The organism is Streptomyces sp. NPDC058198 (genome assembly GCF_042882605.1).
Classification (GTDB): domain Bacteria; phylum Actinomycetota; class Actinomycetes; order Streptomycetales; family Streptomycetaceae; genus Streptomyces.
This window is the reverse complement of the sequence record NZ_JBHVVP010000006.1, coordinates 1-112,364: the sequence shown is the minus strand read 5'-3', so window position 1 is coordinate 112,364 and position 112,364 is coordinate 1. Positions and strand designations below refer to the sequence as shown.

103 protein-coding genes and 5 pseudogenes are annotated in these 112,364 nt (G+C 70.8%); 39 read left to right on the top strand and 69 right to left on the bottom strand.

The window, feature by feature from the left end; all coding sequences use genetic code 11:
• Positions 1-8: 8 nt before the first annotated feature.
• Genes ACFVWW_RS21665 through ACFVWW_RS21650 form a run of 4 tightly spaced genes read right to left on the bottom strand, consistent with a single transcriptional unit; the run spans position 9 to position 3,892 of the window.
• Entirely contained in the window at positions 9-356 is a 348-nt protein-coding gene (locus tag ACFVWW_RS21665) for a hypothetical protein (RefSeq protein WP_384183003.1), read from the bottom strand.
• Entirely contained in the window at positions 353-2,269 is a 1,917-nt protein-coding gene (locus ACFVWW_RS21660) for an anthranilate synthase family protein (protein WP_386879049.1), read from the bottom strand. Before ACFVWW_RS21660 ends, ACFVWW_RS21665 begins: the two co-directional genes overlap by 4 nt.
• The gene (locus tag ACFVWW_RS21655; RefSeq protein WP_386879050.1) at positions 2,266-2,889 is read right to left on the bottom strand and encodes an isochorismatase family protein; all 624 of its coding nucleotides are present in this window, start codon (positions 2,887-2,889) and stop codon (positions 2,266-2,268) included. Before ACFVWW_RS21655 ends, ACFVWW_RS21660 begins: the two co-directional genes overlap by 4 nt.
• 52 nt (positions 2,890-2,941) lie before the next feature.
• Positions 2,942-3,892, bottom strand: a complete 951-nt coding sequence (locus ACFVWW_RS21650) for a ParB N-terminal domain-containing protein (protein WP_386879051.1) — start codon at positions 3,890-3,892, stop codon at positions 2,942-2,944.
• Positions 3,893-4,570: 678 nt separating this feature from the next.
• On the opposite strand from ACFVWW_RS21650, the gene asnB reads away from it, so the two are divergent.
• The gene (gene asnB / locus ACFVWW_RS21645; RefSeq protein WP_386879052.1) at positions 4,571-6,409 is read left to right on the top strand and encodes an asparagine synthase (glutamine-hydrolyzing); all 1,839 of its coding nucleotides are present in this window, start codon (positions 4,571-4,573) and stop codon (positions 6,407-6,409) included.
• Between the two features lie 129 nt (positions 6,410-6,538).
• Here asnB and ACFVWW_RS21640 read toward each other — a convergent pair whose 3' ends face one another.
• The 3 genes from ACFVWW_RS21640 to ACFVWW_RS21630 all read right to left on the bottom strand — a co-directional run bounded on the left by ACFVWW_RS21640 (position 6,539) and on the right by ACFVWW_RS21630 (position 9,994).
• Positions 6,539-7,474 (bottom strand): TauD/TfdA family dioxygenase, encoded by a 936-nt coding sequence (locus tag ACFVWW_RS21640; RefSeq protein ID WP_386879053.1) that lies wholly within the window; start codon positions 7,472-7,474, stop codon positions 6,539-6,541.
• A gap of 92 nt (positions 7,475-7,566) precedes the next feature.
• Positions 7,567-8,985 (bottom strand): hypothetical protein, encoded by a 1,419-nt coding sequence (locus ACFVWW_RS21635; RefSeq protein ID WP_384182984.1) that lies wholly within the window; start codon positions 8,983-8,985, stop codon positions 7,567-7,569.
• A 136-nt stretch (positions 8,986-9,121) separates the two neighbouring features.
• Entirely contained in the window at positions 9,122-9,994 is an 873-nt protein-coding gene (locus ACFVWW_RS21630; protein WP_384182982.1) for a DMT family transporter, read from the bottom strand.
• A 168-nt stretch (positions 9,995-10,162) separates the two neighbouring features.
• Here ACFVWW_RS21630 and ACFVWW_RS21625 point away from each other — a divergent pair, with 168 nt between their 5' ends.
• Complete coding sequence (locus ACFVWW_RS21625; RefSeq protein WP_384182979.1) at positions 10,163-11,137, top strand: RluA family pseudouridine synthase; 975 nt, start codon at positions 10,163-10,165, stop codon at positions 11,135-11,137.
• Here the strand turns inward: ACFVWW_RS21625 and ACFVWW_RS21620 are convergent.
• From ACFVWW_RS21620 to ACFVWW_RS21610, 3 genes are all read right to left on the bottom strand, one after another.
• Positions 11,122-11,751, bottom strand: coding sequence for an MBL fold metallo-hydrolase (locus ACFVWW_RS21620; RefSeq protein ID WP_386879055.1), 630 nt, complete (start codon positions 11,749-11,751; stop codon positions 11,122-11,124). The two genes, ACFVWW_RS21625 and ACFVWW_RS21620, sit on opposite strands and share 16 nt — an antisense overlap.
• Positions 11,751-12,836 (bottom strand): S-(hydroxymethyl)mycothiol dehydrogenase, encoded by a 1,086-nt coding sequence (locus ACFVWW_RS21615; RefSeq protein WP_384182973.1) that lies wholly within the window; start codon positions 12,834-12,836, stop codon positions 11,751-11,753. Before ACFVWW_RS21615 ends, ACFVWW_RS21620 begins: the two co-directional genes overlap by 1 nt.
• 102 nt (positions 12,837-12,938) lie before the next feature.
• Complete coding sequence (locus ACFVWW_RS21610) at positions 12,939-13,640, bottom strand: FadR/GntR family transcriptional regulator (protein ID WP_384182970.1); 702 nt, start codon at positions 13,638-13,640, stop codon at positions 12,939-12,941.
• Positions 13,641-13,772: 132 nt separating this feature from the next.
• Between ACFVWW_RS21610 and ACFVWW_RS21605 the strand changes: the two genes are divergently transcribed.
• Complete coding sequence (locus ACFVWW_RS21605) at positions 13,773-14,282, top strand: gluconokinase (protein WP_386879056.1); 510 nt, start codon at positions 13,773-13,775, stop codon at positions 14,280-14,282.
• 11 nt (positions 14,283-14,293) lie between these two features.
• Positions 14,294-15,691 (top strand): gluconate:H+ symporter, encoded by a 1,398-nt coding sequence (locus tag ACFVWW_RS21600; protein WP_386879057.1) that lies wholly within the window; start codon positions 14,294-14,296, stop codon positions 15,689-15,691.
• 33 nt (positions 15,692-15,724) lie between these two features.
• On the opposite strand, the gene ACFVWW_RS21595 is transcribed toward ACFVWW_RS21600, so the two are convergent.
• The 5 genes from ACFVWW_RS21595 to ACFVWW_RS21575 all read right to left on the bottom strand — a co-directional run bounded on the left by ACFVWW_RS21595 (position 15,725) and on the right by ACFVWW_RS21575 (position 21,576).
• Positions 15,725-16,396 (bottom strand): cytochrome b/b6 domain-containing protein, encoded by a 672-nt coding sequence (locus ACFVWW_RS21595; RefSeq protein WP_386879058.1) that lies wholly within the window; start codon positions 16,394-16,396, stop codon positions 15,725-15,727.
• On the bottom strand, positions 16,326-17,003 hold the full coding sequence (locus ACFVWW_RS21590) for a molybdopterin-dependent oxidoreductase (RefSeq protein ID WP_384183068.1): 678 nt from the start codon (positions 17,001-17,003) through the stop codon (positions 16,326-16,328). The genes ACFVWW_RS21595 and ACFVWW_RS21590 overlap by 71 nt, the downstream gene beginning before the upstream one ends.
• Positions 17,004-17,145: 142 nt before the next feature.
• Positions 17,146-18,681 carry an APC family permease gene (locus ACFVWW_RS21585; protein ID WP_386879059.1) on the bottom strand — a complete coding sequence of 512 codons (1,536 nt, stop codon included), beginning with the start codon at positions 18,679-18,681 and terminating at the stop codon, positions 17,146-17,148.
• 77 nt (positions 18,682-18,758) lie between these two features.
• Positions 18,759-19,718: a hypothetical protein gene (locus ACFVWW_RS21580; RefSeq protein ID WP_386879060.1), complete on the bottom strand. Its 960-nt coding sequence runs from the start codon at positions 19,716-19,718 to the stop codon at positions 18,759-18,761.
• Between the two features lie 202 nt (positions 19,719-19,920).
• Positions 19,921-21,576 carry an FAD-binding dehydrogenase gene (locus ACFVWW_RS21575; protein ID WP_386879061.1) on the bottom strand — a complete coding sequence of 552 codons (1,656 nt, stop codon included), beginning with the start codon at positions 21,574-21,576 and terminating at the stop codon, positions 19,921-19,923.
• Between the two features lie 146 nt (positions 21,577-21,722).
• Here ACFVWW_RS21575 and ACFVWW_RS21570 point away from each other — a divergent pair, with 146 nt between their 5' ends.
• From ACFVWW_RS21570 to ACFVWW_RS21540, 7 genes are all read left to right on the top strand, one after another.
• Positions 21,723-22,247 carry an NUDIX hydrolase gene (locus ACFVWW_RS21570; protein ID WP_386879062.1) on the top strand — a complete coding sequence of 175 codons (525 nt, stop codon included), beginning with the start codon at positions 21,723-21,725 and terminating at the stop codon, positions 22,245-22,247.
• Positions 22,248-22,257: 10 nt separating this feature from the next.
• The gene (locus tag ACFVWW_RS21565; RefSeq protein WP_386879063.1) at positions 22,258-22,650 is read left to right on the top strand and encodes a YidH family protein; all 393 of its coding nucleotides are present in this window, start codon (positions 22,258-22,260) and stop codon (positions 22,648-22,650) included.
• The gene (locus ACFVWW_RS21560; RefSeq protein ID WP_386879064.1) at positions 22,650-22,997 is read left to right on the top strand and encodes a DUF202 domain-containing protein; all 348 of its coding nucleotides are present in this window, start codon (positions 22,650-22,652) and stop codon (positions 22,995-22,997) included. The genes ACFVWW_RS21565 and ACFVWW_RS21560 overlap by 1 nt, the downstream gene beginning before the upstream one ends.
• Positions 22,998-23,151: 154 nt before the next feature.
• Complete coding sequence (locus tag ACFVWW_RS21555; RefSeq protein WP_386879065.1) at positions 23,152-24,063, top strand: MBL fold metallo-hydrolase; 912 nt, start codon at positions 23,152-23,154, stop codon at positions 24,061-24,063.
• Between the two features lie 142 nt (positions 24,064-24,205).
• Positions 24,206-25,228, top strand: a complete 1,023-nt coding sequence (locus ACFVWW_RS21550) for a phosphotransferase family protein (protein ID WP_386879066.1) — start codon at positions 24,206-24,208, stop codon at positions 25,226-25,228.
• 9 nt (positions 25,229-25,237) lie between these two features.
• Positions 25,238-26,452 carry an acyl-CoA dehydrogenase family protein gene (locus ACFVWW_RS21545; protein ID WP_384182938.1) on the top strand — a complete coding sequence of 405 codons (1,215 nt, stop codon included), beginning with the start codon at positions 25,238-25,240 and terminating at the stop codon, positions 26,450-26,452.
• 183 nt (positions 26,453-26,635) lie between these two features.
• On the top strand, positions 26,636-27,010 hold the full coding sequence (locus ACFVWW_RS21540) for a peptidase inhibitor family I36 protein (RefSeq protein WP_384182935.1): 375 nt from the start codon (positions 26,636-26,638) through the stop codon (positions 27,008-27,010).
• A 7-nt stretch (positions 27,011-27,017) separates the two neighbouring features.
• Here the strand turns inward: ACFVWW_RS21540 and ACFVWW_RS21535 are convergent, their stop codons facing one another.
• From ACFVWW_RS21535 to ACFVWW_RS21520, 4 genes are all read right to left on the bottom strand, one after another.
• Positions 27,018-27,611 (bottom strand): TetR/AcrR family transcriptional regulator, encoded by a 594-nt coding sequence (locus tag ACFVWW_RS21535; protein ID WP_384182933.1) that lies wholly within the window; start codon positions 27,609-27,611, stop codon positions 27,018-27,020.
• 64 nt (positions 27,612-27,675) lie between these two features.
• Positions 27,676-29,331 (bottom strand): class I adenylate-forming enzyme family protein, encoded by a 1,656-nt coding sequence (locus ACFVWW_RS21530; protein ID WP_386879067.1) that lies wholly within the window; start codon positions 29,329-29,331, stop codon positions 27,676-27,678.
• Positions 29,328-30,092 carry an SDR family oxidoreductase gene (locus ACFVWW_RS21525; RefSeq protein WP_384182928.1) on the bottom strand — a complete coding sequence of 255 codons (765 nt, stop codon included), beginning with the start codon at positions 30,090-30,092 and terminating at the stop codon, positions 29,328-29,330. Before ACFVWW_RS21525 ends, ACFVWW_RS21530 begins: the two co-directional genes overlap by 4 nt.
• 192 nt (positions 30,093-30,284) lie before the next feature.
• The gene (locus tag ACFVWW_RS21520) at positions 30,285-33,140 is read right to left on the bottom strand and encodes a penicillin acylase family protein (protein WP_386879068.1); all 2,856 of its coding nucleotides are present in this window, start codon (positions 33,138-33,140) and stop codon (positions 30,285-30,287) included.
• Positions 33,141-33,382: 242 nt separating this feature from the next.
• Between ACFVWW_RS21520 and ACFVWW_RS21515 the strand changes: the two genes are divergently transcribed.
• A complete protein-coding gene (locus tag ACFVWW_RS21515; RefSeq protein ID WP_384182922.1) occupies positions 33,383-33,994 on the top strand; it encodes a hypothetical protein in 612 nt (203 codons plus the stop codon).
• An 86-nt stretch (positions 33,995-34,080) separates the two neighbouring features.
• Here the strand turns inward: ACFVWW_RS21515 and soxR are convergent, their stop codons facing one another.
• A complete protein-coding gene (soxR, locus tag ACFVWW_RS21510; protein WP_384182920.1) occupies positions 34,081-34,575 on the bottom strand; it encodes a redox-sensitive transcriptional activator SoxR in 495 nt (164 codons plus the stop codon).
• A gap of 186 nt (positions 34,576-34,761) precedes the next feature.
• On the opposite strand from soxR, the gene ACFVWW_RS21505 reads away from it, so the two are divergent.
• A complete protein-coding gene (locus tag ACFVWW_RS21505; RefSeq protein ID WP_384182917.1) occupies positions 34,762-35,226 on the top strand; it encodes a MaoC family dehydratase in 465 nt (154 codons plus the stop codon).
• Positions 35,227-35,292: 66 nt separating this feature from the next.
• Here ACFVWW_RS21505 and ACFVWW_RS21500 read toward each other — a convergent pair whose 3' ends face one another.
• The 3 genes from ACFVWW_RS21500 to ACFVWW_RS21490 all read right to left on the bottom strand — a co-directional run bounded on the left by ACFVWW_RS21500 (position 35,293) and on the right by ACFVWW_RS21490 (position 37,537).
• Positions 35,293-35,919, bottom strand: coding sequence for a TetR/AcrR family transcriptional regulator (locus tag ACFVWW_RS21500; protein WP_384182914.1), 627 nt, complete (start codon positions 35,917-35,919; stop codon positions 35,293-35,295).
• 120 nt (positions 35,920-36,039) lie between these two features.
• Positions 36,040-36,327: a YiaA/YiaB family inner membrane protein gene (locus tag ACFVWW_RS21495; RefSeq protein ID WP_384182911.1), complete on the bottom strand. Its 288-nt coding sequence runs from the start codon at positions 36,325-36,327 to the stop codon at positions 36,040-36,042.
• A gap of 58 nt (positions 36,328-36,385) precedes the next feature.
• Entirely contained in the window at positions 36,386-37,537 is a 1,152-nt protein-coding gene (locus ACFVWW_RS21490; protein WP_384182909.1) for an acyl-CoA dehydrogenase family protein, read from the bottom strand.
• Between the two features lie 77 nt (positions 37,538-37,614).
• Between ACFVWW_RS21490 and ACFVWW_RS21485 the strand changes: the two genes are divergently transcribed.
• Together ACFVWW_RS21485 and ACFVWW_RS21480 are read left to right on the top strand one after the other, a co-directional pair.
• Entirely contained in the window at positions 37,615-38,292 is a 678-nt protein-coding gene (locus tag ACFVWW_RS21485) for a TetR/AcrR family transcriptional regulator (RefSeq protein ID WP_384182906.1), read from the top strand.
• 79 nt (positions 38,293-38,371) lie between these two features.
• The gene (locus ACFVWW_RS21480) at positions 38,372-39,373 is read left to right on the top strand and encodes a DMT family transporter (RefSeq protein WP_386879069.1); all 1,002 of its coding nucleotides are present in this window, start codon (positions 38,372-38,374) and stop codon (positions 39,371-39,373) included.
• Positions 39,374-39,396: 23 nt separating this feature from the next.
• On the opposite strand, the gene ACFVWW_RS21475 is transcribed toward ACFVWW_RS21480, so the two are convergent.
• The 3 genes from ACFVWW_RS21475 to ACFVWW_RS21465 form a co-directional block, all read right to left on the bottom strand.
• A complete protein-coding gene (locus tag ACFVWW_RS21475; RefSeq protein WP_384333970.1) occupies positions 39,397-40,476 on the bottom strand; it encodes a Zn-dependent alcohol dehydrogenase in 1,080 nt (359 codons plus the stop codon).
• Between the two features lie 17 nt (positions 40,477-40,493).
• Positions 40,494-41,906, bottom strand: a complete 1,413-nt coding sequence (locus tag ACFVWW_RS21470) for an aldehyde dehydrogenase family protein (RefSeq protein ID WP_386879070.1) — start codon at positions 41,904-41,906, stop codon at positions 40,494-40,496.
• 162 nt (positions 41,907-42,068) lie between these two features.
• A complete protein-coding gene (locus ACFVWW_RS21465; protein WP_384182899.1) occupies positions 42,069-43,403 on the bottom strand; it encodes an ABC transporter ATP-binding protein in 1,335 nt (444 codons plus the stop codon).
• A 368-nt stretch (positions 43,404-43,771) separates the two neighbouring features.
• Between ACFVWW_RS21465 and ACFVWW_RS21460 the strand changes: the two genes are divergently transcribed.
• Positions 43,772-44,554: a DUF3644 domain-containing protein gene (locus ACFVWW_RS21460; protein WP_386879071.1), complete on the top strand. Its 783-nt coding sequence runs from the start codon at positions 43,772-43,774 to the stop codon at positions 44,552-44,554.
• Between the two features lie 348 nt (positions 44,555-44,902).
• On the opposite strand, the pseudogene ACFVWW_RS21455 reads toward ACFVWW_RS21460, so the two are convergent.
• The 4 genes and pseudogenes from ACFVWW_RS21455 to ACFVWW_RS21440 form a co-directional block, all read right to left on the bottom strand.
• Positions 44,903-46,116: pseudogene (locus ACFVWW_RS21455) on the bottom strand (IS701 family transposase).
• Between the two features lie 140 nt (positions 46,117-46,256).
• Positions 46,257-46,751: a GNAT family N-acetyltransferase gene (locus ACFVWW_RS21450; RefSeq protein ID WP_384182891.1), complete on the bottom strand. Its 495-nt coding sequence runs from the start codon at positions 46,749-46,751 to the stop codon at positions 46,257-46,259.
• Between the two features lie 112 nt (positions 46,752-46,863).
• Positions 46,864-47,663, bottom strand: a pseudogene (locus ACFVWW_RS21445) (IS5 family transposase).
• A 36-nt stretch (positions 47,664-47,699) separates the two neighbouring features.
• Positions 47,700-47,954, bottom strand: a complete 255-nt coding sequence (locus ACFVWW_RS21440) for a DUF6332 family protein (protein WP_384333961.1) — start codon at positions 47,952-47,954, stop codon at positions 47,700-47,702.
• A gap of 723 nt (positions 47,955-48,677) precedes the next feature.
• On the opposite strand from ACFVWW_RS21440, the gene ACFVWW_RS21435 reads away from it, so the two are divergent.
• A complete protein-coding gene (locus ACFVWW_RS21435) occupies positions 48,678-49,145 on the top strand; it encodes a GNAT family N-acetyltransferase (protein WP_386879072.1) in 468 nt (155 codons plus the stop codon).
• 133 nt (positions 49,146-49,278) lie between these two features.
• On the opposite strand, the gene ACFVWW_RS21430 is transcribed toward ACFVWW_RS21435, so the two are convergent.
• Positions 49,279-49,635, bottom strand: a complete 357-nt coding sequence (locus tag ACFVWW_RS21430; RefSeq protein WP_386879073.1) for a DoxX family protein — start codon at positions 49,633-49,635, stop codon at positions 49,279-49,281.
• A gap of 375 nt (positions 49,636-50,010) precedes the next feature.
• Here ACFVWW_RS21430 and ACFVWW_RS21425 point away from each other — a divergent pair, with 375 nt between their 5' ends.
• The 4 genes and pseudogenes from ACFVWW_RS21425 (at position 50,011) to ACFVWW_RS21410 (ending at position 53,106) form a co-directional block, all read left to right on the top strand.
• Positions 50,011-50,415, top strand: coding sequence for a nuclear transport factor 2 family protein (locus ACFVWW_RS21425; protein WP_386879074.1), 405 nt, complete (start codon positions 50,011-50,013; stop codon positions 50,413-50,415).
• A gap of 359 nt (positions 50,416-50,774) precedes the next feature.
• A pseudogene (locus tag ACFVWW_RS21420) lies at positions 50,775-51,524 on the top strand (GNAT family N-acetyltransferase); the annotation flags it as partial.
• A 356-nt stretch (positions 51,525-51,880) separates the two neighbouring features.
• On the top strand, positions 51,881-52,486 hold the full coding sequence (locus ACFVWW_RS21415; protein ID WP_386879075.1) for an NUDIX hydrolase: 606 nt from the start codon (positions 51,881-51,883) through the stop codon (positions 52,484-52,486).
• Positions 52,487-52,593: 107 nt separating this feature from the next.
• A complete protein-coding gene (locus ACFVWW_RS21410; RefSeq protein WP_386879076.1) occupies positions 52,594-53,106 on the top strand; it encodes a hypothetical protein in 513 nt (170 codons plus the stop codon).
• 29 nt (positions 53,107-53,135) lie between these two features.
• Here the strand turns inward: ACFVWW_RS21410 and ACFVWW_RS21405 are convergent, their stop codons facing one another.
• The 4 genes from ACFVWW_RS21405 to ACFVWW_RS21390 all read right to left on the bottom strand — a co-directional run bounded on the left by ACFVWW_RS21405 (position 53,136) and on the right by ACFVWW_RS21390 (position 59,159).
• Positions 53,136-54,386 carry an MFS transporter gene (locus ACFVWW_RS21405; protein ID WP_386879077.1) on the bottom strand — a complete coding sequence of 417 codons (1,251 nt, stop codon included), beginning with the start codon at positions 54,384-54,386 and terminating at the stop codon, positions 53,136-53,138.
• Entirely contained in the window at positions 54,386-55,891 is a 1,506-nt protein-coding gene (locus ACFVWW_RS21400) for a CitMHS family transporter (protein ID WP_386879078.1), read from the bottom strand. Before ACFVWW_RS21400 ends, ACFVWW_RS21405 begins: the two co-directional genes overlap by 1 nt.
• A gap of 121 nt (positions 55,892-56,012) precedes the next feature.
• Complete coding sequence (locus tag ACFVWW_RS21395; protein WP_386879079.1) at positions 56,013-58,304, bottom strand: molybdopterin oxidoreductase family protein; 2,292 nt, start codon at positions 58,302-58,304, stop codon at positions 56,013-56,015.
• 231 nt (positions 58,305-58,535) lie between these two features.
• Complete coding sequence (locus ACFVWW_RS21390) at positions 58,536-59,159, bottom strand: TetR family transcriptional regulator (protein ID WP_384183058.1); 624 nt, start codon at positions 59,157-59,159, stop codon at positions 58,536-58,538.
• A gap of 214 nt (positions 59,160-59,373) precedes the next feature.
• Here ACFVWW_RS21390 and hmgA point away from each other — a divergent pair, with 214 nt between their 5' ends.
• The 3 genes from hmgA (at position 59,374) to ACFVWW_RS21375 (ending at position 62,779) form a co-directional block, all read left to right on the top strand.
• Positions 59,374-60,693 (top strand): homogentisate 1,2-dioxygenase, encoded by a 1,320-nt coding sequence (gene hmgA / locus ACFVWW_RS21385; RefSeq protein WP_386879080.1) that lies wholly within the window; start codon positions 59,374-59,376, stop codon positions 60,691-60,693.
• A 12-nt stretch (positions 60,694-60,705) separates the two neighbouring features.
• Entirely contained in the window at positions 60,706-61,479 is a 774-nt protein-coding gene (locus ACFVWW_RS21380; RefSeq protein ID WP_384182861.1) for a GntR family transcriptional regulator, read from the top strand.
• Between the two features lie 76 nt (positions 61,480-61,555).
• The gene (locus tag ACFVWW_RS21375) at positions 61,556-62,779 is read left to right on the top strand and encodes a type ISP restriction/modification enzyme (RefSeq protein ID WP_386879081.1); all 1,224 of its coding nucleotides are present in this window, start codon (positions 61,556-61,558) and stop codon (positions 62,777-62,779) included.
• 31 nt (positions 62,780-62,810) lie between these two features.
• Here the strand turns inward: ACFVWW_RS21375 and ACFVWW_RS21370 are convergent, their stop codons facing one another.
• Positions 62,811-63,533, bottom strand: a complete 723-nt coding sequence (locus ACFVWW_RS21370; protein WP_384182856.1) for a TetR/AcrR family transcriptional regulator — start codon at positions 63,531-63,533, stop codon at positions 62,811-62,813.
• Between the two features lie 64 nt (positions 63,534-63,597).
• Between ACFVWW_RS21370 and ACFVWW_RS21365 the strand changes: the two genes are divergently transcribed.
• Together ACFVWW_RS21365 and ACFVWW_RS21360 are read left to right on the top strand one after the other, a co-directional pair.
• The gene (locus ACFVWW_RS21365) at positions 63,598-64,623 is read left to right on the top strand and encodes an ATP-binding cassette domain-containing protein (RefSeq protein ID WP_384333931.1); all 1,026 of its coding nucleotides are present in this window, start codon (positions 63,598-63,600) and stop codon (positions 64,621-64,623) included.
• Positions 64,620-65,402 carry an ABC transporter permease gene (locus ACFVWW_RS21360; RefSeq protein ID WP_386879082.1) on the top strand — a complete coding sequence of 261 codons (783 nt, stop codon included), beginning with the start codon at positions 64,620-64,622 and terminating at the stop codon, positions 65,400-65,402. The genes ACFVWW_RS21365 and ACFVWW_RS21360 overlap by 4 nt, the downstream gene beginning before the upstream one ends.
• A gap of 254 nt (positions 65,403-65,656) precedes the next feature.
• Here the strand turns inward: ACFVWW_RS21360 and ACFVWW_RS21355 are convergent, their stop codons facing one another.
• Complete coding sequence (locus ACFVWW_RS21355; RefSeq protein WP_384182848.1) at positions 65,657-65,920, bottom strand: hypothetical protein; 264 nt, start codon at positions 65,918-65,920, stop codon at positions 65,657-65,659.
• A gap of 244 nt (positions 65,921-66,164) precedes the next feature.
• On the bottom strand, positions 66,165-66,974 hold the full coding sequence (locus ACFVWW_RS21350) for an SGNH/GDSL hydrolase family protein (protein ID WP_386879083.1): 810 nt from the start codon (positions 66,972-66,974) through the stop codon (positions 66,165-66,167).
• A gap of 390 nt (positions 66,975-67,364) precedes the next feature.
• Here ACFVWW_RS21350 and ACFVWW_RS21345 point away from each other — a divergent pair.
• Positions 67,365-67,442: pseudogene (locus ACFVWW_RS21345) on the top strand (hypothetical protein); the annotation flags it as partial.
• 462 nt (positions 67,443-67,904) lie between these two features.
• Here ACFVWW_RS21345 and ACFVWW_RS21340 read toward each other — a convergent pair.
• Together ACFVWW_RS21340 and ACFVWW_RS21335 are read right to left on the bottom strand one after the other, a co-directional pair.
• A complete protein-coding gene (locus tag ACFVWW_RS21340) occupies positions 67,905-68,744 on the bottom strand; it encodes an NmrA family NAD(P)-binding protein (RefSeq protein WP_386879084.1) in 840 nt (279 codons plus the stop codon).
• Positions 68,741-69,166, bottom strand: a complete 426-nt coding sequence (locus tag ACFVWW_RS21335) for a nuclear transport factor 2 family protein (protein ID WP_386879085.1) — start codon at positions 69,164-69,166, stop codon at positions 68,741-68,743. Before ACFVWW_RS21335 ends, ACFVWW_RS21340 begins: the two co-directional genes overlap by 4 nt.
• 87 nt (positions 69,167-69,253) lie before the next feature.
• Between ACFVWW_RS21335 and ACFVWW_RS21330 the strand changes: the two genes are divergently transcribed.
• The 3 genes from ACFVWW_RS21330 to ACFVWW_RS21320 all read left to right on the top strand — a co-directional run bounded on the left by ACFVWW_RS21330 (position 69,254) and on the right by ACFVWW_RS21320 (position 71,238).
• Positions 69,254-69,862 (top strand): TetR/AcrR family transcriptional regulator, encoded by a 609-nt coding sequence (locus ACFVWW_RS21330; RefSeq protein WP_386879086.1) that lies wholly within the window; start codon positions 69,254-69,256, stop codon positions 69,860-69,862.
• 4 nt (positions 69,863-69,866) lie between these two features.
• Positions 69,867-70,364 (top strand): recombinase family protein, encoded by a 498-nt coding sequence (locus ACFVWW_RS21325; protein ID WP_386879087.1) that lies wholly within the window; start codon positions 69,867-69,869, stop codon positions 70,362-70,364.
• Between the two features lie 364 nt (positions 70,365-70,728).
• Entirely contained in the window at positions 70,729-71,238 is a 510-nt protein-coding gene (locus ACFVWW_RS21320; RefSeq protein WP_386879088.1) for a GNAT family N-acetyltransferase, read from the top strand.
• A gap of 111 nt (positions 71,239-71,349) precedes the next feature.
• Here the strand turns inward: ACFVWW_RS21320 and ACFVWW_RS21315 are convergent, their stop codons facing one another.
• From ACFVWW_RS21315 to ACFVWW_RS21280, 8 genes are all read right to left on the bottom strand, one after another.
• Positions 71,350-71,742, bottom strand: coding sequence for a DUF6262 family protein (locus ACFVWW_RS21315; protein ID WP_386879089.1), 393 nt, complete (start codon positions 71,740-71,742; stop codon positions 71,350-71,352).
• A complete protein-coding gene (locus ACFVWW_RS21310; protein ID WP_386879090.1) occupies positions 71,732-72,172 on the bottom strand; it encodes a hypothetical protein in 441 nt (146 codons plus the stop codon). The genes ACFVWW_RS21315 and ACFVWW_RS21310 overlap by 11 nt, the downstream gene beginning before the upstream one ends.
• A gap of 24 nt (positions 72,173-72,196) precedes the next feature.
• A complete protein-coding gene (locus ACFVWW_RS21305; RefSeq protein WP_386879091.1) occupies positions 72,197-72,475 on the bottom strand; it encodes a tyrosine-type recombinase/integrase in 279 nt (92 codons plus the stop codon).
• Positions 72,447-72,737 carry a hypothetical protein gene (locus ACFVWW_RS21300; protein WP_386879092.1) on the bottom strand — a complete coding sequence of 97 codons (291 nt, stop codon included), beginning with the start codon at positions 72,735-72,737 and terminating at the stop codon, positions 72,447-72,449. Before ACFVWW_RS21300 ends, ACFVWW_RS21305 begins: the two co-directional genes overlap by 29 nt.
• Positions 72,734-73,921: a hypothetical protein gene (locus ACFVWW_RS21295; RefSeq protein WP_386879093.1), complete on the bottom strand. Its 1,188-nt coding sequence runs from the start codon at positions 73,919-73,921 to the stop codon at positions 72,734-72,736. Before ACFVWW_RS21295 ends, ACFVWW_RS21300 begins: the two co-directional genes overlap by 4 nt.
• On the bottom strand, positions 73,918-74,505 hold the full coding sequence (locus tag ACFVWW_RS21290; RefSeq protein WP_386879094.1) for a tyrosine-type recombinase/integrase: 588 nt from the start codon (positions 74,503-74,505) through the stop codon (positions 73,918-73,920). Before ACFVWW_RS21290 ends, ACFVWW_RS21295 begins: the two co-directional genes overlap by 4 nt.
• An 84-nt stretch (positions 74,506-74,589) precedes the next feature.
• Complete coding sequence (locus tag ACFVWW_RS21285) at positions 74,590-75,024, bottom strand: site-specific integrase (RefSeq protein ID WP_384333913.1); 435 nt, start codon at positions 75,022-75,024, stop codon at positions 74,590-74,592.
• A gap of 61 nt (positions 75,025-75,085) precedes the next feature.
• The gene (locus ACFVWW_RS21280; RefSeq protein WP_386879095.1) at positions 75,086-75,472 is read right to left on the bottom strand and encodes a hypothetical protein; all 387 of its coding nucleotides are present in this window, start codon (positions 75,470-75,472) and stop codon (positions 75,086-75,088) included.
• Positions 75,473-75,822: 350 nt separating this feature from the next.
• Here ACFVWW_RS21280 and ACFVWW_RS21275 point away from each other — a divergent pair, with 350 nt between their 5' ends.
• A complete protein-coding gene (locus ACFVWW_RS21275) occupies positions 75,823-76,932 on the top strand; it encodes a DUF5925 domain-containing protein (RefSeq protein ID WP_384182817.1) in 1,110 nt (369 codons plus the stop codon).
• A 37-nt stretch (positions 76,933-76,969) separates the two neighbouring features.
• Here the strand turns inward: ACFVWW_RS21275 and ACFVWW_RS21270 are convergent, their stop codons facing one another.
• Entirely contained in the window at positions 76,970-77,344 is a 375-nt protein-coding gene (locus tag ACFVWW_RS21270; protein WP_384182814.1) for a GntR family transcriptional regulator, read from the bottom strand.
• A 108-nt stretch (positions 77,345-77,452) separates the two neighbouring features.
• Here ACFVWW_RS21270 and ACFVWW_RS21265 point away from each other — a divergent pair, with 108 nt between their 5' ends.
• The gene (locus tag ACFVWW_RS21265) at positions 77,453-78,373 is read left to right on the top strand and encodes a GNAT family N-acetyltransferase (protein ID WP_386879096.1); all 921 of its coding nucleotides are present in this window, start codon (positions 77,453-77,455) and stop codon (positions 78,371-78,373) included.
• Positions 78,374-78,408: 35 nt separating this feature from the next.
• Here the strand turns inward: ACFVWW_RS21265 and ACFVWW_RS21260 are convergent.
• The 4 genes and pseudogenes from ACFVWW_RS21260 to ACFVWW_RS21245 all read right to left on the bottom strand — a co-directional run.
• A pseudogene (locus ACFVWW_RS21260) lies at positions 78,409-79,488 on the bottom strand (methyltransferase domain-containing protein); the annotation flags it as partial.
• Positions 79,489-79,667: 179 nt separating this feature from the next.
• Positions 79,668-81,173, bottom strand: a complete 1,506-nt coding sequence (locus tag ACFVWW_RS21255) for a tripartite tricarboxylate transporter permease (RefSeq protein ID WP_384182809.1) — start codon at positions 81,171-81,173, stop codon at positions 79,668-79,670.
• Between the two features lie 3 nt (positions 81,174-81,176).
• Positions 81,177-81,731: a tripartite tricarboxylate transporter TctB family protein gene (locus ACFVWW_RS21250; protein ID WP_384182807.1), complete on the bottom strand. Its 555-nt coding sequence runs from the start codon at positions 81,729-81,731 to the stop codon at positions 81,177-81,179.
• Positions 81,728-82,711 carry a Bug family tripartite tricarboxylate transporter substrate binding protein gene (locus ACFVWW_RS21245; RefSeq protein ID WP_384182804.1) on the bottom strand — a complete coding sequence of 328 codons (984 nt, stop codon included), beginning with the start codon at positions 82,709-82,711 and terminating at the stop codon, positions 81,728-81,730. Before ACFVWW_RS21245 ends, ACFVWW_RS21250 begins: the two co-directional genes overlap by 4 nt.
• Before the next feature lie 155 nt (positions 82,712-82,866).
• On the opposite strand from ACFVWW_RS21245, the gene ACFVWW_RS21240 reads away from it, so the two are divergent.
• The 3 genes from ACFVWW_RS21240 (at position 82,867) to ACFVWW_RS21230 (ending at position 86,292) form a co-directional block, all read left to right on the top strand.
• Positions 82,867-83,520, top strand: a complete 654-nt coding sequence (locus ACFVWW_RS21240) for a response regulator (RefSeq protein ID WP_384183053.1) — start codon at positions 82,867-82,869, stop codon at positions 83,518-83,520.
• A gap of 225 nt (positions 83,521-83,745) precedes the next feature.
• Positions 83,746-85,062, top strand: coding sequence for an ice-binding family protein (locus ACFVWW_RS21235; RefSeq protein WP_386879097.1), 1,317 nt, complete (start codon positions 83,746-83,748; stop codon positions 85,060-85,062).
• Positions 85,063-85,257: 195 nt separating this feature from the next.
• Positions 85,258-86,292, top strand: a complete 1,035-nt coding sequence (locus tag ACFVWW_RS21230) for a lytic polysaccharide monooxygenase (RefSeq protein WP_386879098.1) — start codon at positions 85,258-85,260, stop codon at positions 86,290-86,292.
• 100 nt (positions 86,293-86,392) lie between these two features.
• Here ACFVWW_RS21230 and ACFVWW_RS21225 read toward each other — a convergent pair whose 3' ends face one another.
• The 11 genes from ACFVWW_RS21225 to ACFVWW_RS21175 all read right to left on the bottom strand — a co-directional run bounded on the left by ACFVWW_RS21225 (position 86,393) and on the right by ACFVWW_RS21175 (position 102,516).
• The gene (locus ACFVWW_RS21225) at positions 86,393-87,295 is read right to left on the bottom strand and encodes an esterase/lipase family protein (protein WP_384333901.1); all 903 of its coding nucleotides are present in this window, start codon (positions 87,293-87,295) and stop codon (positions 86,393-86,395) included.
• A 162-nt stretch (positions 87,296-87,457) separates the two neighbouring features.
• Complete coding sequence (locus ACFVWW_RS21220; protein WP_386879099.1) at positions 87,458-88,474, bottom strand: hypothetical protein; 1,017 nt, start codon at positions 88,472-88,474, stop codon at positions 87,458-87,460.
• Positions 88,471-92,010, bottom strand: coding sequence for a DNA polymerase III subunit alpha (locus ACFVWW_RS21215; protein WP_386879100.1), 3,540 nt, complete (start codon positions 92,008-92,010; stop codon positions 88,471-88,473). The genes ACFVWW_RS21220 and ACFVWW_RS21215 overlap by 4 nt, the downstream gene beginning before the upstream one ends.
• Before the next feature lie 199 nt (positions 92,011-92,209).
• Positions 92,210-93,328, bottom strand: a complete 1,119-nt coding sequence (locus tag ACFVWW_RS21210; protein WP_386879101.1) for a S1 family peptidase — start codon at positions 93,326-93,328, stop codon at positions 92,210-92,212.
• Between the two features lie 335 nt (positions 93,329-93,663).
• Positions 93,664-94,368: a hypothetical protein gene (locus ACFVWW_RS21205; protein ID WP_384182784.1), complete on the bottom strand. Its 705-nt coding sequence runs from the start codon at positions 94,366-94,368 to the stop codon at positions 93,664-93,666.
• Positions 94,369-94,469: 101 nt separating this feature from the next.
• Positions 94,470-95,369 (bottom strand): S1 family peptidase, encoded by a 900-nt coding sequence (locus tag ACFVWW_RS21200; protein ID WP_384182782.1) that lies wholly within the window; start codon positions 95,367-95,369, stop codon positions 94,470-94,472.
• A gap of 236 nt (positions 95,370-95,605) precedes the next feature.
• Positions 95,606-96,424, bottom strand: coding sequence for a DUF1684 domain-containing protein (locus ACFVWW_RS21195; RefSeq protein ID WP_386879102.1), 819 nt, complete (start codon positions 96,422-96,424; stop codon positions 95,606-95,608).
• Positions 96,425-96,429: 5 nt separating this feature from the next.
• Positions 96,430-97,776, bottom strand: coding sequence for an NtaA/DmoA family FMN-dependent monooxygenase (locus ACFVWW_RS21190; RefSeq protein ID WP_386879103.1), 1,347 nt, complete (start codon positions 97,774-97,776; stop codon positions 96,430-96,432).
• Positions 97,773-98,846 (bottom strand): LLM class flavin-dependent oxidoreductase, encoded by a 1,074-nt coding sequence (locus tag ACFVWW_RS21185; RefSeq protein WP_386879104.1) that lies wholly within the window; start codon positions 98,844-98,846, stop codon positions 97,773-97,775. The genes ACFVWW_RS21190 and ACFVWW_RS21185 overlap by 4 nt, the downstream gene beginning before the upstream one ends.
• 76 nt (positions 98,847-98,922) lie before the next feature.
• Entirely contained in the window at positions 98,923-100,887 is a 1,965-nt protein-coding gene (locus ACFVWW_RS21180; protein WP_386879105.1) for an FAD/NAD(P)-binding protein, read from the bottom strand.
• Positions 100,888-101,283: 396 nt separating this feature from the next.
• A complete protein-coding gene (locus tag ACFVWW_RS21175; protein ID WP_386879106.1) occupies positions 101,284-102,516 on the bottom strand; it encodes a DUF5685 family protein in 1,233 nt (410 codons plus the stop codon).
• 278 nt (positions 102,517-102,794) lie between these two features.
• Between ACFVWW_RS21175 and ACFVWW_RS21170 the strand changes: the two genes are divergently transcribed.
• Positions 102,795-103,229, top strand: coding sequence for a cell division protein SepF (locus ACFVWW_RS21170; protein WP_386879107.1), 435 nt, complete (start codon positions 102,795-102,797; stop codon positions 103,227-103,229).
• Positions 103,230-103,263: 34 nt separating this feature from the next.
• Here ACFVWW_RS21170 and ACFVWW_RS21165 read toward each other — a convergent pair whose 3' ends face one another.
• Positions 103,264-104,460: an acyl-CoA dehydrogenase family protein gene (locus ACFVWW_RS21165; protein WP_384182763.1), complete on the bottom strand. Its 1,197-nt coding sequence runs from the start codon at positions 104,458-104,460 to the stop codon at positions 103,264-103,266.
• A 91-nt stretch (positions 104,461-104,551) separates the two neighbouring features.
• Positions 104,552-106,366, bottom strand: a complete 1,815-nt coding sequence (locus ACFVWW_RS21160) for an MFS transporter (protein WP_386879108.1) — start codon at positions 106,364-106,366, stop codon at positions 104,552-104,554.
• Between the two features lie 426 nt (positions 106,367-106,792).
• Between ACFVWW_RS21160 and ACFVWW_RS21155 the strand changes: the two genes are divergently transcribed.
• Positions 106,793-107,776 (top strand): phosphatase PAP2 family protein, encoded by a 984-nt coding sequence (locus tag ACFVWW_RS21155; RefSeq protein WP_386879109.1) that lies wholly within the window; start codon positions 106,793-106,795, stop codon positions 107,774-107,776.
• 105 nt (positions 107,777-107,881) lie between these two features.
• On the opposite strand, the gene ACFVWW_RS21150 is transcribed toward ACFVWW_RS21155, so the two are convergent.
• The 3 genes from ACFVWW_RS21150 to ACFVWW_RS21140 all read right to left on the bottom strand — a co-directional run bounded on the left by ACFVWW_RS21150 (position 107,882) and on the right by ACFVWW_RS21140 (position 110,574).
• Entirely contained in the window at positions 107,882-108,097 is a 216-nt protein-coding gene (locus ACFVWW_RS21150) for an I78 family peptidase inhibitor (RefSeq protein WP_384182755.1), read from the bottom strand.
• 366 nt (positions 108,098-108,463) lie between these two features.
• Complete coding sequence (locus tag ACFVWW_RS21145; protein ID WP_384182753.1) at positions 108,464-109,309, bottom strand: hypothetical protein; 846 nt, start codon at positions 109,307-109,309, stop codon at positions 108,464-108,466.
• Entirely contained in the window at positions 109,306-110,574 is a 1,269-nt protein-coding gene (locus ACFVWW_RS21140) for a glycosyltransferase family 4 protein (RefSeq protein ID WP_384182751.1), read from the bottom strand. The genes ACFVWW_RS21145 and ACFVWW_RS21140 overlap by 4 nt, the downstream gene beginning before the upstream one ends.
• Positions 110,575-111,048: 474 nt before the next feature.
• On the opposite strand from ACFVWW_RS21140, the gene ACFVWW_RS21135 reads away from it, so the two are divergent.
• Together ACFVWW_RS21135 and ACFVWW_RS21130 are read left to right on the top strand one after the other, a co-directional pair.
• Positions 111,049-111,828, top strand: coding sequence for a hypothetical protein (locus ACFVWW_RS21135; RefSeq protein ID WP_384182749.1), 780 nt, complete (start codon positions 111,049-111,051; stop codon positions 111,826-111,828).
• Entirely contained in the window at positions 111,825-112,280 is a 456-nt protein-coding gene (locus ACFVWW_RS21130; protein WP_386879110.1) for a hypothetical protein, read from the top strand. The genes ACFVWW_RS21135 and ACFVWW_RS21130 overlap by 4 nt, the downstream gene beginning before the upstream one ends.
• Positions 112,281-112,364 lie beyond the last annotated feature (84 nt).

Here is a 112,364-nt window from a genome sequence, read left to right as displayed (position 1 = left end):
GCGCGGGGTCAGGCGTCCGGTTCAGCGTCGTAGACCAGTCCGAGGCCGGACAGCGCGGCTCTGCTGTACTCACCCTCGACCGTGGCCTCGACCTCGAACTGCACCCGCTCGGTGGGCGGATAGCCGATCAGCTGGGCGGCGCGGTGCGGCGGCAGCGGCTGCTCGCGGGCCCCGGCCGATTCCCACAGCATGACCGCCCCCCAGCGGTTGCCCGGGCGGTCCGAGATCCAGAACTTCAGGCGCAGGCCCTTGACCGAGGTCCACGGCGGCACCCCCTCGTCCCGCAGATACTCCCGCAGTGAGTCGATGCTCTGCTCGGACTCGGTCAGATCCCACCAGGCGATGGTGACGATCATGCGCGTAACACCTCTTCCATGTGTGTGGCCCAGATGTGCTGCCCGTCGCGGGTGAGCACCGATTCGGCGTGGAACTGCATCGAGGCGAAACGCGGTCCGCGCAGCGCGTGCACCTCGCCGCTTCCGGCGTCCCTGCTGACCTCGATCCGGCCGACGCCGGGGTGGTGGATCTCGTCCTCGCCGCAGCGGGCGGCGAACGCGTTGTAGAACCCGGCGAGCACGCGGGTGCCGAACAGGTCGATCTCGCGCCGGGTGCCCTGGTTGCAGACGTCGCAGCGCCGCACGTCCAGACCGAGGCGCCGGCTGAGCACCTGGTGGCTGAGGCAGACCGCGAGGAACGGGCGCCGCCGCGCCAGCAAGGAGCCGATCGCCGCGTGCAGATGGGCGATGCGGGGATCTCCGGTGTCGTTGGGATCGCCGGGCCCCGGGCCCATGACGACCAGGTCGTGGTCGTCGAAGGAGTACTCCTCGTCGAACCGGCGCACCGTCACCTGAGGTCCCAGGGACCGCAGCTGATGGCCGATCATCGCGGTGAAGGTGTCCTCCGCGTCGACAACCAGCACACGGCGGCCGGCCAGGGCCGGCACCGGCCTTCCGCGTGCCGAGTCCCCGGCGAGCCAGAACCGGGCGAGGTCCGTGTTGCGGCTCTCCAGGGCCGACCGTACGGCCGGGTGGTCACCGAGGCCGCCCCGCCGGGCGCCCTCCGGGGCCGGCCGTGTCGCGGGGTGCTCGCCGGCGCCGTCCTGGCGGCCACCGTCCAGGGCGGACAGCAGACCGGCCGCCTTCGCGCTGGTCTCGGCGGCCTCGGAGACCGGATCGGAGTGCCGTACGAGGGTGGAGCCCACCCCGATGCTCATACGGCCGGCGCGGTCGATGTCCGCGGTGCGGATCAGAATGGCGGAGTCCAGGGACCGGCGGCCGCCCTCCCGGCCGATCAGGGCCATGACGCCGCTGTAGTACCCCCGGCCCTGCGGCTCGTACCGGCTGATCACCCGGCACGCGCTCTCCAGCGGGCTCCCGGTCACCGTCGGCGCGAACAGCGTCTCGCGCAGGATCTCCTGCGGCTCCCGGCCGGACCTGCCCTCGATGAAGTACTCGGTGTGCGCCAGCCGCGCCATCTCCTTCAGGTGCGGACCCACGACCCGGCCACCGGCGTCACAGACGCGGGCCATCATCTTCAGCTCTTCGTCCAGCACCATGTACAGCTCGTCGCTCTCCTTCTCGTCGGAGAGGAACTCCAGTACGTCGGAGAGCACAGGCCCGCCCGGCGGGTACCGGTGGGTACCGCTGACCGGGTTCATGACCGCCGCGCCCGCGCGCAGGCTGATGTGCCGCTCCGGGGTGGCGCCGACGAAGGTACGGGCGCCGGTGTGCACGATGAACGTCCAGTACGCGCCCGACTCCCGTTCGCACAGCCGGCGGAAGAACGTCAGCGCGCCGGCCGGGCCGTAGCCCTCGATGTCGGCGACGAACGACCGCTTGACGACGAAGTTCGCCCCCTCGCCGCTGCCGATCTCCTCGGCGACCACCGTGCGGACGATCTCCGCGTACTCCTCGTCGGCCACATCGAAGCGGCCGTTCGCCAACCGGATCGGGACGTCGGGAATCCGCCCCAGCACCTCGGGCAGCGACAGCACGGCCTGCTCCGTCACCCGTAGCGCGAGGAGCGGGGCCCCGTCGTCGACGCAGGCGAAACCCCGTTCGGCGATCTGCCGGTAGGGGACGATCACCAGGACGTCCTGACCCTCCCCACCGGCTTCCCCGGGCACCGGGATCCCGGCGAGGGAGTCCAGCTCCGACAGGTCGCCGACCAGCACGTCCAGCCGGTCCTGACCGGTCGACTCCGGACGGTGCAGCAGCGCGAACGGCGGCGGCCGGCCGCTCAGCACCCGGGCCAGCGGATCCGCGGTCACGCCAGGACCTCCGCGTGGCCGACCACCATGGCGCAGCGCTGCGCCGCGTATTCCAGGGTCAGCCGGTGGTGGTTCGCGGAGAAATCCCCGATCGCGTCGGCCACCAGGAACGTCTGGATGTCGTTGGTGAACGCCTCCACCGCGCTCGCCAGCACCCCCACATGCCCGTACACGCCACAGACGACGAGCTGGTCACGCCGGCGCGAGCGCATCCATTCCAGCAGGTCCGAGCGGTGGAACGCGCTGTAGCGCCACTTGGTGAACAGCCGGTCGTCCGGTCCGGGAGCCAGCGGCCCGACCACCTCCCGGTCCGCCGGGTCCGTGCGCATCCCCGGACCCCAGAAGTCCTTCAGCAGGCCGCGCTGTTCGTCGGTCATGCCACCGGGCTGCGCCGTGTACGCCACCGGCACGTCCAGCTCGCGGCAACGGTCCCGCAGCGCGGCCACGTTCCGTACCAGCTGGTCCCGCAGCTCTTCGGGTAACGGCCGCAGGAAATATCTCTGCATGTCGTGGATCAGCAGCACCGCACGCCCGGGATCGGCGGCCCAGTCGGCGGAGTTGGCCGGGAGATCGACGGCGGTGGGCAGCGCGTACGGCTCTATGAGGGGAATACTGGACATGCGTGGCTGTCTCCTTGAGAAGGCATACGTCCCGTCCGGGAGGTTCGTGGCGCTATGTCGAGCGTGGGGCGTTCCGGGCCAATTGCTCGGCGACCACCCTCCATCCCCGGGCGCACTCCATCGCCAGGTTCGCGATGGCGTGCCGACGGTGGGCGGGGACGCTGTTCGCGAGGTTCTCCCATGTCTCACTGCTCATGGCATGGGCTTCCATCAGGCGCAGCAGGGTGCGCCCGTTCTCGCTGTAGCGGAGCGAGGGGTCCGTCCTGAGCCGCTGGACCACCGCCGCGCGATCCGGTGGCTCTTGCTCAGGCCCCGCGTCGGCTCGCGCGTCGCCCGGATCCGGCCGCGGGGGCTGCTCGGGCGTCCACCGCACAGCGTCGGGCTCCCGTTCGGCCGGCTCCTCGTCGCTCAGCAGCCGGGTACGGACGGACCGCGCCGTCTCCGGTGAGATTCCCACCGCCTTGGCCACCTGACGGAGGGACAGCTCGGGTTTGCGCAGGATGAGTTCGGCGGCGAGCCTGCGCTTCTCCGGGGCGTCGGCGGGCCGTACGCGCCCGTCCCGCCCGATCCTGCTGCCGGGCCGGCGCGTCGTCTCGGCGGGGTGCCGGCGGCGCACCTCGGCGACCGTCTTGGCGGAGAGGCCGGTGACGGAGGCGGTCAACCGGTCCGACCACTGCGGATGCGAGGCGATGATGCGCGCCGCGGCCGCCTTGCGGTCGGCCACGGAGAGCGGCAGCCCGCCCGCCAGGTTCGCCTGCACCGCGAGGACGAACGCCTCGGCCTCGTCCCCTTCGAACATCCGGGCCGCGATGAACTCCTGGTTGCGGAGTTCGGCGGCGCGCAGCCGGTGCAGGCCGTCGACGACGCGCATGGTCGCCCGGTGCACGATGATCGGCGGGAATTCGCCCAGGGCTCCGGCCAGCGTCCTGATGTGCTCCAGGTTCTCTCCCGTGGTGCGTGGCGTGTCGGCGATCACCAGTGACCCGATGACGACCTTGACCACCGGCCCCCGCATCTTCCGCCGGCGCCCCGGAATCGCTTCCTCGCATTCATATGGAAGCCCACTCTCCCCGGCGAGAGGACCCACCGCTGAATTCGTCACCATCCACACCCCAAACATCGCAAGGAAAGAAAATAAACCTCCGATGAGGATCGGCCGCCACAGTAGGGAGTCAATGCCGAAAGCGTCAATATCACAAATGACGCAGACGGTGCACCGCATCACGGGCTCCGCCGGAAGCGCCGCCGGCCCCGCCGCACCACCGGGATCCGCGGCGCTGCGGGGATCGGGCCGGAATCCAGTTCCGCTCGACTTTCGCTCTAGGCCCGGTCGAAAAAATCGTTTTCCGGCGGAGCCCCCGGCGGCGCGGCAGGGACCTCCCAGGGCAATGCGCCGCATATGAGGGTCAGGAATACCGCCGTACCGAACCGTCCAACTGACATCTTTCCCCGGTTGGACACGCGTTGATCACGGGCGGCGTTCACCAATCCGACCCTGGACAGCCACCTGGGGACCTGATAAAAGAATTCACGCAGCCCAGGTGGGAACTGCTGCCGCTTTTCGGACGCATTTCATTCCCCACACCTCGAGAGGCTCACCGATGGCCGACATCGCCGTGAATGCTCCGCTTTTCGGATCCCCGTTCCCGCACGATCATCCTGCGACCAGGAGTGACTCCTTATGTGTGGTATTGCCGGCTGGGTCGCCTACGACTCCGATCTCACCAAGCGCCGCGATGTCCTGGACGCGATGACGGGCACCATGGCCTGCCGGGGCCCGGACGACTCGGGCACCTGGGTCCGGCCGCACGTGGGCCTGGGCCATCGGCGCCTGGCGGTCATCGACCTCGCGGGCGGCAGGCAGCCGATGGAGGTACGGACGCCGGGCGGCACGGTCGCCATGGTCTACACGGGCGAGGTGTACAACTTCACCGAGCTGCGCGCTGAGCTGGAGCGCAAGGGGCACCGCTTCCGGACGGCCAGCGACACCGAGGTCGTGCTGCTCGGCTACCTGGAGTGGGGCGAGAGCCTGGCCGATCAGCTCAACGGCATGTTCGCGCTCGCGATCTGGGACGAGCGGGAGAACAAGCTCGTGCTGATCCGCGACCGGCTGGGCGTCAAACCGCTCTACTACTACCCGACCCGCGACGGCGTGTTGTTCGGCTCCGAGCCGAAGGCGATCCTGGCCAACCCGTCGGCCCGCAAGGCGGTCGACACCGCGGGCCTGCGGGAGCTGATCGGGTTCACCATGACACCGGGCTGGGCCCTGTGGAAGGACATGTACGAGGTCGAGCCGGCCACCGTCGTCACCGTCGACGCACGAGGCATCCGCAGCCGCGCCTACTGGAAGCTGGACGCCAGGGAGCACACGGACGACCGGGAGACGACGGTGGCCAGGGTCGGTGAGCTGATGACCGACATCGTGCGCCGTCAGCTCGTCGCCGACGTACCGCAGTGCGTGCTGCTCTCCGGCGGACTGGACTCCAGCGCGGTCACCGGCCTCGCCGCGGCCCGCCTGGCCGAGCAGGGTGAGCGACTGCGCACGTTCTCGGTGGACTTCGCCAACCGGGAGGAGACCTTCCAGGCCGACGCCAACTGGGACAGCGCGGACACGCCCTACATCCGCGACGTCGTGGAACTGGTCGGTTCCGACCACCGGTTCGTGACACTCAGCCCGCACGAGCTGACCAACCCCGAGCTGCGCCGTGCGGTGATCACCGCACGGGACATGCCGGTCGGCTTCGGCGAGACGGACACCTCGCTGTATCTGCTGTTCAAGGCCATCAGGGCGGAGTCGACGGTGGCGCTGTCCGGGGAGTCGGCGGACGAGGTGTTCGGCGGGTACCGGTGGTTCCACGACCCCGTCGCGGTCAACGCCGATACGTTCCCCTGGCTCGCGTTCCGGAGCCCGATGAGCGGCGACCGGTCGGCGCCGCTCCATCCCGACCTGCGCCGCGCCCTCGATCTCGACACCTACGTCGCCGACCAGTACGCGACCGCGGTGGCGGGGGTCGAACACCTGGCCGGGGCCAGCGCCCACGAGCGGCGGATGCGCACGATCGGCAATCTGCACCTGAGCCGGTTCGTCCGGATGCTGCTGGATCGCAAGGACCGGGTGTCGATGGCGGTCGGACTCGAGGTGCGGGTGCCGTTCTGCGACCACCGGCTGGTCGAGTACGTGTACAACACCCCGTGGTCGCTGAAGAGCTTCGACGGCCGGGAGAAGAGCCTGCTGCGGCACGCCACCGCGCATGTGCTGCCGGAGTCGGTGCGCGGCCGACTGAAGAGCCCCTATCCGTCCACCCAGGACCCGGGGTACGGGGCGGCCCTGCAGCAGCAGGCGAAGGAGGTGCTCGCCGACGACGGCCACGCGGTGTTCACCATGATCGACCGGACTTGGCTGACCGATGCCGTCGCGAGGGATGTCACCATGCCCAGCGGCGACCGGCGCGGCCTCGAACGGGTGCTGGATCTGTATCACTGGATCGACCTCTACCAGCCCGAGATCCACCTCGACTGACCGTCTCTCCAGGGGCCGGCCTCCCCCGGGCCGGCCTCCCCCGGGCTGACCTGGGAGCACCGAGGGGCGCCGGCGATCCGCTCGCCGGCGCCCCGTACGCTGCGCCGCGTACTCACCCCAGGACGAGGCTCACGCCATGAGCGGGGCGAAGGGGTCGATCACCCGGTCGTCGGCGCCGCCGCGCAGGCCCCGGCTGCGCCGGAGATCCCGTACGACGGTGAGCCGGCGCATCCAGCGGTCGGTGCCGTCGTAGCGGGGCTGGAAGGTGCCGCGTCCGTGCAGAGCGCGGTAGTTGTCCACCAGCAGCAGGTCGCCCTCGTCCAGGTTCACCGTCGTGGCGCCGCGGCCCAGCTGCTCGGCCAGCTTCTCAAGAGCCCGCGCCGCCCGTTCGTCCCCCGGCCTGGCCCGCGTGTACGGGAGGTCGACCCGCAGGTACGGCGCGTGCCGGGAACCGAACATCACGGGGCGCAGCCGTGCCGCCGACTCCGGGGTATCGCCCGTCCTGCGCAGGTGCTCGGCGTCGGGCATGATCAGGAACCGGGGTGAGAACAGCGTGTCGACGTCCAGCCGGCCGAGATCCAGGGCCGCGGTGGTGACCAGGCTGCTGGGTACCCGGTCGTGGTTCCTGAGGCAGAGCAGGGCGAGCGCGTCGCACCGCTCGTCGCTGAAGCAGTCCTCTATGTGCAGTTCGAGGTCGGCCTCGCTGCTGTGGCCGGTCTGCTGGAGCTCCTCGCCCTCGATCGGCAGCATGTCGTTGAACAGCCGGCCGTCCTGCAGGCTGGACCAGCCGATGGGGTCGCCCAACCGGGCGGTGACCAGAGCGAGCCAGAAGTCCTGACGGACCGTGGCGGCGGGGTCGCGTTCCTTCCAGTGGGCCGGGGTCGGACCGTCCGCGCCGCGCACCGGTCCGCCGCGGATCACCAGGGCGGCCACCGACTCCGCGTACCGCAGCTCCTGGACGGCGTCCCGTACCCCGGCCGGCAGCCGTGACGCGAAGTCGCCCGCCTTCCGCAGGAAGAGCGGATCGTCGGCGGCGTCGAACTCCTCGCCCACGGCGTCGAGCACGGCCGTACACTCCCGTGCGGCCTGTTCCGTGAGGGACAGTTCCCGGATTCCGGGGGCCGCGTCCGGTACGGCGCCGCGGACGTCTCCCGCGCTCAACGCGGTGTCACCTCCCGCGCCATCGCGGCGAAGTGGGCACGCCACGGCTGCGGATCAAACGACCGCAGCACGTGTTCCCGGTCCCGGTCGAGGCTCCGCACCGCCGACGGATCGGCGTCGGCGGTACGGTCCATGAGGTCCTGGAGCTCCTGCGCCGCCGCCGCCAGATGCCGCTGCTCCTGGCCCTCGATGACGACGCAGCCGCTCTCGGTGCCGTAGAAATCCTCGAAGCAGGTGTACGCGGTGACCGCGCACGGCACCCCGGCGACGGCGGCCAGCGCGGGGCCGAGCCCGACGCTCTCCACGTCCGCGGTGTTGGGCGTGAAGAGCACCGCTCCCCCGCCGGAGCGGCAGAGCCGCAGCAGGTCCACCTCGTCAAGACGCCACTGCCCGGCCGTGTCCCGGTTGCTGGCCAGCGGGACACCGTCCAGGAAGACGATGTCCTTCTGCACACCCAGTTCCTGGGCCAGCGAGAGCACCTCGCGTGCGTACGGCGGATCCTCGTCGAGGCTGCCGAAGGCCACCAGATACGGCGCGGGGGTGCTGCGGCTCTCACAGATCTTCTTGATCTCGGCGAAGAGCGAGACGGATATCTCCACGCCCTTGACCCGGAACATCCGCACCGGCACGAGCAGCAGCGGACGGCGCGGGTCGAGTCCCCGCTGCGCGAGGAACTCCGTGTGGCGGTCCTGGAGCTGACCGCTCTCCACGGTCGGCAGGACGTTGGGAAGGATGGCCGCCGTGAGGGGCGACGGATAGCCGCTGACCTCCTGGGCGAGCGCCGGCGAGACAACCGCCCAGCGGTGGCACGGATGGGAGCCGGGGACGGGCGTGAACTCGTTCGGCTCCACGGGGTAGAGACGTACGCCGTCCTCGAATATCGCGCAGCTGCCGAACAGGTCGTGGTCCCAGAAGAGGACGCCGCCCGGCCGTCCGTCGGACCAGCGCTTCGCCGCCGCCCGGTGCAGGCCGAGGGTCACCGGCACGGCGTCGGAGAGCGTCATGTTGACCGCGCACACCCAGTCGATGTCCTGCTCGTCGAACCAGCGGGTGAAGTACTCCTCGTAAGGCCCCGCGAGTGACTCCACCGCGCGGCGCAACTCCGCCCGCTCCGTGTCGTCCAGGGAGTCGGCGCGCGCCACCCCGGCCCGGATGTCGGTGAGTTGGCGCATGAGCTCGGCTCGCTCCAGGTCCACCGGCACGACGTCGCTGACCGACATCCACTCCGGATAGCCGCTGTCCGGGCGTCCGCCGGGGAAGAAGTGTTCCTTGTCGGGCCGCCACGAGTACCCGAGATCCGCGGCGACGGGCAACTCGAGCTGCCCGGAACCGAGTTCCGCTTCGACCACATTCCGGAAGATGGTGAGCAGTCCGCTCACCGGAAGCCCGTCCCCCGACACCAGAGCCAGTTTCATCGAACCCTCTCTCCGTGAAAGGACGCCCGGTGCGACGCGGCGCCGGGCGTGTGCGGAGAGGCTTCTTCCCAACTCCGCCCGGCCCATGCTCAGTTACCGGTCCGGATGCGGTACGCCTCGCTGCTCCCGCGCGCCCTCAGCGGACGCGGGAGGTGGGTGGCGGGCCGCCGCCCGCCAGCGGGGAGCGGGCCAGTTCCAGACAGCCCGCGGTGATCAGGGCGATGGCGACGAGCTCGGGCAGCAGCCACCAGCCGGTGCGCAGGGTCTCGCCGAACAGCGTCACGCCGTAGGTGATGCTGATGAGCGCGTCGCCGAGGGTGAGCATCGGCTGAGAGGCGACCAGCGAGCCCGCCTGGAGCGCGTTCTGCAGCAGGAACAGCGCCCCCACTCCGGCGACAGCGGTGGCGTAGAGCTGCCAGGAGGTGAAGAGCGCGACCGCCCCGCCGCCGTCGTCGAGCCGGGCCACGGCATCCTTCATCAGCGCGGCGGTCAGGGCGTATCCGCAGGCGGCCGCGAGCCCGAGGCAGGCGGCTCGCGCGTTGCCGTGCAGCCGCATCGACCAGATGATCAGTACGGCCTCGAAGATCCCGGTGAAGATGAGCGCCGGGATCCAGGCCGTGCCCGCCACCCGCTCGCTGCCCCCGTTCGGCGCGGCGCTGGCCAGGCCCAGGGCCAGCCCGCAGGTCACCGCGGCGACACCGAACCAGGCGGAGCGGGGCAGCCGGGACCGGAAGACATACCCGGCGATCAGCAGGGTCGACGGCAGCTCGATGACGAAGATCGGCTGGACCACGGCGATCGGACCGGTGGCGAGCGCCACCGCCTGGCACACCGCGGCCACGATCACCAGGCCGATCCCGGCCAGCCACACCTTCTGCCGCAGCAGTTGCCCGATCAGCGAGAGGTGCATCGCCTTGGTGTCGGGGACGGTGGACGCGGCGCGGCGCTGGAGCACCGAGGCGGAGCCGTTGCTGATCGCGGTCAGGACGGCGAACAGGACACTGATCACCCGCCCATCATGCGGGTGGCGGGGAACGGAACCGGTCTCATCCCGGCCCGTGCTGTCGGCCGGGGGCCGAATGGCGGATTCCGGCCCGGCCGGCGGGGGCCGCGGGCCTCACCACCGAGGGTGACCGGCCGGTACACTCGCGGCGCTGATGGACCGTGACCGGGGCTGATGCTTCGTGAGCCAGGAAAGATCCGGGAACCCGTGGGACGCAGACACAGACCCCCGCCGCCGTCGCCGCTGCCCCAGCGGGACGGCATCGACCCGGTGCGGCTGCGGCTGCCCCCGGATCCCGCCGGCGTCTGGCCGACCCTGCGGGACCATCTGATCGCGCGGTTCGGCGAGGCCATCGGCGCCGAGCGGGTCGACGCGATGTTCCGGGAGGGGCGCTTTGTCGGGGCGGACGGGCCGGCCGGGCCCGCGGAACCGTACACCGCCGGGCGCTACCTCTGGTTCCACCGGGACTTCGCCGCCGAGGAGCGGGTGCCCTTCGGGATCGGGATCGTGCACCGCGACGAGCGGATCGTCGTCGCCGACAAGCCGCACTTCCTCGCCACCACCCCGCGCGGGCGGCATATCACCGAGACCGCCCTCGCCCGGCTGCGCCGTGATCTCGGTCTGGCCGAGCTGCAGCCCGCGCACCGTCTCGACCGGCTGACGGCGGGCCTCGCGCTCTTTGTCGTACGGGCCGGGGACCGGGGGGCGTATCAGACCCTGTTCCGGGACCGGCTGGTGCGCAAGGAGTACGAGGCGGTGGCGCCGTACGACCCCGGCGTGGCCCTGCCGGTCACGGTGCGCAGCCGGATCGAGAAGGAGCGCGGGGTGCTGGCCGCCCGGGAGGTGCCGGGCGAGCCGAACAGCGAGAGCCGGATCGAACTGCTGGAGCACCGGGGCGGGTACGGCCGGTACCGGCTGCTGCCGGCCACCGGCCGCACCCATCAGCTGCGGGTCCATATGAACAGCCTGGGGCTGCCGATCCTGAACGACCCCGTCTATCCGGTCGTCGAGGAGCCCTCGCCCGCCGGCCCCGCCGACTACTCCAGGCCCCTGCAACTCCTCGCGAGGGTCCTGGAGTTCACCGATCCGGTGACGGGCGAGCCGTACCGCTTCGAGAGCCGGCTGCGGCTCGCTCAGTGGCCCCGCTGAATCCACTCCTCCAGATGCGGCGCCTCGTCGCCGATGGTGGTCGGGTCGCCGTGGCCCGTCCGCACCACGGTCTCCGGAGGCAGGCCGAGCAGCCGGTCGCGGATCGAGTCGATGATCGTCGGGAAGTACGAGAACGACCGCCCGGTGGCGCCGGGACCGCCCTGGAAGAGCGTGTCGCCGGTGAAGACCGTCGACAGCTCGGGGGCGTACAGGCAGACCGCGCCCGGTGCGTGCCCGGGGGTGTGGAGCACGGTCAGGGTGGTGCCCGCGACGGTGAGCGTGTCGCCGTCGGCCAGCTCGCCGTCCGGGATCTGCTCGGGGTAAGTCTGCTTCCAGAGCGGCAGGTCGTCCGGGTGCAGCAGCACCGGCGCGCCGGTCGAGGCGGCCAGCGCCGGGGCGGCGTCGATGTGGTCGTTGTGCGCGTGGGTGCAGACGATGGCGCGCAGGGTACGGCCGTGCAGCGCGGCCTCGATGGCGACGGGGTCATGGGCGGCGTCGATGACAATCGCCTCGGTGTCGTCGCCGATGATCCAGACGTTGTTGTCGACGTCCCAGGTGCCGCCGTCGAGCGAGAAGGTGCCGGAGGTGACCAGATGGTCGATACGGGCGGTCATCACAGCACCACCACCGAACGCAGGACATCGCCTTCGTGCATCCGGGCGAAGGCCTTCTCCACGTCGCCGAGGCCGATGGTCTCGGTGACGAAGGCGCCCAGGTCGATCCGGCCCTGCTGGTGCAGGTCGATGAGCATCGGGAAGTCGCGGGACGGCAGACAGTCGCCGTACCAGGAGGACTTGAGTGAGCCGCCGCGGCCGAAGACGTCGAGCAGCGGCAGTTCGAGCTTCATCTCGGGGGTGGGGACGCCGACGAGGACGACGGTCCCGGCCAGGTCGCGGCCGTAGAAGGCCTGTTCGTACGTCTCCGGGCGGCCGACCGCCTCGATGACGACATCCGCGCCGAACCCTCCGGTCAGCGCGCGGATCGCCTCGACGGGGTCGGTGGAGCGGGAGTTGACGGTGTGGGTGGCGCCCATCGACTTCGCCGTCTCCAGCTTGCGGTCGTCGATGTCGACGGCGATAATCCGGGCCGCGCCGGCCAGGCGCGCGCCGACGACGGCCGCGTCTCCGACGCCGCCGCAGCCGATGACCGCGACGGAGTCGCCGCGGCTGACCTGGCCGGTGTTGATCGCGGCGCCGATGCCGGCCATCACCCCGCAGCCGAGCAGCCCCGCTACGGCCGGTGAGACGGTGGGGTCGACCTTGGTGCACTGGCCCGCGGCGACGAGGGTCTTCTCGGCGAAGGCGCCGATGCCGAGCGCCGGGGAGAGTTCCGTACCGTCGGTCAGGGTCATCTTCTGCGCGGCGTTGTGGGTGTTGAAGCAGTACTGGGGCCGCCCGCGCCGGCAGGCCCGGCAGCTGCCGCACACGGCACGCCAGTTGAGAATGACGAAGTCGCCCGGGGCGACCTCGGTGACGCCGTCGCCGACCGACTCCACCACGCCCGCGGCCTCATGGCCGAGGAGGAAGGGGAACTCGTCGTTGATCGCGCCCTGCTTGTAGTGCAGATCGGTGTGGCAGACGCCGCACGCCTGCACCTTCACCACGGCCTCGCCGGGGCCGGGGTCGGGTACGACGATCGTCTCGACCCGCACCGGCTCGTTCTTGCCGGGGGCGATGACCCCTTGCACCTGCTGCGCCATGCCAGGACCTGCCTTTCCTCACACCTCGAACGGTTCGTCCGTCCCCCACTATCCCGTGCCTGAGGCGTGACGGCGGTACCCGCGGGCGGACATCGGCGCTCGTCAGGGGGCCAGGACGTCCAGTTCCTGGAGGGCGCCGACGGCGATCTGCCTGGTCAGTTCCTCGGCCCGGACCGCGTCGCCCTCCCGGACGGCCTCCGCCACGCCCACGTGCAGGGTGACGGCGGCCGGATCCGGGTCGTCGAACATCACCTGATGGTGCGTACGGCCGGTGAGGACCTCGGCGACCACATCGCCGAGCCTGGCGAACATCTCGTTGCCCGAGGCGTTGAGCACCACCCGGTGGAAGGCGATGTCATGGACGAGATACTCCTCCAGCCGGCGGCCCCGTGAGGTGGCGACCATCCCGAGCGCCTGCTCGGTGAGAGCGGCGCACTGCTCGGGCGTGGCGTGGCGGGCGGCGAGACCGGCGGCGACCGGTTCGACCGCGGACCGCAGCACGGTCAGTGACCGCAGCTGGCGGGGCCGGTCGGTGCCGGCGAGGCGCCAGCGGATGACCCGCGGATCGTAGACGTTCCACTCCTCGGTGGGGCGTACGGTCACGCCCACCCGGCGCCGGGACTCCACCAGGTGCATCGATTCGAGGACCCGGACCACCTCGCGGACGACGGTGCGCGAGACGTCGAAGCGCTGGGCCACCTCGTCGGTGCGGACCACGCTCCCCTGCGGATACTCGCCCGCGGTGATGGCGAGACCGAGGGTGTCCAGCACACGGGTATGCAGGCCCCGGCCTTCTGTGGTCATGGGGGCAAGCCTACGGGGCGCATCCCTCGGCTGAAAAGTACGACGTTTACATCACAGGCTCTTGAATATGTCGTACCTAATAGGTTTCAGTAGCGCGACGGACCGAGGTCGACGAAGACAGCGAGGCACGAGATGAGCACCCCCCACGTCGTCGTGGTGATGGGCGTGGCAGGCACCGGCAAGACCACGGTCGGGCCCCTGCTCGCCGCCGCGCTGGGCGTTCCGTACGCCGAGGGCGACGACTTCCACCCGCCGGAGAACATCGCGAAGATGTCCGCCGGCACCCCCTTGGGCGACGTGGACCGATGGCCCTGGCTGGACGCGATCGGTACCTGGGCGCACGGCAGGGCCGGGCTCGGCGGTGTGGTGAGCAGTTCCGCGCTCAAGCGCGCCTACCGCGACCGGCTGCGGGCCGCCGCGCCCGAAGCCGTCTTCCTCCATCTCACCGGCGACCGGCCGCTCATCGAGCAGCGGATGGCGGAGCGCAAGGGGCACTTCATGCCCACCGCGCTGCTGGACTCGCAGTACGCCGCCCTGGAGAACCTGGCGGACGACGAAGCGGGCGTGGCCGTCGATGTGTCCGGCACCCCCGAAGAAATCACCGACCGGGCCGTCGCCGCGCTGCGCCGGCTCAAGAGCTGAAGGAATTCCCCGTGAGCAGTCTCAGTGTCGAGACGCTGGCAGCGGACGCCGTCGAACCGATCACTTCGGCGGGCAACGCGCAGCTGGGCATAGCCGTCCTCGCCGGCATAGCCGTCATCGTCGTCCTCATCAGTGTCTTCAAGCTCCACGCCTTTCTGGCGCTGACCATCGGCTCGCTGGCGCTCGGCGCCTTCGCGGGCGCCCCGCTGGACAAGGTCATCGTCAGCTTCTCGACCGGTCTCGGCTCCACCGTCGCGGGGGTGGGCGTGCTGATCGCGCTCGGCGCGATCCTGGGCAAGCTGCTCGCCGACTCCGGCGGAGCCGACCAGATCGTCGACACCATCCTCGCGAAGGCGAGCGGACGGGCCATGCCCTGGGCGATGGTGCTGATCGCCTCGGTCATCGGGCTGCCGCTCTTCTTCGAGGTCGGCATCGTGCTGCTGATCCCGGTGGTGCTGCTGGTCGCCAAGCGCGGTAACTACTCCCTGATGCGGATCGGTATCCCGGCCCTGGCCGGACTCTCCGTGATGCACGGTCTGATCCCGCCGCACCCCGGTCCGCTGGTCGCGATCGACGCCATCGGCGCCAACCTGGGCCTCACGCTGGCGCTGGGTGTGGTGGTCGCCATTCCGACCGTGATCATCGCGGGGCCGCTCTTCTCCAAGTACGCCGCGCGCTGGGTGGACATCCCGGCGCCCGAGCGGATGATGCCGCAGCGCCCGTCCGAGGATCTTCAGACCCGTCCGAGCTTCGGCGCCACCATCTCGACGGTGCTGCTGCCCGTCGTCCTGATGCTGGCCAAGGCGCTCGTGGACATCGTCGTCGACGACCCGGAGAACCCCGTCCAGCGGGTGACCGACGTGATCGGCTCGCCGCTGATCGCCCTGCTCGCCGCCGTGCTCGTCGGGATCTTCACCCTGGGCCGCGCGGCCGGGTTCAGCAAGGGCCGCATCTCCGCGACCGTCGAGAAGTCACTCGCCCCGATCGCGGGCGTGCTCCTGATCGTCGCCGCGGGCGGCGGCTTCAAGCAGACGCTGATCGACGCCGGGGTGGGCCAGATGATCCTGGACATCTCCAAGGACTGGTCGATCCCGGCCCTGCTGCTGGCCTGGCTGATCGCCGTCGCGATCCGGCTGGCCACCGGCTCGGCGACCGTGGCGACCATCTCCGCCGCCGGTCTGGTGGCGCCGCTCGCCGCGGACATGTCCAGCACGCACACCGCGCTGCTGGTGCTGGCGATCGGTGCGGGCTCGCTCTTCTTCAGCCATGTGAACGACGCCGGGTTCTGGCTGGTGAAGGAGTACTTCGGGATGAGTGTCGGCCAGACGCTCAAGACCTGGTCGGTGATGGAGACGATCATCTCCGTGGTCGGACTCGGCTTCGTCCTGCTGCTCTCGCTGGTGTTGTAACGCCGGCCACCGCGCCGGCCGGGGCGGGGCGGGTCACTCCTCTTTCCAGTGGGGGTGCTCCCGCTCCGCCCACGCGCGTTCCACCGACCCGGTGCGCATCCCGCGCCGGGCCTGCGGATCGCCGTACGCCATCCCGATGTGCCCGATGAGCACGACGCCGATGGCCAGGGCCAGCCAGTCGTGGACGAAGGTGGCGCTCGTACGCCACAGGATCGGGGCGAACCCGGTGAACCACATGAGCAGGCCCGTACCGAGCATCACCAGCACGGCGCCCGCGATCCAGGCCGCGTAGATCTTCTGCCCCGCGTTGAACTTTCCCGCCGGCCGGGAGCCCGGCCGGGCGTCGCGCCGCCGTACCGCGCGCAGCCACTCCCTGTCGTACGGCAGGAAGCGGTTCAGCCGGCTCAGATCGGCGCGGAAGGCGCGGGAGCCGAGGCCGAGGAGGACGGGCAGGGGCAGCAGCAGCCCCGACCACTCGTGGACGGTGACGACGAGATGGCGGCGGCCGACGAGCTCGGCGAGCTGGGGCACGTACAGAGCGGCCGCCGTCGCCACGCACACCAGCATCAGCGCGCCGGTGGTGCGGTGGATCCAGCGCTCGGCGCGGCTGAAGCGCCGTACCCGCCCGGCCGGCTCAGACGGGCTCTCGGACGGTGGGGGTGTCGTCGCGGCCGTTGGACCGGCCGACCCAGGCGTCGACGTCATAGCCGAGCTCCTCCCAGTAACCGGGCCGGACGTCGGAGGTGACGGAGATCCCGGAGAGCCATTTCGCCGACTTGTAGAAGTACATCGGCGCCACATAGAGCCGGGCCGGGCCGCCGTGCGCGTGCCCGATCGGCTTGTCCTGCATGTTCAGCGCCACCAGCACGTCGGCGCGGCGTGCCTGCGGGAGTGTCAGGCTCTCGGTGTACGTGCCGTCGAAGCAGGTGAAGCGGACGGCCCTGGCCTCGGGGCGTACCCCGGCGGCGTCGAGGAGCCGCGAGAGCCGCACGCCTTCGAACGGGGTGTCCGGGACGCGCCAGCCGGTGACGCACTGGACATCGCGGACGATCCGGGTCTGCGGCAGCTTACGCAGCGCGTCCAGGGTGTACGTGGCGGGCCGGTCGACCAGGCCGTCGATCTTCAGCCGGTAGGTGTCCGGGCCCTTGCGGGGGACGGAGGACGTGACCGAGTAATAGCGGAAGCCGCCGCCGTTGGGCAGCAGTCCGGTCAGTCCGGTCGGGTCCTTGTCGGCGGCCGAGCCGAGGAACGCTTCGAGGCCGCGCTGGAGATAGGGCGCCGTGACGAGGCCGGCGGCGCCCAGGCCGAGCATGGAGAGCACCAGTCGCCGCCCCACGGGCGTGCCCTCGGGCTCACTCTGTTGTCGGTTCACGCACCGATTCGAACACCCGCGGCCTCCGGAAGCCAGCGGCCGCGGGTGTTCGTCACACTTTCGTCAGGCCCGGCGGTGGCCGTCAGACCCCGGCTGTCTCCGACTCGGCGGCCTTCTCCAGCTGGAAGGCCTCGTTGCCGAGTCCGATGCGGGCGTGCACCTCGGGCTTGACGGACCGCAGGACCAGTCCGTACACCAGCCCGCCGACCAGTGCGAGGCCGATGATCCCGGGCAGGACCCAGCTGAGCGCGGAGCCGGGGCCCGCGCCGACGAGGACGTCGAAGTCCTTGACGGTGTAGACGGCGATGACCACCAGCGCGACACCCGCCAGTCCCGAGGCGATCAGGCGCGGCGCCTGCGCGCCACCGGCCCCGCGCCGTACGAAGAAGGCGATGACGGCGAAGGCGGCCGCCGCCATCAGCACGATGACGCCGAGCGCGCCGACATTGCCCATCCAGGTGAAGAGGTGCAGCACCGGCGCCGTCGGGTCGCCGGTGGGCTTGTCGTCGGTCACGGCGAAGGCGACGATGACGGCGACGGAGACCAGGGACTGGAGGACGGAACCGGAGGCGGGCGCACCGCTGGACTTGTTCGTCCGGCCGAACGCGGCGGGCAGCAGCCCCTCACGTCCCATCGCGAAGGCGTAGCGGGCGACGACGTTGTGGAAGCTGAGGAGCGCGGCGAACATACCGGTCACGAACAGCACGTGCAGTACGTCGGTGAAGGTGGCGCCGAGACGGCTCTCGGTGAGTCCAAAGAGCAGTCCAGGACCCTGCTCGCTCGCGGCGGCGACGATGGAGCCGGGACCGGCGGCGACGCTCATGGCCCAGGCGCTGAAGGCCAGGAACAGGGCGGCGTAGCCGACGGCCAGGAACATGACGCGGGAGACCACGACGTGGGGACGGCTGGTCTCCTCGGCGTAGACCGGTGCCTGCTCGAAGCCGACGAAGGCGGCGATGCAGAAGCAGAGCGCGGTGCCCAGGCCCGCGCCCGTCAGGGTGTCGGGGTTGAACGCCGCGAGGGAGAGGCCCTCGCTGCCCGGGTCGGCGACGGCGGCGAAGTCGAAGATCACGACAAGGGCGCACTCGATGAGCAGCAGGACGCCGAGCACCTTGGCGTTGAGGTCGATCTTCAGCCAGCCGAGCAGACCGACGATCAGGGCGGCGGCGAGGGCGAACACCCACCAGGCGACGGTGACGTCGAGGTAGGTGGCGAAGAGGCCGGAGACCTCGAAGCCGAGGATGCCGTAGATGCCGACCTGCATCGCGCTGTACGCGACAAGGGCGACGAGCGAGGCGCCGGCGCCCGCGGTGGGGCCGAGGCCACGGGCTATATACGCGTAGAACGCGCCGGCGTTGTGGATGTGGCGGCTCATCTCCGCGTACCCGAAGCTGAACAGCACCAGGACGACGCCGATGATGACGTACAGCAGCGGCTGGCCGACGATGCCCATGACCCCGAAGATGGTGGGCATGACGCCGGCGACGACCAGCATCGGCGCGCTCGCGGCGAGCACGGACAGCAGCAGGCCCAGGGTGCCGAGGCGGCCCGCGCGCAGCGCCCGATCCTGCCCCTTGTAAGTATTGATCTCGCTCGTACTCGAACTGCCCGTCGACATGACAGGGGTGTCCTTTCGGGAATCGATTGAGCGCGTCGATGGTGCGCATCGGTGGCGCGCGTCGGTGGACGAGTCGCTCAGGCGGAGCCGAGCGCGGCATTGCGCGCGGCGGTGAACGCTTGGTGCGGATCCCGGTCGGGGTACGACCAGGGAGCTGGGGTGAGGTGCGGACCGATGCGCTGGAACAGCGCGGCGGCCTCGGCGATCCGGCCGTCGTGGAACTGCGCGTGGGCCAGGAAGTTGAGGTCGACGCGGTTGCGGGGATGGTCCTCGCTCTCCCACTCCAGCCACCAGTCGAAGGCGCCCTTGAGCACCTGGCGGGCGCGGCGCCCGGTCCAGTGGGCGGAGGCGGCCGGATCCGCGGGCTCCCGGCCCGCCGCGGCGAGGACTCGGTAGCGCTCGGCGTGGGCGACCACGGGAAGGATCGCGAGCGGCGAGTCGGCGGGGGCCTGTTCGGCGGCCCAGGCGGCGAAGTCGTAGACCTCGTGGAGGGGGTCCTGACCCGCGTCGGCGTGCCGTTCCGCGAGCCGGGCTGCCATCAGGTGATGGGCGTGGTGATGATCCGCGTGCCGGGTCCTGACCTCGTCGAAGAGCTGCGAGGTCTCTTCCTCGGTGCCGAGCGTCCTGGCCAGGAGCAGCAGTGCGAGCCAGGGCGTGGGATCGGCGGGGGCCCGCCGGATGGCCTCGCGGCAGGCGTCCCGCGCAGCCTGTTCGCGTTCCTTGCCGCGCAGTGCGCCGATGACGGTGGCGCAGGCGAGGAGGGTGACCGCGTCGGGGCTCTCGGGCTCGGCGAGCAGCCAGTCGCGGGTCCAGGCGAGGGCGCCGGATGCCTGGGCGAGGACGACGACACGATGGCCCCTGCGGTCCCAGTCGTCGCCGGTGCCGGCGAGCAGGGTACGGGCCTCGGACCAGCGGCCCTGGGCCAGTTGGTCTCGTACCGAACCGAGTTCGGCGTCATCAAGGGCCGGATCGAAGAACTGATCGGAGCGTGAGCCCCGTCTTCGGGAGCGGCCCAGGGGTGGCGGAGGCGGGGACATCCGCTGGTTCCTCCAGGACACATAAACGAGCGATGATCGCGCACAGCAAACCGGTAGGCAAGGCTTCCCGTCAAGAGTTGACTTGGTGCAAGATGAACCAACTGTCCCCCGGAACCGTACGGTTGATTCGCCCCCCGGCCCCCCGCGATCCCGCCCGCGACCGCTCCGTCCCAGCTCGGAGCCCGGATGGGGCCCCTTTCGGTCAGCCGACCGCCTTGGCCGCGGCCCGGCCCGCCGTGCGGCCCGAGAAGATGCAGCCGCCGAGAAAGGTGCCTTCCAGGGAGCGGTAGCCGTGCACGCCGCCGCCGCCGAAACCGGCCGCCTCGCCCGCCGCGTAGACGCCGGGCAGGGGGTCGCCGGCCTCGGTGAGGACCCGGGAGGACAGGTCGGTCTCCAGGCCGCCGAGCGACTTGCGGGTGAGGATGTTCAGCCGTACGGCGATCAGCGGGCCTGCCCCGGGGTCGAGGATGCGGTGCGGGGCGGCCGTACGGATCAGCTTGTCGCCCAGGTACTTCCGGGCTCCCCGGATCGCGGTGATCTGGAGGTCCTTGGTGAAGGGGTTGGCGATCTCCCGGTCGCGCGCGATGATGTCGCGGCGCAGCGCGGCCTCGTCGATCAGCGGCTGCTCGGTGAGCGCGTTCATTCCGCGTACGAGCGCGCCGAGGTCCTTCTCGACCACGAAGTCGACGCCGTGGTCCATGAACGCCTTCACCGGCCCCGGGATGTCGGCGCGCGCCCGCCCGAGCACGTCGCGGACCGACTTGCCGGTCAGATCGGGGTTCTGCTCGGACCCCGAGAGCGCGAACTCCTTGCCGATGATGCGCTGGTCCAGGACGAACCACGTGTAGTCATAGCCGGAACGCATGATGTGCTCCAGCGTCCCGAGCGTGTCGAAGCCGGGGAAGAGCGGTACGGGCAGCCGCCGGCCGCGCGCGTCCAGCCAGAGCGAGGACGGGCCGGGCAGGATGCGGATGCCGTGCCGGGCCCAGATGGGGTTCCAGTTCTCGATGCCCTCGGTGTAGTGCCACATCCGGTCGCGGTTGATGTGGTGGGCACCCGCCGCTTCCGTGATGCCGAGCATCAGACCGTCGACATGCGCGGGCACGCCGGAGAGCATGGTGCGCGGCGGGGTACCGAGCCGCTCGGGCCACTGGGCGCGGACCAGGTCGTGATTGCCGCCGATGCCGCCGGACGTGACGATCACGGCCTGCGCCCTGAGCTCGAAGGCGCCGGTGACCGTACGGCTGCTCGCGGCGCCCCGCTCGGCGTCGCTCGGCTCCAGTATCTCGCCGGTGACGGTGTCCACGGCGCCCGCGGAGGTGCCGAGGCCGGTGACCCGGTGCCGGAATCTGAAGGTCACGAGCCCCTTGGCGACACCGTCGCGCACCCGGCGTTCGAACGGCGCGACAACCCCGGGCCCGGTGCCCCAGGTGATGTGGAAGCGCGGCACGGAGTTGCCGTGGCCGGTGGCGTCGTATCCGCCGCGCTCCGCCCAGCCCACCACCGGGAAGAACCGCATGCCCTGCCGGTGCAGCCAGGCGCGCTTCTCACCCGCCGCGAAGTCGACGTACGCCGCGGCCCACTCTCGCGGCCAGTGGTCCTCCCGGCGGTCGAAGCCGGCCGCGCCGTGCCAGTCCTGGAGGGCCAGCTCCCGGCTGTCCTTGATCCGCATCCTGCGCTGCTCGGGCGAGTCCACGAGGAAGAGCCCGCCGAAGGACCAGTGCGCCTGACCGCCGAGCGACTGCTCGGGCTCCTGGTCGAGAACGAGGACGGAGCGGCCCGCGTCGACCAGCTCCGCGGTGGCGACCAGGCCCGCGAGGCCCGCCCCGATCACGATCACATCGGCGTCGTACGCCATGGCGTCCATCCTTCACGGGGCGAGCTGCACGGGGCGAGTGGGTGGTCCGATCTTCCGTACGGGCGAGTAACGAGTCAACAGTCCGGCGCCGGGAAGGGCCGCCGGGAGGACTGATTGCCGCCGGGAGGACTGATTGGATGGGCGTCATGAGAGCGGCAGACGAAATCCTGGACATCGTCGACGAGAACGACCACGTCACCGGGCAGGCGCCGCGCGGTGAGGTGTACGCGAAGGGCCTGCGCCACCGCTGTGTCTTCGTGCTCGCGCGGGACGCGCAGGACCGGGTCTTCGTCCATCGCAGGACCCCGGTCAAGCTGGTCTTCCCTTCGCTGTACGACATGTTCGTGGGCGGTGTCGTCGGCGCGGGCGAGAGCTACGACGACGCGGCGCTGCGGGAGGCGGAGGAGGAGCTGGGGGTGTCGGGGCTGCCCCGTCCCGTCCCGCTGTTCCCGTTCCTGTACGAGTCCGCGGACGGCGCGGGGAGCTGGTGGTCGCATGTGTACGAGGTCCGCTGCGAGCTGCCGGTGAACCCGCAGGCGGAGGAGGTCGCCTGGCACACCTTCCTGCCGGTGGCGGAGCTGGAGCGGCGGCTCGCCGCAGGCCCGGGCGCGTGGGAGTGGGCGCCGGACGGCCTGGCGGCGTACGAGCGGCTGCGCGCGCTCCGCGCGTAAGGTGCGGGAGGTGATCGAGTTTGTGCGGAGCCTGCGGCTGTGGTTCGCGCCGCAGCGCATCAGCGAGGAGGGTGAGACCCCCGATTACCGCTTCTCCCTGGCCAATGAGCGCACCTTCCTGGCCTGGCTCCGCACCGCGCTCGCTCTCATCGGCGGCGGCTTCGCGGTCGATCAGTTCCTGCCGGATCTGCGCTGGGGTGTCCGGGTCGGTCTCGCGGTGGCGCTGCTCGCGGCCGGGGCGCTGTGCGCGCTGCGGGCGGTCGATCACTGGGTGCGCTGTGAGCGGGCGATGCGGCGCGGGGAGGATCTGCCCGTGTCCAGGTTCCCGGCGCTGCTGAGTCTCGGCGTGGGGGCGGTCGCGGTGGCGATGCTGGTCATCGTGGTGCTGGGCCGGGCGGGCTGATGGCCGCGCCGGAGCGGCACGACGGACCGGGGCCGGGGCCGGGGCTCCAGCGGGATCCGGGGCTCCAGCCGGAGCGGACCCGGCTGGCCTGGCGGCGTACGACGCTCGCGTGCACGATCGTGGCGGTGCTCGCGGTGCGGCAGGCGATCCACGACGGCGCCGCGGCGGCCGGGCTGGTCGCCGCCGCGCTGAGCGCCCTCGTCTGGCTGGGCTTTCTGGGCGTGGCGCACCGGCGTGTGCTGGCGCTGGGCGTGGTCAGGCCGCCACCGCTCCCGGCGCGCGGGGCGCTCGCGGCGGCGGCCTGTACCGTCCTGCTGGCCCTGTTCGCGGTGACCGTGATGGTCTGACCCGGCGGTCCGGCCACGCGGTCCGAACCGGCGGGGCCGAACCGGCGATCCGAACCGGCGGACGAGCCGCGCCGGGCCGGGCCCGGCTTTCGCTCCCGCGCCGTCAACTGGCAGGCTCAGGACGACCATCCGGCCCTGACCTGGAGCATCCCCCATGCCTGCCACCGATCCCTACACCGTCCGACTCGCCCCCGGCGTGTATGCCTACGTCCAGCCGGACGGCGGCTGGTGCCTGAACAACGCCGGATTCATCAGCGACGGGGAGTCGACGCTCCTCGTCGACACCGCGGCCACCGAACAACGGGCGCGGCTGCTGCGCGAGGCGGTCCTCACGGCCGGCGTCCCGCTCCCCCGCACCCTCGTCAATACGCACCACCACGGCGATCACACCTACGGCAATGGCGTGTTCGTGCCGGAGGCCGTCGTGATCGGCCACGACTCCTGCCGCGGTGAGCAGATCGCGGCGGGTCATCAGCTGCATCTGATGTGGCCGGGCACGGACTTCGGCGACATCCGGATCACCGCGCCGACGGTGACGTACAACGACCGGCTCACCGTGTGGGTGGGTGAGACCGAGGTACGGGTGATCCACCCGGGCGCGGCGCACACCATCGGCGACTCGGTCGTCCATCTGCCGGAGCGGGGGATCGTCTTCACCGGCGATCTGATCTTCCAGGGCGGTACGCCGTTCGTGCCGATGGGCTCCCTGAGCGGATCGCTGCGCGCCCTGGAACTGCTGCGCTCGCTGGACGCGACGGTCGTCGTCCCGGGGCACGGCCCGGTCACGGATCCGTCGGCGTACGACGCGACGGAGAGCTATCTGCGGTTCGTCACCGAGCTGGCCCGGGAGGGCCACACCAAGGGCCTTTCCCCGCTGGAGGCGGCGCGGCAGGCCGACCTCGGGGAGTTCGCGCGGCTGCGCGAGAGCGAGCGGCTGGTGGCCAACCTGCATCGCGCGTACGCCGAGCTGGACGGGGAGCCTGAGGGCTCGCCGCTGGACCCCGTCGCCGTCTTCACCGACATGGCCGTGATGAACGGCGGGGTACCCGTGGCCTGTCACGCCTGAGGCGTCGTCGCACGGCCGCCCGGACCCGCACCGGGACAGACACTGGACTACATACCGACTGGTCGGCATCATGTGGAGCGACCGTATGACCGCCACCGGCCGCCCGGGCCGGCCGCCCGGAGCCCCCACGGAGGTACGCACGATGAGCCCAGCCCCACCGCCAGGACTCGATCCCGAGCAGCTGCGCGGCCATCTCGACCGCGAGCGTCCTGGCCTGGTGAGCGGACCGCTCGACGCGCGCCTGATCGAGGGCGGCCGGTCGAACCTGACGTACACCGTCACGGACGGCGCCCACCGCTGGGTGGTCCGCCGGCCCCCGCTGGGCCATGTCCTGGCCACCGCGCACGACATGAGGCGTGAGTACCGGGTGATCGAGGCGCTGCACCCGACGGCCGTGCCGGTGCCGGAGCCGCTGCTGCTGTGCGAGGACGAGTCGGTGCTCGGGGCGCCCTTCTACGTCATGGAGTACGTGGCGGGCACTCCGTACCGTACGGCCGAGCAGCTCGCCCCGCTCGGCCCCGAGCGCACCCGCGCCGCCGTCCTCGCGCTCGTCGACACGCTCGTCGAGCTGCACGCCGTCGACGCCGGGGCGGTCGGTCTGGGTGACTTCGGCCGGCCGGACGGCTTCCTCGACCGGCAGCTGCGGCGCTGGGGCAAGCAGCTCGACGCCTCCCGCAACCGCGAACTGGCGGGCATCGACGAACTGCACGCGGCTCTGGGCCGTTCGCTGCCCGTCTCCCCCGCGCCCACCGTGATCCACGGCGACTACCGGCTCGACAACGTCCTGATCGGCGAGGACGACCGGATCAAGGCGGTCCTCGACTGGGAGATGTCCACGCTCGGTGATCCGCTGACGGATCTGGGGCTGCTGGTGATGTACAGCGCGCGGCTGGAGCTGACGGGCTCCCCGATCAGTACGACGGCCGGGGCGGCGGGACACCCGGGGCCCGGCGAACTGATCGAGCGGTACGCCGCGGGCTCCGGCCGGGACACCACCGCCATCTCCTGGTACACCGCGTTCGCCTGGTTCAAGCTCGCCGTGATCCTGGAGGGCATCCACTACCGCTACACCCTCGGCCGGACCGTAGGACCCGGCTTCGACCGGATCGGCGATCTCGTACCCGTCTTCATCACGCACGGCCTCACCACCCTCCAGGAAGGCTGAGTACACCCCATGGACTTCGCATTCGACGCCCGCACCGAAGAGCTGCGCACGAAGCTGCTCGCCTTCATGGACGAGTATGTGTATCCGGCGGAGGAGGTCGCGCGGGAGCAGCGGTCGCGGCTGGACAGTCCCTGGGACACCCCGGCGGTCGTGGAGGAGCTGAAGGCGCAGGCGCGCCGGCAGGGCCTGTGGAACCTCTTCCTCCCCGACGCGGAGTACGGCGCCGGTCTGACCAATCTCCAGTACGCGCCGCTCGCCGAGATCACCGGCCGCTCCCCGCAGCTCGCCCCCACCGCGCTGAACTGCGCGGCGCCCGACACCGGGAACATGGAAGTGCTCGCCCAGTTCGGTTCCGAGGAGCAGCAGAAGCAGTGGCTGGAGCCGCTGCTCGCGGGCGAGATCCGGTCGGCGTTCGCGATGACGGAGCCCGAGGTGGCCTCCTCGGACGCGACGAACATCCAGACGCGGATCCTGCGCGACGGCGACGACTACGTCATCAACGGCCGCAAGTGGTACATCTCCGGGGCGATGAACCCGGACTGCAAGATCTTCATCGTGATGGGCAAGACCGATCCGGACGGCGAGGACATCCGCCGCCAGCAGTCGATGATCCTGGTCCCGCGCGACACCCCCGGTGTCGAGGTCCGCCGCGCCATGCAGGTGTACGGCTACGAGGACCACTCCCACGGCGGCCATGCCGAGGTCGTCTTCGACGACGTCCGGGTGGACGCCTCCCAGCTGGTCGGCGAGGAGGGCGGCGGCTTCGCCATCGCGCAGGCCCGGCTCGGCCCCGGCCGTATCCACCACTGCATGCGGCTGATCGGGATGGCGGAGCGGGCGATCGAGCTGATGTGCCGGCGGGCCGTGTCCCGTACGGCCTTCGGGAAGCCGATCGCCCAGCAGGGCGTCGTCCAGAACTGGATCGCGGACGCCCGGGTGACGGTCGAGCAGCTGCGGCTCCTCGTACTGAAGACGGCCTGGCTGATGGACACCGTCGGCAATCGCGGCGCGCACACGGAGATCCAGTCCATCAAGATCGCCACTCCGCGCGCGGTCGTCGACATCATCGACCAAGCCGTCCAGCTGCACGGCGCGGGCGGGGTCAGCCAGGACTTCCCGCTGGCCGAACTGTGGGCCGCGGCGCGGACGCTGCGGCTGGCGGACGGCCCCGACGAGGTGCATCAGCGCTCCCTGGCCCGGCGGGAGCTGAAGAAGTACCTCTGAGGTCCGCCGCGCGCGGGGGCGTCCGGTGCACCTCATCGGACGCACCGCGTGGCGCCATCTCGCCGTACATTTAAGCCTTTACGGTGACAATCGCCCTGCGTGCCACCGCCTGGGCGGCTCCCCTGGTTAGCGTCATGTGCCCTCTCCTGACCGAAGCAGTACCAGAGCTCTGGGGAACCACCCATGCGTAAGCGTTTCTTTGCCGCCGTGGCCGCGTCCGCCGCGTTCGCGGGTGTCATCGCCACCGCACCCGCCGCGTCCGCCGAGCCCAGCCCGCCCGGCTGTCCCAAGCAGTACTTCTGCGCGTACTCCGGGCCGGGGCTGACCGGCAGGCTGCTGCTGAAGGCCGCGGGCAGATGGTCGGGCAGTGTGGCCGGCGTCCGCTCCGTCATCAACAACGGTGTCCGCCATCCCGGCGCCGACCATGTGCAGCTCTCCTGGAGGTACAACGGCAGCAGCTGGAACCGGTGCCTCCACTACAACCCGGGCCCCGGCGCGTACCGGATCGACTTCGACAGCGTGAGGATCACCAGGGTGGCCTGGCGCGGCGAGTGCTGAGGCGGCGTCAGGGGCGCAGCGCCCGCAGGAGCAGATCCGCGAGATGGTCCGCCACCTGCTGCGGGGTGAGCGGGCCGTCCGGGCGGTACCACGTGGAGAGATGGTGGACCGAGCCGAAGTGGTAGTCCACCACCAGGTCGGACGGGGTGGCGGTGGAGAACACGCCGCTCCGCTGGCCCTCCTCGATCAGCGCGCGGAACCGCTCGTGGTAGCGGCGCCGCTCCATCCGTACCTGCTTGTTCTTCTCCGGGCTCAGATGGTGCATCGAGCGGAAGAAGATCGAGGCGTCGTCCAGGTTCTCGATCGTCGTGACGACGACATCGGCCGCGGCGGCCCGCAGCCGCCGCTCCACCGGCTCGTCCGCCTGCGCGAAGGCGTCCAGGCGCTCCTGCTGGAGCCGCAGGACCCGTGCGTAGACCTCCTGGAGGAGATCCTCCTTGGAGCCGAAGTAGTGGTAGAGCGCGCCCTTGGTGACGCCCGCCGCCTCGACGATCTCCTGGACCGAGGTGCGGTCGTAGCCGCGCTCGGCGAAGAGCCGGGTGGCGGCGGCCAGCAGTCGCTGGGGGACGGGGGTGCCGCTCCCGTCCGTCGTCCTGGCCATATGCCGCCACCTGCCTTTCGCTCCGTACCGCCCGCCCGCGCGTCACCGTGCGCGCCCGGGCCGTCTATGGGTGGGAACGCAGTTCCCGCCTGAGGATCTTCCCACTTGTCGTCTTGGGCAGCTCCGGCAGGATCTCCACTTCACGCGGGTATTTGTAGGCCGCGAGCCGCTCCGCGCAGTACGCGCCCAGCTCGCCGGGCTCCACCGTCGCTCCGGGGCGCAGACTGACGTACGCCTTCACGCTCTCCCCGCAGTAGGCGTCCGGGATGCCGACCACGGCCGCCTCGCGCACCGCGGGGTGGGTGTAGAGCACATCCTCGACCTCGCGCGGCCAGACCTTGAAGCCCGAGGCGTTGATCATGTCCTTCTTGCGGTCGACGACGTAGAGCCAGCCGTCCTGGTCCATGAACCCGATGTCGCCGGTGCGCAGTTCGCCGTCGGGGAACGTCTCGGCGGTCGCCCGGGGCAGCCGCCAGTAGCCGGAGACGACCTGAGGGCCGCGTACGGCGATCTCGCCCTGCTCACCGAAGGGCACGTCCTCGCCCTTCTCGTCGATGATCCGTACGACGGTGTCCGCCCCCGGAACCCCGACGGAGAGCGTGCCCGACACCGGGTCGACCGGGGCCTCCTTCTCCGGCGGCACGGAGGCGCAGGGGGCGGTGCACTCGGTGAGTCCGTAGCCGTTGCGGAGGTAGGGACCGAGGGTCGCGCGGAACCGCTCGACCAGTGCGGGCGGCAGCGGCGCACCCCCCGACGAGATGACCTGGAAGGAGCTGAAGTGGTCGCGGGTGACGTCCGGGTGGGCGGCGAGCGCCATGAAGGCGGTGGCGGGGCCGACGGTGTAGGCGGGGCGGTGCTCGGCGAAGGCGTCGAGGACCACGCCGGGTTCGAAGCGGTAGGCGAGGGCCAGGGTGCCCGCGTTGGCGACGCACGCGGCGAGCTCGCAGACCATGCCGGTGATGTGGAAGAGGGGCGCGAGCGCGAAGTAGCAGGCGCCCTCCTCCAGGGGGTGGCCGGTGCGCTGGCGCTCGGCGTTGACCATGATGTTGCCGTGGGCGTTCATGGCGCCCTTGGGCGTGCCGCTCGTACCGGACGTGTAGCTGATCAGCGCCACATCGCCGGCGGCCGGGTCGCGTCCGGCGGGCGCGGGCAGGCCCTGCCGGGCGACGGCCAGCAGATCGTCGGTGTCCGCGGGCGCCGGGAGACGCGCGAAGCCGAGGACCCGGCTGTCGTCGCGGGTCTGCAGATCCCGTTCGCAGGCGGTGAGGGTGATCCGTACGGGCGAGGCCGCGGCCGTCTCGCGCAGAAACGCGTCCCATGCCCGGTCCGCGCAGACCAGCGCCGTCACCTCGGCGTCCGCCAGCACATGGGCGACCTCGGCGGACTTGTACATGGGGTTGAGCGGCACCACGGTCGCGCCGGCCTTCCAGGCGCCGAGCAGCGCGAGGACGAAGTGCGGGCTGTTCTGGAGCATGATCGCGACCCGGTCGCCGCGCTCCAGGCCCCGGGCGGCGAGATGACCGGCCACGGAGTCGGACAGCTCATCGGCTTCTCGGTAGCTGATCCGGCCGTCGAAGTAGGCGAGCGCGGGACGCTCGGGAGCCCGGACGACGGCGGAGCGGAACGCGTGCACCACGGACGCCGGCGGGTCGACGGGGGCTCGCTGGGCCGCGCTGAGCCGGCCGAGCCAGGGCTTGGCCGCGTAGCTCGGTCCGGTCATCGCGCGCCGCCTTCCCACTTCTGCTGGACGCGGTTCATCGTGGCCAGCCAGCGGTCCGGGTCGGCCGCGCGTGCCTGGTGGAAGCCGGCCACCTCGGGGTGCGGCAGGACGAGGAACCGGTCCTCGGCCATGGCGGCGAACAGGGCGTCGGCGACGGCCGACGGCTCGATGGCGGTGGAGCTGAGCACCAGTTCGCCGGCGCTGCCGGAGGCGGTGAGCATGTCCGTACGGACACCCTGCGGGCAGATGGCGTGGACCTTGAGGCCGCGATGGCGGTAGGTCAGCGAGAGCCACTCCGCGTAGGCCAGCGCGCCGTGCTTGGTGACGCTGTACGGGGCCGCGCCGATCATGGTGAGCAGACCGGCGGCGGAGACGGTCGAGACGAACCGGCCGCTGCCGCGCTCCAGCCAGTCGGGCAGCAGGGCGCGGACCGCCCGGACATGCGCCATGACATTGACGTCCCAGGCGTCCGCCCAGACGTCCTCGCCCGACAGGGCGTCGCCGGGCGCGCCGAGGCCGGCGTTGGCGCAGTAGATGTCGACGGCGCCGCCGAGCGCCTCGCGTGCGGTGTCCACGATCAGGGAGGCGTCTCCGGGGACCGCGAGAGCGCCGATCTCCGCGGCGACCGCCTTGGCCTTGGCCGCGTCGAGGTCGTTGACCACCACGCGCGCGCCCTCGGCGGCGAATCTGCGGGCGAGCGCGGCGCCGATGCCGCCGCCGGCTCCTGTGACCACAACCCCTGCGCCGTGCACCGTACTCATCGGGACCTGCCCTTCCGGCCTTCCGGTTCCTCGCCGGCCGCTCCGCCGGCCTACGCAGACTAACCAGTCGGTATGTGGTGAGGGAAGGGGCGTGGCCGGACGGAGCGGGGTGCGCGCCGGGCGTCGGTCGCGAGGGGGCAGACAACGCGGGCCGGACCGCGAGGTGAGCGGTCCGGCCCGTGGATCACACCGTCACCGGTGTGACGGGAACTCCACGACCTGCTGATAGGTCGGCCTGTTCTGCCAGTTGACCGTGGGATGGCTGATGCCGCCCAGCGCCCGGTGGATGATCGCGTCCGTGCACCACTGGTCCCCGGCGGAGCAGTTGTCGTCCCCGGGATAGACCTCGGTGGCGGGCGCCGCCACGGCCGCTTTCAGGGTGGTGAGCAGCGTGTCCCGGCAGGCGCTCAGCCCGCCGTTGCCGCAGTACGTGGCGGCCGTCGGGGACTGCACCGGCTCGCCGAGGACCTGCCTGAGGTCCTTGTCGACAAATCCCCACCAGCCGTACTGGAAGGCGGAACCGCCGTGCGCGCCCGTCGCCCCATGGCTCGCGGCCGGTGACTCGTCGATCGCGAGCGAGGCGGTGAGCGCCTGGTACAGCCCGTCGCCGAGCCCCGGTTCGAACTCGGCCTCGACCAGCCGCGGCCACCAGGCGTCCATGATCCGTACGGCGGCGGAGTGGCCGTAGGTGTGCGAGCCCTGCGCGGTCTCCTTGCGCGGGGAACCGCCGGCCCGCCAGGACTCCAGCTGCTGCACGGCGGTGTTCAGCTGCGGATCGGTGACGGGCGCGGAGCGCACCACCTTCAGCAGCTCGGGCAGCACCTGCTCGCCGCGCAGATCGGTCACGGCGGCCTCGGCCATCGCCCGGGTGAGGGAGGCGCGGGTGACCCCGCCCTGCTTCACCAGCGCCTGGACCCGGTCGTCGAGCAGATCGGCGCGGTGCACCGCGCCGAAGCCGAACCCGGCCGCGTCGTACCCCTTGGCCTGCCGGTTGTTCCAGGAGATGTAGTAGTCCTGGCCGACGGACTGCGGATGCTGGGAGAAGGGCGTGTACGCGGCGGTGTTGTACGCCGGGTCGTAGCCCCGCCATTCGTACGCCTGCTCGGCCTTGACCGGCAGCGCCGGGTCGACACCGCCCGCCCGCACCGGGTTCATGCCGCTGTTGAAGTAGGCGGCGGTGCGGGAGTCCGCGTAGAACCAGTTGAAGGCGTAGTCGATGTTCTCGGCGGCCCGCTGGAAGGAGGCGGCGTTCTTGGTGTAGGCGGGGTCGTTGAGCATCTGGAAGCCGATGATCGAGTCGGCCTCGTGCCGGTAGGTGGTGCGCAGCGAGGTGTACGCCACGGGCTTGCCGCCGACCGTCGCGCGGTGCGTGACCATCCCGTACTTGGTACGGAAGACCTGGAGCCGGTACGAGCCCGCCGCGGTGGAGTCGGCGACGGTCGGCTTCCAGGAGTTGCGGCGTTCCATCTTCTCCATCGGGGTGCAGACGGAGCGGTAGAGGTAGTGCTTGGACGCCTTGGTCGCCGCCGAGCCGTCGGGCTCGCACAGCTCGATGGCGTACGTGTCGGTGATGTCCTGGCCCGCCGAGGTGGCGCTCCAGGCGTAGTCCTGGCCGCGGCCCATCTGGACATACATCCCGACGCCGGCGAAGGCGACACCGCGGGCGCTGATGCCGGGGCCCTGGAGTTCCTGGAGCATCATCAGCTGTGGCGCGAAATAGCCGGTCTGCGGGCCGAAGACGGCGACGGGGTTGCCGCTCGCGGTGTGCTCGCCGGAGACCAGCAGGGCGTTGGACATCCCGCGTTTGGCGTTGAGCGATCCCGAGGGGACGACGCCGTCGTCGAAGATGCCCTGGGCGGGCTTCAGTTTCGCCGGGGCGATGACCGGGGCCTTCGCGTTGGTGCCGGCCGAGCCGGTCTTGTCGTACACGAGCTGCTCGGCCTGGACCGAGCCCGCGTCGGGCAGGGCGGTGCCGCGGGGCTGCGCCGGCTTCTGCGCGTACGGGAAGCTCGTGCCGTCGTGGACGGTGAGGACGGCCTCGGGGTCGTCGCGCTGGCGGAAGGACTCCCAGACCTCGGTGCCCTTGACGACGCCGTACTTCTGCTGCGCGGCGAGGAGCGAGAGGGCTGCTTGCACCTCGCCGCCGCCTCCGCCGCCGAACTGGCCGCCGACGACGGACGCGATGGAGATCAGGTCGGTGATCTTGAACGGCTGGATCTCGCCGATGTTGGTGATCGCGTCGATCTTGCCGGTGAGGACGTACTCGCCCGGGAAGTAGCGGCCGTCCTTGGCCTTCTGGCGGTAGGCGTTGATGCCGTCGATGTACGCCTGCGCGTCGGCCATGGCCAGCGCTCCGCGCTCGCCCTCGGTGGTCCTGATCCGTTCCACCTGGGCCTCGTAGTCGGCTTCGGTGTACGGCGCCGAGGGCCAGAACTGCTGCTCCAGGCCCTGGTTGCCGAGCGCGCCGCCCGCGAAGGAGGTCAGCTCGCCCCGGCCGATATGACGGAAGAGATCCATCATCCAGAGCCGGTCCTGTCCCGCGGCGTAGCCGGCGCCGAACTCGGTGCCGTAGCGGGTGGTGCCCTTGATGTGCGGGACGCCGGTCTTCTTGTCGCGGGTGATCGTGACGTCCTCGCGCGGGGCGGTGACGGATTCGATCTGGTTCCCGGGGACGCCGAAGGATGAGTCGTTGAAGAAGTCGGTGAGCTTCTCGTCGGTGAGCCCGCCGTAGCCCGCCACCAGCGCGTCGTACCGGCCGAGTTGGTCGGAGGCATGCGCGGGATAGGTGCCCAGGAGTTGGTGGGCGAGGATGTCGGCGAGGGTGGCGTTGCCACTCTGGCCGGGCGGCAGGATGTCGTCGCACTGGCCCTGGCAGTGGTCGGTGACCGGGTCGGCGGCCGCACTGGCGCCGGACAGGGCGCCGGATCCGGTGGCGGGTGCGCGTGCGGGGTCGGCGGCCGCCTGCGGCAGGGGCGTCAGCAGGGCGGCGCCCAGCGCGAACACCGCGGCGGCGGTGGCGCTGGTAAGTCTTCCGGTGCGTCGTGGCATGGATGCTCCTCGGGGAGGCCGGTGCGCCGGAGGTTACTGATGGTGTGACCGCTCAGTAAGGTGAACATCAGTCACCTTTTCCGAATCACCACAAGGGGATTCCTGAGAATCGCCTTCGAATTCTGCTCGATATCGGGCGGTATGCCGGACTCGTGGCCGCGATCTGTTTTTTGATGGAGCCGAATGGGGCAGGCGTACGTCCATTCCACAACGCCGAAGTACCAGCGACGGAGGTGGCGGCGGTGGCCGGATTCCGGAGTCTTGCGAGACAGGTGCGTGACCCGCGGTGCGATCTGGCCTTGCGACGGTATTCACTGCGCAAGTGCCTGGAGCGGTTTGCCCCTTATGGGCACCGGGCGACCTGGGATCATCTGTGCGCGAGGCACAGCATCGAACCCGAAGACAGGGCGCCCGACCCGGCGCGGCTGATGGCCGCGCTGGATGAACTGGAGGAGGCGCGGGCCGTATGGCTCACGTATGAGATGGAGTTCGCGGAGCGGCGCAAGCGGGAGAAGCATGACGGGCTACGACGGCCCGGGAGCTTCGACGACTGGCACCGGCGGACCTGGGGCGGCAACGGTGTCGCCCGGTGCGACGATCCGGCGGTCCATCCGTCGGAGTCGCTCGCCGAGGTGCTGCGGCGGCTGATCTCCGGCCTGGAGACGGGGCCGGGAGCGAGCTGCCCGGTGTGTGCGGAGCGCGGAATCGTCTGGCGCCCCGACCTGTCCCACGAGCCGTGGTCGGGGCCGGTCTGTATGGGCTGCGGCATTGTCGTACCGCAGCCGGTTCTCACATCCGAGGCCCTGGACCGGGCGAAGCGGGTGCGTCTGAAGGAACTGGCATCAGTGGCATGAGACGTGTGGGGGCGGGCCCCGGAGCCGGTGCGCCCCCGCGGCGCCGGCGGTGACCGGGCGGCCGTCGCCGCTGCCGCGCGCGGCCGTCAGGAGCCCCCCGGCTCCCGCGGCGCGCGGCGTTCCGGAAGGCGTTCCGGGAGGAGGCGGGAACCCGTCATACGGTCGCCGAAGACATCGTCCGGGTTGGAGAGGACGCAGGTCTCCAGGGAGAGGCAGCCGCAGCCGATGCAGTCCGTCAGATGGTCCCTGAGGCGGCCCAGCTGTCTGATGCGCTCGTCCAGCTCCGCGCGCCAGGCTTCGGAGAGCCGGGCCCAGTCATGGCGGTTCGGGGTGCGTTCCTCGGGGAGCTCGGCCAGGGCGTCCCTGATCGTCGCGAGCGGGATACCCACCCGCTGGGCGGCGCGTACGAACGCCACGCGGCGCAGCGCGTCCCGGCCGTAGCGGCGCTGGTTGCCGCTCGTCCGGCGGCTGCTGATCAGCCCCTTGGACTCGTAGAAGTGCAGGGCCGACACCGCGGCGCCACTGCGCGCGGACAGCTGGCCGACGGTGAGCTCATGGATCTTCTCCGGAATCTGCGGCACCCCTCGAAGCCTACTGTCAGGACCCGCCGTCCAGGACTGTCAGGGTCCGCCGTCCAGCACTGTCAGGACCCACCGTCCAGGACCGGTGTCCGCGTTGACAGGAGCGCGCCCGCCCACCCATGCTGAGCAAGCGCTTAGACATGCGCGGTGGACGCTTGACGGGCTTGAGAGGCAGGGAACAGGGACATGGCTGAGCCGAGGATCTTCACCTCCGCCGAGGAGCTGCGCGCCGGGGTCGGCGAGCAGCTGGGTCACAGCGACTGGCTGGAGGTCGACCAGAAGCGGATCGACCTCTTCGCCGACGCCACCGGCGACCACCAGTGGATCCATGTGGACCCGGAGCGGGCCGCGGCGGGGCCGTTCGGCACCACGATCGCGCACGGCTATCTGACGCTGTCCCTGCTGCCGGTGCTCGTACCGCAGATCATGCGGGTCGAGAACGTGAAGATGGGCATCAACTACGGGACCAACAAGGTCCGTTTCCCCTCGCCCGTGCCCGTCGGCTCCCGGCTGCGCGCGTCGGCCGTCCTGAAGGGCGTCGAGGATGTCGGCGGCGGTGGCGTCCAGATCACCACGCTCGTCACGATCGAGCGCGAAGGCGGCGACAAGCCGGCCTGTGTCGCGGAGTCCGTGTCCCGCTTCTATCTCTGATCCATCGCTGAGCCATCTCCGAGCCGGGGCGCGGCCGCCTCCCGCCGGGCCGCTTGCGGCGCGAGGCTACGTCCGCACCGCGACCATGCGCAGGACGAGGTCGGCGTAGAGCGCGCCGACCTCGTCGGGTGTCCGCCGCCCCGCCGCGTTGAACCAGCGCGCCACATCGATGCAGAGCGACAGCACCGCGAGGGTGGTGCCCGGTACATCGGGGACGTCGAACTCCCCGTCCCGTACGCCGTCGCCCAGGATGCGCCGTACGACGGCGTCGCTGCGCCGCCGCAGCTCGACGATCTCCACGCGGTGCTCGTCGCCGAGCGCGTCCAGCTCGTACTGGACGACCCGCGCCGTGGTGTGCCGCTCCGCGTGCCAGCGGACGAAGGAGCGTACGGCCTCGGCGAGCCGCTCCGCCGCCGTGCCCTCCCGGTCGGCCGCGGCCGTCAGGATCTCCAGGGCCTTGTCGTGGCCGATCCTGCTGATCCGGTGGAGCAGCTCTTCCTTGGTCTTGTAGTGGATGTAGAGCGCCGCCGGGCTCATCCCCGCGCGTCCCGCGATATCGCGGGTGGTGGTGGCGTGGTACCCGCGCTCGGCGAACGCCTCGACGGCGGCGACCAGCAGCTTTCTGGCCGCCTCCGGGGTGACCTCGCCCCACGGCGCGTTCTCACCGTCCGCCGTCTGCTCCGCCGTACGCATCGCTCGCCCCTTCCACTCGGCAGGACGGACACCATACCCCGAAGCTGAGCAAGCGCTTAGTGCTGGTGACGACGGACATCCGGATCGGAGCCCCGGGGTCAGAGCTTCTCGCCCCGGGGGTCAGAGCTTCTGGAAGGGGTCGTGCTCGGCGAGCATCTTCTCCAGCCGGGCCTGGTCGACCCGGCTGACGATCTGTCCGGCCTCCTGCCGGTCCCTGACCACCTTGGCCAGCGTGAAGGCCGAGGTCGTCAGATAGAGGACGGCGATGCCGAGGAAGCCCCGTACCCACGCGCTGGCGTCGAGCTTGAGGATGCCGATGGTCACGGCCGCCAGGGCGAGGGCGAAGGAGATGACGGCCTGTCCGTAGAACGCCGCCGTGTTCTGGTGGTTGACGGGAGAATCAGTCATAGCGGCAGCATCGGCCGCCGGGGCGCGGACCACATCCGCATCCGTACTCAGATCGTACTCAGAAGGCCGAAACCCCCGTCAGCGCCCGCCCGATGATCAGCTTCTGAATCTGGCTGGTGCCCTCGTACAGCGTCATCACCCGGGCGTCGCGCAGCAGTTTGCCGACCGGGTACTCGTCGATGTAGCCGTAACCACCGAACACCTGGAGGGCGTTGTTGGCGGCGCGTACGGCGGCCTCGGAGGCGAAGAGCTTGGCCTTGGAGGCCGCCGTCGCGAACTCCTCGCCACGGTCGATCAGATCCGCCACCCGCCAGGTCAGCAGCCTGGCCGCGTCCACATCGACCGCGATGTCGCTGATCAGTTCCTGGACCAGCTGGTAGTGGGCGATGGACTTGCCGAACTGCTCGCGCTCCGCCGCGTATCCCACGGCCGCTTCGAGGGCCGCCCGCGCGATCCCGACGCAGCCGGCGGCGACCGACATCCGGCCCTTGGCGAGCGCGGACATGGCGAGGGAGAAGCCCTTGCCCTCCGGGCCCAGCAGGGCGGTGGCCGGCACCCGGACGTCTTCGAGGACCAGCTCCGCGGTGGCCTGGCCACGCAGACCGAGCTTGCCGTGCAGGGTGCGGCGGGTCAGCCCGGGGCTGTCGGCCGGCACGAGAAAGGCGGAGACGCCCTTGTGCCCGGGGGTGTCGTTGGTCCGCGCGAAGAGCAGGACGACATCGGCCCAGGTGCCGTTGGTGATGAACATCTTGGAGCCGTTGACGACCCAGTCCCCGCCGTCCCGTACGGCTTTCGTCGTCAGGCCGCCCGCGTCGGAGCCCGTGCCGGGCTCGGTGAGCCCGAAGCAGCCGATGGCCTCGCCGGAGGCCAGCCGCGGCAGCCACGCGCGCTTCTGCTCCTCGTCGCCCCAGGCCAGGATCGTCTTGGCGACCAGACCGAGCGAGACGGAGACGATGCCCCGCACGGAGGAGTCGCCGCGCCCCAGCTCCTCCGTGACCAGGCAGTACGCGAAGTGGTCGCCGCCCGAGCCGCCGTACTCCTCGGGCACGGTCAGCCCGAGGAAGCCCAGCGCGCCCAGCTTCCCGACGATCGCCCGGTCGACGCTCTCGTCCCGGTCCCAGTCGACGGCGAACGGAGTGACCTCGCGGTCGACGAAGTCCTCGGCGAGCCTGCGTACGGCCTCCTGCTCCTCGCTCAGCCCCAGATCCACGGTCGGCACCCCGCCCTTCGGTCGGACCTTTAATTAGCACTGCTAGTTTCCAGTCGGCAGGCCCTACTATGTGCGCCATGGCCAGACCGCGCAAGCCCCTGCTCAGCAGAGAACGCATCGTCGTGACGGCGAGCGCGCTCGTGGACGCCGAGGGCCTCGAAGCGGTCTCCACCCGCCGGCTCGCCGCGGAGCTGGGGGTGAGCGGTCCGTCCCTCTACAACCACTTCCGCACCAAGGACGAGATCCTCGAAGCCGTCGCCGACGCGGTCAGCGCCCAGGTCGATCTGTCGATGTTCGAGGAGAGCGACGGCCGCGACTGGCACACCGCGCTGCACGACTGGGCCGTCTCCTACCGCGCGGCCCTCACCGCCCACCCGCACATCGTGCCGGTCCTCGCCCGGGGCCCCGGCCGCCGCCCGGCGGGCCTGCGGGTCGCCGACGCCGTCTTCGGCGCGATGGTCCGGGCCGGCTGGCCGGCCGCCCAGGCCACCCATATCGGCGCGCTGATGCGGTACTTCATCACCGGCTCCGCGCTCGGCTCGTTCGCCCTGGGCTTCGTCGACGACGCGGCGGCGTACGACCCGGCCGACTATCCGCACCTCGGCCAGGCCCATCTGCTCGCCGAACGGCAGCAGCAGGTGGACGAGGGCTCCTTCGAGACAGGTCTGCGGGCGCTGCTCGACGGCCTGTCCCTCCAGTACGACCGGTGCGAGCGGCCCGGCACCATGCCTGGGCCCGCGCCGAACCATCCCTGACGCGTCCCGGGCGTACGGCACACCCGGAGCGCGCGATATTGCGGTGGGGACCGAAGCTCCGTCCGCGTACGTTCACCCCATGACATCCTCCTCGCAGCCCGGCTCCCCGCCGGCGGCTCCCCCGTCCTCCCGCGCGACCTGGCTGCCCCTGGCCGCCGCCGGTGTGACGGTCGTGCTCTGGGCCTCGGCCTTCGTGTCGATCCGCAGTGCGGGCACCGCCTACTCCCCCGGCGCGCTGGCCCTCGGCCGGCTGCTCGCCGGCGCTCTCACCCTCGGTCTGGTCTGTCTGGTACGGCGCGAGGGACTGCCTCCGCGCGCCGCCTGGCGCGGTATCGCGATATCGGGGCTGCTCTGGTTCGGCGTCTACATGGTGGTGCTCAACTGGGGCGAGCAGGAGGTCGACGCGGGCACGGCGGCGATGGTGGTGAACATCGGACCGATCCTCATCGCCCTGCTCGGCGCACGGCTGCTGGGCGAGACTCTGCCGCCACGGCTGCTCGCGGGCATGGCGGTGTCGTTCGCGGGCGCGGTGGCCGTGGGTCTCTCGATGTCGGGCGAGGGCCATGCCTCGGTGCTGGGGGTGCTGCTGTGCCTGCTGGCGGCGGTGGCGTACGCGGGCGGAGTGGTGGCGCAGAAGCCGGCGCTGGCGCGGGCGAGCGCGCTCCAGGTGACGACCTTCGGCTGTCTGATCGGCGCGGCCGGCTGTCTGCCGTTCGCGGGACAGCTGGTCCACGAGGCCGGCAGTGCCCCGCTGTCGGCCACGCTCAACATGGTGTATCTCGGCGTGTTCCCGACGGCGCTGGCGTTCACGACCTGGGCCTACGCCCTGGCCCGTACGACGGCGGGGCGGATGGGCGCGACGACGTACGCGGTCCCCGCGCTGGTCGTCCTGATGGCCTGGCTGGCCCTCGACGAGATCCCCGGCGCGCTCACGCTCGGGGGCGGTGCGCTGTGCCTGGCCGGGGTGGCGGTGGCCCGGTCGCGTCCCCGCCGGTCCACCGTCGTGGCGCGTGACGACGGCGGTACGGCGGCGGGGAGCGCGGCGGAAGCGAACACCGAGGCCGGCCGGCCGAGCGCCTAGACCGGCTCAGGACCCTAGAGGCGCTAGAACACGACCAGGGCGCGGCCTCCCCGGCCGGCCAGCATGTTCTCGAAGGCGGCGGGGATGCCGTCGAGACCGATCCGTTCGGTGACCATGGCGCCCAGGTCGAACCGTCCGGCCCTGATGTGTTCCGCGAGCACCGGCAGGTCCTTGGCGGGGTCGCTGTTGCCGTAGACGCAGCCGGAGAGCGTACGGCCCCAGTGGAACAGCTCCAGGGCGTTGAAGGTGACCTGCTGGTCCTTGCCGCCGATGCCGACGACCGTCGTACGGCCGCCGCGCCGGGTCGCGTCCCAGGCGGTACGGATGGTGGCGGCGCGGCCGACGCACTCGACGGCCACATCGGCGCCCCGGCCACCGGTCAGCCCGCGGACCTCCTTGGCGGTGGTGCCGGAGGCGACCAGGTACTCGGTGGCCCCCGCCGCCCGCGCCAGGGCTTCCTTCTCTGGGGAGACATCGACGGCGATGACGGTCGAGGCCCCGGCGATCCTGGCGGACTGGAGGACGGCCAGGCCGACCCCGCCGACGCCGAGGACCACCACGGACTCGCCCGCGCGGACCCGTGCGGAGTGGTGGACGGCGCCGTAGCCGGTGAGGACCGCGCAGCCGAGGAGGGCGGCGTCGGTCAGCGGAATGCCGTCCGGCAGCGGCAGGACGCAGTTCGCGGCGACGACGGTCTCCTCGGCGAACGCCCCGACGTTCAGGCCGGGGTGGAGTTCCGTGCCGTCGGCCGTACGGGCATGGATGCCCGCCGCGCCCACGAGCGCGTCGGCGCAGAGCCAGACCTCACCGATCGAGCACGGGTGGCAGATCCCGCAGGACGGAGCCCAGTTGAGGACGACGCCGTCGCCGGGCGCCACATGGGTGACGCCCTCGCCCACGGAGACGACCGTGCCGGCGCCCTCGTGGCCGAGGACGGCGGGTACCGGCACCCGCATCGTGCCGTTGGACAGGGACAGATCGGAGTGACAGACACCGGCGGCGGCGAGGCGTACCCGTACCCGGCCGGGACCGGGCTCGGGAAGCTCGATCCCGGTGATCTCCAGCGGGGCTCCGACGGCGGGCAGGATGGCGGCGCGGACCATGGGTTTCTCTTCCCGGCTCAGAACTGGAGGGACTTGGTCTGGAGGTACTCGGCGAGCCCGTGCGCGCCCAGTTCGCGGCCGACGCCCGACTGTTTGTAGCCGCCGAAGGGCGCGAGCGGGTTGAAGCGGCCGCCGTTGATGTCGACCTGTCCGGTGTCCATCCGGCGGGCGAAGGCCACGGCCTCGCTCTCGTCCCCGGCCCAGACCGCGCCCGCGAGGCCGTAGACGGTGCCGTTGGCGATACGGAGCGCGTCCTCCTCGTCCTCGTACCGCAGGAGGGAGAGGACGGGGCCGAAGATCTCCTCCTGGGCGATGGTCATCTCGGGCGTGACCTCGGCGAAGACGGTCGGCGCGATGTAGTAGCCGGTCGCGTGCGGGGCCTCGGGGCCGCCGGTCACGAGCGTGGCGCCTTCCTTGATGCCCTTTTCTATGTAACCGCGTACCCGTGCCCGCTGTTTCGCGTTGACGACCGGGCCGAGGCGGTTCGCGGTGTCGTGCGGGTCGCCCACGAGGTAGCCGCCGGCCGCGGTCCTCGCCAGCTCCACGGCCTCGTCGTACTGGTCGGTGTGGACCAGCATCCGGGTCCAGGCGCTGCATGTCTGGCCCGAGTTGGACATCACATTGGCGACGCCGATCTTGACGGCCTTGGCGAGATCGGCGCTCGGCAGGATCACATTGGCGGACTTGCCGCCCAGCTCCAGGGCGACCCGCTTGACGGCGGCGCCCGCGGTGGCGCCGATCCGCTTGCCGACCGCGGTGGAGCCGGTGAAGGAGACCAGGTCGACGCCCTCGTGCTCGGCGAGGGCCTGCCCGGCGACCGGGCCGAGGCCGGTGACGAGATTGAAGACACCGGCGGGCAGGCCGGCTTCATGGACCAGCTCGGCGAAGAGCCGCGCGACCAGCGGGGTGTCCTCGGCGGGTTTGACGACGACCGTGCAGCCCGCCGCGAGGGCGGGGCCGACCTTCGCCACGATCTGGTGCAGCGGGTAGTTCCACGGCGTGATCGCGCCGACGACCCCCACCGGCTCCAGCAGCACGGTGGAGTTGCCGACCTTCTCCTCGAAGGGGTACGTGGCGGCCAGCTCCGCGTAGGAACCCGCGACCGCGATCGGCGCGCCCGCGTGCACCTTCCTGGACAGGCCGATGGGCGAGCCGAGCTCGGCCGTGACGGTCTCGGCGATCTCGTCCGCGCGGGCCACCATGGCGTCGCGCAGGGCGGCGATGTACGCCCCGCGCTCGGTCGGCGGGGTGGCGGCCCAGCCGGGGAAGGCCGCCCTGGCCGCCCGTACGGCGGCGTCGATGTCCTCCGCCGTACCGGCCGGGACGGTGGCGATGACCCGCTCGTCCGCCGGGTTCACGACATCGATCGTGTCCGTCCCCGCCGCGGGCCGCCACTGTCCGCCGATGTACATCCCGTCGTATGCCTTCATCGCCATTCCTCCCGGGCCTGCCGAGCCGCCGTCGCGGTACGCGTCCACACTGCCGTCGCACCCAAACTAGCGGTGTTAGTTTTTCGGCGCCAGAGCGGCCCGGCTCACGGCGTACGCGGCCCGGCTCACGGCGTACGCGGCTCAGCTGACGGCATACGCGGCTCAGCTGTCGAAGCCCGGCAGGTCTCTGGGGGCGGGGCAGATCCGGCGGCCGTAGTGGTCGAAGACGTACAGATGCGCGAGATCGACCAGCAGCGGCACCTGGGCGCCCGTCCGCAGCCGCATGTCGGGGCCGGTGCGGACGACCAGATCGCTCGCCGCGATGGCGGGCCGGTCGGGGCTGTGGGTGGCCGGCCTCTCCGGCTCGTCGAGCACCACGACCGGTCCGCTGACATGCCCGCCCGCGCGCTCCCTGAGCCGTTCCAGCACGCTGGGTCCGCTTCTGCGGCGGCGCGGAGCGGGCTTGGGCCGGGGGGATTCGAGATCGGTCACCACCGCGGGCCGGGATCCGGTGTTGAGATGCACCAACGCCTCATGACCCTGGTACTCCACGTGCTCGACGATGCCGCTCAGCGCCACCTCACCGGGCCGGGCCTGGCTCGGCGGCGCGATACGGGCCGCCTCGGACCGCAGACCGACGATGACCTGCCGGCCCTGCTGGATACGGAGCAACTGGTGGTCGGAGCTGAGGGGTTCCGGCAGCGGAAGCCGCTGCCTGCCGAGGTCGATCGACATCCGTCCCTCCAGCGGCGCGTACACCACGGCCTGGAGCAGATTGATACGCGGCGTGCCGATGAACGCGGCGACGAACACGTTCTCCGGCAGGGCGTACACCTCGCGCGGCGCGCTGACCTGCTGGAGCACTCCCCCGCGCATCACGGCGACCCGGTCGCCGAGCGACATCGCCTCGGCCTGATCATGCGTCACATAGACGGTGGTGACGCCCATTTCCTGGGTGAGCTGGGCGATCTCGGCGCGCAGATGGTTGCGCAGCTTCGCGTCCAGATTGGACAGCGGCTCGTCCATCAGGAAGACCGAGGGCCGCCGGGAGATGGCCCGCCCCATCGCGACCCGCTGGCGCTCGCCCCCGGAGAGCTGGCTCGGGTAGCGGTCGAGCACGCTCTCGATGCCGAGCATTCTGGCGGTGGCCTCGACGCGCTCCGTGTTGTCCTCGCGCGGGTTCTCCAGCCGGAGCGGAAACCCGATGTTGTCGCGGTTGGTCATGCTCGGATAGAGCGCGAAGTTCTGGAACACCATGGCCATGCCGCGTTCTCGCGGTGGCATGAGGTTGGAGTACTCACCGTCGAGGAGCAGTTCGCCGTCGGTGATGTCCTCAAGACCGGCGATCATTCTGAGCACCGTCGACTTGCCGCAGCCCGAGGGGCCGAGCAGCACCACGAACTCGCCCGGCGCTATGTCGAGCGAGAATCTGTCGACGGCGCGGGTGGCCCGTCCGTACACCTTGCTGACGCTGTTCAGAGATATGGCGCGAGTCATGTTGGTTCCGCCCGGGAAGGAGAGGTGGAGCGACTGCGACGCCTGAAGCTAGCCGACTAGTCGCGGTCAGGGAATGACTCGCGCGAAGGTTGCGCCGCACGACGCCACCGGTTCCGGCGGTACCGTCGCCTCCGACCGGGGGTAACGGGCGCCGCGGGCTGTCGCCGCGACACGGCGCGGACGGTCGACGGAAGACACTTCCATCCACGAGCCAGTAGGTCGGTTGACTCAACAAACGATCTTGCGGCGCTTGGACAGTTCTTCTCACCTGACGAGTCGTGGAATTATGCTTGCCGCCGCGAGGGCCTCAGTGTGATCCTTCCTTCGAACGAAGGGCACATACCATGGCATACGCTCGTTGGCGCCACATGCTCATTGAGTCACAGCGGCACGCCCTCAAGGCCGTAGATGAGTGGAATTGCTCGTCCGGTAACTTCGGTGATTTCCTCACGCACATGCATAAGGCCTGGCACTACTTGCTGCATGCAGCATTCCGGAAGGACGGGATCGACTACCACTACAAGGACGCGCAGACCGGTCAGTACAAGATGATCGACGGCGAGCCGAAGGCGTGGGACCTGGAGTGGTGTTTGAAGCAGCGCTTCGCCAACAGTGCGGATCCCGTGCGGGTAAACGTTGAACTCTTCGTGGCACTGCGCAACAAGGTGGAGCACCGGTATGAGCACAGCCTGAAGATCGTGACGGGCGGGAAGGCCCACGCGCTCGTTATGAACTATGAGCAGCAGACGGTGGCGTACTTCGGTCCGTCGTACAGCCTCGCTGACCAGCTCCGCTTCCCGATCACTCTTCAGTCTCTGACGGCGGAAGGGTTCGCACAGCAGAAGGAAGCGGCAGCCAAACTCCCGAAGAAGACGCGCGACCTGGTGGCGAAGTTTGAGGCGGGCCTCGATCCGGCAGTGAAGGAGGATCTGCGGTACGACTACCGGGTCCGGCTCGTGCCGATCGTGGGATCAAAGACGGATGCGGATCTCTCGCTCAACTTCGTCAAACTTGACGACCTGACCGAGGATGAGCGCATCGTCATGAACGAGGCGGGCCGCACCGGCACGGTCATCACCAAGATCAAGCACGTTGAGGTGGCGGACAAGAACCTCCGCGCCACGCAGGTAGCCGCCCTTGTCACAGAGTAGGTGCCCTTCGAGTTCACTGTCCACGGTGACCACACTGAGATGTGGCGTCGAATTGGTATCCGTCCCGCACCGGGCGCCGCCGACCCGTATGCAACGGACTCCCGGTACTGCGTCTTTAGCGAAGCGTTCAACTCGTACCTCTACACGTCGTCCTGGGTGAAGAAGATCGTCAGGGAGATCGGCACAGTCGATAAGTACCGAGCGTTCTTCGGTAAGGACCCGCGCATGAAGAAGGTGACACAACTCCCCGCGTCAGGAAGCCGTATGCCCGGGAACCCTCCTCAGAGCATGAGTGCCTAATACTCCAGCCGTAGATCGTGATCTTCATGTCTGATTCGCGGCTTGTCGTCAGTAATGGCTGGCTTGGGCCCGGGCCTGGTGGCGGCGTCGCCAGGCGGACCCGGCGAGCCGGTGGGCTACCTCGCGCAGGGGCCGGACGACCAAGGTGATGAACAGTCGCTGGATCTCGTTGCAGGTGAGCGGGATAAGTCCGTCAGGTGCGGGGCGCCGGGCGGGTTCGTCGGCGCGGACAACGGCGAGGAAGGCGTGAGCGAGCATGGCCAGGGTGACCCAGCGGGACCAGGAGGTGTAGCGGCGGACTTGGTGCTCGTCGAGTCCGGCCAGGCCCTTTCCGGGCTGGAAGGTCTCCTCCACCCGCCACCTTGATCCAGCGACGCGGACCAGGGCGGTCAGGGGCGCCGGGTCGGGTGAGAAGCAGCGGTAGTAGGCGAGTTCACCGGTGGTGCGGCTGCGGCGGATCAGCAGCTGGCGGCTGCCGGAACGGGGTTCGGCCAGATCGATGACCGCCCAGTCGTAGAAGCGGTGCCCCTTGGCACCGGCCCCGGCCGACAGCTTCTGCCAGGCCCTCTTGGGCACCTTCGCGGCCAGGGCATCCGCGCGGAACTTCCCCGCGCCGGTGGTGGCTTCATGTGAGCAGGCGACGGCGAGCACGTAGCCGACCTGGCGCTCTTCCAGCGCGGAGCACAGCTTTGGGTTGCCGCCGTAGACCTCGTCTGCCGCGACCCAGCCGGCGCGGTGCCCGGCATCGAGAAATCGGCCGATCATGCGGGCGGCCAGCTCCGGCTTGGTCGCGAAGACGGTGTCCTCGTCCAGGCCCGCGGCTCGGCAGCGATCTGGGTCGCGCGTCCAGGAGCGAGGGATGTACAGCTCCCGGTCCACCGCCGCGTGCCCGCGCAGTCCCGCGTAGACGAGTAGACAGCGACTTGCGCGTTTTCGATCCTCCCGGCGGTGCCGGTGTGCTGGCGCTGGACACCGACGGTGTGCGTGCCCTTCTTCACGTCCCCGGTCTCGTCGACCACCAGCACTGCGCCCTCGTCGCGCAGATGCTCCAAGACGTACTCGCGCACGTCATCGCGCACGGCGTCGGCATCCCATCGGGCCCGGCCGAGCAGGTGCTGCATGCCGTCCGGGGTGGCCTCTCCGGCCCACTCGGCGATGCTCCAGCAGTTTTTGCGTGGCAGGTCCGACAGCAGCCCCAGCGCCAGATCCCGTACCCGACGCCGGGGTTCAACCCGGGCGAACCGGCCGGCTATCCGGCTCATCAGGCCCTCGAACGCTTCCTGCCAGCGAGCAGGGTCCGCGCTGTGACCTGCGGGCCATCGCAAGATCGTTAGTCTTCACGCACCGATGATCAGCGGCGGCCGCATCCTTCCCGCAGCCGACCCACGAGCAAGATCAAGGTCTATGGCTGGAGGTCGCGCTGGTACCAAGTGCCTGACTTGCCGCCGAGATCGGCCGGGGTGGCAGGGCCAACCGGGACGAACCCGGCCTTGGCCAAGACTTTCTGGGACGCGGCGTTGTCGTGGGAGGTGGCCGCCCGCAGTGTGAGCAGGCCGTGCATCGCTGTCGCCATCCGGCACAGCTCCCGGACGGTCGCGGTCGCCACGCCGCGGCCGGCGACCCGCTCCGCGACCCGGTAGCCGAGTCTGGCAGTGCCGTCCTCCAAGTCGTACAGGTTGAACCTGCCGAGTACCGAGCCGTCCTCGGCGACGAGCACGTAGAAGGCGCAGATGCCGGCCTCCTGCTCGGCCAGCGAGGCGTTGCACCGGTCGGTGAACTGGTCGAAGAAGTCGTCGCCGCGGTCGGAGATCGAGGCAGCGAAGTAGGTGCGGTTCGCCAGCTCAAAGGCCAGGACCGCCGGGGCGTGGCCGGCATGCAGCCGCTTCAGCTCGGGCATTGCCCGACTCTACCCAGATCGCGCGCTGAGGCCTCCTGAGTTTCCGCCAGTGGCAGACAGCCCCAAGACCAGGGCACATAACGATCTACGGCTGTAGTACTAAGAAGTCATCTCATTTGGCGAATCTGCGGTAGCAGATGAGGGTGCAGGCGATGCTGGTGAAGGCGAGGAAGTGGTCGGCCTTGCGTTCGTAGCGGCGGTGGAGTCGTCGGCAGCCGGCGAGCCAGGCCATGGTGCGTTCGATGGTCCATCGGTATCGTCCGAGCCGCTGGGAGGTCTCGATGCCCTTGCGGGCGATGCGGTGCCTGATTCCGCGTCGGGCCAGCCATTGCCGCAGGTGACGGTAGTCGTAGCCCTTGTCGGCGTGAAGCTTGTCGGGCCTGCGCCGGCGGGGGCCTCGGCGGGACCGGATCGGGGGTACGCCCTTCACGAGCGGGATCAGGGCCTGGCTGTCGTGGACGTTGGCACCGGAGATTGCGACGGATATGGGCAGACCGGTTCGTTCGGTGATCAGGTGGATCTTCGCCCCGTACTTGCCTCGGTCGACAGGATTCGGACCTGTCAGGTCCCCCTTTTCAGGGCCCGCATGTTCACCGAGTCGATCGCGCAGCGGGACCAGTCCAGTTCCCCGCGCGAGCCGAGTTCGTCAAGGATCAGGCGGTGGAGCTTGGCTTAGACCCGGGCCTTGGTCCACTCGGCAAACCTGCGATGCGCCGTCGCGCCGGACGGGCCGAACGACGCTGTCGGCAACTGCTGCCACGTGCAACCCGAGGTCGCCACGAACACGATCGCGGCCAGGACCTCCCGGTCACCGTGACGACGCCGACCGCCACCCTGGGGACGAGACGGCGCCTCCGGCACCACCCGCTGAAACAGCTCCCACAACTCTTCCGGCACCAGCCGCTGAACGATTCCCACGTCGTCAGACTACCGATTGCGCCCTTGCCGTCAGTGGCCTTTACGGCGCTCCGTGTCGAAGCGATACAGCACCCGTACCAGACGCCACATTCCGACCGCCGCTCCAACCAGGGCTCCCCCCATCAGTACACCTTTGGACGCTGAACCAGCGAGGTCAAAGACGAGAGTGAAGGCCAGAGCGACGGCAAAGACCGCCGCGGCAAGGGCGACAGCAGTCACCAGGGCAAAGACGATCTCTACCGTCATTGCATCCTTTTCCCACCGCGACTCACGCCCCATATCCATGCCGGAAGTCTCGCATCACGGTCAAGCCCTGGCGCCCGAGTCGAACAGCGCTTGGCTCCCACCAGCCGAGGCGCCCCTGCCAATTGAGATGGCTTCTAGGGCTGTCCCGTAAGCCGTGGCGGGCACACGACGACAGCTACGGCACCTCGCTGCGTTGTCGGAACGCCCCGAATACATCCGGCAGGCGGACGTCCCTCCGCCTTGCGATGCACCGCAGCTGACGCCGTGCGCTGATCCACCACGGATTACGGGACAGCCCTTAGCCTCGATCGTTCATGAGGGTTCATCAGCTTGCTGACAAACCCTTCGCGGTTCGGGCGGCGGGGATTCGGGGTGCTCGGGCAAGGTTAGCGGCTCGATTGTCGCGTCGGGGTGTGCGCCGAGTTCCGCTGTGCCGGGGTGGGTCGCACGGGTTGGGCGGACGGTTGATGCAGCTGGTCGGTCCGGGTTCGACACGGCGGCGGCCGGTGTGCACGATGCGTGCGGCGGTCGGTCGCGGTGGCGATCTGTTTCTCGGAGCGCGCCAAGACCAGCACGCCGTCGATGTCCACGATGACGCTGCCGTCGGCGGCCGGACTGCTCCCCGGCCGGCTCCCGGACCCACTGGCACACTTCTGCCCGCACCGTCCGGAGCGCGGGCAGGAACCGATACCCTTCTCCACCCGGAGAGCGCCGCTTGGCGTGGCGCGAGGTTCACCACCGACCACAGGAGCCACCGCCTAGATGATCTCCCTTCGTGAAGTGCGCGACAGCGACCTCTCCGCCTTCTGGGAACACCTTTCCGACCCTGCGGCGCAGCACGTGGCCGCCGTCACCCGGAAGTACCACTACGACCGGGGGCACTTCGACGACCACTGGGCGAGGATGCGTGCCAACCCAGCCGTCCTGGTGCGCACCGTGCTGGCCGACGACGAGGTGGTGGGCCACGCCGCTGTGTACGGACCGCCGGATGAGCGCGAGGTCACGTACTGGATCGGCCGAGCACACTGGGGCCGCGGAATCGCCACGGCAGCGCTTGCGGCGCTGGTCGAACTCGTCAGCACCCGGCCGTTGCACGCCCACGCGGCAGCCGACAACGCGGGCTCGATCCGTGTACTGGAAAAGTGCGGCTTCGTCATGACCGGGCACGACAGGGGCTTCGCTCAAGCCCGCGACGGCGAGATCGACGAAGTACTCCTCACCCTGAGCTGAATCCCGGATCGGATACCCCGGGCTCTTCACCTGGCGCGGCCCTGGGTCGGTTCGGGTTTGCCCGTCGCGACGGGGCAGAGAGGACGGCGACGGCCGCCGTGGTGACGGGCGCGGAACTTCTGGGCCTCGCGGGTTACCAGGGGCCGTGGTAGGCCAGGCCCAGTGCCAGGGCGGCCGCCGCGGTGGAGAGGAACACGATCCCGCCTACGATGTTGCGGGAGCCCACCCGCAGGTGGGCAATGATTGCGCCGATGAAGTACAGCACGAGGCCGGCGGCGGCGAGGGTTCCCAGGAACGGCACGGCGAGCCCGGCCAGCAGCCCCACGGTGCCCGCCGCCAGCAGCATTCCCAGTACCGGTACCCACTTCCGGGGCACGCCCTTCATGTCCGCCTGGGTCTTGGGGTATTCGTGGCCGATCAGGTAGGTGACGGCGGCGGCACCGTTGAAGACCGCGCCGAGGATGGTGACCGTGACATAGGCGGCGAACACGATTTCTCCGTCTCTGTGGGGCAGTAGCGTTGCTGGGCACTCCGTCGTGGGATGCCGTTCGCCTGAATGACGAGTCGGCGACTCGATTTGTGACATCGCTTGGCAGCCGGGCGTGCCAGTGGTCTCGAACGCCTGCTAATCCTTGAGCAACTGGCCGTTCACCCACCGGAAGGCTGAGCAGCGCGGAAGGTACCGCTCGGCCCCATACCGCGGAAGCGTCCTCACCTGCACGTGTCGCGGGACTGGGCGCCAAGCATTTCCGTTCTACGCTGTCAGCGTTGCCCATGACGTTCAACGGCCCAGCGTCCTGGGAGTAAGCCTCGAAGCGTTCGCAGGTCCCGGATCGCTCCGGCCGCCTGCAGAAGGGACCATGCGATGGATCCTGATATCCGGACCAGGGCCGCACTCGAGGAACACTGGCAGGCATCGGAACGTGGGGATACCGAAGCCGAGCACGCCATCTACGCTGCGGACGCGATCCTCGACTACCCCCAGTCAGGTGAACGCTTCCGTGGCCGCGAGACGATTTCGGCGCAACGTGGCGGGCACCCTGCCAGTCGGCACTTCACCGTCCACCGGATCGTTGGCAGCGGGGATCTGTGGGTGAGCGAGTGTGTCATCACGTACGACGGGGTGCCCACCTACTCAGTGAGCATGATGGAATTCGCCGACGGGCATGTGGCGCACGAGACGCAGTACTTCGCGGACGCCTTCGGCGCACCTGAATGGCGGACAGCACTCGCGGAGCCGATGCCGGGCAGGAATATCGCCAGGGCCTGACCCAGGGCTAAGAGATCATCTCAATTGGCTCGATCACTAAGCTGACTATGCATCGGGTCCTCCCAACGCCTGGGACGCCACTGTTGGACCGTGGAACGGACGGGGCCCGGCTGGCCCTTCAAAGCCGCTTGATCACCCCAGCCGGTCGTGGAACAGTGGGCCGCGCTCTGCGACCTGGCAGACACACCCACGGTAAGGAACGACAGCCATTGGTACCGGCGTCCCCAGCGGCCGCCGTCGGCACTGAGCGCCCGCCCTGCAGCGGCCGCAGCCTGCCACGTCCGTCTCCTGCGGCGGCCCCACGACGCGATGCCTGACGCATCGTCACTCTCCCTTGCCTGAGCGCACACCAGTTCGCCATGGGCTCACCCAGAGACTTCGTGAGGTCAACACCCACCATGGACATCCAGGTCCAGAGTTTCGCCGTTGCCAACCTCCGCCGCCGCCCCGTCGTCGTCGAGACCAGCGGCTTCGTCGCAGGGTTCACTCCCGACGACGACAGTCCCTATCTCAACTACGCGACCCCGCTGCCCAGCGCCGAGCCGACCGAACGGGACGTCGCCGCGTTGATCGGTGTCTTCCGAGAGCGCGGCCTGCTGCCACGGCTGGAATTCGCACCAGAGGCCGCGCCCGGTGTGGCACCAGCTCTGAGAGTCGCGGGCTTCGGCACCGAGGCCGTACACGAATACCTCGTCTGCACCCCCCACACACTGACGACGCCTCAGTCCGCCGACTCCCCGCGCGTGGAAACCCCGACCACCGACGTGGAGTACGCCGCCGTCGACGCCGCCCTCGCCGAGGCATTCGGTGGCGTCTTCCCTCCCTCTGCGCAGGGGGCAGCCCGGCTGCGCCGAACCCAGCAACGCGGCGGAGCGGTGCGGTTCGTCCGTACCCCGCAGGGCGACTGTGCCGGCGGGGCCTCCTGCTCGCCGCCGGCCGAGGACACCGCCGAGCTGTCCGGCGTCGGCACTCGCCCCGCCTTCCGCAGCCGTGGCATCGCCGCCGCAGTGACCGCCGCGCTGACCGGAGCGATGTTCACTCAGGGGGCCGGATCGGTCTGGCTGGAGTACTCCGGAGCGGGATCCCGACGCGTCTATGAGCGCGTGGGCTACCAGCCGCAAGGCACCCGCCTCTATCTCTCGCTACCCCCGGAGCAGCGGCCCTCGGCAAGGGTGTCGATGAGCCGGGAGACGGTGGGGTCGGAGGCTACTGGCCCGAACACTCCGGGCTCGGCCCGCAGCATGGCGAGGTCGGCGAGGCAGTCGCCGCCGGGCGCCACCGCGAGCGCCAGTCGCGAGATTTCTGCCGCTTGATCCCTACAGCCCAAGCGCGCTCGGCTGACCCTGCGTGTCCCTTTCCGGGGTGCTGCTTCCGTCCTTCGCCTCGAGTGGCACGCCCTCTTGTGCGGAGGGTGCATCAACATGAAGCAGTGGGGATGTCATAGCTCCTTGGCATCATGAGTGCCGTGAATGCCACTGATGCTTCAGACGTATCTGACCAGCTTCTTCGTAGCCGGCTGGCGAACTTGCTGGAGGGCATCCGTCCCTGGGACGAGCAGGAGCGCACACATCTCGCCGCGGCAGCGGAGTGGATCGCCGGCGGAGCTCCGCTGTATCGGATGCAGAAACCCGACGTCCCGGCGGTCCACCTGGTCTGTTACTTCGTGGTCCTCGATGAGGCCCGCGGGGAGCTTCTGCTGGTCGCCCACCGGAAGGCCGGCCTGTGGCTTCCCAGCGGCGGTCATGTCGAGCCGATGGAGGACCCGTGGGACACGGTCCTGCGTGAGTGCCGCGAGGAATTGCGCACCGAGGCCGTCCCGTCGGCGGTCTCCGGCAGGGGGCCGTTCTTCCTGACCGTCACGCGAACACGTGGGCAGGGCCAGCACACTGACGTGTCGCTGTGGTTCGTCCTGAAGTCGGACGTCGGCAGCGTCACAACCTTCGATGAGGATGAATTCGAAGCGATCAAGTGGCTGTCGCTGCAGGAGGTCCTCGCCGAACCCGGGGACACTCTCGATCCCCACATGCACCGGTTCACCCACAAGCTCATGGCTGCCTGCGCCTCCTCATGAGACACACTGAAACGCTTGCCGAAGACCTCAGGGCCCGCGACGGGCCAGCACCCCGTCACGCCGTCGCCCACAGTAGGGTTGCCGTGATCACTACAAATGGGGGGCTCATGCAGATTCGGCGTGTCCAGGGTATGGCGATCATCACCGCGGTGCTCGCGGCCTGTCTGCTGTCCTGTTCCGGGGGCGCGGACGACAGCTCCGGGGGCGCTGCGGCGCGGGACAGCTCCCGTTCCTCCGTCCCGGCGCCGGCGGACGCCGCGGTGCGGGAGACTGCCGCCGCCGACCCCAAGCCCGCGGGGTCTCCGGGGCCGGAACTGGTCCGCGACGCCTTCGCCGGGCTTCAGGCCACGCTCAACGACACCTGTACACCAGGCTCGGGAGAGTGCGCGTACTTCCTGGGCAGGGTCCACGAAGAAGTGATGGGTCTCGATGCGGCGATGAAGGCGGACCCGAAGGGCCCGGGCCACTTCCCTGAGCCCGTCGCGTGGATCGCCGGCCTCCGTACGACGCTCGACGGCGACACCTCCACGGAGAACCTGGAGACCCACCGCACCGAGCTGATCGGCGTGCGCGACCGGATCAACGTCTGGATGCAGGACCACCCCGACGACTACCAATGAGCGCGTGATCAATCTGGGCGGAACGGAGGTCAGGGGCGGTCGTGGGCCGGGGCGGTTCCGCGCGGTTGCGGGACCGTACCGGGGGCCTTCGGCGGCGGGGTGTCGGTGGACGTCCGCAGGCCGAGGCCGGCCGCCGCCACCAGCAGGGCGCCGAGCATCACGAACGGCGCGGCCGTGCCGGCCACTCCCGCGACCAGACCGGCGGAGGCCGGGGCGGCGACCTGGCCGAGGCGGTTGCCGGTGAGCCGCAGCGCGAGGGCGGTGGAGCGCGCCTCGTCGGGAGCGGCCCGTACGACGGTCGTCATCGACAGCGGCTGGCCGACGCCCAGACAGAACCCGAGCGCGGCCAGCATCACGGCGAGCGCCCACACCGGTACGGGCAACGCGATGCCCGCGCACAGGAGTCCGCCGAGCAGACAGGTGACCGTGAGCAGGACCGAACGACCGAGCCGGCGGATCATCGGGGTCATCACCAGCCGGCAGGCGATGGTGGCGGCCGCGCGCAGGCTCAGCAGCAGGCCGATCGTGGCGGGCGCGATCCCCCGCTGTTCGCCGAGCACCGGCAAATAGGCCGTCAGGATGTCGGTCGCGGAGAGCACGGACAGGCTGATGAAGATGCCGGCGGGCACCCCGCGCGTGCGCAGGATGCGGTGGACGGGGACCTTGGCGGACCGGGTGGCCGCCGGGGCGCGTACCGTCCGCTGCTCGATGCGCCAGAGCGAGGTGAAAGAGACCGCGGCGGCGGCCGCCGAGACGAGCAGGGCGAGGGCGCTCGTACGGGCCATCTCGCCGTTCTGCCCGGAGACCAGCAGGCCGGCCGCGACCGGTCCCGCGAGCTGGCCGAGGGAGGCGCCGATGGTGAAGTGGCCGAAGTTGCGGTCCTGTTCGGCCGGGGCGCTGCGGCGGGCGACGATCGACTGGGCGCCGATGACGAAGCAGAGATGGCCGAGGCCCATCACGCCGCTCCAGGCGGCCAGGGCCGCCAGCGAGCCCGCCGTGCCGCTGAGGGCGCACCCGCCGGAGATGAGGACGACACCGGCCACCAGCAGCGGGACGCAGCGTCCGTGGTCGGTCCTGCGGCCCAGCGGTACGGCGGCGAAGAGCGGCAGCAGCGCGTACGCCGCGGTGATCACACCGATCGCGCGTTCGTCCGCGCCGACAGCGAGCGCCCGGTAGGAGACGGCGGGCCGCGCCATCGACACCGCGCCCTGCGCGAAGCAGAAGGCGATGACGAGGCGCAGAAGCCAGCTTCTCCCGCCGGGCGCCCGCTCGGGGACCATCAGATGATGCCGAAGAGGATTCCGGCGGCGAGTACCACCAGCGAGGTGAGCGCGGCCCACTTGACGGTGAACTTGGTGTGGTCGCCGAACTCGACCTTGGCCATGCCGACGAGGACGTAGACGGCGGGCACGAGCGGGCTCGACATGTGCAGCGGCTGACCGACCAGCGAGGCGCGGGCGATCTCCAGCGGGGAGACGCCGTGCGCGGCGCCGGCCTCGGCGAGCACGGGCAGAACTCCGAAGTAGAAACCGTCGTTGGACATGAAGTACGTGAGCGGCAGGCTCAGCACACCGGTGACGATGCTCATGTGCGGGCCCATCCCCTCGGGAATGGCGCCGACGAGCCAGTCGGCCATGTGCTCGACCATACCGGTACCGGTGAGGACGCCGGTGAAGACGGCGGCGGCGAAGACCATCCCGGAGACGTTGAGGACGTTGTCGGCGTGGGCCGCGATACGGGCCTTCTGCTCGGCCATGTTCGGGTAGTTGACGGTGAGGGCGAGGGCCGCGCCGATGAGGAAGAGGACGGGGATCGGCAGCAGTTCGAGGATCATCGAGGTGAGCAGGGCGACGGTGAGCCCGGCGTTGAACCAGTAGAGGCGGGGGCGCAGGGTGGGGCGGTTGGGGTCGAGGCCCTGGAAGCCCTCGTCGTCGGACTCCTCTCCGGACTTCTCTCCGAACTTCGCTCCGGACTCGTCCCCGGGGGCCGTACCGGTACCGCCGCCAACGCCCGCGCCGGTGCCGGAGCCCGTACCCTTGCCGCTTCCCGCGCCCGGGCCGCCGACGGCCGTGGAGCCGCCGACCGCCGTTGAGCTGCCGGCGCCCGCCTTCACCAGGACCTGCTCGGTCCCGGACCCGGTCCCTGTCTCCAGCGCCTCGTCGAGGGTGAGCATGCCGAGACGCTTGCGCTCCCGGCGCCCCAGCACATAGGCGAGGACGAGCACGGCGGCCATGCCGACGGCGAGCGCGGGGATCATCGGGACGAACACATCGCCCGCGTCCACCTTGAGCGCGGTGGCCGCGCGGGCCGTCGGGCCGCCCCAGGGCAGGGTGTTCATCACACCGTTCGCGGTGGCCGCGACCCCGGTCATCACGACCAGGCTCATCCCGAGCCGCTTGTAGAGCGGGTACATCGCGGACACGGTGATCATGAACGTGGTGGAGCCGTCGCCGTCCAGCGAGACGATCGCGGCGAGCAGCGCCGTACCGACCACGATCCGCAACGGGTCGGCCTTGCAGAAGCGCAGGATGCCCCGGACGATCGGGTCGAAGAGACCGACGTCGATCATCACCCCGAAGTAGACGATGGCGAACATCAGCATCGCCGCGGTGGGCGCGAGATCGCCGACGCCCTTGAGGACGTACTCACCCAGCTGCCCGCCCTGCCCGACAAACACACAGAAGAGTGCGGGGATGAGCACCAGCGCCGCGATCGGCGACATCTTCTTCATCATGATCAGCACCAGGAAGGTGGCGATCATGACGAAGCCGAGGATGGTCAGCATAGAAGGCCTCTCACGTTCACCCTTGAACTCCCGCCGGGGGCGGCGGTCCGGATGACGTTAGGGCCCGTTTCCTCGCGTTAACAAGATGTTGACAAGCGAGCAATACGAGCAAAACACCAGGTCACGGCAGTGGCGCCAGCTCGACGGGGAAGCCGTTGAGCACGGCGGTGCCGGAGAGCGGGTCGAGCCGGGAGCCGTCCAGCAGCTGGTTGACATTGACTCCGGGGCGGGCGCTCGCCACCGACGTCCGGGTGCCTGGACGGTCGTGTCCCCAGCCGTGCGGCAGGCTCACCACCCCGGTCCGCACGGTGTCGGTGATCTCCACCGGCGCCTCGAGTGCTCCCCCGTCGGCGGTGATCCTGGCCGGGCGGCCGTCCTCGAGACCGAGCCGGGCCGCGTCGTCCGGGTGGACCTGGAGGGTGCAGCGGTTGGAGCCACCGCCCAGCGCGGGGACGTTGTGCATCCAGCTGTTGTTGGAGCGCAGATGACGGCGGCCGACCAGGACGAGCGAGGCGGGCCGCTCGTCGAGGGCGCCGCGCAGCCTGGGCAGATCGGCGGCGATGGGCGCGGGCAGCAGCTCGATCCGTCCGCTGCGGGTTTTCAGGACCTCGGGGACGCGGGGGCGCAGCGGTCCGAGGTCGACGCCGTGCGGGTGGTCCAGCAGCCGCCGGAGGCTGAGGCCCGCCCCGTCCGCGCCACCTGCTCCGTCTGCACCGTATGGGCCGAAGCCGTCGCCGTACGGGCCCAGACGCAGCTTCAGATCGAGCCTCCGCTCGGGTCCGGTCCGGCCGGTGAGCAGGGCGGACAGCTCCTGCGGGTCGCGTCCGTGCACGGGTGAGTGCGGGTCGGCGACGGCCTTGGCGAGCGTACGGCCGATCACCCCGTCGTCCACGGCGGAGGGGGCCGCGCCGTGCATCCCGCTCACCGCGAGGATCAGCCGGGCCAGGATCTCGCTCTCGTCGAGCCTGCCCTCCTCCAGCGGGACGGCGGCCGGGGTGTGGCGTGCCTGGTTCCGTACGGCGAGGGCGTTGAACGCGAAGTCGAAGTGCGCGCTCTGCGCGGGCGGCGGCGGAGGCAGTACGACGTCCGCGTGGCGTGAGGTCTCGTTGAGATACGGATCGACGCTGACCATGAAGTCCAGGCCGGCCAGGGCCCGGTCGAGGCGGTCGCCGTCGGGCGCGGACAGCACGGGATTGGCGGCGAGGGCGATCACGGCGCGGATCCGCCCCTCCCCCGGGGTCTCGATCTCCTCGGCGAGGGCCGCGAGGGGCAGCTCGCCCTTCGCCTCCGGATGCCCGCCGACCCTGCTGGCCCAGCGGCCGAGCACAAAGCCCTTGCCCGGGGCGGGGGTCCGGGGCGCGCGGTCGGTGGCGGAGAGCGGGAAGAGCGCGCCGCCCGGCCGGTCGAGATTGCCGGTGAGGATGTTCAGGATGTCGACGAGCCAGCTGGCGAGCGTGCCGTACTCGACGGTGCAGCTGCCGACCCGCCCGTAGACGGCGGCGGTGGGGGCGGCGGCGAGCTCGCGGGCGATCGTACGGATCTCCCCGGCGTCCATGTCGCAGGCCCTGGCGACGGCTTCGGGGGTGAAGTCCCGTACCGCGTCCTGGACTTGATCGACGCCTTCGACATGGTCGGCGAGCGGCCCGAGGCGGGTGAGCTTCTCCTCGAAGAGGACCTGGGCGAGGGCGGCGAGCAGCAGGGCGTCCGTACCGGGCCGGATGGCGATGTGCCGGTCGGCGAGGCGCGCCGTGCGGGTCCTGCGGGGGTCGACGACGGTGAGCGTGCCACCGCGCCGGCGCAGCGCCTTGAGCTTGCCGGGGAAGTCGGGTGCGGTGCAGAGACTGCCGTTGGAGTCCAGCGGGTTGGCGCCCAGGAGCAGCAGATGGTCCGTACGGTCCAGGTCAGGTACGGGGATGGCGAGCGGGTCGCCGAAGAGCAGTCCGCTGGAGACATGCTTGGGCATCTGGTCGAGCGTGCTGGCCGTGAAGAGATTGCGGGTGCCGAGCGCGCCCAGCAGCACCGGCGGATAGAGGGCCCCGGCCATGGTGTGGACATTGGGGTTGCCGAGGACGACACCGGTGGCGTGCGGTCCGTGCTCCTGGATCAGGCGGCGCAGCCGGGCGGCGATCAGGTCGAACGCCTCTTCCCAGCTCGCCTCCCTCAGCTCTCCGTCCCGGCGGACGAGCGGGGCGCGCAGCCGGTCGGGGTCGGCGTCCAGCTCGCCGAAGGCCGCTCCCTTGGGGCAGATGAAACCCCGGCTGAAGACATCGTCACGGTCTCCCCTGGCGCCGGTGACCCTGGTCCCCTCGATGGTGAGGGTCAGCCCGCAGGTGGCCTCGCAGAGGGGACAGATACGCGGCGCGGTACGGGTAACGGGGGCGGGGGCGGGGCGGGCTGCGTCTTCGGGAAGCATGGGTCCTCCGGGGCGGCGGCAGCGGTGGCGCGCGAGCAAGGCGAGCATACCGACCGGTACGGACAACGGAAGGGCCCACCGCCCGCCGGGTGAAGAATTCGGCCGCGACACCTCAGGACACTCGGCCGCGACGCCTCAGGACACCGCGGGCCGGTCTCAGTCCAGACACCGCGGGCCGGTCTCGGTCGAGACACCGCGGGCCGGTCTCAGTCGAAACACCGCGGGCCGGTCTCAGTCGAGCGTCCTGGCGAGATAGGCGCGGAGCAGTTCCCGGGTCTCGGCGACGATCCCGGGATCACCGGACGCGTGCGTACGGAACGCGAGCTGGAGCAGCGCGTCGGTGGCTTCGACGGCGACCAGCACCGTGCGGTGCAGGGAGGCGTCCGGGGTCCGGCCGAGATGGGCCGCGAGCAGAGCGGTGAGGCGGCCGGCGATCCGGTGGTTGGGGTCCGATGCCGGGTCGGCCGGGGCCGGGTCGCCGGGCAAGGGCCGCTTGCCCAGCGGGATCTGCGCGCCGAAGTCGACCAGGGCGAAGCCGGGCACGCTGCGCTTCATGGCGAGGTATTCGTCCAGCACCGCGTCGATGACGCCCCGCCAGTCGCTCGCGTCCAGTGCCGCGAGCCGGTGGGTGACCCGCTCGACGAAGCTGTCCAGATTGCGCCGGGCGAGGGCGTCCGCCATGGCGCGTTTGTTGCCGAAGAAGCGGTAGACGGAACCGATGGGGACGCCGGCGCGGGCGGCGACGGCGCGGGTCGACAGCTGCTCGTAGCCCGTCTCGTCGAGGAGTTCGCCGCAGGCGTCGAGAATCCGGGCGAGCCGCTCCGTGCTGCGCTGCTGCACCGGGGCTCTGCGCAGTCCGCTGCCGCCGCCTGAGGCCGTCCCGGGATCGGCGCCGGCGGCCGTCCCGGGGTCGGCGCCGGGGCCTGCGTCGGCGCCGGCATCGGGCTTCGCGTTCGTACGGTCGTGTGGCACGGGCTCCATGATGCCGCGCGGCGCCGTTGACGTGCCGCGCCAGCAATCCTACGGTTGACCATAGGATTCGAGGATTCCTTGGACAGGGGAGCGGATGATGAGCGGCATCGAGCAGGCGCGGAAGACGGCCGAGGATCTGGTCCATTCCCCCGGCTTCGGCAACGAACACAGTTCGGAGGCCGTTCCCGGCGCGCTGCCCCATGGCCGTAACGCGCCGCAGCGCGCGCCGCTCGGTCTCTACGCGGAACAGCTGAGCGGCAGCGCCTTCACCGAGCCCCGCGCCCACAACCGGCGGTCCTGGCTGTACCGCGTCCGCCCGTCGGCCGCGCATCCGCCGTTCAGCCGGATCGACAACGGCACGCTCCGGTCCGCCCCGTTCACCGAGTCCGTTCCCGACCCCAACCGGCTGCGCTGGAACCCCCTGCCGGAGCCCGCCCCCGGCACCGACTTCCTGGCCGGCCTCTGGACGCTGGGCGGCAACGGGGACGCGGCGCAGCGCACGGGCATGGCGGTGCACCTCTACCACGCCAACGCCCCCATGACCGACCGGGTGTTCAGCGACGCCGACGGCGAGCTGCTGATCGTTCCCGAGCGCGGCGGCCTGCTGATCCGTACCGAACTCGGCCTGCTCGCTGCCCGGCCCGGCCAGGTGGCGCTGATCCCGCGCGGTGTGCGCTTCCGGGTCGAGCTGCTGGACGAGACCGCCCGCGGCTATGTCTGCGAGAACTACGGCCGGCCGTTCGTCCTCCCCGACCTCGGCCCGATCGGCGCCAACGGCCTCGCCAACGCCCGCGACTTCCTCGCGCCGGTCGCCGCGTACGAGGACATCGAGCAGCCGACGCAGGTCGTCAACAAGTTCTGCGGAAATCTCTGGGCCGCCACCTACGACCACTCCCCGCTCGATGTCGTCGCCTGGCACGGCAATCATGTGCCGTATGTCTACGACCTGCGCCGCTTCAATGTCATCGGGTCCATCAGCTACGACCACCCCGACCCGTCGATCTTCACGGTGCTGACCTCGCCCTCCGACACCCCGGGCCTGGCCGGGGTCGACTTCGTCGTCTTCGCACCGCGCTGGCTGGTCGGCGAGGACACGTTCCGGCCGCCGTACTTCCACCGGAACGTGATGAGCGAGTACATGGGTTTGATCGAGGGTGCGTACGACGCCAAGGCGGAGGGGTTCGTCCCCGGCGGCGGCTCGCTGCACAACATGATGTCGGCGCACGGCCCCGACCGGGAGACCTTCGACCGGGCGAGCGCCGCCGAGCTGAAGCCGCAGAAGATCGACGACGGGCTGGCCTTCATGTTCGAGACCCGCTGGCCGGTCACGGCCACCGGGCAGGCGGCCGGAGCCACCCACCTGCAGCAGGGGTACGACAACGTGTGGCAGGGTCTTGAGCGCCACTTCAGGCCCTGATACGGAGCTGCCGTGACCGCCTTCGCCCCCGACTCGCTGGTCCTGAACCGCAAACTGCCGCTCTGGTATCAGGTCTCGCAGTCGCTGCGCGCCTCGATACTGGGCCGCCGGCCGCACGATCCGCTGCGGCTGCCCACCGAGGAACGGCTCGCCGCGCACTACGGCGTCAGCGTGCTGACGATGCGTCAGGCACTCAAGGAGCTGGAGGAGGAGGGCCTGATCAGCCGGCACCGGCGGCGCGGCACCTTCATCGAGCCGGGCGCGCGGCGCGGCGCCCCGCGCAGGCTGCTCGGTTCGATCGACGCGATCGTGGCCCAGCAGTCCGGCGAGCTGACGACGGTCCTCAGCCATGGTCCGGCCCCGGTCCCCGGCGAACTCGCCGAGTACTTCCCCGGTCTGGACGAGGTGGTCTCGTACCGGCGGCTGCGCTGCGACGGCGAGAGCGGTGAGCCGGTCAACTGGGCGGAGAACGCGGTCCGCCCCGACGTGGCGGCGGGTATCGAGGTCACCGATCTGGAGCGCTGGCCGATGACGAAGGTACTGCGCGACTCGGTGGGGGTACGGATCAGCCGTATCACCGACACCGTCGAGGCGCGGCTCGCCGACCCGGCCACGGCGGAGCTGCTGCGGGTGCCGCTGCTCAGCCCGATCCTGCACTACACGGGGGTGACCTACGACGAGGCCGGCCGGGTCGTGGACGTGGCCAGGATCCGCTACCGGGGGGACCGTTTCTCCTTCTCGGTCACGGTCGAGGCGGACCTCACGGGTGAAGCTCCGGCGCCCTGACCCCGGGGCCGGGAGCGCCGGTTACGATGCCGCCGACGGCCCGTAGGGACATAAAGGGCGACGGGAGGATGCCCCCATGACGGCGACGCGGTCCGGCGCGGCCGGTGACGCTCGGCTCTCCGAGGCCCCGCTGCTGGGTGATCTCATGCCGTGGTCGACGGCCCCGCTGCGGTTCGGCAGGGCCTGGATCCTGGCCCCGGACCCGCCGTCCCTCACGGCCCGCTGGGACCGGCTCGTACGGGCCGGCGGCGCCGAGCGCGAGGCGCTGTTCGGGCCGACCCGGGCCCGTACGCCGCACAGCGCGGTCACCGCGCTGCCCGGGCAGGCCACGGGCACCGGCAGGTTCGCCCGGGAGTCGGGCCGCTGTCCCCGGCCGCTGCGGGTGCTCCACGGCCCGTTCGACGAGCAGTGGCTGATCCCCGACCACCGGCTGATCGACGCAGCCCGCCCCGAACTGTGGCGGGTCGCCGACGACCATCAGCTCTTCGCCGTCGAACAGGGATACGTGCCACAGGCCGACGGCCCCGCACTGCTGGTGAGCGGTCTGCTCCCGGACGGCCGTTCGCCGGCGGGCCGTCCCGGCCGGATCCGCCCGCTCTACCGCCGCCCGGGCGGCGCGGAACCCAATCTCGCCCCGGGGCTGACGGCCCTGCTGACGGCGCGCTACGGGCACGAGATCACCGCCGGCCAGGTGCTCGCCTGGGCCGTGGCCGCCGCCACGCCCTCCCCCGAGGGCTGCGCGATACCCCTGACCGCCGATCCCGGCGTCTGGGCCTCCGGCGTGGAGCTGGGGCAGCGGATGATCGAGGTCCAGCTGCGCGGAGCGCGGGGCGGTGAACGGCCCCGGCTGCCGGGCGGCCGCCGCCCCTATGTGCGCGCCGCCGTCCCGGCCCGGCCGGAGACGATCGCGTACGACGCCGGGGAGGAGGCCCTCCTTCTCGGTACGGGCCGCATCTCGCCCGTACCGGCGGGGGCATGGGACTTCCTGGTCGGCGGCGTACGGATGCTGGAGCTCTGGTTCGAGCGCCGCACCGCCCGCCCGGAACCGGGCACGCTGGCGGCGATCGGGCCCGCGGCCTGGCCACGGGAGTGGACCTCGGAGCTGCTGGAGCTGATCACGGTCCTGGCGCTCCTCGCGGAACTCCGCCCACGGCAGCGAGAATTGCGCGAGGGCCCGTGGATCAGCCGCGCCGAACTGCGCGCCGCGGGCGTTCTCCCGGTCCCGGCGGCGGCCCGCAGGCCGGCCTCCGTCCTGGACCACCACGAGGAGGGCCCCGAAGGACAGTTCGCGCTGATCTAGGGCCACGCAGAAGGCTGTCCGTGCGGGCCGTTCATGCCCCCGGCGGTCGCGTGAACGAGTCCAGCACGCGGGCGAGCGCCCGGTCGAAGACGGCGTCCAGATCGATCGGCCCCGCGTCCTCCGTGAACGCCGCCGCCAGCCGCGGATAGCGGCCCGAGCTGATCTCACGCCCCAGATAGGCGATGCGGACGGCCTGTTCCCGCTCCTCGGACCAGGGCAGGGACCGGGTGCGCTCGGCGGTGGAGAGTTCATTGGCGACATAGGTGGTGACCACGCCGTTGACCATCGCCACCATCTCCATCTTCTGGCCGTAGGGCAGATCGAGCCCGTCCAGGCAGCTGAGGCTGTATTCGAGATAGCGCATGGCGCTCGGGCTGAATCCGTAGACCGGTGACATCAGCCGGGGCATCCAGGGGTGCCTGTGCATGATCGCCCGTGCCTGGTGCGCCAGACCGAGCATGTCGGCCCGCCAGTCGCCCGACGGTTTCTCGGGCAGCTCGTACTCCGCGCCGGCCGCGTCGACCATCAGTTCGTACAGGTCCTCCTTGCGCGGCACGTAGTTGTACAGCGACATCGTGCCGCAGCCCAGCTCGCCGGCCACCTGCCGCATGGTGACGGCGTCGATGCCGCCCGCGTCGGCGATACGTACGGCGGCGGCCGCGATATCGGCGCGGCTGTACGCCGGCCTGGGACCGCGGCCGGCCCGCTCGGGACGTGCCCAGATCACTTCGGGTTCAGCAGGTCTCCCCGCCATCGATCATCACCTCGCCCACCATCGTAGTTACGTACGACGTACGTAGTGCGCTACGGTGGGCCGCATGACAACTACGTACGCTGTACTTAGTGAAGGTCTGGAGAAGCGGTTCGGCGATGTACGTGCCCTGCGCGGGCTGGATCTGGCCGTCGCCGAGGGCACGGTCTGCGGGGTGCTCGGGCCGAACGGGGCGGGCAAGACCACCGCCGTACGGGTGCTGACCACGCTCACCGCCCCGGACGCGGGCACCGCCCTGGTCGCCGGGATCGACGTCACCCGCGATCCGGCGGCGGTGCGCCGGATGATCGGGGTCACCGGCCAGTTCGCCTCCGTCGACAGCGAGCTGACGGGCCGGGAGAACCTCCGGCTCTTCGCCAGGCTGCTCCGCCTCAGGGGCGCGGCCGGCCGGGCACGCGCCGATGAACTCCTGGAGCGCTTCGAGCTGACGGACGCCGCCGACCGGGTGGCGCGGACCTACTCCGGCGGTATGCGACGGCGGCTCGATCTGGCCGCCAGTCTGCTGACCCGCCCCCGGGTGCTCTTCCTGGACGAGCCGACCAGCGGCCTCGACCCGCACAGCCGCAATCAGATCTGGGACGCCGCGCGCGAACTCGCCGCCCGGGGCACCACGATCCTGCTCACCACGCAGTACCTGGAGGAAGCCGACCAGCTGGCCGACGACATCGTGCTGATCGACCAGGGCCGGGCCGCCCACCGCGGCACCCCGGCCGAACTCAAGGCGCGCATCGGCTCGTACGCCGAGGTGGTCCTCGCCGAGGAGCCGACGGAGGCGGCCATGGAGACGGCGCTCATCGCGGCGGCGGGTGTGCTGGACCGGCTGACCGGCGCCGAGCCGGTGCTCGACCGGGAGCGCCGTACCGCGGGAGCCGTGGCGACGGACCCCGCGCTGACCCTGCCCCGGATCGTCCGGGAGCTGGACGCGGCGGGCGTGCCGGTGGTCGACGCGAGCCTGCGGCCGCCGACGCTCGACGAGGTCTTCCTCCGGCTGACCGACCGCACCACCGGCCGCGCGGCGGACCGGATGGGCGCCGGCGCGCCCCGCCGACACGACAAGGAGCACACCGCATGAGCATGATCGCGTACGACAGCGGAGCCGTCCTGGGACGTCATCTCCAGCGGATCAGGCACGCCCCCGGCGTGGTGATCCTCACCCAGACCATGCCGATCACCATGCTGCTGTTCTTCGGCTATGTCTTCGGCAGCGCGCTGGCGATGCCGGGCGAGGAGTACCGTGCCTTCCTGGTGCCCGGGCTGCTGGCCGCGACGGCCACGGGCGGCATCATGACCGGGATGTTCCAGGCATCCCAGGACGTTCAGCGCGGGGTCATGGACCGTTTCCGGACGATGCCGATGAGCAGGGTCGCCGTGCCGCTCGGCCAGACCCTGGCGGATCTGCTGACCACGGCGATCGGGATGGTGCCGCTGCTGCTGGTGGGGCTCGCGGTGGGCTGGCGACTCGACGGCGGGGTGCTCGACGCGCTCGCCGCTTTCGGACTGCTGCTGCTCTTCCGCTTCGCGAGCGCCTGGGTGGGCACATATCTGGGGCTTCTCATCCGCAACGAGGAGGCGGCGGGCCAGCTGGGCAGCGTGACGTTCGTCCTGCCGCTGCTCTCGAACGCGTACATCCCGACGGACGGAATGCCGGGCTGGCTGCGTACGGTCGCCGAGTGGAACCCGATCAGCGCGCTCGCCACGGCGGTCCGCGAGCTCTTCGGTCAGGCCGCCCCGGCCGCGAATAACGCCTGGCCGGTGGCACATCCGGTGGCCGGTTCTGTGCTCTGGTCGCTCGCACTTCTCGTACTGTTCGTACCGCTCGCGGTGAGGACGTACACCACCAGCGGGAAGTGACGAAAACGGCGGTCCTGCGGAACGCCTGAACGGAAAGACAGGGCACGGGGGTTGAACGAGCGCGACGCGACCGGCCGGAGCCGGCGGCGGGGAGTGGTCCGCCGGCTGGGCCGTCGCGTCGAGGGGCGAGGAGTTCCCGCGCTCGGCGACTGCGCCGACGCACTGCTGCAGGCCGTGGGGATGACGGACGAGCGGAGAGCAGCACTGCGTCGGACGGAGTGATCGGCCGAGCGCGCTTCAGAACGCGTTGAGGGTCAGCCGCGGCTGCCGAACAGCGAGCGGCGCAGACGTCGCAGCGGCGCGAAGAGCGATACCCGCGCACTCCTGCTCCTGCGGGTGCGCGACGCGTCACGTGAGGTCAGCTCGCGCATCAGAAGCGTCGCCTCGGCCGTCTCACGCTGGGGCACGGCGGGACCGCCGAGCACCGAGAGATGGCGGTCGAGGCGCGAACTGGTCGCGCTGCTCCCGCATGTGATCGCAGGGACTCGTGCCCTGCTGTGCATCGTTATCTGTTCCATGTCACTCCCCACCCGTACGAGGGCACCCGACCCGGGCAGGTTAACCCTATCGCTCCCCCACGACACCCGTGTATCCCGTCCTGACGATTAACCACACCCGTACGGGGATTGACAGCCACTGCCCGATCCATCTGATTTCAGGGCGAGTTGGACAGATCGCCACAACGAGGCCGGCGCCGTTCCCGGCGGCCCGGAGCCGGCCTCGCGCGGACGCCGACGACCCTGGAGCGGCCGGCGCCGGCCGCTACGCGGCCGAGGCGAAGGCCGGCAGATAGCCGCCCACCTGCCCACCGGAGGTGGGGTGGTACGACTCGGTGAGGTTGAACAGGTTCACGCTGTGCAGCCAGGCCGAGCCCGAGCAGATCTCGTGACCGGTGAAGTTCCCGGCCACACTGGCGAAGGTGAAGCCGTGATCGGCCGCCCGCTTGGCGGTCGCCGCGTTGAGATAGTCGGAGGCGCCGTTGATCGCGGCGCGCTCGTTCTCGCTGAGCCCCGCTATGCAGGTGCCGTTGAGCTTGTAGAAGCGCGGGTAGCCGAGGACGACGACCCGGGCCGACGGCGCCTTGGATCTGATCGCCGTGTACACCGAGTCGAGGTTCCCCGGCAGGGTGCTGTCGACGAAGGCGCGCGCCGTGGCGACCCGGCTGAGACAGGTGGCCTCGGACTGGAGGACGCAGGTGGTCATGACGTCGGCGAAGCCCGCGTCATTGCCCCCGATGCTGATGCTGACAAGGTCGGTGGCCGAGGTGAGCGGGCCCAGCTGACTGGCGGTCACATCACCCGTACGGGCGCCGGAGCACGCGGTGAAGGCAAAGCTCGACGGCGAGTTCGCCGCAGCCCAGAGGGCGGGGTACGCCTTGGGAGTGCGCAAGCAGTTGCCACTGGCGCTGTCGTAGCTGCCGGATCCGACTCCCGAGGAGTACGAGTCACCGAGAGCCACATAGTCGACAGCGGCGGCCGAGGGCGCCGCCTGGGCCGAGGCCGCTCCGGTAAGAGCGAGCACGGCGCCGAGGAGCAGCGAGGACGAGAATGCCGTAATTCGGGACAGTTTCATGGACCCTCTCCTTGGCAGGATTTCTGCCTCAACTTTGTTACCAGGCAGCACAGTTCACTGGAAGTGTTCATGCCAAGGACGTTCGGTGTGAACTTCTGACGGATCGTCAGCACCGTGTCGGTTCGTAACAGATCGAGTGGATCCGATCAGGGAAGTTCCGGAAGTGACCGTCGAAGTACGGCCAAAGAAGTAAAAAGGCGAGCCCCCGTACCAGGTCCTGCCATACGGCCCCAATCATCAACAACGTCGTACATCCACCCGTATCGGCCCGTCATGAAAACGGCTCAGGGGAGGGCTCGAACGTCGCGATGGCTCCGGCTGTGAGTAGTTGACGTACAGGAGCGGTTCAAGTACCGGGACTTCACCGACCGGAAGTGGGAGCGGGAGTTCCGCGGCTTCCTTTACGGGCGGGCGTGGACGCACGCCGAGGGACCGGTGGCGCTGTTCAACCACGCGGTGACGTGGCTGCGGAAGAACCGGGTGCCGCTGTCCGGAGTCTCGGTGTTGGCCCGCCAGGTGTCGGAAGCCCGCACGGCGGCTGAGAGGCGCGTGTACGAGGCAGTGGCCCGTGCCGCGCGCCGGGCCGATCCCGCGCTCGCGCCAGCGCCGGCCGAACTGCTGGTGGCGCCGGAGGGCAAGCGGGTCTCGGAGCTGGAACGGCTGCGTACGCCGCCTGTGAAGTCGACGGGCAGCGCGATGGTGCGGGCCATGGAACGGGTGGAGGAGATCTCGGCGTTCGCATGGGGCCGGGTGAACCTGTCACGGGTGCCGGTGAACCGGCTGTCCACGCCGGCCCGGTACGGGCAGCTGAGCAAGGTGCAGACGATCGGGAGGGCGCCGGAGCCGCGGCGGACCGCGCTGCGCGGGCGGCGCCGGCGACGAAGCCTCAATCGAGCGGCGAGTAGGCAACGAAGCCGATGCCGAGCTGCTTCATTCCATCTCTCGTTCGAGGAGAGCGTGGAATGTGCGCGCGGGTTGACCCGCGAGGCGCTGGACGGTGTCGGTGATGCGGTCCTCCGCCCCCTCGGCGATGGCACGGTCCATGCTGGCCAGCATCGAGGCGAACTCGAGCGGCACTTGCGCCGCGAGGCGGTCGCGCATCTGTTCGTAGGACAGGCGGTGGTGGTCCACGGGTCGGCCGGTGACCTGGGTGATGGTGGTGGCGATGTCGTCGTAGCTGAGCGCCTCCGGCCCGGTGAGGACGAGATCGGTGTTGGGGGCATGTGCGTCGGTCAGAGCATGGACAGCGACGGCCGCGATGTCCTCAACGTCGACGAAGCCGACCCGGCCACTCCCGGCCGCGGTCCAGATGGTGCCTTCTTCACGGATGCTCACGGCATGCGCGTGTGCGCCGGTGAAGTTCTGCATGAACCACGAGGGCCGCAGCACCGCCCACTGTTCGAACAGATCGGGCAGCACCTGGTGCACCGCTCCCACCGCGGGGCCGCCCGCGGGGATGGCCGAGGAGCTGAGCAGCACCGCACGGTGCACGCCGGCCGCGCGGGCCCGCCGGAGGAACGGCACCATGACCGCCGCCGGGTCGGCGTCGCCTACGGGCGGTATCAGGTAGACGCGGTCGGCTCCGTCGAGGGCGGCGGCGTGAGTGGCGGGTTCGTACCAGTCGAATGCGACCGGCTCCGCGCCGGGGACGTCGACGGCGCGACGGCTGGCGGCTTTGACGCGGTGGCCGGAGGCTGACAGCTGCGCCGCGGTACGGCTGCCGGTGGTGCCGGTGGCGCCGATGACCAAGGTGGTGCCGGTGGTTGTCATCGGCTGCTCCCGGTGAAATCGGTGCCGGGTTCGAGGACCGCGAGGGGGTTCCAGTAGTCGCGGTAGGAGGTGATGTGCCCGTCCCGGACCGTTACGACGGCGATGTAGGTCGTGTCGAAGGGGCGGTCGGACTCCACCAGGCGGCCGACGCCACGCATCTCGACCACGATGGTCTCAGGATCGGTGGTCTGGTGGATCCGCAACTCGGGGAAGTCATGCAGATCGATGTGATCCGGGTAATGGCGCATGTACGCGGCGATGGCCTCCCTGCTCTCCAGACGCTTCGGCCAGCCGTCAGGGGCGAAGGGGAACTCCATGAAGCCGTCCTCGGCCCACAAGGCGACCCACGCGGGAATGTCCTTGTCCAGCAACAGCCGCAGGCTGTGGCGGAAGAGGTCCACCGGAGAAGTCGGTGCAGACATGGGTATCCTCCATCTCATAGAATACGGACCCGGGGTCCGCTTTGAAGATACGGACCCGGGGTCCGCTTTGCAAATGGAGGACGCCCCATGCCCGAGCGCAAGCCCCGCAAGGATGCCGCCCGTAACCGGCAGGCCGTCCTCGCGGCCGCCGACGCTCTCTTCGCCCGCGGCGAGAGCCCGGAAGGCATCACCATGGCCGCCGTCGCGGCGGCGGCCGACGTCGGCAAAGGAACACTCTTCCGGGCCTTCGGCGACCGCCCCGGCCTGCTGCGCGCGCTGTGCGAAGCGCGGCTGGAACCGGTCAGGGAGGCCGTTGAAGCCGGACCGCCGCCCTTGGGCCCCGCGACCCCGCCGCGGCAGCGCGTACCCGCGCTGCTCGACGCCCTGCTGTGCTTCAAGCTCGACAACCGCCCCCTCATGCTGGCCCTGGAGGAGAGCGGGAGCGGGAGCCCGTACCAGGCGGAGCATTACGCGCGTTGGCACGGCCTGCTGGACACCATGCTGGAGCAGATCCCCGGCCTGACCGACAGCGACTTCACCGCTCACGCCCTGCTCGCAGCCACCCGAGCCGATCTTGTCGAGCATCTGGCCGGGCATGAGCGTGTGCCGCGCGAAAGGATGCGGGCGCAATTGGCGAACTTCACTGCCAGAGTCCTGGACTCCGGCCCTGTGCGAGGCCTGGCGAACGAGGGCTGACCGCTTGAGCTCGCCTTCGTCTTCTGAAGCTCTCGAACCGGCCGAGCCGGGCCTCCTCGTCGCCGAACCACTCGTCCGCACCGAGATCAAGATCGGATACGCGCGAGTCTCGACCAGCGGGCAGAAGTTGGAGCGGCAGCTCGACGCGCTCACCGCCGCCAGGTGCCGGAAGATCTTCGCGGACAAGAAGTCCGGCAAGAACGCGCTCCGTCCCGAACTGAAGGCGTGCCACGCCTTCCTCGACCCCGGCGACACCCTCGTCGTCCCGAGCCTGGACCGCTACGGCCGCAGCCTTCAGGACCTCATCAACATGGTCGCCGAACTGCGCGAGCGCGGGATCGGATTCACCTCGCTGCACGAGAACCTGGACACCACAACCCCCGGCGGCCGGCTCGTCTTCCACGTCTTCGCCGCGCTCGCCGTTATCTCAAGCTCGCCGATCATGCAGGGCTGTGACCTGGGTGGCCAGGTCAAGGACGGTGTCTTCGACCTGGCCGCGTGACCCTTTCGAGCGCCGCTCAGCACGGGCCGATCGTTACTGAAGCGCGACGCGGTGAGCTGGGTTCGGGGCTCCAGCTGAGCCATTGCGCTTCATCTGGCGGGTTTGAAGTCGACCTGACGCGCTGGTGTGTGAGGGGTCGTATTTAGCGGGGTGATACGGTGTCTGGCGTTCGTGTGTGATCCAGATCGAGGAAGCTGGGAGGTGAGGTTGATGACCGCGCTCAAGGCCACTGCCATGTGCTCTGCCCGGACCACCCTCACGTCCCGGGCTGTGGCCTGACCTCATCTGGATTCGCCTCGCTGGGAGCGTGAGCTCGCGAGGCACCACCGATACGAACCAACCATGAAACGGATCTCCATCCATCATGAGCATCAACTGGATCACGCGCGCTGAGACCAGCGCCGACATCCCCACCATTCGCGACATCAGCCTCGCCGCGTTTGACACTCCGTTGGAGGCCGACCTCGTCGACGCCCTGCGCGCCGACCCCTCGTGGATCAACGGACTGTCCATCGTCGCCACCGACCAGGACGGCATGCTCATCGGCCACGCGCTGCTGACCCGCTGCCACATCGACGACACCCCGGCCCTGTGCCTGGGCCCCGTCGCCGTCTGGCCCGAGTACCAGAAGACCGGCGCCGGCTCCGCGGCAATCCGCGCCTCGTTGCAGGCTGCCAAGGAGCTGGGCGAGCACTTCGTCACCGTCCTCGGACACCCGACGTACTACCCGCGGTTCGGCTTCACTCGCGCTTCCAAGCACGGCATCGGACTCAGCATCGACGTCCCGGACGAGGCCATGATGGCCCTCACCCTCGACGCCGACCACCCGCTGCCCAACGGCACCGTCCACTACGCCGCACCGTTCGGCATCTAGGCAAAGCCCGCCGTGCCGGGGCGCCACCGAGCCCCGGCGCGGCGATTCTCGACTGCTCCCCTGCACAGTGCGCCAGGTCGACTGCAAACCCGCCAGATGAAGGGCAACGTCTCACGAGCGCGTAGTTGAGGCTCGCTGGTCGCCGAGCGCGTGAGCGAGTTGCCGACGCAGACGCTGGTTCTCCTCGGTGAGTTGCCGGTTCCGTTCCAGGGCGGCCTCCAGGCGAGCGTGCAGCGATGCATCGGAAGAGCGCTCAGCCGCAGGGATCTGCGGCGAGGGGGAACGCCGAGTCGCGTCACGGAGCCGTTCGATCTCAGCTCGGATGTCAGGCTGGCCATAGAGCCAGGAACGTGAGATACCCGCGCGACGGGCGACGCCCTCGAAGGACACCGGGACTCCGGTGCGGTCGAGTTCTCGCAAGGTCTGGATCGCCTTGGCGCGTGTCAGTTCGTGCCGCTTGCGGGCGACGGCGACGAGCGGTGCGGAGTTGGGTTCAGGAGACATCGGCGGCCGCCTCACCGGTGTCTGACCGGCCGTCGTCTTCGAGCGTCGTGATGATCTTCTCCAGGTTGTCGGCGACCTGTCGGTTCATCTCCACGAGCCGCTTCTGTCCGCGGGCTTCGGCCGCCGAGATGATCTGCAGGGTCTGCTGGCGCTGTTCCCGGTGCTGGGGCAGGAACTCGGTGGTGGTGATGAACATCGGGCAGGTCAGACACGAGTTGGCGTGCGGGCAGGACTGCACCGCCGGCAATCCGCAGTAGCCATTGGGCAGGGCCTGCGTGGCCCGGGAGAGCCTCTGTTTGGCCCAGGCCGCCTCGGCGAGAGGACCGGCTGGGTCCAGGGCAACGGTCACGCCTTGAGCGTTGACCTTGCGGGCCTTCTCCCAGTGCCGGCGGACAGTCGTGTCCGACAACCGGGCGTAATGGGCAGTCATCTGGGCCGAGGTGTGGTCAAGGATCTAACGGACGACCTCCTGCGGGACGTCCTTGTTGATCAGCCTGGTGCCCAGGGTGTGCCGGAACTGATGCGGGGTGATGCGCACCGGACGGCCCAACTCGTCGCGGGTCTCGCAGCGTTGGAGCCATTCAGTCAGCGAAATCCGGTAGCCGGAGGTGCTGATCGGCCTGTCACCGCGAAGGTTCGCGTCGGCGCGGGGGAAGAGGACCGACACCCCCTCCGGCCGCTCCTCCAGGATTCGGCGCTGGTGATCACGAAGCTTCTGCCCCCTCGGCGTCACGGACGACGGGGTCGAGCGGCAGGTTGATGGCGTCGGTGACGCGCAGCCCGCAGCGTATGAGGACGACGGTGATCAGCCGTCGTGCGGGGTCCTGCCAGCGTGCGAGGTTGGCGGGGTCTTCCAACTGGGCCATGACGTGCTCGGCCACCGACCGGGACAGCAGGGGCGGCGGCGTGGGGTAGTCCTCGGGGACGAACGTCGCGTTACCCGGCAGCGTCTCGTCCCAGCGGTGCACCCGGATCGTGCGCAGGAACGTGTTCAAGTTACTGATGTGCGCGTTGTGTGCGCTGCGGCCGGAGTCGCGGCCTGCAGATCGGCCAAGTAGCGTTCCAGCAAGGCGCGGTCGACCTGAGCGGGCCCGGTCATCTCGGCCGGGAGGAAGGCGGAGAAGCGGGCCACCATGCGGACTCCCGCGCGTACGGTGCTGGCGTTGATGCCGCCGGACAGCCGCCAGCGCGCCCAGCGCTTGGCCAGATCCCGCAGCCAGGGCTGGGTGACCCTCTCGAAGGTGACGGTCGACGTGTGCGGGTGGACGATGCCGAGATTGCGCAGTCGCCGGACAGAGCGGTGGTATTCCGTATCCCAGCCACGGCCGTAGACAAGTTCCTCGACGCGCCGACGGGCACCCAGGAGGAAGGTGCCCCAGCCGGTCGCCCAGTTTCCGGTCGGGCCACGGAAGGTCTTCCAGAACTCTTCCGACTCGTCGAGAAGAGACCTGACCTGAGCATCGGCGAGGGCGTTGACCAGGCGTTGTGCCCATGCGGGCCTGATCTTCTTGGTGGCTTCGTCATGGCGGCACTGCAGCGCGTACTGCATCTCCAGCCGCAGTTGCACGGGCAGCCGCCGCAAGTCGATGTGCTCGGCCCCGCCGGGACCGATCTCCTCGTAGGAGGCGGTGAAGTCCTCGATGTCAGGGCATCCGCGCGCCTTCCAGCGGCCGCCGTGGCCCGTGCAGAACACCGAGGTTCCCCTCACCCACAAGTCGCAGTAGCCGATCCGGCAGACCTCGGGCAGCGGAGCCGGAACCGGCAGCGGCGCGGTGGAGGTCTGCCATGCAGCCATCGCCGGGCACCCGCACCGCTTCCACTGCCGCCAGTGGCGTTGACACATGCCGTGACTGTGGAGGCCGTAGCGGCAGCCGTCGACCGCGCAAGCCGTCAGCGGTCGGTGCCCGACCCAGCCTGCGGGCGTGGTCACGAGGAACGACTCAAGGTCGGGCCTGCCCTCATGGGCCCAGCGCACCGAGTGTCCCCAGCACATGCGGTTGCTGCGGGCCGGCCGATCGCACCCTTCAACAGCGCAGGCCGGGCCGCCGAAGACCGGGTGCCGGGGGGCGAAGGCCAGGTCGTCCTGCCGGAACTCGGGGCGGATCGCGGACAGGAGCTTCTCCAGCAGGCCCGTGGGCCGGGGAGGACGGTCCTCGTGCGGACTTGGGGCGGTGGTCACCACTGCACCTCCGTGCCCCGGAACCAGCCGGCCTTCTCCAGGACGCGGCGAGCGTCCTCAACGGTCAGATGCCCGTAAATCGCTGAAGTTGTGGTGACCGAGGAATGTCCGAGCAACTTGGAGACGACCTCGATCGGAACCCCGTCACGCAGTGCCCGGGTGGCCGCGGTGTGCCGGCACCAGTGCGGGTCGAAGGCGATGCCGGTGCGGCGCCGCAGCCGGAGTACCAGGTCGTAGACGGCAGGGTAGGACAGGGCTTGGCCGCGGGGATCGGCAAAGAGGTTGACGAAGACGTACTCGCTGTCGAGATCTCCGTACTCGGCGTGCAGGTAGTCGCTCCACAGTCGCAGCAGTTCGGCGCTGACCGGAATGGTTCTCTGCTCCCGCGACTTCGACCTCGCTCGGTTGGCGTTGGTCCGTGGGACGACCGTGACTTCCCGCTCGGCTGCGGCGATGTCGGCATGCCGCAGGCCGAGGGCCTCGCCGATGCGAAGGCCGGTCTCGTGGAGCAGAGCGAACAGGAAGCGGTCACGCAGGTGATCACAGGCGTCCAGGATGGCCTGCATCTCCGCCGCCTCAAGCACCCGCGGCAGTTTCTTCGGGACTTTCAGCGAGATCGTCCGCCGGGACTGGGGCCGGCCGCGACTGATGTGGTGCAGGAACGGCTTTCAGCCTCCCCGGCGACCGGGCGGCTGCAGGGTCGTCAGGAGATCACCCACATCGACACCGTGCCGCAACTGGTGGGCATAGAACGCGGACAGCGCCGACAGCTTGCGGTTGACCGTGGACGCGCTGACGTGCGGCTGTACCGAGGGCAGCACCGCAATCCGCCCCTTGCGACCCGACGGCGGCAGCTGCAGCCAGACAACGTACTCGCCAAGATCCTCCAAGCGGACCTCACGCCAGTCCAGTCCCCGGTGGGCCAGGAACGTCCAGTAGTCCTTGAGGTCGTAGGCATACGCCCTGACGGTGTTCGGCGACCTGTCGACGTCCGTCAGATAGGCCAGGTAGCGCTCGATCGGCTCCACCGGGACATCGTCGTCCCCCAGCACCGTCCACGAGTCCACCCGCACCGTCGGCAACGCGACACGCTGTACGAGCACGGCTCCACCCCTTCATCAACGTCATGGATGAAGCAGGAGATAACCACGTCACAATCGCAGATCACAGAGCTTCCGACAGCCTTGCTGAACATCGAGTACAGGCGCCAGAAGGCTTGAGATAATCGCCGATTTCATCCGCGAACTCATCGTCATCGGCACCGACGAGGGCCTGGCCGCCGCCCGCGAGCGCGGCCGGGCCGGCGGGCGCCCGAGCGTCGCCACCGAGGAAGTCATCCGCGCCGCTCGCGATCTGCTGCCGGACCCCGGCCGCTCGATCACCTCGATCGCCAAGCTGCTGGGCGTCTCGCCGGGCACCCTCTACAACCACATCCCGGACCTGCGTGAGCTGCGCGCCGGCGCCGTGCCCCGTCAGCTCGAAGCGCAGGTGGAGTAGGCCAACTCCACCAAGATCAATCTCAGCGGCACTTTCTGTATCGCAACTACTCACACCCGGGCTCCCGGGGCGGGGCGCGGTAGGGGGTGCCGGGGGAGCGGCTCGGGTTCGAGACCCCGCGCTGCCGGGAGATCCTCGCCGTGGAGTTGGGCGACGCGTCCGTCTCCTTCGCCCATCCGGACGGCCACTCCAGTCGGCGGAGGGGTACGCCCCGGTCCGCCGCGCCCGGCGGGCCGCCCGCGTGGCCGGCCGGACGGAGGGCGCCGGCCGTATCTGACCGGGCGGAATCAGCCGCCCCACGACGGTCCCGGCCGCCCGCCCCGGCGGCCGGGACCGTTGGACAGCACGCCGCCACAGGGCAAAACACCGTGCATCGGCCGTCCCTGTGCCGGATCATGGGCGGCATGTCTGCCAAGCCTCAGGACGCACTGCCGATCCGGCTCAACGTCGACGACAGCGACTCGCCGTCAGATGTGGTCGACGCGCTGTTCCTCGGCCGCTTCGCGACGGGCGAGCAGCCGTACTCCCACAGTTCTACGATCGACCGGGTCAAATCGGGCGTGACGCTGCTGCCGCCCGGAGCCTCGGTGCTGCGCTCCGCCCGCGACGACGACCGCAGCGCGACCCTCGCCGAGGGCAGCGGCTGGACGCTGCTGGTGTCCCGCTGGAACCGCGGCGCCGATGTCACGGTGACCGCTGTCAGCTCCGAGCTCGCCGAGAAGATCCATCAGCAGGCGACGGACGGCGCGCAGGACGAACCGGAGCCGCAGCCCGAGAACGTGACCATGGGCTTCTGGTACGTCTCGCCACGGCGCGGCCCGCACCGCACCACCCGGCAGATCGCCGCCGGCACCTGGGACGAGGTCAGGCCCAACTACACCGCGCCGGTGGCCGACGCGATGGACCGGCTGATGAAGGTGACCCCGGACGACATCGCGGGCCGGCTGCTGCTGCTGCACGGCCCGCCGGGCACCGGCAAGACGTCCGCGCTGCGCACGCTGGCCCGCTCCTGGCGCGACTGGTGCCAGGTCGACTGCGTCCTCGACCCGGAGCGGCTCTTCAACGACGTCGGCTATCTGATGGACATCGCGATCGGCGAGGACGACGGCTCGGCCAAGGGCCGGTGGCGGCTGCTCCTGCTGGAGGACTGCGACGAACTGATCCGCGGCGAGGCCAAGCACACGGCGGGACAGGCACTGTCCCGGCTGCTCAACCTCACCGACGGTCTGCTCGGCCAGGGCAGGAACGTACTGGTGGGGGTGACGACCAATGAGGATCTGGAACGACTGCACCCGGCGGTGGTGCGTCCCGGCCGCTGTCTGGCCAGGATCGAGGTCGGATCGCTAACCCGTTCGGAGGCGCTGTCCTGGCTGAAGAGGGAGGACGGCGACTGGGAGGCGACGGTCGGCCGTGAGGGCGCGACGCTGGCGGAGCTGTACGCGCTGCGCCGGGGCAGCGGTCCTGCGGCGGTCCCGGCCCAGCAGTCGGTGGCGGACGCCGGCCTCTATCTCTGAACCCCGGCCCGGTCCCCCGGGGCCCGTGGGGGTGCTGTCACTTCGTGTAGACGGCCCGCACCGCGTCCTCGGCGGCCGCGAGCGCGGCGGCCCTGTTCAGTCCCAGGCGCTGCGCGCGCTCCGCGTACGCCCGCGCGGCGGCCGCGGCTTCGCGCTCGGCGGCATCGCCGGCGGCCGCGATGAAGGTGCCGTTCCTGCCACGGGTCTCGATCACCCCGTCGGTCTCCAGCGCGCGGTAGGCCTTCGCGACGGTGTTGGCGGCCAGCCCCAGGTCCTCGGCGAGCCCTCGTACGGTCGGGAGTTTGTACCCCACGGGCAGCGCGCCTGAGCGGGCCTTCGCGGAGATCTGGGTACGGAGCTGCTCGTACGGAGCGGTCGCGGCGGCCGGGTCGATCACGATCTTCAAGGTCACGGACTGATTCTCCCTCACGGCCTGCCGGGTCAGGGCGGCGCGCGACCGGTGAGCGCGACCGGTAAATGGGAGGCGCTCCGGAGGAACGGACACGTAGCGTGCCGCCCCATGACTGTGATTGTCCGTGATTTCCGCACCGAGGACGCCGGGGCCGTGGTCGGTCTGCGGCGTGCCTGCCTTCCGTTCCACGTGATCACCGAGGAGGCGATCCTGTTCGAGGTGGCGACCGCTCATCCGGCCAAGAAGTACCGGCTGCTGGTCGCCGAGGAGGACGGGGAGATAGTCGGTACGGCGCACGTCGGCATCGTGTACGACAGCAGTGACCCCGGCCAGTCGTCCGTCACCCCCCATGTCCACCCGGAACGCCGGGGCCGGGGTACAGGGGCGTTGATCCTCCGTGCCGCCGAGGAGCATCTCGCGGCCGAGGGCGCGACCAGCGTCTATTCCTGGGTGATGGACGAACCAGTGAGCCTGGCCTTCGCCGAGCACCGTGGCTACCGGCCGACGCGCCCGGCGCACTTCCAGCGGCTGGACCTGGCGCACGGCACCCTGCCGGACCTGCCGCCGCTGCCCGCGGGGGTCGAACTGCGCACGGCGGCCGACTACGCCGACGATCCGCGGCCGCTGTTCGAGGCGGACGCGGAGGCCACGTCCGACGAACCGGGCGACATCAGCATGTCCTTCGACGACTACGAGGACTGGCTGAACCACACCTGGCGCGATCCCGGCCTGGACCGCGAGCTCACCACCGTGGTGGTGGTCGACGGCCAAGTCGCCACGTTCACGGCGGCCCAGACGGACCGACGCACCCGCTACGCGTCCGGCATGACCGGCACCCTGCGCGCGTTCCGCGGCCGGGGCCTGGCGAAGCTCGCCAAGACCGACTCCCTGCGCCGCGCCCGCACGGCCGGCTACACGGAAGCCTTCACCAGCAACGACGCGGACAACGGCCCGATGCTGGCGATCAACCGATGGTTCGGCTACAAGATCTGCGCAACAGAGGTCCGCCACGTCCGCACCCTGCCCTAGCGCCGCCTTCAGGCCGGGGTTCCGCCCCTCGTGGTGGCGGGTAGGGGGGTCGCGCGGTCTGGGCCGTTGGGGGTGTGGGCGATCGGGTCGTCGTTCTTGTGCCAGTGGATGACGAAGCGTTCGCCGGCGCGGTAGGCGTCGATGGCCGCCCGGCAGTAGGCGACCATGTCGTCCGGGAGGGCGGAGAGGGGGTGCCAGGAGAGCCCCGAGCACTTGTGCGGCTCGCGGTTGTACGGCTCGCCTCCCGCGCCGTACTCCGCCTCGAAGAACCAGCCGATCCGGGGCTGTCCCGCCGGGCCGCGGTGCTGCATGACCAGTGCGACGCGCAGATCGTCGGGGGTCAGCCGGACGCCGATCTCCTCGAACGCCTCGCGGATCATGGCCGTACGGACATCCTCACCCGACTCCACATGCCCGGAGGGCCCGTTCAGCAGGCCGTCGCCGTATCCCGTCCCCGCGCGGCGGGCGAGCAGCACCTCCTCGCCCCTGCGCAGGATCAGATGGACATCGACCACCTCGGTATGGCGCCGGGGCTCGGCCGTCCGGGCGATCAGTGCGTACCGCTCGTCGTCGACAGCGCGGCCCCACAGGGCCGGGTCCGCGGAGAGGCGCTCGTGGTGGACCCGCTCGGTGAGCGGGGCCAGGGCCGTGATGAGGCGGGACGCGGGCAGACCCGAGCCGGACCAGACGCCCTCGACGAGCACCAGCCGGCCGCCCGGCCGCAGCAGCGACGACCAGTGGCGCAGCGTCTCTTCGGGATCCGGCAGCAGCCACAGCACATGCCGGGCCAGGACGACATCGAAGGTCCGCTCCCCCACCGGCGGCCGGCCCGCCTCACCGACCAGGACCTCGGCGCCGGTCCCCGCCAGCTTGGTCCCGGCCAGCGCGGCCATGCGCGGTGAGAGGTCGACGGCCGTCACCTGATGGCCCTGTTCCGCGGCGAGCAGGGACAGGCTGCCCGTACCGCAGCCGAGGTCGAGCACTCTGGACGGCTCCCCGGGCAGCCAGTCCGTCAGCCGGCCCGCCCAGGCCGCGCGGACGGCGGGGTCGAGCAGCCCGTGATCGGGCTCCAGGTCGAAGGAGTCGGCGGTCGCATCCCAGTCGATCGTGGTCATGTCCCGATGGTGCCAGGCACCACTGACAATCCGGCCCGGTTCACCGGGTCACGCCGGGACAGCTGCCTGCCGGCGATTCGCCCGCTGAAACAAGAACGTCCGGGGGGTGAAAGCCGCGACCGACGCGACCTTCACCCTCCGGACGTCCTCAGGGGTGGATGCAGGGGGATGGACGAACGTTACGGCGCCGATACCTCACGGCGACGGCGTACCGCGATCAGCTTCTTCACTCCCGGCCAGGCCAGCAGCAGCACGATCACGATGTACACCGCCACCGAGAACGGCGTGTTGACCAGGCCGGTCACGCTTCCGTCGCTGATCTGCAGGGCACGGCGCAGTTGCTGTTCCGCGGCCGGGCCGAGGATGACGCCGATCACGGCCGGCAGCACCGGCAGTCCGTAGCGCCGCATACCGAAACCGATCAGACCGATGATCAGCAGGATGATCAGGTCCAGCGCCTCCCCGCCGACCGCGTACGCGCCGACGGCCGCGAAGAAGAGGATTCCCGCGTAGAGATACGGGCGCGGGATGCGCAGCAGCTTCGCCCAGACCGGCGCGAGCGGCAGGTTGAGCGCGAGCAGCAGGACCATGCCGACGAAGAGCGAGGCGATCAGGCCCCAGACCAGGTCGGGTTCGCGTTCGAAGAGCAGCGGTCCCGGCTGGATGCCGTACTGCTGGAAGGCGGCCAGCATCACGGCGGCGACGGCCGTCGTGGGCAGTCCGAGGGTCAGCATCGAGACCAGCGTCCCGGCCGCCGAGGCCGAGGCCGCCGACTCCGGTCCCGCCACGCCCTCGATGGCGCCCTTGCCGAACTCGTCCTTGTGCTTGGAGAGCCGCTTCTCGGTGACGTACGAGAGGAAGGTGGGTATCTCCGCGCCGCCGGCCGGGATCGCGCCGAACGGGAAGCCGATGACCGGTCCGCGCAGCCAGGGCTTCCAGGTGCGCCGGACGTCCGCCTTGCCGAGCCAGGGGCGGCCGACGGGAATCGCCTCGCCCGTGGAGCGCCGCAGATGGGCGGCGACCCACAGGGCCTCGCCGATCGCGAAGAGACCGACCGCGACGATCACCACATCGATACCGTCGGCGAGCTGGAGCGTGCCGAAGGTCAGCCGCTGCTGGCCGGTCATCTGGTCCAGGCCGACGAGGCCGAGGGTGAGACCGATGAGCAGCGAGGCAAGACCGCGGATACGGGACGAGCCGAGCACCGAGGTGACGGCGATGAACGCCAGCACCATGATCGCGAAGTAGTCGGGGGCACCGATGTCCACCGCCAGTGAGGCGACGGTCGGGGCAAGGACCACCAGCAGGATCGTGCCGATCATGCCGCCGGCGAAGTGACCGCCCGCGGCCGCCGCCAGCGCCTGGGCTCCCCGTCCGGCTTTCGCCATCGGGTTGCCTTCTATCGCGGCCACGACGGCCGCGCTCTCACCCGGCGTGTTGAGCAGGATGGAGGTGGTGGAGCCGCCGAACATCGCGCCGTAGTAGATACCGGCGAACATGATGAACGCACCGGTCGGTTCGAGTCCGTACGTCACCGGGAGCAGCAGGGCGACCGCCATGGCGGGGCCGATGCCGGGGAGTACCCCGATCGCCGTGCCCAGCAGCACACCGATCGCGGCCCAGAGCAGATTGACCGGCGTGAGCGCCGTGCCGAAGCCGTCGAGGAGGGAGTTGAGGGAGTCCATCGGTTACAGCACCCCCATCAGCGGGCCACCGGGGAGGGGGACACCGAGCAGGTTGTTGAAGACGAAGTAGGTGACGAGCGCGAGGCCCGCGGCGATCAGCGGGTCACGGTCGTAGTGACGGCTGCCGAGCGCGTACGCCGAGCCCCAGAAGAGCAGGGCGCCGGAGATCGGGAAGCCGAGCGGGCCGATGAGGACGGCGTTGGCGAGGAAGACGCCGGCGAGCAGCAGCACGGTGCGCCAGTCGCTGGGCTCGCTCAGGTCGATGTCCTCGCCGCCTTCCGCCTCGCCGCGGCCGCCGCGCAGGACGTCGAGGGTGAGGAGGACGGCGACGACCAGCAGGCCGATCCCGACGACGATCGGGACGGTCTTGGGGCCGACGGGACCGCGCTGGGCGATCTCGACGTTCATGGTGAGGGCGTCGGTGAGGACGAGGACACCGATGGCGAACAGCAGCAGGCTGACGCCGATCTCGGAGTGCTCGCGGAGCCACGACCGGGGCGCGGGGGGTGGTGTTTCGGGGACACCGGGGGTGTCGGGGGTATTGGTCTGCGTCGTCACAGTCCCAGCTCCTTCAGGACGGAGTCCACGCGCTGGTCTTCATCGGCGAGGAAGTCGCCGAACTTGTCGCCGGTGAGGAAGGCGTCGGCCCAGCCGTTCTTCTTGAGGGACGCCCGCCACTCGGGCGAGTCGTGCAGCTTCTCGAAGAAGGCGAGCAGTTTGGCGCGCTGAGCGTCGGATATGCCGGGCGGTGCCACGATGCCGCGCCAGTTGGTGAAGTCGGTGTCGAGTCCCGACTCGCGCAGGGTGGGCGCGTCCAGGCCGGCCACCCGCTCGGGGCCGGTGACCGCGAGGACCCGCAGCTCGCCCGATTCGATCTGGTCGAGATATTCGCCGAGACCGGAGACGCCGAAGGAGACCTTGTTGCCGAGGATCGAGGCGAGGAGTTCACCGCCGCCGTCGAAGGGGATGTAGTTGACCGACTTCGGCACGACATCGGCGGCCTTCGCCGTCAGCATGGCGGCCAGATGGTCGGGTCCGCCGGGCGAGGAGCCACCGCCGACGGGCACCTTGGCGGGGTTGGCCTGCCAGGCCTTGACCAGGTCGTCCATCGTCCGGAACGGGGAGTCCTTCCCGACGACGACAATGTCCGACTCTTCGGTGATCCGGGCGATCGGTGTCGTGTCGGCGAGGGTTTTGGGCGTTTTGTTGGTGTGTACGGCTCCGACGACACCGAGACCCATGGACATGGCGAGCTTGCCGTTGCCGTGCTCACCCACGAGCCTGGTGAGGCCGACGGTGCCACCGGCACCGGGCAGGTTGAACACCTCGATGTTGTGCGTGAGCTCGGCGTCCTCGGCGTTCTTGGCCAACGTGCGCGCGGTGATGTCGTAGCCGCCGCCGGGAGTGTTCGGGACCATGAAACGCAGGCCGGGGATCTGCGTACCGGTGTCGGCGCCGCTGCCCGAGGTGAGCAGCGGTGGCCCCACCAGCACCAGCAGCGCTGACCCGAGCAGGGCCAGGGGGGTGCGCAATCGCACGTGTGCCGCCTTTCGAAAAGCTATGTGAAGTGGCCCACATGTTGCCTGCGTGTTAAGAAGCTGTCTCTCTTCCGCAATCAACGGACGTTGTGGTCGTTACGGTCGCGGCTTAGCGTGTCGGCGTGACGAAAGTGCTGGTGGTGGACGACGACTTCATGGTCGCGAAGCTGCACAGCCGCTATGTGTCCGCTATGGACGGATTTACGGTCGTCGGGGTGGCGCACAACGGCGCCGAGGCGCTGCGCGCGGCCGAGCGGCTGTGGCCCGACCTCGTGCTGCTCGACATCTATCTGCCCGACATGGACGGGATCGCCGTGCTGCGCGAGCTGCGCGCGGCGGAGGAGCGGGACCGGAGCCGTATCAGCGTCGACGCGCTGTTCATCACGGCGGCGCGGGACGCGGGAGTCATCCGCGCGGCGCTGCGGGCGGGCGCGCTGCACTATCTGATCAAGCCCTTCAGCCAGGCGGCGCTCCAGGAGCAGCTGCGCCATGTCGCCTCCCTGCGCACCCGCCTGGCCGGTCTGGGCGAGGCCCGCCAGGAGGACGTGGACCAGATCTTCGGCACCCGTCCGCCCGGCAGCCGCGAACTCCCCAAGGGCTTGGCGGCCCACACGGCCGACCTGGTCGAACGCACCCTGCGCAAGCACTCCGACGGGCTCTCGGCCACGGAGTGCGCGGACGCGGGGGCCCTCTCCCGGGTGAGCGCGCGCCGGTACCTGGAGTACTTCGCGGACACGGGCCGCGCGGAGGTGACCCTCCGCTACGGCGGCACGGGCCGCCCCGAACGCCGCTACCGCTGGATCGGCTGAGAAGCGCTCGGGGACTCGCGGGGGGGCGTGGCGGTGGTGCGCTCCCTGCCGACAAAGCGCCGCGCGCGCTGGGCCGTTCGGGTGACACCGCGTCGGGTCCATTGTCGGGGCTTTTCGCGGATGGGTTACTGGGTGGAGTCGAACCGACAGCCGCGCCACCGTCGCCGCGCGCCGGGCGCGACCAGTCGAGTGCCGGGCGCGACCAGTCGAGTAGGGAGCACCCTCATGTCGCTTGCACCGAACCAGGGTTCCACCGGGGGCGGCGACGAGGTGGTCCTCTCCGGCCACCACTTCACCGGCACCACCGACGTGCGCTTCGGCCCCCGTCGGGCCGCCGGCTTCGCGGTCGTCACCGACACCACCACCGACGCCACCACCCCCGCCGGCAACGGCGCCGTGCCGGTCGCCGTCACCACCCCCGGAGGTACCGGCGTCATCGGCACCTTCTACTACCTGCCGCCGCCGTCCATCCGCGTCATCACACCCCCCGCGGGCCCGGTGGCGGGTGGTAACACCGTCCTCATTACCGGCGTCGGCCTCTACACCACGAGCGAGGTCCGCTTCGGCGCCCAGAGCGCCGCGTTCGTCGTCGTCTCCGACGGCGAACTCCTCGTGACCGTCCCCTCGGCGGCCGTGGCGGGGTCGGTGGCCGTGATCGTCGTAGCCCGGGGCGGTGTCGGCGGCGGACTGACCTACGCCTACCTCGACGCGCCTGCCATCACCGCCGTCACCTTCGATTCCGGACCGGTGGCCGGCGGCAATCTTGTCGTCATCACCGGCACCGCCTTTCTCTACACCACCAGCGTGACCTTCGACGGCGTACCCGTCACCTCCTACCGGATCGCCTCGGACACCGAGATCGACGCCGTGGTACCCGCCGGAACGGTAGGACCCGTCGATGTGTCCGTCACCACCCTCGGTGGCACCACCACCGCCCTGAACGCCTATACCTATCTGACGAGCTTCGCCGTGCTGGCCGGCACGACGGTCACCAATACCGGTCCTTCCGTGGTCACCGGAGACCTCGGCGTGAGCCCGGGGGCGACCATCACCGGATTTCCGCCCGGCGTGGTGAACGGGGCCACGCACGCCGCGGATGCCACCGCTCTGCAGGCCCAGGCCGACCTGACCGTGACGTACAACCGCGCCGCCGCACTGCCCCCGGATTCCACCATTTCCGGCGACCTCGGTGGTCTGACACTGGCTCCGGGCGTCTACAACGCCGCCTCGTCCCTCGCGCTCACCGGCACGCTCACCCTGGACGCCGCGGGCGATGCCAACGCCGCCTGGGTGTTCCAGATCGGCTCGACGCTGACGACGGCGTCCGCCAGCAGCGTGCTCCTCGTCAACGGCGCCGCGGCGCGCAATGTCTCCTGGCAGGTCGGGAGTTCCGCCACGCTCGGCACCGGCACCGCCTTCGTGGGCACCATCCTGGCCCTGACCTCGATCACGGTGACCACGGGGGTGACGATCGACGGCCAGGCGCTGGCCCGCAACGGCGCCGTGACGCTGGACACCAACACCATCACCCGGTCGAACTGATCCGGGCGGGCGCATCCTCAGCGGCCTCTTAGCGTCGGCTTAACAGGACCATAAGGATCGCCATCACCCCCTGCTCGCAGGCGATTTCGGGGTGTGGAGCGGCTAGCTTGCTGATCGCCGGGGCGGCGTGGGAACGGGGAGGTTTCCCGCCGCTCCGGCGGCTTCACCCGTGCCGCCCCGAAGGAGAACCAGTTCATGACCGCTCGTCGTACGGCCACCGGGATCGTCGTCCTCGGCTTCGCTCCGCTCGCGCTGGCCGGCCTCGCCGCCGCGCCGGCCGTCGCTCATGGGTCGATGACGGATCCGGTGAGCCGGGTGGCCGCCTGCTTCGCCGAGGGGCCCGAGAACCCGCGGTCGGCGGCGTGCAAGGCGGCGGTCGCGGCCGGCGGTACGCAGGCGCTCTACGACTGGAACGGTCTCAATATCGCCAACGCCGCGGGGAAGCACCAGCAGTTGATCCCGGACGGAAAGCTGTGCAGCGCGGGCAACGACAAGTACAAGGGGCTCGATCTGGCGCGCGGCGACTGGCCGTCGTCCGAGATGACCGCGGGCAATCGCACCTTCCGCTACAAGGGCACCGCGCCGCACCGGGGTTCCTTCGAGCTGTACATCACCAAGGACGGCTACGACCCGGGCAAGCCGCTGGCCTGGTCGGACCTGGAGGAGAAGCCCTTCCTCACGGTCACGGACCCGAAGCTGGTGAACGGCGACTATGTCTTCACCGGCATCGTCCCGAACAGGTCGGGCCGTCATCTGATCTACTCCGTCTGGCAGCGCTCGGACAGCCCCGAGGCCTTCTACACCTGCTCCGACGTGGTCTTCGGCCGGGACAACGGCAGCGCGGGCGGCGCCGCGCCGGCCGCCTCCGCGCCCACCGACGAGGAGCTCGCCGACGGTGCGGACAAGTCCTCCGTCGAGCACGACGGCCACGGTGACAACGATGCCGGTACCGGCGCCGAGGTGACGGAGGCCGCCTCGGATACCGCCTCGGCCGACCGGCCGGAGGACTCCGCCTACGCCAACGCGCCCGAGGCGAAGGGCGCCGCCGGCCCCGCCGAGGAGCGGGAACAGCAGCCCGCCGGCGGTCAGGAGAACCTCGCCGAGACCGGTGGCAGCGCCGCCACCTCGTACCTCGCGATCGGTGGCTCGGCCACGCTGGCGTTCGGCGCCGCGGTGCTGTTCGGCACGGCCCGGCGCAGGGCCGTACCGTCCGGACGTCACAGCCGCTGACGCACCGGCCGTACGCCCACGGACAGCCGCCCGCTCCGGTCCCTCCACCGGAGCGGGCGGCTGTCGCCGTACTGTGCGGGGCCCTGCGGCGCCGCGTCCGTCAGCTGAACACCGAGGCGCAGGTGGTCGGGGTGGCGCGGGCCGGATCGAGGGCGTTGGCCACCTCGTGGAAGGCGATCCTGTCGATCGTCCCGATCGCCACATGCTCGGAGATGTCGACCGGGCACAGGTCCTGGAGCAGCACATTGCGTACGTCGGGACCGGTCAGGAACTGCGTGCGGTACGGGGTGACCACCTCGTCGTAGCGCGTGGCGATGACGGTGTAGCGGACCCCGGGCACCGTGTCGCCGCCCGCGTTGAGCTTGGTGAGGAAGGCGGATCCGGCCACCTGGTCGGTGAGCGCGGGGGTCTTCTCGTTCAGCAGGTCCTCCGCTCCGGGGAAGTACGGCAGCAGTTCGGTCAGCCCGAGCAGGGTCGTACCGTGGTTGCTCGGGGCCAGGCCGACCAGGGCGTTCACCTTCGCCGCCCCGCCCAGGAACTTCAGGTAGTAGCGCGGCATCATGCCGCCCTGGGAGTGGCCGACGAGATCGGCCTTCGCGGCGCCGGTGGCAGCGAGCACCCGGTCCACATAGGCGGCGAGCTGTCCGGCCGAGGCGTCGATGGGGCCGAGGCCGTAGAAGAACGGCACCCCGGGGAGCTGCCCGTAGTCGAGGGAGAAGACGCAGTATCCGCGGCTCACCAGGTACGGGGCGAGGGAGAGCCAGTTGTCGACGGCGTTCCCGAGGGTGCCGTGGACGAGGACGACGGGACGGGGGTGGGCGGCGGAGGGCTTGCAGGAGTAGTTGTTCCAGCCGCTGCTCGGCGCGGCCGCGCTGTGCGCGGCGGCGGGGGCGGAGGTGGTGGCTGGGGCGGAGGTGGTGGCGGCAACGGCGGGGGTGACGGTGACCGTGGCGGCCAACAGCAGCGCGGTCAGTGGTCCGAGCGCGCGTTTCCAGGGCAGCATCGGGCGATCTCCTTGCGGCTCAAGGGAAATGGCGAGGCTGTCAGCCCTGTGGCCCGGACCACCAAGATGGCTGTGCTCATGACAAGTTACGCACGAGTAAGCGTGCGGAGGGAAGTTACGCGTCGGTAAAAACTCGCGGCGGCGGTACCGGCCGACAGGCTCTCAGGCGGCGCCACGAGCCGGACCGGCGAGCGTCGCGGGCCTGACCGCCCCGGGCCACCGGGAGTTGAGCCGGTCGATCACCGGCTCCAGCGTGCGCGCGCGAGTCGCCCGCTGGTCAAAAGTGAGCTGATGGCCGGCGAATTCGACGTCGGTCAGCCTCTCGGCCCGGAGGGAAACAGCGCGCACCCGAGCACGCTGCAGACCCAGCGCGTCATGCAACGCGTAGGCGGCGGCCGCCAGCGCCGGGGTATGGGCGGTCGGCTCCACGAGAGCGCGCGTACGCGTGGTCGTGGACCGGTCGGCGTACCGCACGGTGAGCGCCAGTGAGCGGCACACCTGGTCCGTTCCCCGCATCCGTACGCCCAGCTCCCCGGCGATCGAGAGCAGTGCGCGCCGCTGCGCCCCCCGGTCCAGCTCGTCGCGGGAGAAGGCGCGTTCAGCGGCCAGTGAGCGGGCGGCGGCGTTCGGGGCGACCGCCGTACGGTCGACGCCGTGCGCCTTCTCGTGCAGCTCGCGCCCTATGCGTACCCCGGCGATCCGCTGGAGCGTCGACAGCGGCACGGCCGCGGCCTTCCCGACGGTGTCGAGTCCGTACGAGCGGAGTACGCGGGCCGTCGCGGCGCCGATCCCCGGCAGCGCGGCGACCGGCCTGGGCTCCAGGAACCGCCTCACCGCGCGCTCGTCGTCGGCCACCACGAAGGTCGCTCCCGGCTCGGCCTGCCGGACGGCCATCCGGGCCAGCATCGGGGTGGCGGCCACCCCGATCGTGCAGCCGGCGCCGAGATGCGCGAGCGCCCGCACCCGCAGTACGGAGGCGATCCCGGCCGCGTCCTGCCCGAAGTACCTCTCCGCGCCGCGTACATCAACGAGCGCGGCGTCCGGCGGCAGCGCCTGGACGACAGGACTGATGTCCTCGATCAGCCCGAGCAGGGCGGGCAGCGCCGCCTCGGCCCCGCTCGTCGCCCGCCCCGAGGCGTGCTCGACCGGTCCGGAATGGAACCGGACGCAGAGGATCATCCCGCGCTCCCCGGGCTGGAGTGCCACAGCTTCCGTCCGGTCGGCATGCCTTCGCCCGGCGGCTGGAGGTCTGCCCAGGGATTCATCTCATAGCCCGTGGGCAGGTGGATGCGCCGGCCGTTGTCACCGGAGGAGCCCGGGGAACCCGACGGGCCCGAACCCGACGAGCCCGGGGAATCCGCCGAGCCCCGGCCGTTGTCGGAAACCGCCGGGCCCCGGCCGTTATCGGAAACCGCCGGCCCCGGAGCGTCCAGCGCGGCCGCGACCGCGTCCAGCCCGCCGGCCTTCCGCAGCTCCACCAGCTCCGCCAGATTCCAGGCCGCGGCGCCCACCACACTCAGACTCCGCGGGCCGCGGCGCTGCACCACCCCGCGCACCAGCAGCAGCCAGGAGTGGAAGACGGTGTGCGCGCACGCCTCGTGGCTGTCGTCGAAGAAGGCGAGGTCGACCAGGCCCGTACCGTCGTCCAGCGTTGTGAAGATGACCCGCTTGCCGGAGCGGATCGGCGGGGTCTGGGTCGCCGCCTTGGCACCCGCGACCAGTACGGTCCTGCCGTGCGGCGCCTCGCGCAGCCGCCTGGCCGACATCACTCCCAGCTCCTTCAGGAACGCGTGGTGATCCTCCATCAGATGGCAAGAGGCATCCATGCCGAGTACGCCCAGCTCGGCACTGAGACGTTCCGCGTCACCCAGGTCGGGCAGTCCGGCGGGGGCGGTCCGCCGCCCGCCGCCGAGCGGAAGCTGATCCCCGTAGGAGCCGGTCTTCCGCTGGGCTCCGTGCAGTTCGGACAGATGCAGCAGCAGATCGCGCCGGTTGGCGCCGAATCCGTCCAACGCGCCCACCTGGGCGAGCCGTTCGGCGACGGGCCGGCCGGGTCTGGCCCGCTGCCAGAAGTCCAGCAGCGAGGAGTAGGGCTGTCCCGCCGCGATCCGTGCCGTCTCCGCCTCGCTGATGCCATGGACGTCACCGAGCGCCAGCCGCAGCCCCCACACCTCGCCCGCACCCCTGCTATCAGACACCAGTTCGATTTTATGTGCGGCCGCCGACCGGTTCACATCCAACGGCAGCACCGGCACGCCGCGCCGCCTGGCGTCCGCGAGCAGCAGCCGCTTCGGATACATCCCCGGGTCATGGGTGAGCAGCCCGGCGTAGAAAGCAGCCGGATGATGCGCCTTGAGCCAGGCCGACTGATAGGTCGGTACGGCGAAGGCGACGGCGTGCGCCTTGCAGAAGCCGTACGAGCCGAAGGCCTCGACGATCTCCCAGGCGCGCGCGACGACCTCGGGCGCGTACCCCTTCCGCCGCGTCCGCTGCTCGAACCAGGCGCGGATCCTGCCCTGCGACTCGGGGTCGGACAGACCTCGCCGTACCTTGTCCGCCTCCTCCCGGCCGCAGCCGGTCATGATGTCGACCATCTGGATGATCTGCTCGTGGAAGACGACCACGCCATAGGTCTCGCGCAGCGGTTCCTCCAGGTCCGGGTGCGGATAACGGATGGGCGCCCGGCCGTGCCTGGCCTCGATGAACGGCCGCACCATGTCGGCCGCCACCGGTCCCGGCCGGAAGAGCGAGATGTCGACCACCAGATCGTGGAAGGTGGCCGGCTGGAGCCTGCCGACCAGATCGCGCTGGCCCGGCGACTCGATCTGGAAGCAGCCCAGCGTCTCGGCCGAGCGGATCAGCCGGTAGGTCTCCGGATCGCCCTCCGGGACCTGCTCCGGATCGTCGAGGTCCACCGTCTCCCCCGTGGCGCGTGCGATCTCCGCGACCGCGTGCGCCATCGCCGACTGCATCCGTACGCCCAGCACATCGAGCTTGAGCAGCCCCAGCTCCTCGACATCCTCCTTGTCGAACTGGGACATGGGGAAGCTCTCGCCGCTGGTCGGCACCACCGGGGTACGGCGCAGCAGCGAGGCGTCCGAGAGCAGCACTCCGCACGGGTGCATGGCGATCCCGCGCGGCAGCGCGTCCAGCGCCTCCACCAGCTCCCACAGCCGTCCGTACTTCTCCTTCTCCCCCGCCACGGCCCGCAGCTCCGGCAGCTCCTCCATCGCGGCGCGCGCGTCACGGGCCCGGATGTGCGGGAAGGACTTGGCGATCCGGTCGATCTCGGCCGGGTCCATGGAGAGGGCCGCGCCCACGTCCCGTACGGCATGGCGCACCCGGTAGGTCTCCGGCATGGCGACGGCCGCGACCCGCTCGGGGCCGAAGCGGCCGAGGATGGCGCGGTAGACCTCCAGCCGCCGCGCGGACTCGACGTCGATGTCGATGTCGGGCAGTCCGGGCCGCCGGGTCGAGAGGAACCGTTCCATCAGCAGTCCGTGCGCGACCGGGTCGGCGTGTGCGATCCCCAGCAGATGGTTGACCAGGGAGCCGGCGCCCGAGCCGCGCGCGGCGACCCGGATGCCCATCCCCCGTACATCGTCGACGACCTGGGCGACGGTGAGGAAGTACGAGGCGAAGCCGAGCCGGTCGATCGTGCGCAGCTCGGTGTCCATCCGCGCCCAGTACTCCCGGTCCCGGTCGTAGCCGCGCAGCACCATCCCGGCGGCGCAGCGCGAGCGCAGCACCCGCGCGGCGGTACGGCGGTCCGCGCCGACCAGCCGCGGTTCGGGGAAGTGGACGGTACCGATCCCCAGATCGTCCTCGGGGTCGACCAGACAGCCGGCGGCGGTCTCCTCGGTCAGGGCCAGCAGCCGGTGCGCGGTGTCACGCCGGAATCCGGCGGCCTCGGCGACCAGCTCGGCGGTACGGACCATCCCGGCCGGGTCCTTGAGCCAGCGTTCCCCGCTGTCCAGGCCCCTGCGCGGGTCGATGGGGACCAGCCGGCGGGCCGCGTCGAGGACATCGGCGACCGGGCCCTGTCCGGCGTCGGCGTAGCGCACGGCGTTGCTGAGCACGGCCCGTACGCCCTGCTCGGTGGCGAAGCCGAGGGTACGGGCGGCATGCCGCAGCGAGCCCGCCCCGGTGCCCCGGCGCCCGTGGTGCACGACCTCCAGACGCAGCGCGTCGCCGTAGATCTCGCGCCAGGGCGCGAGCAGCCGGGCGGCCCGGTCGGGGCGTCCCGCCGCGAGGGCCAGGCCGATCTCGGAGCCGGGTCCGAGCAGCACGGTCAGGCCGGCGCCGTGATTGTCCTGCCAGGGCAGCAGCGGGCCGCCGTCTCCCGAGGCGTGCGCGGTGGAGACCAGCCGGCACAGCTCCGCCCAGCCCGCCGCGCCGTCCCTGGCGAGGAAGACCGCGCGGGGCGCGGACTCGTCGATGAAGGCGCCGCCGCGCACCGGGATGCGCCGTCGCTCGGTGGGCCCCTCTTTGCGCGCTCGCTCACCCACCGCGAGCTCCACCCCGAAGAGCGGCCGCACCCCCTCCTTGGCGCATGCCTTGGCGAAGCGGACCGCGCCCGCGAGGGTGTCGCGGTCGGTCAGGGCGAGGGCGTCCATGCCGCGCCCGGCGGCGCGCTCGGCCAGCCGCTCCGGATGGGAGGCCCCGTACCGCAGGGAGAACCCGGAGACGGTGTGCAGATGCGTGAAACCGGGCATCGCACCTCCTGGATCATTCCGTTCTCACCTCCCCGTCCTCCACCATAGACCAAGTTTCGAACGTTCGTGCGATAGCCGGGGGCTCGGCCACTCAGCCCCTTCCCACCTGCGCGGATACCGGAAGAGCCCGGCCCACCAGTGGTGGGCCGGGCTCCGTGAAGCGATTGCGCGCCGGCCGGTCTTCGCGGCCGATCTTCGGTCAGCCGATCTGGGCACCGTACGCGGCGAGCGCCTCCGGCACCGGCTGGAAGAACGTCTCACCGCCCGAGGAGCAGTCGCCGCTGCCGCCCGAGGTCAGCCCGAGCGCGGTGCTGCCCGCGAAGAGCGCGCCGCCACTGTCGCCCGGCTCGGCGCAGACCGTGGTCTGGATGAGCCCCTCGACGATGTCGCCGCCGCCGTAGTTCACGGTGGCGTTGAGCCCGGTGACCTGACCGTCGTGCACCTGGGTGGTGGAACCACTGCGGGTCACGGTCTGGCCGACGGTCGCGTCGCCCGCACCGGTGATCGCCTGCGTGCTGCCGTCGTAGAGGTCGACCTCACTCGGGTGCGCCACGTCGGCGGTGTACTTGACCAGGCCGTAGTCGTTGCCCGGGAAGCTGGAGCCCTCGTTCGCCCCGATCTCCCCGCCGCCCTGCGAGTCGGACCAGCTCTGGACGGCCTCTGTGCAGTGCCCGGCGGTCAGGAAGTACGGCTCGCCGCCCTTGACCACGTTGAAGCCGAGCGAGCAGCGCGAGCCCGCGCCCCAGATGGCGTCGCCGCCGGCGATGAGGGGCTTGAACTCCCCCGCCGTCTTCTTGAGTTCGGCCTTGCCGCCCAGCCCCTCGACCACGCCGCTGAGCTTGCTCCACGCCTCGCCCTTGACCGTACGGTCGGCCGTGACGACCACCTTGTTGGTCACCGGGTCGACGACCCAGGACGTACCCGGGATGGTCGCCTTGTCGGTGAGGGTCTGCCGGGCGCTCTTGAGCTCGGCGAGGGTGTTCTCGACCAGCTTGGCCTTGCCGCCCGACTGGCGAACGGTCTCGGCCGCCTGCTCGTTGACGACATTCACCACGAGCGCCTTCGACGTGGCGTCGTAGTACGAGCCGGCCGCGTCGGCGCCCAGGCTCTCATCGAGGGTGGATGCGAGGTTTCCGGCCGCCGTCGCCGTCAGCGACTTCACCGTGAACTCAGGAGTCGCCTCACTGGCGTTCGCAGTCTGGAAGGTAACGCCCGCCATCACCAGAGCGACAACGGCACTGCCGGCCATGGTCGCCCGCTTCTTGGAAACACGCAGATGCTTCAACTCTGACCTCCTGTGGGGGCCGCGCCAGGGCATGTGGGGTGTCCTGACACGGAGGTTGACGTGCCCACTATTTCGAGACTGGCCGGTAACACACAAGGTCGACTTCAGGACGTACGTTCGACAAACCCACCGCACCCCCGACCACTCGCCACCCCGGGCTGCCCAGGGACGGTCCCGTTTGCGAACACCCGGTGCAATCACCGCTTCATCAGCGAGTGAGGACTAGTCCTGTCTTGAAATCGCCGCTACCGGATGTACGGATCGGACCGGTGCTATCGCCCCCTGCCCAGGACGATCATCGCGAACCAGGCCGCACGGCACGCCGGGCAGCCGGTCGGGCCGCCCCTGCCAGGGTGAGATCCGGAGGGCTACGCGGAGCGGGGTGAGATCCTCGCCGCCTTCAGGCAGTCCACGATCCGCTCATGGCTGTCGCCCACGGCATCCGTGACACGCACCCGTAGATACAGCGCCTCAACCTCGTCGACGAAGCGCTTCGAGAAGGTCCCCGCCGTCACGGTCTCGTAGTTTCCCGTGCTGACCAGAGGGAATCCCGCACCGAAGTTGACGATCAGGAAGTCTTCCCTGACCGTCAGTCCCGCCGCGGCCAGTACGGCCGTGGCGTCGGCTACGTCTGTCCACTGTGCGTCGGCGCTGTCGCTCTGCCCCGCCAGGACCACTCGGCAGTCACAGCTCTCGATTACCGCGGCGTGCTGCCCGCCATTGAGGATGCCCACGCGCCACGCCGCGGCGTCCGACTTCAGGTGCCCCTTCTCCCAGGCCGCCCGCCACCCCAGATAGGGCCTGACCGTACGGGCGTACTGCGCCCTGCCGAAGACCACACCGGCGCCGACCGCCAGCAGACTTCCCAGCGGATCCGCGTCGAGCAGCCGCAGCCGCCAGGGCCACTCGATCTGTGCTTCCGCCGTCATATTGGACCGGACTATCTCCCACAGGAGGACCACGACGAGTATCCCGAGCAGCACGATGGGCGCCGTGAACAGCAACGGGCTGCGTCGGATCCGCCGTTGGGTGTCGGACGCGGGTGTCGACGGGCGGGGCCGTGTGGTACTCAATCTCTCTCCTCCACCAAGAAGCGAGCCCCCGCTCGGAGTTCGGCCGGGGGCTCGCCTGCTGTTGACCGCGATCTATCAGTATGCGGGTGGGTCCGCGTGGGTCAGAGGATGGTGACGCCGTAGGCGCTCAGGGCCTCGGTGACCGGCTGGAAGTAGGTCGTGCCGCCGGAGGAGCAGTTGCCGCTGCCGCCGGAGGTCAGGCCGATGGCGAGGGTGCGGGAGTAGAGGGGGCCGCCGCTGTCGCCGGGCTCGGCGCAGACGTTGGTGCGGATCAGGCCGGACACGACATCGCCGCCGCCGTAGTTGACCGTGGCGTTGAGGCCGGTCACGGAGCCGCTGTGGATGCCGGTGGTGGAGCCGCGGCGGGTGACGGCCATACCGACCGTGGCGTTGGCCGCGCCCGTGATGTCGACGCTCCCGACCGTGCCCGGGTGGGCGAGCGAGGTGTTGGAGTACCGCACGATGCCGTAGTCGTTGCCCGGGAAGCTGGTTCCGGCCGTGGGGCCGATGCTCGTGGTGTGCGTGGAGTTGGTGTACCAGGGCGGGTTGCCCTCGGTGCAGTGGCCCGCGGTCAGGAAGTAGTAGGTGCTGCCGCTGACGACATTGAATCCGGCCGAGCAGCGCCAGCTGGTGGCGTAGACGGCGTCGCCGCCGGAGATGAGCTTCGAGAGCGTGCCCGGGGTGCGCTCGACGCGCAGCGCCCCGGCGTTGGCTCCGGCGGCCTGCTTGATCCCGGCGATCTCCGCCTGGGACACGGTGCTGTCGGCCGTGACGACCAGGGCGTTGCTCGCCTTGTCGATGTACCAGGCGGTGCCGGCCACATCGGCGTTCAGTACGGCGTCGCTCGCCGCGGTGAGCTGGTTGGCGCTGAACGTGCCGGCCGTGCCGGCGTTCGCGGCGGGTACCGCGAACGCCGCCGCGGCGACGAGTCCGGTGGTGACGGCGAGCAGACGCGTGCGTCTGGCTATGCCACTGCGGGGGGTGGTGCGCTTGATCCTCACTTGGCGTTCCTCCCGAGGGGAATCGGGGGCCGCGGAGGGGTGCCGGGCCCGTGAGGCGCAGCCGGGGGCGTCCGTCCGGAGTCCGGCCGGACCGTGCCTCTGGCAAGCGCTGATCGGGAGTATCGGGTGACGCAACTGGCCGCGCAAGGGCGCCTTTTGGCCGACCGTGAACGGTGGTGTCCACGGTGCGGAAGGGCCTCCTGCGACGGCTTTCACCAGGAGAAACGGCAGTGGTGTCAGCCGGCGACGAGGTGGCGTTCGCCCGCCGGGACGGCGATCGGGAGGGTGTTGCCCGGCGGCGGGAACGGGCAGATGAAGTGGTCCGCGAAGGCGCAGGGCGGCAGCAGCGCGCGGTTGAAGTCGACGGTCACCGTTCCGTCCTCGGCCGGCACGCCGGGGCGCAGGAAGCGGAAGCGGTAGCTGTCCTTTGTGCTGGTGGTGTCGGCGAAGACCACCCAGAGGGAGCCGTCCGTCTCCACCGCGGCCTGGAGGGTGTGCTCCGTACCCCCGACGGTGAAGGCGATCTCGCCGCCGAGTCCGAGGCCCCGTTCGCGTCCGTCGGCGTTCTCGACCTGGACGGTGCGGCTCTCGTCGTACGGGCGGAAGCGGCCGGGCAGCTCCCAGCCGGCGTCGTACAGTGTGGCCTCGATGCCCAGGAACGCGCGCCGCGCGTCGGACCTCGGATCGAAGTCGCGGACGGCCCAGAGCCCTTCGCGGCGCAGCACGACCAGCCTGCGCGCACCGGCCGCGATCCGGGACTCCTCGAACGGGCCGAGGTCGGCGCTCAGCCGGATCTCGCCGTCCAGCGGCGCGCCGCCGGCGGTCAGGCCGTCCCCGGCCGCCGCGGTCAGCACCACCTCGTCGCCGTCCTCGCGCCACACCCCGGGGAGCGCGGGAAGGCGCCCCTCGGGATGGTCGGCGAGCCAGTGGGTGCCGGTGAGCGAGAGCGGTCCGTACGGCGCCGAGACGGTGAAGACACGCTGTTCGTGCCAGCCCCTCCAGTCCTGGACGGGGTCCGTGGGCGCGGCGTGCGCGGCAGGCGCTTCGGTGGTCATGCTGATCAACCTTTCCATACGGGGCCGGGAAGCCCGAGATGCGACCGCAGGGTGGCACCCGTGTAGTCGGTGCGGAAGGCCCCGCGCTCCTGGAGGAGCGGTACGACCAGGTCGACGAAGTCGTCGAGTCCGCCGGGGGTGAGATGGGGTACGAGGATGAAGCCGTCCGCCGCGTCCGTCCTGACGAAGGTGTCGAGCGCCCCGGCGACGGTCTCGGGGGTGCCGATGAAGGACTGGCGCGCGGTGGTCTCGATGACGGTTGCCCGGATGGACAGGCCCTTGGCCTCGGACAGCGCCCGCCATCTGGCCGCGACGGCGAGCGGATCGCCGACCCTCACCCGGCCCTGAACCAGGCCGGAATCCGGGTCCGGGTCGATGTCGGGCAGCGGTCCTTCCGGGTCGTACGCCGAGAGGTCGCGGCCCCAGACCCGCTCCAGGGCGAGGATCGCGTTCTGCGGGGAGACCTGCTGCCTGCGGATCTCGGCGGCCCGCTCCTGCGCCTCGGCGTCACTGTCGCCGAGCACGCAGGTGACCCCCGGCATGATCTTGAGGTCGGAGGGGCTCCTGCCGTACTTCGCCATCCGGGCCTTGGTGTCGGCGTAGAAGGCGCGGCCCGCCTCCAGCGTGCCGTGGCGGGTGAAGACAACATCGGCCGTGGCGGCGGCGAACTCCCGGCCCTCCTCGGAGTCGCCCGCCTGGATGACCACGGGGTGGCCCTGCGGGGAGCGGGGGACGGTGAACTCCCCCTCGATCCCGAAGTGCCGGCCGGAGTGGGCGAAGGGCCGGGGAGCGCCGTGCGGGGAGCCGGGGCCCGCGGGGGTCCAGGAGTCCCACAGCTCCCGGGCGGTCGCGACGAACTCGGCGGCCCGGGTGTAGCGCTCGGCGCGGTCGAGATAGCCGCCGCGCCGGAAGTTCTCCCCGGTGAAGGCATCGGAGGAGGTGACGACGTTCCAGGCGGCCCGGCCGGCGCTGAGATGGTCGAGGGTGGCGAGCCTGCGGGCCAGTTCGTACGGCTCGTTGAAGGTGGCGTTCACGGTGGCGGCGAGGCCCAGCCGGCCGGTGACGGCGGCCAGCGCGCTCAGCACGGTGAGGGACTCGGGCCGGCCGACCACGTCCAGGTCGTGGATCAGCCCGTTGTGCTCCCGCAGCCGCAGCCCCTCGGCGAGGAAGAAGAAGTCGAACTTCCCGCGCTCGGCGGTACGGGCCAGCCGCTCGAACGAGGAGAAGTCGATCTGCGACCCGGAGCGGGGGTCGGTCCGGACGGTGGTGCTGTTGACCCCGGGGAAGTGGGCGGCGAGATGGATCTGCTTACGGCCGGCGGTAGTACCGGTGCCGGTCGGTTCCGTGGTCATGAGGTCCCCGCGGCGGGCGCGTACCGGTTGGCCGGACGGCCGAGGCCGAGATGCTCGCGGAGCGTGCCGCCCGGATGGAAGGTACGGAACCGGCTGCGGTGCTGGAGCAGCGCCACGGTGCCGTTGACGAGCCGTTCGAGATCGCGCCAGGGCTCGGCGGGCGTGAGATGGAAGCCGTCCACGGCGCCGGCGCCGTGCCAGCCGGCGATCAGTTCGGCGAGGTCGACGGGCCCACCGCGGTAGTGCGCTCCGCCGGCGCCGGCCGTGGTGCGCGGGGCGCTGTCCAGGCCGGGTTCCAGCGGGCGTTCGCCGTCGCCGAGGTCGACGGTGAGCGCGGCCAGTACCCGCAGGGTGTCCGGGTCGCGGCCGTGCTCGGCGGCGCGTGACCGGAGCTTCTCGCGGAGCGCGCCCGCCTCCTCCGCCCGGCCGGCCCTGACCAGCACGACGTCCGCGTGGCGCGCGGCGGTCTCCCTGCTGTGCCCGTCGGTCGCGGCGACCACGGTGACCGGGTGGCCCTGCGGCGGCCTGGGCACGATGGACGGGCCACGGACGCTGAACGTGGCCCCCTCGAAGTCGACGTAGTGCAGCTTGTCGCGGTCGACGAAGCGTCCGGTCACGACCTCACGGATCTCGGCGTCGTCCTCCCAGCTGTCCCACAGCCGAGCGCTCACCTCGGCCACCTCGCGCGCCTCCTGCCACAGAGCCGCGGCGGAAGCGGCCGGACGGCGGCCGAAGAGCCGGGCCTCGGCCGGGGTCGCCGACACGTCGACGAGCCAGCCGGCCCGGCCGCGGCTCACCCAGTCCAGGGTGGCGACGGCGGCGGAGACATGGAAGGGCTCGGTGTGGGTGGTGGTGACCGTGGGCACCAGACCGACGCGTTCGGTGGCGGGAGCGACCCGCGAGAGTACGGCGAGCGCGTCGAGCCCCGGGCGCGCGAAGGAGTCCTGGAGGGTGACGAAGTCGAGAACGCCGCGCTCGGCGAGCTGGGCGAGCTCGACGTACCACGCGGCGTCGTACCGCGGTGGACCGCCGATCTCGGCGGCCAGATGCAGGGGGCGGGTGGCGGACATGGGGAGGGCCTTCCAGCTTCGGTTCGGGACGGTCGGGAGGGCTGCGGCAGCTCAGAGCCTGTCGGGTGACCTGTCCTCAGGCGCTGAGGCTCGTGCGACAGGAGAGCTCACGCAGGAGGGTGAGCGCGCTCCGCGCGGTGGCGTCGTTCTGCCGGAAGGCCGGGCCGCCCGTGCGCGGCCGGGTGAAGGCTCCGCTGGACCGCGCGGTGGTGTACGGGCCGAGCGCGAAGCGCCGGGGATGGGGGCGGCCGTCGCTCTCCAGGAGCCGTCCGTCGCCCGGATCGACCCGGACCAGCCCCGCCGAGGTGGTGGCGGCCCCCTCCTCGTACAGCGCGCGCAGCAGTGGGCTGCGGGTGCGTTCCGGTGCGGGGTCGGGCAGCCGGGCCTCGACCAGGGCGCGCGCCTCGACGTGCTCCCCCGGTACGACGGCGCTTGCGGCCCGGAAGAGTCCGCGCCGCTCGTCGGCCTCCACCGTCACACCCGCGCCGAGGAAGCGGACGACGCCGGCCCGGGAGAGGGCGAGCAGCTGGCGCAGCCGGGGGCCCGGCGGGCCCGAGGCGAGATAGCTGAAGAAGCCGTGCCACCGGCCGCCCGTGTCCCCGAGGTCGCCGAGGCGGATCAGCTGGCCGTAGACCGAGAGCAGCCCGAGGAAGACGGCGAGATCCGGGCTGTGGGACGGATCGTGCCGGCGGGCGAGGTCGGCGTCGATGTAGTCGCGCAGCCCGTCCTGGAGGGCGTCGTACGAGGGGAAGCTCAGCCCGTCCAGCGGGCGGTCGAGCGCGTCGAGGTCGAGCCGGTCGGCGGGGTCGGGGACGGCGGCGGTGACGAGGGTGTCCAGCTCGGGGCTGCCGGGGTCGGCGGCCGCGTACTTCTCCTCGAAGTCGGTCCAGCCGACGCGGGTGCGCTCGGGGTGGGCGGTGAAGAGCCGGTGGTAGTGGGCGTAGCCCAGCTCCTTGTCGATGAGGGGCTCGACATCGCGCCGGAAGTCGAGCGGGGCCTGTCTGCTCAGCAGTTCGTCGGTCTGCGCGGGGCCGAGGAAGCGGGGCAGCGGGGGCCGTTCGCCGTCCAGGGCGTAACCGATCTTGGAGTGGTACGGGACACCGCGCCGCGATCCGACGTGCAGGACCGGTTCGCGCCCCGAGGGGTGGTAGACCAGCTCCCCGCCGTCGTCACCGGCATCTGCGGCGTCTGCGGAGTAGCGGCCGCCGCGTCCTTCGGTGAGAAGCACCATCAGATCGACGAAGGCGAGTCCGAAGCCGCGGACGATGACCGGTTCACCGGCGGGCAGGGCGGACAGATCGCTGTCCGCGGTGAAGTCGGGCGGCAGGTGGACCAGTCCGTGCCGCCGGGCGAACTCGCTCAACTCCCGCTGCTCCGCGTCCGGTTCGCCGTCGAGATGGCCGAGGGTCAGCACGACGAGATCGGCGAGCAGCGGTTCGGTGCGGTCCTCCAGCCATACCCGCTGGCGACCGCCGCGCGGACCGCTGACGCGCAGGGCGCGGGTGGGGTGCCGGTGGACGGTGACGCCGGGCGGCAGGGCGGCCACGGTCTGTTCGTAGACCCAGCTCAGATAGGCGCTCTGCACCCGCCGGCTGGGAAAGGTCTGGCCGGTCAGGGCGGCTATCTCCGCGCGGAGTCCGGGCCCGGCGGTCTCGTGCGCGTACCCGGACCCCTGCGACTCGGACCGCTCCGACTCGGTGGAGATCCGCGAGCGGCCCTCCCTGATGTCCTGTGCCCATTCGTGCAGCGCGGGCCCCTGCCGTACCGGCCCGGCCAGGGCCACCGAATCGTCGGTGAACATGGTGACGTCCTCGGCCATGGAGTTCATCCAGAGCAGCGGCGACTGGTCGCGGCGCCAGATCCGGCCGCCGCCGGGCGGATGCGGGTCCACGAGATGGATGTCCAGCGGCAGATCGCCGTACAGGGAGGGCGCGTTGGCGGCGAGCCGCTCCAGGAAGCCCGTGCCGCGCGGACCTGCCCCGACCACGACAACAGACGGGGTCACGGGCGGGTTGCGGACGGAATGCGAAGACACAGGCATGCGAAGGCTCCGTGGATACCGGGATCGAACACGGGAAGTGCCTTCACAGACAGCGCAGGCGGATCGAGCCCCTCAGCACGAACCGCTTGTCAGGGCGAGGCTACGGCGTGTGCACGGCCGGTTGTCAAGCTTGTCCGCACTGTGAGCGGCCGTCCGGGGCCGGTTGACGCGGAAACGGATGCCTGTTCCACTTGGCCCATGTATTCGCAGCAGTGGCTGGTCACCCGCTCCCACATCGACTTCGGTCGAGTGTGGTCCTCTTCCTGTTGAGCTGACGCCCTGCACGGCCTCCGGTATGTCCGGCGCTCGCGCGCCGTCCCCGCGTGCCTTCACACGCAGAGAACCACGTCTTTCCCCCCCTCGCACACACCTCCGTCGCGGCTGCCCGCGGCCGCGTCAGCAGCTGCAGTCACAGCAGTCGGGACAGGGGTCGCAGTCGCACTCCCGGCAGCAGCCCTCCCGCTTCTTGCGCGACCACGGGCCCTCGTACTCCTTCGCACAACAGAGCTTGCAGGTGCAGCAGAGTCCGACGAAGACCGCGCAGCCGGCCCAGAAGCCGCGTCGGCCCGGCTTCGGCGGCTCCTGCTGGAAGCCGGGCGGCGGCAGACCGGGACCGCCCGGTGCGCCCGGCCCGCCCGGTGCGCCCGGGTTCCCGCCGCCGTACGGATTGTTCGAGCCGTAGGGTCCGGCGGCCTGGCCGCCCTGCGGTCCCGCGCCGTGCTGTCCGCCGTACTGCCCACCGTGCTGGCCGCTGTGCCCCTCGTGCGCGCAGGCCGACGTACCGAACGCGCGGTCCACCGAGGTGCGCAGTTCGTGCGCCAGCAGCACATGCGCCAGCGCGTCGTCGGTGAACTCCGCGTCCCGCAGTGCGAGCCGGATTCCGTGCACGGCGTCGTCGGCGAGCCGCCGGGCCTCCGCCCGTGAGGTGCCGGTCGCGGTGAGCGGGTTCCAGGCACCCGACGCCGCGTCAGTTCCCTGGTCCTCCACGGCATCCAGCAGATGCGCGAGCCGTCCGAAGAGCCGCCCCGCCTCGGCCAGCGGCTCCCGGTTGCCCGGCCGGCCCGCCAGTACGGCGGTGTGCGCGAAGGCGGCCGCGGTGGCCGTCTCGGTCGGTTCCGTGACGGTGAGCAGCGAGCTGCCGGGACCGGCCAGCGCCTCGATCTCCTGCTGCCGGTCGACCGCGTCGACCAGGACGGCCGTGTCGAAGCCCAGCTCCGCGCCGGTACGGGCGCCCGCCCGGTCCCAGCCGGTGGCGACCCGGCGCGCGGCGGCCGCCAGCGGCCGGCGCCCCAACAGGCCGTCGCGGTCGGCGACGTGGTCCCGCACCTTCGCCGAGGCCAGCACCAGCGACACGGCGGCCGCGAGACGCGCCCCCTCGCCCCGGGCGACCGGAGCGGTACGCATCCCGCGCAGCGGACAGGGGCCGGCCGTGCGCCGCTGTCCGGTGGCACGTTCGGTCTGAGCCTCCGTCAGAACCGAGACGATCAGGCCGTCGTAGTTGGTGACGACCCGGGAGAACTGCCCGTGGTCGGAGCGAAGGGCCAGGCACAGCCCGCAGAGATGGGCCATCCACTCGGCCTTGAGACCGCCCGTGAGGCGGTGGCTGCACGGTCTGACGATTCCGAACATGACGGTCCCCCGAGAGTCGTTCAGCTGGGCGCGACGCATCGTACCGAGTGACCCCGTTCACCCGTACGCCCCCCCGCGTCACCCTTCTGGCCCGAAGTTCATATTTTGATCCGATTCAAGGCCCCTACGCAGGAAGAACCTTGACGAACCGCCACATCCTCTGCACCAGTACCGTCACGAATCGCCTGCGCGCCGACTATCCCCTTGGCGCGCAATCCGCATCATGGACGACGATAGGGATAGGGAACGAGAAGTGACCGCGGTGAAAGGAGGCGTCCATGGGATCGGTGCGCAAGGCGAGTGCCTGGCTGGGCCTCGTTGAGGACAACGACGAGCGGTACTACGACGACGAGTACGCCGAGGGTGCGGAGAACGGCGACACCTGGAAGACCGACCCCCGGGTACGGGTCGCCTCCGAGGTCGCCCATGAGCAGGACCGCAGAATCGCCACCGTCTCCCCGGACGGGTTCCGGGACGCCCGGGGCATCGGCGAGCTCTTCCGGGCCGGGACGCCGGTCATCATGAACCTCACCGCCATGGAGCCCGCCGACGCCAAGCGCGTGGTGGACTTCGCCGCCGGACTGGCCTTCGGGCTGCGTGGCTCGATCGAGCGCGTGGCCACCCGGGTCTTCCTGCTGACCCCCGCCGACACCGAGATCGTCACGGGCGCCGCCGCGAGCCGCTCCCAGGACGGCTTCTTCAACCAGAGCTGAGCAGGGCGCTCACCGGTTCACCGGACGGAGCGGTTCACCGGAAGGCGTCGAGGCCGGTGAGCGCCTTGCCCAGCACAAGCTGATGCATCTCGACGGTGCCCTCGTAAGTGAGCACCGACTCGAGGTTCGTCGCATGCCGCATCACGGGATATTCCAGCGAGATCCCGTTGGCGCCGAGGATGGTCCGCGAGGTGCGGCAGATCTCGATCGCCTCCCGCACGTTGTTGAGCTTGCCGAAGCTGATCTGCTCGGCGCGGATCCGGCCCGCGTCCATGCGCCTGCCCAGATGGTGGGCGAGCAGGATGCCTTTGTGCAGTTCGACGGCCATGTCGGCGAGCTTGGCCTGTGTGAGCTGGAAGCCGCCGATCGGCCGGCCGAACTGCTCGCGCGTCCTGGCGTACTGGAGCGCCGACTCGAAGCTGGCGCGCGCCGCGCCCATGGAGCCCCACACGATTCCGTAGCGGGCGTGGCTCAGACAGCTGAGCGGTCCGCGCAGTCCGGTGACCTCCGGGAGGACGGCGTCGGCGGGCAGCCGTACGCCGTCGAGGACCAGTTCGCTGGTGACCGACGCTCGCAGGGACCACTTATGGGTGATTTCCGGGGCCGAGAAACCGGGGGTGCCCGCCGGGACGAGAAAGCCGCGGATGCCCTCGTCGGTCTGCGCCCAGACGACGGCGACGCCCGCCACCGAACCATTGGTGATCCACATCTTGCGGCCGGTGAGCACCCAGTCGCTGCCGTCCCGCGCGGCATGGGTGCGCATGCCGGCCGGGTCGGAGCCGTGGTCGGGCTCGGTGAGGCCGAAGCAGCCGATGATCTCGCCGGCCGCCATGCCGGGCAGCCAGCGCTGCTTCTGCTCCTCGGAGCCGTAGCGGTGGATCGCGTACATGGCGAGCGAGCCCTGCACGGAGACGAGGGAGCGGATACCGGAGTCGGCCGCCTCCAGCTCCAGACAGGCGAGTCCGTACTGGACGGCGGTGGCGCCCGCGCAGCCGTAGCCCGTCAGGGACATGCCCAGCGCGCCGAGGCCGCCGAGTTCCCGGGCCAGCTCGCGGATGTTGGGCAGCTCGCCGCGTTCGTACCACTCGGCGATATGCGGCAGGACCCGGTCGGCGGCCCAGGCCCGCACGGTGTCCCGGATCGCCAGGTCCTCCGGATCGAGCAGATCGTCCAGGCCGAGCGGGTCGCCGGGGTCGAAGGGCGGGGGCTTCACGGCGGACGGTGCGGACATGAGGTGGCCTCCGGCGGCTCGCACGGGCTCGACCGGCCGGGGCCGGTCTAAAACTAGCACTGTTAGTTACGCTCGGTGCTGACGTTACGGCTCAGCGTGGACCGCGTCCAGACCCGGCCCGCTCGGCGGGCCCCCGGCTGCGCACGAGGGCGGCGTCAGCGGTCTCCCGCGGACCCGGCGCCTCGGCGGGCTCCCGCCGCTCCGGCGCTCTGCGCGGCCGGGGCGGCCGCTTCTCCGGCGGCTCGGGCGGCTTCGCCGCGCCCCGCACGGCCGGCGCCCGTTCCACCGACCGCTGCTTCGGCGGCGGGACGTCCCGCGCCTCCCGCGGTACGTCCCGCGCCTCTCGCGGCGCGTCTTCGCCGAGCGCCTGGCAGTCCATGAGCTTCGGCAGCCGCAGCGCGGCCAGCGCGCCGAGCAGCAGCAGAACCGCGCTGACCAGGAGCGTGACATGCAGGCCGTGCACGAAGGAGTCGCGGGCGGCGGTCCGCAGGGTCTCCCCCGCGGTCCCGCCGAGACGGGAGGCGACCTGATAGGCCTCACCGAGCGATTCGCCCGCCGCCGATCCCGCGGCCGCGGGGACGCCCTTCACCGAGGACATCGCCGGCGCGTACGCCGCGTTCATCACGCTGCCGAGCAGGGCGATCCCCATGCCGGCGCCCAGCTGGTAGGACGTTTCGCCTATGGCCGCCGCCCCGCCCGCCTGTTCGGGAGGCGCCTCGCTGAGCATCGATTCGTACGCGCCGAAGAGCGTGGTCTGCAGCCCGAAGCCGAGCAGCACGAAGGCCGAGGTCAGCAGGGCGGGACGGTCGTGCTGTCCCATCAGGACCAGCAGCAGTACGGCGCCGGCGGTGAGGACGAAGCCCCAGGCCACCATCCGGCGCGGGCCGACCCGGCGCAGCGTGGCCGATCCTGTGGCGCCCGCGGCCATGGCGGCGAAGGTGAGCGGCAGCAGCCGCAGTCCGGTCTCCAGTGGGCTGAGTCCCAGCACGAGCTGGAGGTACTGGACGGCGATCAGCTCCAGGCCGACCAGGGCCAGCATGGCGAGGACGATGCAGCCCACGGAGGTGGAGAAGGCGGGCCTGGCGAACATCCGCATGTCGATCAGCGGATGCGTCCTGCGGCGCTGTCTGCGGACGAAGAGGACCAGCAGGGCGGCGCCGAGACAGAGCGGGCCCAGCGTCGCGAGGTCGAGCGGTCCCTCTCCGGCGCCGAGCCGCTTCACCCCGAAGACCACCCCGAGCACCCCGGCCGCCGCCATCAGCGCGCCGAGCACGTCCCAGGGCCCGTCACCGCAGCCCTTCGACTCGGGCAGCACCAGGCGGCCGAGCGGCAGGATGACCGCGAGCAGCGGGATATTGATCAGGAAGACCGATCCCCACCAGAAGTGCTCGACGAGAAAGCCGCCGAGGACCGGACCCACGGCGGCGCCGACGGCCGCGACCGCGGTCCAGATGCCGATGGCCATGGCGCGCTCGCGCCGGTCGGGGAAGACCGCGCGCAGGATGGAGAGGGTCGCCGGCATGATCATCGCGCCGCCGACGCCGAGCAGGGCGCGCGCCCCGATCAGCACCATGGGCGTGCCGGCGAAGGCCGCGACAGCCGAGGCGGCCCCGAAGAGGGCATACCCGAGCAGCAGCACCCGCCGTCGTCCGATGCGGTCGCCGAGCGTGCCGAAGAGGATCAGCAGGGAGGCGCAGACCAGCGGATACGCGTCCACGATCCAGAGCAGCTCGACCCCGCTGGGGCCGAGGTCGGCGGTCACGGCCGGGACGGCGACATGCAACACGGTCGCGTCGAGCGCGACCAGCAGCAGACTGATGCAGAGGACGACCAGGACGACCCAGCGGTTGGCACCGCCGCCGGCGGCCGCGCGCAGCCGTGTTCCGGCCGTGGTGGTCCCGGACATCTGAGTACCTCCCAATGCGTCCCTCGCGCTCGGCGGGCCTGACGGGTCCATGAGGCCCTCGGGGCGGCCCGGCATCGACGGGCGAGTGAAGCCGCCAGCGTACGCGAGTGAACGCGTGTGGCGCGTGGTGCATCTCTCACCGCTCCGACCAGGCAGTGTGGCGTACGCCACTCCGGCCGGCCGGCACCGGGGCCCCGGCCGCGCGCGAGCAAGAGGGAAATTCCACGCGACGCCACGGTGAACTAATTCCGTTCCGCACAAAGACGGCTCCCGGAACGGCGTGTCGATTAATAGGGCCCAAGGTCACTTGGTTTTCGGGAACCGCCTTGAATAAGCCGCGACCTGAGACATACTCCACATCACATCGTCATCACAAAGAGACCTGAACGACCTGTTCGGTCACTCACTCGCTGTAACGTCGATTGGGTGCGTACCGACATCTTCGCCCGCCTGGACCGGGAGCCGGAACCGCCGAAGATAGAGATCCCGCGGATGAGCCGCACCCGCAAGGCTCTCTTCGGCGGGACGTTGGCGTTCTATCTCGCCATCGTCGTTGCCGTGCTCGTCTCGTCCTCGCTGGTGACCCTCGACTGGAAGGTCATGCTCTTCCGGCCCTATCAGCAGTGGCCCGGCCTGCATGCCTTCCTCGACTACTTCGTGGTGCTCGGCCAGCGCGGGCCGACCGCCGTGATGATCGCTGCCTGGCTGGGCTGGCGCTCCTGGCGTCAGCACACGCTGCGGCCGCTGCTGGCCCTCGGCGCCGCCCTGCTGCTGCTCAACGTGACCGTCGGAGCGGTCAAAATCGGCCTCGGGCGGCTCGGCCCCCACTACGCGACGCAGATCGGCTCGGCCGAGCTCTTCGCGGGCGGCGATATATTTCCTTCGGGACACACCGCCAACGCCGTTGTGACCTGGGGAATCCTGGCCTATCTGGCCACCACCCCGCGGGCCAGGCGCTATCTGTCCGTCCTGTCGGCCGTGGTGGCCCTGGGCGTCGGCGCGACGACCGTCTACCTCGGCACGCACTGGCTGAGCGATGTGCTGCTCGGCTGGGCCGCCGGTCTGCTGATCCTGCTGGCGCTGCCCTGGTTCGAGCCGCTGATCGGCCGGTCCGAGCTGGCGGTCTTCGCGGTGCGCGAGCGGTGGCGTGCGCGCCGCAGGACCGTCCCCTCCACCCCGGTCGCGGCCGGGGGCAGGCGCCCCGCACCGGTGCTCCAGGGGGCCGGGGCGAACGGCGAGGCCGTGGGGCGCGAGCCGATCGCCGCCGGTCACAGCGGCCGCACCACTGCCAACCGGAGCACCGGACAGCTCACCCAGCCCCGGCCGCACGCGGTGCGCTCGGAGCGGACTCCGATCACTCCGGCCGGCAGCCGTCGCCCGCCGCGATCGAGGCCGGTGACGGGCGGCTGACCAGCACCGGAAGACGGCGGGGACGGTACGCACAGCCTCTTCCCCGCATACGCAAGCCCCGGCTCCGGCCGGGGCTTCCGTAGGTCAGCGGGTCCGTCCGGGCGCTCAGCCGTGCCAGCAGCGGATGACCGTGCCGTGGTCGACCTCGAAGTTCAGCCGGCCCACCACGTACTCCATGGTGATGATCGAGCCCGGCGGCAGCCCTCTGACCGTGGTCCAGCCATGCTCACGGGCGCGCTGCTCGGCGGTCTCGGCATCGAGGCCGACGTACGACTCGAGGTCGTCGACGGGCTCTGCGGGAGGGGTCGGTATGGGTGCCATACCACTCACCGTAGGCGCCCGGGGCCGGTGAAGGAAGCCGGGCGGATACCGGGCAGAACGCTTCCCTTCCGTCACCGGTCACACTTCTGTCACAGGGCCACGACACGCTTCGGAGCCGAACGGCATCACTCCAATGGGCGGTTCCTGACCCACTCTCGTGTAATTGCTCGACAGCGAAGATCACACAAATTCTCTCTTCTGAATTCCCTTCTCCAGCGGCCCGCCGAACTTCGTCGGCAATTGACGGCCCGTAGGAGAATTCACGAATTCCCCGCACAATCCGCCGATGGACGACACGTTCGATCCGTTCGTATCCCGCTTCGTACCCGCCCCGTCAGCCCGGGGCGCGCCAGGACGCTCCCCTGCTCACCGGGCGGGATCCGTGGCGGGCGCGGGATCCAGCCGTACGCAGAAGTCGTTGTCGCCCGTGTAGCACGGGGCGGCCAGCCAGCCGTCCGCTCCGTGCCCCGGATAGACGTAGATGCCCCGCTTGTCCCAGACGTCGTCGAGGATGCGGGAGATCCGTATCCCGGCGGCGTCGCGCGTGGGGAGCAGCCACAGGTCCCACCACTGCCGCTCCTCGACGGGCTTCGCGGCGAGCGGACCGTACGGGAGGGTGAAGGTGAAGACCTCGCCCCGGCCGGTCACGGCGACCCGGTGGGTCCGGTCGCCGCCCCGCAGCCGCGCCTCCGCCTGCGCGTCCTGCCCCAGCTCCGCGCCGTACAGCACGCCCTCGACCGTGGTCGTGTCCTGCTCGCAGCGGACCGTCCCGGCCTCGGCGTGCGGCGCGCGGACCCAGGAGCGGACGGCGAGCCGGCCGTCGCCGGTCGGGTACGGGACACGGGCGGCGACCCGGCCCGCCCCGGGGATCCGGTCGACCAGCGCCCGTACGTCCCGGACGCCGGGCCGTACGGGCTGCTCGCCGGAGACTCCCGTACGGACGTCCCAGTGCCCCTCGGCCAGCTCGACCGTGCTGGGCAGCACGGCACGCAGCCGGGACTTCCCCGCCCCCGTCAGGGGCAGCCGTACCTCGTCGTCCGCACCGTCCCCGGCCGCCGCGGCGGAGGCCCGGCCACCGCGGCGGCGCAGTACGAGCACCGCGTCGGGCCGTGCGTCCCCCGTGATGTCGAAGGTGATCCCGCCCGCGGAGTCGGCGATGCAGTCGGCGACACACACGGCGGACGACGCCCGGCGCCCGATGGGTCCGTTCATGCCTTTCTGCCCTTTCTGATCACGTCGACTGCCTTGTCGCGCACGGTGGCGGCGCCGCTCAGTGCCGCGCTGCCGCCCCGGTTCACCGCGTCGCGCAGCGTGCCCCGGTGGCCCCTGGCCAGGTCGGTGAAGAGCGCCTCGTGGCGCGAGGCGATACGCGCCGGGTCGAAGCGGGCCGAGGCGGCGAGCGCCGCCTGCCCCGTGCGCCGGCGTAATTCGTCGTCCTGGATCAGCCCGAGCAGCGCCCCGCCGATCGCGTCCACGTCCCCCGTCGGCACCAGCCGTCCGTCGACACCGTGCTCGATGATCTCGCCCGGTCCGTGCGGGCAGTCGGTGGCGACGACCGGGACGCCGCAGCGCATCGCCTCGACGATGGTCATGCCGAAAGCCTCGCGGCTGGAGGTGACAGCGGCGAGTGATCCCTTGACCCACTCCGCCTCCAGCGGGTCGGCGGGGCCCATCAGGAAGACGTGGTTGTACAGACCGCACTCCTCGACGAGCGCCCGGAGCGCCGCCTTCTCGTCACCGGTCGCGTCGCCGCTGCCGTGGATCCGCAGCCGCCAGTCGGGACGGGCGGCCACCACCTGGGAGAAGGCCCGTACCAGCAGGTCGTACCGCTTGACCCGGGTGAGCCGGCCCGCGGCGACGACCCATTTGCCGGTGGAGTCGGCCGGGGCGACGGTGGGCACCGGCACGCCGTTGGGGACGGCGTCGATCCGTACGCCGGGCAGCCGCAGCCGGCTGCGGTAGGCGCGCGCGTCGGCCTCGGTGACCGTGGTGACCGCGTCGAGCAGCCGGTAGCGGTGGCCGATCTCGCGGCGGAGCCGGACGCCGTGGCTGTCGAGGGTCAGATGCTCCTGCCCGACGCGTACCGGGCCGCGCCTGGCCTGCCGGACGATGTGGACATTGAGTCCCGGGCGGGTGCCGACGACGACATCGGCGTCCAGGGACCGCAGATGGGCGGCGATCCTGGCATCGGTGAGACGGCTGTACTGCCGGTACCGGCCGTCGCCGCGCGGGAAGACCCTGGCGGGCCGGCCGTACTCCGGTTCCTCGCCCTCGTAGCCGGGGCTCCCCCGCCGTAAGTCGACCAGGTGACGCAGGCGCACGCCGGCGGGGGCGCCCATGGTCGGCTCCTCCCGATGGCGGAAGACCGAGACGATCTCCACGTCGTGGTGCTCGGCCAGCGTCCCGGCGAGGGTGAACGTGGTCCGGATCGTGCCGCCGATGCCGTACGCGTTGTGGAGCAGAAATGAGATGTGCATGCCCTGCTGAGCCCCCTGGTCCTGACGGTCCTTGCGGTGCGGTCGGTGCGGTGCTCACGGCGCTTCCCCGCGGCGCGGTCCCCGCGGTCCCGGAGGACCAACTGGGTAGACGCGGAAATGACCCACATGGTGCCGACTTCCGGCGGATCCGTACGATCACGCGCCGACGCGGCCGCCTGCCGGTACGCCGAAACCACCGGAAGGACCAACGAGATTCAGCCACCCCTTTGATTGGCCGATCTCCCGATTTGTCGACTGGTCGCTCTACTGACCTGCGGCTCGTCATACCGGGTCAACTTCCCGGCGGCCAGCAGGTGTTGAGAGGGAATGACTCGTTCCGGCCGACGGCTCGCCCGGAGCACCGGATGGTTCGATTCCATGCCCTCCGGCGCGTGACTCCGGCGACGGCTCACCCGTTGTCTCTTTACGAGCCGGGAACAGCCCGGCCCACGCACCGAGTTCGAGGAGCCACCCGTGCCGCGCATGCTCGACGTCAGCGAGGACGTACGCGCCGAGATCGGCGACGAAGAAGCCGACCGGCTGCTGGCCGGCGAGAACTCCCCGGGCAGCTACGACTGCACGTCCTGCCGGACCCCCGGCGACTCCGAACAGGAGCGGACCAGCACCGTGCTGTTCGTCGGTGAGGAGACCGCCGTTCTCGCCTTCGCCCACGCCACCTGCATTCCCTCCCAGGTCGTCCAGGTCGCCGAGGACCAGCTCCAGGGCGCGGTCCGGAGCATCACCGGCAACGAGCCGCAGGGGCAGGGGGCCCACTCCACCGGCGCCGGCCAGGCCGTCCTCGGTGTCACCAGCGGGCTGGTGCTGATCGGGGGCGATCTGCATCCCGCCCTGGTCGTCGAGCCGACCGTCGCCATCGCCAGGCCGGGGTCGAGGGGCGCCACCGACGAATTCCTCCCGCTCCTCGTCGAGCAGGGCTTCCAGCCGGTCACCGATCTGAACCGGCTGCCCGTCCTGCTGTCCGGCTGGTCGGTGCTCCTCGCCATGGGCCAGCTGCACGCCGTGCTGCAGCCCGGCACCACCGGCCCGGTCGCCTGGTGGCAGGCCCATCAGCCGCTCCAGGTCACCGAGGGCTGGCGGACCGCGGCCAACAGGTCACACACCGTGCTGGTCTTCGCCGCGCCGGTCGGCTCCATCGGCCAGCAGCCCCGCGAGGACCTGCTGCGCGACGCCCTGGAGAAGGCCGTCGTCAACGGCAGGCTGGTCGCCGCCGCGATGCCGCTGGCCGGCACGTGACGGAGGCCCGGCGCCCCACCGCCCGGCTGTCCCGCCCCACGTCAGCGGCGAATTCCGGGGACAGCCCGCATCCGACGGACGGCGGGGTCGTTGGCACGTATGTGCACTCATACGACCCCTCCCGCCACCAGTACCAGCGCCAGATCTCCTCCATGCGCCCCGCGCGGGACGTAGCGGACGGGTACTCCACGACGCCGATCTACGACGCGCTCTACTCCGAGTTCCGCCGGTCCTTCAGGGCGCTGCCCGGCGACCGGAGCAATGAGGAGAACCTCGGCTTCACGGCCTTCGGCACCGGGCTGCACGCCGCTCACGCCGGCGGCCACGGCGCGCTCGGTCACACGTCGTACGCAGGCTCCTGGCAGCGGGATCCCCGGCAGCACACCGGGCGGCACACTCCGGCGGCCCTCCCCCCGGCGGCCCTTCCGCCGGGCCCACGCCGCGGCGCCTGAGCAGCGCCCCGGGCTCCTCGGGGTCCTGGCAGCCCCTGACAGCCGGAAGCCGTGGGGCCCGGCGCGGATGATTCCGCGCCGGGC

Coding starts and splice junctions, on each gene's coding strand:
- ACFVWW_RS21665 (WP_384183003.1), bottom strand. CDS start 356: ATGATCGTCACCATCGCCTGGTGGGATCTGACCGAGTCCGAGCAGAGC.
- ACFVWW_RS21655 (WP_386879050.1), bottom strand. CDS start 2,889: ATGTCCAGTATTCCCCTCATAGAGCCGTACGCGCTGCCCACCGCCGTC.
- asnB (WP_386879052.1), top strand. CDS start 4,571: ATGTGTGGTATTGCCGGCTGGGTCGCCTACGACTCCGATCTCACCAAG.
- ACFVWW_RS21635 (WP_384182984.1), bottom strand. CDS start 8,985: ATGAAACTGGCTCTGGTGTCGGGGGACGGGCTTCCGGTGAGCGGACTG.
- ACFVWW_RS21625 (WP_384182979.1), top strand. CDS start 10,163: ATGCTTCGTGAGCCAGGAAAGATCCGGGAACCCGTGGGACGCAGACAC.
- ACFVWW_RS21620 (WP_386879055.1), bottom strand. CDS start 11,751: ATGACCGCCCGTATCGACCATCTGGTCACCTCCGGCACCTTCTCGCTC.
- ACFVWW_RS21615 (WP_384182973.1), bottom strand. CDS start 12,836: ATGGCGCAGCAGGTGCAAGGGGTCATCGCCCCCGGCAAGAACGAGCCG.
- ACFVWW_RS21610 (WP_384182970.1), bottom strand. CDS start 13,640: ATGACCACAGAAGGCCGGGGCCTGCATACCCGTGTGCTGGACACCCTC.
- ACFVWW_RS21605 (WP_386879056.1), top strand. CDS start 13,773: ATGAGCACCCCCCACGTCGTCGTGGTGATGGGCGTGGCAGGCACCGGC.
- ACFVWW_RS21595 (WP_386879058.1), bottom strand. CDS start 16,396: ATGACGTCGACGCCTGGGTCGGCCGGTCCAACGGCCGCGACGACACCC.
- ACFVWW_RS21590 (WP_384183068.1), bottom strand. CDS start 17,003: ATGCTCGGCCTGGGCGCCGCCGGCCTCGTCACGGCGCCCTATCTCCAG.
- ACFVWW_RS21585 (WP_386879059.1), bottom strand. CDS start 18,681: ATGTCGACGGGCAGTTCGAGTACGAGCGAGATCAATACTTACAAGGGG.
- ACFVWW_RS21580 (WP_386879060.1), bottom strand. CDS start 19,718: ATGTCCCCGCCTCCGCCACCCCTGGGCCGCTCCCGAAGACGGGGCTCA.
- ACFVWW_RS21575 (WP_386879061.1), bottom strand. CDS start 21,576: ATGGCGTACGACGCCGATGTGATCGTGATCGGGGCGGGCCTCGCGGGC.
- ACFVWW_RS21570 (WP_386879062.1), top strand. CDS start 21,723: ATGAGAGCGGCAGACGAAATCCTGGACATCGTCGACGAGAACGACCAC.
- ACFVWW_RS21560 (WP_386879064.1), top strand. CDS start 22,650: ATGGCCGCGCCGGAGCGGCACGACGGACCGGGGCCGGGGCCGGGGCTC.
- ACFVWW_RS21555 (WP_386879065.1), top strand. CDS start 23,152: ATGCCTGCCACCGATCCCTACACCGTCCGACTCGCCCCCGGCGTGTAT.
- ACFVWW_RS21550 (WP_386879066.1), top strand. CDS start 24,206: ATGAGCCCAGCCCCACCGCCAGGACTCGATCCCGAGCAGCTGCGCGGC.
- ACFVWW_RS21545 (WP_384182938.1), top strand. CDS start 25,238: ATGGACTTCGCATTCGACGCCCGCACCGAAGAGCTGCGCACGAAGCTG.
- ACFVWW_RS21540 (WP_384182935.1), top strand. CDS start 26,636: ATGCGTAAGCGTTTCTTTGCCGCCGTGGCCGCGTCCGCCGCGTTCGCG.
- ACFVWW_RS21535 (WP_384182933.1), bottom strand. CDS start 27,611: ATGGCCAGGACGACGGACGGGAGCGGCACCCCCGTCCCCCAGCGACTG.
- ACFVWW_RS21530 (WP_386879067.1), bottom strand. CDS start 29,331: ATGACCGGACCGAGCTACGCGGCCAAGCCCTGGCTCGGCCGGCTCAGC.
- ACFVWW_RS21525 (WP_384182928.1), bottom strand. CDS start 30,092: ATGAGTACGGTGCACGGCGCAGGGGTTGTGGTCACAGGAGCCGGCGGC.
- ACFVWW_RS21520 (WP_386879068.1), bottom strand. CDS start 33,140: ATGCCACGACGCACCGGAAGACTTACCAGCGCCACCGCCGCCGCGGTG.
- ACFVWW_RS21505 (WP_384182917.1), top strand. CDS start 34,762: ATGGCTGAGCCGAGGATCTTCACCTCCGCCGAGGAGCTGCGCGCCGGG.
- ACFVWW_RS21500 (WP_384182914.1), bottom strand. CDS start 35,919: ATGCGTACGGCGGAGCAGACGGCGGACGGTGAGAACGCGCCGTGGGGC.
- ACFVWW_RS21495 (WP_384182911.1), bottom strand. CDS start 36,327: ATGACTGATTCTCCCGTCAACCACCAGAACACGGCGGCGTTCTACGGA.
- ACFVWW_RS21485 (WP_384182906.1), top strand. CDS start 37,615: ATGGCCAGACCGCGCAAGCCCCTGCTCAGCAGAGAACGCATCGTCGTG.
- ACFVWW_RS21480 (WP_386879069.1), top strand. CDS start 38,372: ATGACATCCTCCTCGCAGCCCGGCTCCCCGCCGGCGGCTCCCCCGTCC.
- ACFVWW_RS21475 (WP_384333970.1), bottom strand. CDS start 40,476: ATGGTCCGCGCCGCCATCCTGCCCGCCGTCGGAGCCCCGCTGGAGATC.
- ACFVWW_RS21470 (WP_386879070.1), bottom strand. CDS start 41,906: ATGAAGGCATACGACGGGATGTACATCGGCGGACAGTGGCGGCCCGCG.
- ACFVWW_RS21465 (WP_384182899.1), bottom strand. CDS start 43,403: ATGACTCGCGCCATATCTCTGAACAGCGTCAGCAAGGTGTACGGACGG.
- ACFVWW_RS21460 (WP_386879071.1), top strand. CDS start 43,772: ATGCTCATTGAGTCACAGCGGCACGCCCTCAAGGCCGTAGATGAGTGG.
- ACFVWW_RS21450 (WP_384182891.1), bottom strand. CDS start 46,751: ATGCCCGAGCTGAAGCGGCTGCATGCCGGCCACGCCCCGGCGGTCCTG.
- ACFVWW_RS21440 (WP_384333961.1), bottom strand. CDS start 47,954: ATGGATATGGGGCGTGAGTCGCGGTGGGAAAAGGATGCAATGACGGTA.
- ACFVWW_RS21435 (WP_386879072.1), top strand. CDS start 48,678: ATGATCTCCCTTCGTGAAGTGCGCGACAGCGACCTCTCCGCCTTCTGG.
- ACFVWW_RS21425 (WP_386879074.1), top strand. CDS start 50,011: ATGGATCCTGATATCCGGACCAGGGCCGCACTCGAGGAACACTGGCAG.
- ACFVWW_RS21410 (WP_386879076.1), top strand. CDS start 52,594: ATGCAGATTCGGCGTGTCCAGGGTATGGCGATCATCACCGCGGTGCTC.
- ACFVWW_RS21405 (WP_386879077.1), bottom strand. CDS start 54,386: ATGGTCCCCGAGCGGGCGCCCGGCGGGAGAAGCTGGCTTCTGCGCCTC.
- ACFVWW_RS21400 (WP_386879078.1), bottom strand. CDS start 55,891: ATGCTGACCATCCTCGGCTTCGTCATGATCGCCACCTTCCTGGTGCTG.
- ACFVWW_RS21395 (WP_386879079.1), bottom strand. CDS start 58,304: ATGCTTCCCGAAGACGCAGCCCGCCCCGCCCCCGCCCCCGTTACCCGT.
- hmgA (WP_386879080.1), top strand. CDS start 59,374: ATGAGCGGCATCGAGCAGGCGCGGAAGACGGCCGAGGATCTGGTCCAT.
- ACFVWW_RS21375 (WP_386879081.1), top strand. CDS start 61,556: ATGACGGCGACGCGGTCCGGCGCGGCCGGTGACGCTCGGCTCTCCGAG.
- ACFVWW_RS21370 (WP_384182856.1), bottom strand. CDS start 63,533: ATGGCGGGGAGACCTGCTGAACCCGAAGTGATCTGGGCACGTCCCGAG.
- ACFVWW_RS21365 (WP_384333931.1), top strand. CDS start 63,598: ATGACAACTACGTACGCTGTACTTAGTGAAGGTCTGGAGAAGCGGTTC.
- ACFVWW_RS21360 (WP_386879082.1), top strand. CDS start 64,620: ATGAGCATGATCGCGTACGACAGCGGAGCCGTCCTGGGACGTCATCTC.
- ACFVWW_RS21355 (WP_384182848.1), bottom strand. CDS start 65,920: ATGGAACAGATAACGATGCACAGCAGGGCACGAGTCCCTGCGATCACA.
- ACFVWW_RS21350 (WP_386879083.1), bottom strand. CDS start 66,974: ATGAAACTGTCCCGAATTACGGCATTCTCGTCCTCGCTGCTCCTCGGC.
- ACFVWW_RS21340 (WP_386879084.1), bottom strand. CDS start 68,744: ATGACAACCACCGGCACCACCTTGGTCATCGGCGCCACCGGCACCACC.
- ACFVWW_RS21335 (WP_386879085.1), bottom strand. CDS start 69,166: ATGTCTGCACCGACTTCTCCGGTGGACCTCTTCCGCCACAGCCTGCGG.
- ACFVWW_RS21330 (WP_386879086.1), top strand. CDS start 69,254: ATGCCCGAGCGCAAGCCCCGCAAGGATGCCGCCCGTAACCGGCAGGCC.
- ACFVWW_RS21320 (WP_386879088.1), top strand. CDS start 70,729: ATGAGCATCAACTGGATCACGCGCGCTGAGACCAGCGCCGACATCCCC.
- ACFVWW_RS21315 (WP_386879089.1), bottom strand. CDS start 71,742: ATGTCTCCTGAACCCAACTCCGCACCGCTCGTCGCCGTCGCCCGCAAG.
- ACFVWW_RS21310 (WP_386879090.1), bottom strand. CDS start 72,172: ATGACTGCCCATTACGCCCGGTTGTCGGACACGACTGTCCGCCGGCAC.
- ACFVWW_RS21275 (WP_384182817.1), top strand. CDS start 75,823: ATGTCTGCCAAGCCTCAGGACGCACTGCCGATCCGGCTCAACGTCGAC.
- ACFVWW_RS21265 (WP_386879096.1), top strand. CDS start 77,453: ATGACTGTGATTGTCCGTGATTTCCGCACCGAGGACGCCGGGGCCGTG.
- ACFVWW_RS21255 (WP_384182809.1), bottom strand. CDS start 81,173: ATGGACTCCCTCAACTCCCTCCTCGACGGCTTCGGCACGGCGCTCACG.
- ACFVWW_RS21240 (WP_384183053.1), top strand. CDS start 82,867: ATGGTCGCGAAGCTGCACAGCCGCTATGTGTCCGCTATGGACGGATTT.
- ACFVWW_RS21235 (WP_386879097.1), top strand. CDS start 83,746: ATGTCGCTTGCACCGAACCAGGGTTCCACCGGGGGCGGCGACGAGGTG.
- ACFVWW_RS21230 (WP_386879098.1), top strand. CDS start 85,258: ATGACCGCTCGTCGTACGGCCACCGGGATCGTCGTCCTCGGCTTCGCT.
- ACFVWW_RS21225 (WP_384333901.1), bottom strand. CDS start 87,295: ATGCTGCCCTGGAAACGCGCGCTCGGACCACTGACCGCGCTGCTGTTG.
- ACFVWW_RS21220 (WP_386879099.1), bottom strand. CDS start 88,474: ATGATCCTCTGCGTCCGGTTCCATTCCGGACCGGTCGAGCACGCCTCG.
- ACFVWW_RS21215 (WP_386879100.1), bottom strand. CDS start 92,010: ATGCCCGGTTTCACGCATCTGCACACCGTCTCCGGGTTCTCCCTGCGG.
- ACFVWW_RS21210 (WP_386879101.1), bottom strand. CDS start 93,328: ATGCCCTGGCGCGGCCCCCACAGGAGGTCAGAGTTGAAGCATCTGCGT.
- ACFVWW_RS21195 (WP_386879102.1), bottom strand. CDS start 96,424: ATGACCACCGAAGCGCCTGCCGCGCACGCCGCGCCCACGGACCCCGTC.
- ACFVWW_RS21190 (WP_386879103.1), bottom strand. CDS start 97,776: ATGACCACGGAACCGACCGGCACCGGTACTACCGCCGGCCGTAAGCAG.
- ACFVWW_RS21185 (WP_386879104.1), bottom strand. CDS start 98,846: ATGTCCGCCACCCGCCCCCTGCATCTGGCCGCCGAGATCGGCGGTCCA.
- ACFVWW_RS21180 (WP_386879105.1), bottom strand. CDS start 100,887: ATGCCTGTGTCTTCGCATTCCGTCCGCAACCCGCCCGTGACCCCGTCT.
- ACFVWW_RS21175 (WP_386879106.1), bottom strand. CDS start 102,516: ATGTTCGGAATCGTCAGACCGTGCAGCCACCGCCTCACGGGCGGTCTC.
- ACFVWW_RS21170 (WP_386879107.1), top strand. CDS start 102,795: ATGGGATCGGTGCGCAAGGCGAGTGCCTGGCTGGGCCTCGTTGAGGAC.
- ACFVWW_RS21165 (WP_384182763.1), bottom strand. CDS start 104,460: ATGTCCGCACCGTCCGCCGTGAAGCCCCCGCCCTTCGACCCCGGCGAC.
- ACFVWW_RS21160 (WP_386879108.1), bottom strand. CDS start 106,366: ATGTCCGGGACCACCACGGCCGGAACACGGCTGCGCGCGGCCGCCGGC.
- ACFVWW_RS21150 (WP_384182755.1), bottom strand. CDS start 108,097: ATGGCACCCATACCGACCCCTCCCGCAGAGCCCGTCGACGACCTCGAG.
- ACFVWW_RS21145 (WP_384182753.1), bottom strand. CDS start 109,309: ATGAACGGACCCATCGGGCGCCGGGCGTCGTCCGCCGTGTGTGTCGCC.
- ACFVWW_RS21140 (WP_384182751.1), bottom strand. CDS start 110,574: ATGCACATCTCATTTCTGCTCCACAACGCGTACGGCATCGGCGGCACG.